Source organism: Pseudomonas sp. Tun-23181 (assembly GCF_057415455.1).
The window spans coordinates 2,468,084-2,581,107 of sequence record NZ_CM171630.1 but is presented as its reverse complement, the minus strand read 5'-3'; the positions used below and the strand labels follow the sequence as shown (position 1 = coordinate 2,581,107).

Here is a 113,024-nt window from a genome sequence, read left to right as displayed (position 1 = left end):
GAGCAGGCGCTGGGCCTGGCTGCGCTGGTCAGGCGTCAATTGCTGGTCGAGTTGCTGCAGCAGTTCGGCCGACTGCTGCGTCGGGTTGGCCTGGGCCAGTTGCGCGAATACCCAGGCGTTGGCCGGCACCGGGCGAATGCCATGGCCTTCGCTGTAGAGCTGGGCCAGGGCGTAGTCGGCGCTGAGCTGGCCACCACGGGCGGCGCTGAGCAGGTGGTCGACGGCCTTCTGCGGCTCGACCTGGCCCAGGTAGCCACGGCGGTACAGCTGGCCGAGGTAGTAGTGGGCGCTGATCTCGCCGGCATCGGCGGCGGCCTGCAGGTGCTGCTCGGCCTTCTCGGCATCGGCTGGCAGCGTCTTGCCCTCGTAGTACAGGCGGCCGAGCAGCAGCTCGGCGCGCGGTTGTTCGGCGGCACGGCCCTTGTCGATGTAGCCGAGCAACTGCTCGGTGTCGCCGAGCTCGGGGAAGTCGTAGAGCAGTTGCGCCAGGCTGACCCAGGATGCCGGGTTGGCCGGGGCGATGTGTTCGAGCAGGTCCTTGGCGGTGTTCTCGTCGGTCTGGCCGAGGCTGCGGTCGGCCAGCACCCGGGCCACACCGTCGACTCGGCTGGCCGGCACCTGGCCACGGGCATGGGCGGCCTTGAGCTGCTGGACGAGTGCGGCCTGCTGTTCGGCCTGGCCGCGCTTCTGGTAGACGGTGGCCAGTTCCACGTAGCAGATGTCGGTGGTAGTGAGCGCGGCCTTGCAGATCCGTTCCACCTCGGCCAGGTTCTGGTCGTAGGTGCCCTGGGTGCGGTACAGCAGCACCTGGGCCAGGCCCGCTTCCGGGTTGCCGGCGGCGCGCCACTGGTCGATCTGCTGCTGGGCGTTCACGTTCGGGAAGCTCTGCGGGTGCTGCAGGTAGAGCATCGCCAACGGGATCAGGGTGTTGCCTTCGCCTTGCTGCGCGGCCAGCTTGAGCAGGGCCTCGGCCTCCTCGCGCTCGGCCTGGGTGCTGTCGGGCTTGGCCACCAGCAGGCGACCGAGGCGTGCCTGGGCGCGGGGCGAGGTGGCGGCAGCGGCGCGGTAGGTGGCCTCGGCCTGCTCGAGCTGGGCGGGGTCGCGCGAGGCGACCTTGATGTCGGCCAGGCCCACCTGGGCGTCGCTGTAGCCGAGGTCGGCCAGGGCCTTGTAGTTGCGTTCGGCCAGGGCGGTGTCGCCGCGTTTCATGGCCTCGTTGGCCAGGCGCTGGTCGGGCAGGCCGGCGCAGCCGGCCAACGCAATGGCTGCAGCCAAGGCACAGAACCCAAGGGGCGCACAGGAAAAGTGGTGTCTGCGGGTCATCGCTCGGTCCTCTTACAGCCCACGGGCCACGGCCTTGTCGATCAGCCAGTTGAGCGACGGGCCACGGTCGCTGCTGACCGCGGCGGGGCGGCCGGCCAGCTCGGCGGGCAGGGCGCCATCGGGCTTGATCTGCACGCGGATGTCGGCGGCCAGGTCTTCGCTGTTGAGGCTGCTGCTGCCGACGATCTGGCCGGTGCGCACCTCGTCCTCGCCGGCGATCTGGAAGTTGACCCGGGTACCCGGCTTGACCTCGTCGAACTGGCGGTAGCTGAAGCGCGCCTCGATCATCGGGTTGCTGGTGCGCGGTACCAGCTGGAAGATCGGCTGGCCCTTGCTGGCGTACTGGCCGTCATCCACCAGCTGGCGGGCGACCACGCAATCGCAGGGGCTGGTGAGGGTGCCGGCGAGCTGCTTGCCGAACAGCTCCTCGACCTTGGCCGGTTCGAGCTGCGAGTCGTCCAGGTGGCCCTTGAGCAGGTCGAGCATGCTGGTGCTGAAGCTGGCCAGCGGCGCGCCCTTGACCACCTGGCCACCGCTTTCGACCAGGCTCTGCACGGTGCCGTCGCGGGGCATGGTGACGTTGGTGGTGGGCACCGCGACCACGCCGGCCTCGGCATGGCTGACGAAGTACAGGCCGTACAGCGACTTGGCGATGAAGCCGAAGGCGGCCACGCCGACCACGAACACGCCGAGGCTCACGGTCACCGCGCGCAGGCGGCCGAAGGCCGAGAGGCCGGAGCCGCTGTCCTTCTGCTTGCGCGCCTTGGTGAAGTTGTCGCGCTGCAGGGTGCTGAGCACGTCGCCGACGTTGATCAGCTCGCCCGACAGGAAGGTGGTGATGATATGGCGCAGGGTCGCCACGTCACGCTGCTCCAGGTTCTGGAACTGCACGCCGACCCGGCCGCTGTCGCTCAGGTAGGAGCGCACCTGGAACTCGATGTCCATGGACAGGCCGAGGTTGTCGACCACGAACTGCAGGCGGCCACGCAGCACGTCGCCGACGTTCAGCGGCTGCTTGGCATGGAAGGACAGGCCCCCGGCGGAAAGATCGTCCACCTTCACATCGCGTGGCTCGCGGTTGCGGTCCAGGTAGCGCAGCTTGGCGGGGATGCGTACCCGGACGTGCTGGCGCTGGGCTTCGGACTCATGCACGACATTGGCGTTCACGGCGGTATTCATGGCGATTTCGTTCCTGTTAGATCCGATCCGAGGGGCTCACACGACCATGAACAGCACGGCGACGAAGATGCTGGCTGCCGAGAAGGTCATGGTTCGCGAGGACCAGGTGTTGAACCATTGTTGAAAGCTTGCGAGGTCACGCTTGAGGGCAGTGGGCTGGCGGGTCCAGGACTGCTTGTCGAGCCGGAAGAACACGTAGATCTTCATCAGCGCGCCGACGATCTGGTTGTAATAGAGGATCAGCGGGTAGGCCGGCCCCACGCTGTGGCCCGAGCACAGCAGCATGATGGTGAGGATCAGGCGGGTGATGCCGATCCACAGCAGGTACACCAGCAAAAAGCCCAGGCCGAACTTGAGGCTGGCGATCACCGCCACGGTCAGGCCCAGCAGGCTGGTCCACATGGACACGCGCTGGTCGAGCAGGACGATGCTGGTGAACAGCCCCAGGCGCTGCAGGCCAAGGCCCAGGGCGCGGGAGTTCTGCCGCAGGTTGTTGCCGTACCAGCGGTACATCAGCTTGCGGCTGGCCTTGACGAAGCTCTTCTCCGGCGGATGCTCGACGGTGTTGATCGCCGCGTCCGGCACGTAGAAGGTGTCGTAGCCCAGGCGCATCAGGCTGAACCAGCTGGACTTGTCGTCGCCGGTGAGGAACTTGAAACGGCCCAGGCGCCAGTGCTGCAGCGAGTCGCTCTCGACGTCGGCGATGAACTCGGGGTTGGTCACGACGCTGGCGCGGAACATCGACATGCGCCCGGTCATGGTCAGCACGCGCTTGGACAGGGCCATCGAGCACATGTTGATGTGGCGCTGGGCGAAGCGCAGCTTGTGCCACTCGCTCATGATGTAGCCGCCACGCACTTCGCAGAACTCGTTGGTGGTCAGGCCACCGACGCTGGGAAACAGCTTGAACCAGGGCACGGTCTTGCGTACCACGCCTTCGCCGAGCACGGTGTCGCCGTCGATCACCGCCACCACCGCATGTTCGTCCGGCATCATCCGCGAGATGGCGCGAAAGCCGTAGGCCAGACCGTCTCGCTTGCCGGTGCCGGCGATGCGCACGAAGTCCAGGGTGACGTGCTCGGGTGGGTTGTACTTGGCCCACAGGCTCTTCACCAGCAGCTCGTCGGACATCTCCACCAGCGAGCAGACCACGGTGGTCGGGTAGCCGCAGGCGATCGCCTCGCGGATCACCGAGCTGTACACCTGGGCGGTGGTGTGGGCGTCGATGCGAAAGCTGGTGACCATCAGGTAGACGTGCGACGGGTCGGCCGCTTTGCCCAGCTTGCGCACCTTGTGGCGCAGGTAGGGGTAGACGCCGTAGAGGAAGATCATGCCGCGGATGAAATGGGTGGCGCCCATGGAGTAGCGCCAGATGCCGACAGCGCCGACCAGGAAGATGAAGTGCTTCGACTGCGAGTCGAAGATATCGCTGGGCAGGGCCAGGGCGATCAGCATGAGCAGGCTCATGTAGAGCAGCCACCCGGCGCACTGCAACAGCACTGTCTGGAGCCTTTGCATGTTCAGCATCCGTCGCGAAATCAGGGGGAAGGGCAGCGACGCAGCGCTGCCCGGCCGAGGGTTACCAGCAGATGCCTTCGGTGCGGCTGCCCGGACAGGTGGGCTTGCTCATGAAGCCGACCAGGTCGATGACCTGCTTGCCTGCCGGGGCCTGCTGGGCGAGGGCGCGGAACTTCTCGTCGCGGTTGCCCAGGACGATGATCTCGGCGTTGTCGATCACCTGCTCGAGGTCGGCGTTGAGCAGCGACGAGACATGGGGGATCTTCGACTCGATGTAGTCCTTGTTGGCGCCGTGGACACGGGCGTACTGCACGTTCTGGTCGTAGATGTTCAGCTCGTAGCCTTTGCCGATCAGGCGCTCGGCCAGTTCCACCAGCGGGCTTTCGCGCAGGTCGTCGGTGCCGGCCTTGAAGGACAGGCCAAGCAGGGCGACCTTGCGCTTGTCGTGGCTTTCGATGATGTCGAAGGCGTTCTGCACCTGGGACTCGTTGCTGCGCATCAGCGAGTCGAGCAGCGGGGCCTTCACGTCGAGGCTGGCGGCGCGGTAGGTGAGGGCGCGCACGTCCTTGGGCAGGCACGAGCCGCCGAAGGCGAAGCCTGGGCGCATGTAGTACTGGGACAGGTTCAGCGCCTTGTCCTGGCAGACCACGTCCATCACCTCGCGGCCATCGACGCCCACCGCCTTGGCGATGTTGCCGATCTCGTTGGCGAAGGTGACCTTGGTGGCGTGCCAGACGTTGCAGGTGTACTTGATCATCTCGGCCACCTCGACCGGCTTGCGGATGATCGGCGCGTCCAGTTCCTCGTACAGGGCCTGGAGCACGTCGCCGCTGGCGCTGTCCAGCTCGCCGATGACGGTCATCGGTGGGTGGTCGTAGTCCTTGATCGCGGTGCTCTCGCGCAGGAACTCGGGGTTGACCGCGACGCCGAAGTCGACACCGGCTCGCTTGCCGGAGCAGTCTTCGAGGATCGGGATCACCACGTTCTTGACGGTGCCTGGCAGTACGGTGCTACGCACCACGATGGTGTGGCGGCTGGTTTTGTCGCGCAGCACATGGCCGATTTCGCGGCACACCGATTCGATGTACTCCAGGCCCAGGTCGCCGTTCTTCTTGCTCGGGGTACCGACGCAGATCATCGACACGTCGCTGGCGCGGATGGCCTCGGCGAAGTCGGTGGTGCCGCGCAGGCGGCCCGTGGCGATGCCCTGTTGCAGCAGCTGTTCCAGGCCCGGCTCGACGATGGGCGACTTGCCCTGGTTGATCAGGTCGATCTTGGTGCTGGACACGTCCACACCAATCACTTCATGGCCCCGTGCCGACAGGCAACCTGCACAGACCGCACCCACATAACCCAAACCAAAGATGCTGATACGCATCGCATTCACCTCGTGTGTTTATCACGCCGGTTCCTTGCAAAAGAACCGGACCGGGTTGATTAACCAGCAGTTTTCGGGCGCACGGTTTCATGGCGAATGCACACTTCGCCGAGCGCAGGCATGAATAAATCTGGAGCGCACAAAGTTATGCACTCAAAGTTGGCAGTCAAAGGCCAGTAATTAAAAGGCGTGCCCTGAAATGCAGCCGTCTTTATTGCAGTGCGCTACCTGGCGCGCTGCTGTGCTTGTTTTTTCAAGTGGATAAATCCTTTGAAATCAACCACTAGGACGATTAGTAGGGGCGCGTCTCTCCTGCATGGACAGGGCGTTCGGTGTGTTAACCGTTGCGCCTGTCGAGTTGTTGGAGCCGGTAGTGGATACCTGCCGCTTGTCATCTGTAAGTCATCTCTCACGCCGTGCGTTGAAGAATCGTTACGGGTCCTATGAGCGATTGCTGGTAGCAGAAGTTCCGAGGTGGGTTGCGCGCTGGAGAAAGATTTCTAAATATTTTTTCAGGGCTAAATACTTTCAATCTGATGGCACGGCGCAGTTCAACCCTTGTATATAAAGGGCGAGATAGGGGTGGGATAGTTTTATGCCAGCACGCGAAAAAATTTTTCAAGAATCGTCAAAAAACTACGAACGGTCTTATGGCGTTTTGCGATAACGATAGGGGCGTTGTTTTTTTGACGTCGAGATTGTGGCGAGGTGGCAATTTGAAGCCTGCCCTATTGCAGGGCGGATGATAGGGAGTGGCCATTAATACACCGTCGGTAATCCGATGACCGGTCGGCCATTTGGGGGCTGCGAAGCAGCCCCATAGCTAATCGATGGGCATTGCTGGGTAGCCCTGCTTATTCGGCAGGGTGGTCGCGCAGGAACACCAGGTGATCCGGCTTGGACTGCTCGGCACTGTAGTAGTACCCCTGCGCATCGAACTGCTTGAGCCGCTCGGGATCGTCGATGCGTTCCTGGATCACGAACCGGCTCATCATCCCGCGCGCTTTCTTGGCATAGAAGCTGATGATCTTGTACTGCCCGTTCTTGAAGTCCTTGAAATCGACGTTGATGACGCGTGCATTCAAGGCGCTGCGCTTGACCGCACTGAAGTATTCATTGCTGGCCAGGTTGAGCAGCACATCGTCGCCCTGGTCGGCCAGGGCCTGGTTCAGCCACTCGCTGATGCGCGTGCCCCAGAAGGCATAGAGGTCTTTGCCGCGGGCGTTGGCCAGCTTGGTGCCCATCTCCAGGCGATAGGGCTGCATCAGGTCCAGCGGACGCAGCAGGCCGTACAGGCCCGAGAGCATGCGCAGGTGGTCCTGGGCGTAGCTGAAGTCATCCTCGTCGAGGCTTTCGGCGTCCAGGCCGGTATAGACGTCGCCCTTGAAGGCCAGCAGCGCCTGCTTGGCGTTGGCCGGGGTGAAGTCTGGGGTCCAACTGCCGAAGCGGGCGGCGTTGAGGCCGGCGAGCTTGTCGGACAGGTGCATCAGTTCGCTGATCTGCGCTGGCGACAGCTCGCGCAACTGGGTGATCAGTGCCTGGGAGTCGTCCAGGTACTGAGGCAGGGTGAAGCGCTGGGTCACCGGCGGGGTGTCGTAGTCGAGGGTCTTGGCGGGGGAAATCACCGTCAGCATCGGGTCGGCTCCTGGAATCGTCGCTGCGGATTCTACGGGCTGGGGCGGGCAAGGCCAAACTATGGTGACGATAGTCGCAGACCATCACCGGGGCGCGAGCTATAGTGCGCCCCGTGTTCTCGTGGAGAGTTCGATCGTGCGCATTGCCTTCGTCCTGCTGGCCGGCCTGTTGAGCCTGGCCGCCCAGGCGGCACCACCAGCCCCGGCCAGCCTGGATCGCAGCCTGTGGCCCGAGCGACTGGACAGCCCGGCGCTGTTCGATGTCGCATCGCGGGCCGAAATCCTGTCGTTCGCCCAGGCCCTGCAGGAGAACGAGATGCTCGATGAAAAGGCCTTGGCGGCGCGCCTGCGGCTCAGGCAGATCAACCTGCCGGTGATTCGTGCGGTGCGGGCGCGGATGTGGCAACGGCTGTGGCAGAACTACCAGCAGGCGCAACGCAGTTGCGGGCTGGACGCCTCGTTCTGTTACCCGGTCGAGTCCATGGCCGAGCTGCGTACCCGGGCCGCCAGCTTCGCCGACGGGGTAGGCAGCTTCTATAGCGGCTGGATCGAGCCGAGCCGGCAGTTCCACACCCGCTACCTGGACGAGCAGTTGCGCAAGGCCGCGCTGTTCCCACAGACCAGCAGCGAGGTGGAGCGTTTGTCCAGCCGCGAGCGCAATGGCGACGAACTCAATGACCGGATGTTCCTGCTGACCTTCGTCGGTGGACCTGGCCTGCAGGGCGGTCACACTGACACGCTAGCCGATTACCTGCGCCGTCAGAAATTGGGCGCTACGTTCTTCGTCCTCGGCAACCGCCTGCAGCAGCGCCGCGACGCAGGGCCGGCCAATGCCCTGGCGGCGCTGTATGCCGGCCAATGCGTGGGGATCCAGGGCTGGGAGTACCGGTCCCACGCCCAGTGGCAGGACTGGCAGGATTCGTTACGACGCAGCCAGGCGCGGGTCCAGTCCGACCTGCCGGAGCAGTACGTGCCGCTGTTCCGACCGCCCTACGGGCAGCGCCGGGCCGATGGCGAGGCCTTCATGACTGCCCAGCAGCTGCAGGTCTCGCTGTGGGACATCGACGCCCACGACGACAGCGCGCTGAGCGCCGAGGCGTCGGCCCAGCGTGTGCTGACCCTGATGCTGCTGTGGCGCAAGGGCGTGATCCAGTTCCACGACGACCTGCCCAAGGCACGGCCGGCGGTGGAATGGCTGCTGCGCAATACGGCGCAGGGCGGGATCGGTTGGGAGGATTGCCTGGCGTACGGGAGGCGGGGGGAGCTTTAGAGCTTGCAGCTTGCATAGGCCTGATCTTTGACTTTAGTACCGCCCCAGCCCCAAGCCAAGCCCTGTTCGTCAATCGGAAAAATAAACTTCAACGGAACGTAAAAAGACTTTTTTTGGTCATGGATTATGCGGTATGTAGGAATCAGACAGCCGAAACCTGCAGCACAGGTGGCGTCATCCAGGCCCTCCTTGCCAGGTGCGCTCCCCGCCCGTAACGACGCGGATACGGGGAGAACGGCGGTCACTCTGCGGCGCAGCGGTACGCGTCGCGTGGCTTTCACACAAGGTGACCGAGTATGGATGACCAAGGACGCAACCCTTCCTCCAACAAGCCAATCCTGTATGTGCTCGATACCAATGTCCTGATTCACGACCCCAATGCCTTGCTCAACTTCGAGGAGCACCACGTCGCTATCCCGATGACGGTGCTGGAGGAACTCGACAAGCTCAAGACCGGCAAGCACACCATCGCCGCCGAATGCCGCCAGGCCATCCGCCTGATCGACCAGACCCTGGGCGATGCCTCGCCCAGCGACGTCGAGCAGGGCGTGCCGATCCAGCGTGGCAAGAGCGGCCCCAAGGGCTTCCTGTCGATCCTGATGAGCCCGCGCAACGAACCCAACCGGCTACTGCCGGACACCCTCAACGACAACATCATCATCAACCAGCTCCTCGAGCTGCGCACCAGACGCCCCGACCTGGACGTGGTACTGGTGACCAAGGACATCAACATGCGCCTGAAGGCGCGTGCCTGCGGCATCGCCGCCGAGGACTACAGCACCGACCAGTTGGTCGACGACGTTTCGCTGCTGTCCAAGGGCTACCACTCGGTGACCGGCTCGTTCTGGGACCGCGTCAGCAAGGTCGAGACCCGCCAGGAGCGTGGCCGCACCTGGCACCGGGTGCAACTGACCGACAACCTGCCGGCGGTGCACGTCAACGAGTTCATCATCGACGAACAAGGCTTCGTCGGCTGGATCAAGGGCATCCGTGAGGACGAGCTGCTGCTGCTCGACCTGCACCAGGAGCCCTTGCTGCACCAGGAAGCCTGGGGCCTGAAACCGCGTGACATCCACCAGAGCCTGGCGCTGTTCGCCCTGCTGGACCCAGACATCCACCTGGTCAACCTGACCGGCGCCGCTGGCTCCGGCAAGACCATCCTCGCGCTCGCCGCGGCCATCGAGCAGACCATGGTCAGCAAGCGCTACCGGCGCATCATCGCCACCCGCAGCGTGCAGGGGCTGGACCAGGAGATCGGCTTCCTGCCAGGCACCGAGGCGGAGAAGATGGAGCCGTGGCTGGGGGCGATCACCGACAACCTCGAAGCCTTGCACATGGACGACGAGAGCACCCATGGCAGCGTCGAGTACATCCTCGAAAGGGTGCCGCTGCAGTTCAAGTCGCTGAACTACATTCGCGGTCGCAGCTTCCAGCAGAGTCTGATCCTCATCGACGAATGCCAGAACCTCACCCCGCACCAGATGAAGACCATCATCACCCGTGCCGGAGCCGGGTCCAAGGTGGTCTGCCTGGGCAACCTGGCGCAGATCGATACGCCGTACCTGTCGGCCACCAGTTCTGGCCTGACCTACCTCACCGAACGCTTCAAGGACTTCCCCCACGGCGTTCACATCACCCTGCAGGGCGTGCCGCGCTCGGTGCTGGCCGAGTACGCCGAGTCCCACCTGTAGTCTTTTTCGAGCCGGGCGGCTTTGCGCCCGGCTTTTTTTTCTGCGTGATTCTGACCTGCGGGTTTACACTCTTTGCTCCCTAACAGGAGGAAAGCTGTGCTGACTCATCTCGATTCTCAGGGGCGCGCCAATATGGTCGACGTCACCGAAAAAGCCGTGACCGCACGCGAGGCGGTGGCCGAGGCGCGGGTGCGCATGTTGCCGCAGACCTTGCAGATGATCGTCGATGGCGAGCACCCCAAGGGCGACGTGTTCGCCGTGGCGCGGATCGCCGGGATCCAGGCGGCGAAGAAGACCAGTGACCTGATCCCGCTGTGCCATCCCTTGATGCTCACCAGCGTCAAGGTCGAACTGGCCGCGGAGGGGCAGGATGTCGTGCACATCGTCGCCCGCTGCAAGCTGGCCGGGCAGACCGGCGTGGAAATGGAGGCGCTGACTGCCGCCAGCGTCGCCGCGCTGACGATCTACGATATGTGCAAGGCCGTGGACAAGGGCATGGTCATCGAGCAGGTGCGCCTGCTGGAGAAGATCGGCGGCAAGAGCGGCCATTACCAGGTGGAGGCGTGATGAAAGTCCAGGTGGTGTATTTCGCCCGTTACCGTGAACTGCTGGGCCGCGATGGCGAGCCGCTCGAAGGCGCCTTCGTGACCCTCGACGATGTGCGCCAGGCGCTGGTAGCCAAGGGCGGGCAGCATGAGGTGCTGGCCGAGCAGAACCTGATGTGCGCGCGCAACCAGGACCTGTGCAAGCTCGACGAGCCTGTGGAGGAGGGCGACGAAGTGGCGTTCTTCCCACCGGTGACGGGAGGTTGAGCATGGGCGTGCGGGTACAGGCGCAGGCGTTCGACCCGGGCCACGAGCTCAATGCCATGCATGCGGCCAATGTCGGCGTGGGGGCGGTGGTCGGTTTCGTCGGCTATGTGCGGGATTTCAACGATGGCCGTGACGTGGCCGGGATGTTTCTCGAGCATTACCCGGGGATGACCGAGAAGGCCCTGGCCAAGATCGTCGTCGAAGCCGAGCAGCGTTGGCCGTTGCTCAAGGTCGAGGTGCTGCACCGCATCGGTGCGCTGGAGCCGGGCGAGCCGATCGTCTTCGTCGGTGTGGCCAGCGCACACCGGCAGGCGGCCTTCGATGCCTGCAACTTCATCATGGATTACCTGAAGACCCGGGCACCGTTCTGGAAGAAGGAGAACACCCAAGAGGGGCCGCGCTGGGTGGAAGGCAAGCAGAGCGACCAGGACGCGGCCGGGCGTTGGTAGCCGGCTGGGATTTGCCCCTGCCGGCCAACTGAGTGACACCTTGTAATCCTGGGGCCGCGAAGCGGCCCCTGCGCACGGCTCAGTGGTGCTTGCGCGGCACCGGCTTGAGCAACTCATCCGGCGGCATCTCGCACTTGATCTTGCGCCCCAGCAGCTCTTCGATGGCCGGCAACTGGTAGGCATCGTCCTCGCCGGCGAAGCTGATCGACACGCCGCTGGTCCCCGCCCGGCCGGTTCGGCCGATGCGGTGCACGTAGTCGTCCGGATCCTCCGGCAGGGTGAAGTTGATCACGTGGCTGATGCCATCGATATGGATGCCACGGCCAGCCACGTCGGTGGCCACCAGCACCGCGATACGCCCCTCGCGGAAGCTCTCCAGGGTGCGAATGCGCTTGTGCTGCGGCACATCGCCAGACAACTGTGCGGCGTTGATGCCGTCGCGCACCAGGCGCTCCTCGATGCGCCGCACCTCGTCCTTGCGGTTGGCGAAGACCATCACCCGCTCCCACTTGTTCTGGGTCACCAGGTTGTACAACAGCTTGTACTTGTCGCTGCTGGCCACCGCATAGACGTGCTGCTCGACGGTTTCGCTGGCCACGTTCTCCGGCTCGATCTCGACGATGGCCGGGTTGGTGGTCCACTGCTTGGCCAGGTTCATCACGTCGTCGGTGAAGGTGGCGGAGAACAGCAGGGTCTGGCGTTCGCTCTTGGGCGGGGTCTGGCGGATGATCTGCCGCACCTGGGGGATGAAGCCCATGTCGAGCATGCGGTCGGCTTCGTCCAGCACCAGCACCTCGACCATGTCCAGGTGCACCTCGCCGCGCTGGTGGAAGTCCAGCAAGCGCCCCGGGGTGGCCACCAGGATGTCGCAGTGACGCGATTCCAGGGCCTTGAGCTGCTTGTCGAAGTCCATGCCGCCAACGAAGGTCATGACGTTCAGGCCGCTGTACTTGGTCAGGGCCATGGCGTCCTTGGCGATCTGCACCACCAGTTCGCGGGTGGGCGCGATCACCAGGGCCCGTGGCTCGCCCATGTAGCGCTCCTTGGGCGGCGGCACCTGCTGCAACTGGGAAATGATCGAGATCAGGAACGCCGCGGTCTTGCCGGTGCCGGTCTGGGCCCGGCCGATGGCGTCCTGGCCACGCAGGGTGTGGCCCAGTACCTGGGCCTGGATCGGCGTGCAGTAGGGGAAGCCCAGGTCATGGATGGCGTGCATCAACTCGTTGGAGAGCTTGAAGTCGTGGAAGCGGGTCTTGCCCTCCTGGGGCTCGACCACGAAATCCTCTGGCTTCCACAGGCTGGCCTGGGGCTTGGGCTTGCGTTCGCGACGCGGTTTGTCCTTGCCAGGCTTGTCGCCACGGGGCGCGACTGGCGCCTCGGCCTGGGGAGGGGAAGTGGGCTTGGCCTTGGCGGCCGGCGGCTCGGCCGCCGTCGGGGGCGTGATCACGTGGGCTGCGGGTTCGACGGCCTGAGGTGTGGCGTCTCCCTTGCCGAATATTTTTTTGAGTGCCTTGAGCACGATCGTCTCATCAACTGGTTAAGGAATGTACGCCGGGCAGTGTAATGCAAGATTCAGGCGCGGCGTAGTGGAGCGGTCCGACAACTACAGCGAAATACACCGCTAGCGCAAACGGCGGACCAGCCAGTTGTAGATGTCGTTGATCTCCTGGGGCACCACTTCGTGCTCCATCGGATATTCCTCCCAGGTCGCTTCGACACCCCAGTGCTTGAGGTACTCGAAGGCGGTGCGGCCCATGGACGGGATCACCACCGGATCGTGCACGCCATGCAGGCACAGGGCCGGGGTACGTTGCTGGCAAGCGCTGAGCTGGTGGCCCTCGGTGAAGGTCGGGGCGTAGGTGGACAACGCCAGCACGCCGCCCAGGGCTTCCTGCCACTTTATATAGGCTGTGTGCAGGACCACCGCGCCACCCTGGGAAAAGCCCGCCAGGAAGATCCGCGCCAGGTCGATGCCCTTGGCCCGCTCGGCCTCGATCAGGCCCACCACCTGCTCGGCGGACTCCTCGAGCTGGGCTTCGTCGATGGCCCGGGCCGGGGTCATGGCCTTGATGTCGTACCAACTGGGCATGGCGTAGCCGCCATTGATCGTTACCGGACGAGTGGGCGCCTGGGGCATGACGAAACGGGTGCTGAGCAGGTGCTCCTGCAGGGCTTCGGCCACTGGTAGGAAGTCGTAACGGTCTGCACCAAGACCGTGCAACCAGATCACACAGGCATCGGTGGTGTTCTGCGGTTCGAGAATCAGGGGGTTACTCATGACGGCTCCAAAAACGTGCGTGCGTACTTATTGAGTGCGTTAAAAAAAGGCAAGGGTGGGTAATGCCACAAGAAGATGTCGCAACTCTACAACTTTTCCTACTTGACGACCGCTTAAACGCTCCAGCCTTCAGCTCTGGTACGCACTTTGCTATGTCCCAAGCGATGCGAGGGGATGGGCCGGCGACGGTAACACCCCCGTGTGGATAGAAAGGCTGTCATAGAACAGCTCATTGCGCCAATTGACCCAATAACAAGCCAACAAGGGTCGGATGCACCTCACAAGGGTGCGGTGCAATTCCGGCTCGGTACAACAAGAGCGATTTGGAGGTTGTTGATGAAGAGGTTGAAATCCACCCTGGCAGTCCTGACCGCTGCCACCGCACTGGGCAGCGTCGGTGTCGCCCAGGCCGGCGCTACTCTCGATGCGGTGACCAAGAAGGGCTTCGTCCAGTGTGGCGTGAGCGATGGCTTGCCAGGTTTCTCGGTGCCGGACAACACCGGCAAGATCGTCGGCATCGATGCCGATGTCTGCCGCGCCGTGGCCGCCGCTGTGTTCGGTGACGCCACCAAGGTCAAGTTCAGCCAGCTCAATGCCAAGGAGCGCTTCACCGCGCTGCAGTCCGGCGAGGTCGACGTGCTGTCGCGCAACACCACCTGGACCAGCTCGCGCGATGCCGGCATGGGCCTGCTGTTCACCGGCGTCACCTACTACGATGGCGTGGGCTTTCTGGTCAACAAGAAGCTCGGCGTCTCCAGCGCCAAGGAGCTCGATGGTGCGACCATCTGCATCCAGGCCGGTACCACCACCGAGCTGAACGTCTCCGACTACTTCCGCGCCAATGGCCTGAAGTACACCCCCATCACCTTCGACACCTCCGACGAGAGCGCCAAGTCGCTGGAGTCCGGGCGTTGCGACGTGCTGACCTCGGACAAGTCGCAGCTCTACGCGCAGCGTTCCAAGCTGGCCGCCCCGGCCGACTACGTGGTGCTGCCGGAAACCATCTCCAAGGAGCCCCTGGGCCCGGTGGTGCGCAAGGGTGACGAGGAGTGGTTCAACATCGTCAAGTGGACCCTGTTCGCCATGCTCAACGCCGAGGAAGCCGGCGTGACCTCGAAGAACGTCGAGGCCGAGGCCAAGTCCACCAAGAACCCCGACGTCGCCCGCCTGCTCGGCACCGACGGCGAGTACGGCAAGGACCTCAAGCTGCCCAAGGACTGGGTGGTACAGATCGTCAAGCAGGTCGGCAACTATGGCGAAGTGTTCGAGAAGAACCTGGGCCAGAGCACTGACCTGAAGATCGACCGCGGCATGAACGCCCTGTGGAACAACGGCGGCATCCAGTACGCGCCACCTGTGCGCTGATGGTTGCCTCCTGCGGCGGCATCCTGCCGCCGCAGGCTGTTCGATCCCTTCTTTGCGGGGCATTTCATGCACAATCAAATCGGCGCACCCAAGGGGTTTTCCCTGAGCGATCCACGTGTGCGCGCGTGGCTGTTCCAGGTCATCACGGTGGTTCTCGTGGTCGGCCTGGGCTGGTACCTGTTCCATAACACCCAGACCAACCTGCAGCACCGGGGCATCACCTCGGGCTTCGACTTCCTCGAACGCAGCGCCGGCTTCGGCATCGCCCAGCACCTGATTCCCTACGTGGAGTCGGACAGCTATGCGCGCGTGTTCGTCATCGGCCTGCTCAACACCTTGCTGGTGACCTTCATCGGCATCGTCCTGGCCACCTTTCTGGGCTTCGTCATCGGCGTGGCGCGGCTGTCGCCGAACTGGATGATCAACAAGCTGGCGACCGTGTACGTGGAGACCTTCCGCAACATCCCGCCCTTGCTGCAGATCCTGTTCTGGTACTTCGCCGTGTTCCTCACCCTGCCGGGGCCGCGGGGCAGCATCAACATCGACGACATGTTCTTCATCAGCAACCGTGGCCTGAACATGCCGGGCGCGTCCATGGCCGAGGGCTTCTGGCCGTTCGTCATCGCCCTGGTGGCGGCGATCGTCGCCATCGTGCTGATGGTGCGGCATGCCAACAAGCGTTTCGACGAAACCGGCGAGCCGTTCCACAAGTTCTGGGTCGGCCTGTTGCTGTTCTTCGGCATCCCCGGCGTGTGCGTGCTGCTGTTCGGCAGCCCGGTGCACTGGGAAGTGCCGCAGCTCAAGGGCTTCAACTTCGTCGGTGGCTGGGTGCTGATCCCGGAACTGCTGGCCCTGACCCTGGCGCTGACCATCTACACCGCGGCGTTCATCGCCGAGATCGTGCGCTCGGGTATCCGTTCGGTCAGCCATGGCCAGACCGAGGCTGCGCGTTCCCTCGGCCTACGCGAGGGGCCGACCCTGCGCAAGGTGATCATCCCCCAGGCCCTGCGGGTGATCGTGCCGCCGCTGACCAGCCAGTACCTGAACCTGGCGAAGAACTCGTCCCTGGCCGCCGGTATCGGCTACCCGGAGATGGTCTCGCTGTTCGCCGGTACCGTGCTCAACCAGACCGGCCAGGCCATCGAGGTGATCGCCATCACCATGAGTGTCTATCTCGCCATCAGCATCAGCATTTCCCTGCTGATGAACTGGTACAACAAGCGCATCGCGCTGATCGAGCGGTGAGGATACGCCCGTGACTGCCCATGTTTTCAAACCTGACATGCCGCCACCGGTCAAGACCGTCGGCGTGCTCGCCTGGATGCGGAGCAACCTGTTTTCCAACTGGCTCAACACCCTCCTGACCCTATTCGCCCTGTACCTGGTATGGCTGATCGTACCGCCGCTGGTGCAGTGGGCGTTCATCGATGCCAACTGGATCGGCACCACCCGCGCCAACTGCACCAAGGAGGGCGCCTGCTGGGTGTTCATCCAGCAGCGCTTCGGCCAGTTCATGTACGGCTACTACCCGGTGGAGTTGCGCTGGCGCGTCGACCTGACCGTGTGGCTCGCCGTGCTCGGCGCCGCGCCGCTGTTCATCCGGCGTTTCCCGCGCAAGGTGGCCTACGGCCTGGGCTTTCTGGTGCTGTACCCGATCCTTGCCTACACCCTGTTGCATGGCGGCCACCTGGGCCTGGAGACGGTGCCCACCAGCCAGTGGGGCGGCCTGATGCTGACCCTGGTGATCGCCACCGTCGGCATCGTCGGCGCCTTGCCCCTGGGCATCCTGCTGGCGCTGGGACGGCGCTCGAACCTGCCGGCGGTGAAGGTGGTCTGCGTCACCTTCATCGAGTTCTGGCGTGGCGTGCCGCTGATCACCGTGCTGTTCATGTCTTCGGTGATGCTGCCGCTGTTCCTGCCCGAAGGCATGAGCTTCGACAAGCTGTTGCGGGCGATGATCGGGGTGATCCTGTTCCAGTCGGCCTATATCGCCGAGGTGGTGCGCGGTGGCCTGCAGGCCATCCCCAAGGGCCAGTACGAAGCGGCCGCGGCCATGGGCCTGGGCTACTGGCGCGCCATGGGCCTGGTGATCCTGCCCCAGGCGCTGAAGCTGGTGATCCCTGGCATCGTCAACACCTTCATCGCACTGTTCAAGGACACCAGCCTGGTGATCATCATCGGCCTGTTCGACCTGCTCAACAGCGTCAAGCAGGCGGCTGCGGACCCGGCCTGGCTGGGCATGGCCACCGAGGGCTATGTGTTCGCCGCCCTGGTGTTCTGGATTTTCTGTTTCGGTATGTCCCGCTACTCCATGCACTTGGAGCGCAGGCTGGACACGGGCCACAAGCGTTAGGAGTTTCGAAATGAGTGAAGCGATCAAGCAGCCTGCAGGCCCGGAAGGCATCATCCAGATGCAGGGCGTGAACAAGTGGTACGGCCAGTTCCACGTGCTCAAGGACATCAACCTCAATGTGCGACAGGGCGAGCGCATCGTGCTGTGCGGGCCGTCCGGCTCGGGCAAGTCCACCACCATCCGCTGCCTCAACCGCCTGGAGGAACACCAGCAAGGGCGCATCGTGGTCGATGGCGTGGAGCTGACCAACGACCTCAAGCAGATCGAGGCGATCCGCCGCGAGGTGGGCATGGTGTTCCAGCACTTCAACCTGTTCCCGCACCTGAGCATCCTGGAGAACTGCACCCTGGCGCCGATGTGGGTGCGCAAGATGCCCCGGCGCAAGGCCGAGGAAATTGCCATGCACTACCTGGAGCGGGTGCGCATTCCCGAGCAGGCGCACAAGTACCCGGGGCAGTTGTCCGGTGGTCAGCAGCAGCGGGTGGCGATCGCTCGGGCGCTATGCATGAAGCCGAAGATCATGCTGTTCGACGAGCCGACCTCGGCGCTCGATCCGGAGATGGTCAAGGAAGTGCTCGATACCATGGTGGGGCTGGCCGAGGATGGCATGACCATGCTCTGCGTGACCCACGAGATGGGGTTTGCCCGCACCGTGGCGAACCGGGTGATCTTCATGGACAAGGGCGAGATCGTCGAGCAGGCCACGCCGGATGACTTCTTCGATCGGCCGCGCAGCGATCGGACCAAGTTGTTCCTCAGCCAGATCCTGCATTGAGGCAGTTTGGGGCCGCTCTGCGGCCCATCGCCGGCAAGCCGGCTCCCACAGGGTGTTCGAGTCGATCACAAATGATGCGGCTTGCAGGTGTGGGAGCTGGCTTGCCAGCGATGGGCCGCGAAGCGGCCCCAGATGTCAGTTGAAGGTCCTGACTGGAGAGCGGGCTCGCCCTGCGAATGGGCTGCAAGACAGCCCCCGGAATCGGTTTACTTCTCTTCCTTGGCCGTGATCGGTGCGGGCGGTGGTCGCAGCCCCACCTCGGCGATCAGCTTGAGCTGCTGACCATTGCGGATGACCTCGATCGCGACTTTCTCGTTGGGTTTGATCCGCGCCACCTGGTTCATCGACTTGCGCCCGTCGCCGGCCGGCTCGCCGTTGATGCTGAGGATCACGTCGCCCAGCTGCAGCCCTGCCCGTTGCGCCGGGCCATCGCGGAAAATCCCCGCCACGACGATGCCTGGGCGGCCCTCCATGCCGAACGACTCGGCCAGTTCCTGGCTCAGGGGTTGTACCTCGATGCCCAGCCAGCCACGGATCACCTGGCCATGCTCGATGATCGACTTCATCACCTCCAGGGCCAGCTTGACCGGGATGGCGAAGCCGATGCCCTGGGAGCCGCCGGACTTGGAGAAGATCGCCGTGTTGATGCCGATCAGGTTGCCGTTGGCATCGACCAGCGCGCCGCCGGAGTTGCCCGGGTTGATCGCAGCGTCGGTCTGGATGAAGTCCTCGTAGTTGTTCAGCCCCAGCTGGTTGCGGCCGGTGGCGCTGATGATGCCCATGGTCACGGTCTGGCCGACGCCGAAAGGGTTGCCGATGGCCAGGGACACGTCGCCGATGTGGATGTTGTCCGAGCGGCCGATGGTGATGGCCGGCAATTTCTTCAGGTCGATCTTGAGCACCGCCAGGTCCGTCTCCGGATCGCTGCCGATCACCCGCGCCAGGGTCTCGCGGCCGTCCTTGAGCGCCACCACGATCTGGTCGGCACCGCTGGTCACGTGGTTGTTGGTCAGCAGGTAGCCCTCGGGGCTCATGATCACCGCCGAACCCAGGCTCGACTCCCAGCGCCGCTGCTTGGGCAGGTTGTCGCCGAAGAAGCGGCGGAACTGCGGATCCTCGAACAGCGGATGGGCGCCCTTGTTCACCACCTTGGTGGTGTACAGGTTGGCGACCGCGGGGGCGGCCAGGGTCACGGCGTCGGCATAGGACACCGGGCCTTGCATGATTCGGGTGGTCTGCGGCGCCTGTTGCAGGTTGACGTCCTGGCTGGGCAGGCCGACCCACTGGGGAAAGCGCTGGATGATCAGCAGGGCGATCAGCACACCGGTAAGCAGGGGCCAGCCAAAGTAACGCAGAGCCTTGAGCATCGAATGAATCCTGGGAGTAGGGCGGGAGCGGCGTCAGCGCGGCCCGAGGGCGCGAGCGCGCGCGATCATACACCTGAACGGGTCGATCTGCGACGCTGCGGCAGCGGCCTTCGCGGGCCTGTGCGCAAAACGGCCTCGCTACCTTGCCCCCAGGCGTCTGCCACCGGTTTCCCCGAGGCCTGCGACGGCCCATAATGGCGGCCATTATACGGGCGTTGTTCCCGATGAATGTGCAGATTTCGAGGAGATTTTCATGGCCGTCGCCCTGAGCACCTTGGTCGAGGAAGCCGAGCGCTACCTGGCCAGCGCCAAGATCCAGGATTACTGCCCCAACGGCCTGCAGGTCGAGGGGCGCCCGCAGGTCAGCCGTATCGTCAGCGGGGTCACCGCCAGCCAGGCGCTGCTGGATGCGGCGGTAGAGGCCGAGGCCGACCTGGTGCTGGTGCACCATGGTTATTTCTGGAAGGGCGAGAGCCCGTGCATCACCGGCATGAAGCAGCGCCGGATCAAGACCCTGCTCAAGCACGACATCAGCCTGTTGGCCTTCCACCTGCCGCTGGACGTGCACCCCGAGGTGGGCAACAACGTGCAGCTGGCGCGCCAGCTGGACATCACCGTCGAAGGCCCGCTGGACCCGGAGAACCCCCGGGTGGTCGGGTTGGTGGGCTCGCTGGCCGAGCCGATGTCGGCGCGGGATTTCGCTCGCCGCGTGCAGGAGGCCATGGACCGCGAGCCGCTGTTGGTGGAAGGCGACGGGGTGATCCGTCGGGTCGGCTGGTGCACCGGCGGTGGCCAGGGCTACATCGACGATGCCATCGCCGCCGGGGTCGACCTGTTCCTCAGCGGCGAGGCCTCCGAGCAGACCTTCCACAGCGCCCGTGAGAACGGCGTCAGCTTCATCGCCGCCGGGCACCATGCCACCGAGCGCTATGGGGTGCAGGCGCTGGGCGACTACCTGGCCCGGCGGTTCGCCGTGGAGCATCTGTTCATCGATTGCCCGAATCCGATCTGATGGCCTGAGCGGGGCTGTTGCGGCGTGCCACGGCCCCGATTTCATCCCAAACCCCCAGTCATATGGTTAGATTGTTTCGATCTAGCAGCCCTCCTAAATAGAATCAGGCGCTGTGATAAAGTGGCTCGCTCGAACACGGCCCGCTGGCCGTCCATAAGATCGTTTTTCGTGAGTAGCCATGGTCGACAAACTGACGCACTTGAAACAGCTGGAGGCGGAAAGCATCCACATCATCCGCGAGGTGGCCGCCGAGTTCGACAACCCGGTGATGCTGTACTCGATCGGCAAGGATTCCGCCGTGATGCTGCACCTGGCGCGCAAGGCCTTCTTCCCGGGCAAGCTGCCGTTTCCGGTGATGCATGTCGACACCCAGTGGAAGTTCCAGGAGATGTATCGCTTCCGCGACAAGATGGTCGAGGAAATGGGACTGGAGTTGATCACCCACGTCAACCCCGAGGGCGTGGCGCAGGGTATCAACCCGTTCACCCATGGCAGCTCCAAGCACACCGACATCATGAAGACCCAGGGCCTGAAGCAGGCGCTGGACAAGTACGGCTTCGACGCCGCATTCGGTGGCGCGCGCCGCGACGAGGAGAAGTCGCGGGCCAAGGAGCGCGTCTACTCGTTCCGCGACAGCAAGCATCGCTGGGACCCGAAGAACCAGCGTCCGGAGCTGTGGAACATCTACAACGGCAAGGTCAACAAGGGCGAGTCGATCCGCGTCTTCCCGCTGTCGAACTGGACCGAGCTGGACATCTGGCAGTACATCTACCTCGAAGGCATCCCGATCGTGCCGCTGTACTTCGCCGCCGAGCGTGACGTCATCGAGAAGAACGGCACCCTGATCATGATCGATGACGAGCGCATCCTCGAACACCTCAGCGACGAGGAGAAGGCGCGCATCGTCAAGAAGAAGGTGCGTTTCCGTACCCTCGGCTGCTACCCGTTGACGGGCGCTGTCGAGTCGGAGGCCGAAACGCTCACCGACATCATTCAGGAAATGCTCCTGACGCGCACTTCCGAGCGCCAGGGCCGAGTCATCGACCACGATGGCGCCGGTTCCATGGAAGACAAGAAACGTCAGGGCTACTTCTAATTTTCAGGGTTACTCCATGTCGCACCAATCCGATTTGATCAGCGAAGATATCCTCGCTTATCTCGCTCAACACGAGCGCAAAGAACTGCTGCGTTTCCTCACCTGCGGTAACGTGGATGACGGCAAGAGCACCCTGATCGGGCGCCTGCTGCACGACTCGAAGATGATCTACGAGGACCACCTCGAGGCCATCACCCGCGACTCGAAGAAAGTCGGCACCACCGGCGAAGACGTGGACCTGGCGCTGCTGGTCGACGGCCTGCAGGCCGAGCGCGAGCAGGGCATCACCATCGATGTCGCCTACCGCTACTTCTCCACCGCCAAGCGAAAGTTCATCATCGCCGACACCCCGGGCCACGAGCAGTACACCCGCAACATGGCCACCGGTGCCTCGACGTGCGACCTGGCGATCATCCTGGTCGATGCCCGCTACGGCGTGCAGACCCAGACTCGCCGGCACAGCTTCATCGCCTCCCTGCTGGGCATCAAGCATATCGTCGTCGCGGTCAACAAGATGGACCTCAAGGACTTCGACCAGCAAGTGTTCGAGTCGATCAAGGCCGACTACCTGACGTTCGCCGAAGGCATCAACCTCAAGCCATCGAGCCTGCACTTCGTGCCGATGTCGGCGCTCAAGGGCGACAACGTGGTCAATCGCAGCGAGCGTTCGCCGTGGTACACCGGCCCTGCGCTGATGGAGATCCTCGAGACCGTGGAAGTGGCGGCCGACCGTAACTTCACCGACCTGCGCTTCCCGGTGCAGTACGTCAACCGCCCGAACCTGAACTTCCGTGGCTTCGCCGGCACCATCGCCAGTGGCGTCGTGCACAAGGGCGACGACATCGTCGTGCTGCCGTCGGGCAAGAGCAGCCGAGTCAAGTCCATCGTCACCTTCGAGGGCGAGCTGGAGCACGCCGGCCCCGGCCAGGCCGTGACCCTGACCATGGAAGACGAGATCGACATCTCCCGTGGCGACCTGCTGGTGCATGCCGACAACGTGCCGCCGGTGACCGACCAGTTCGACGCCATGCTGGTGTGGATGGCCGAGGAGCCGATGCTCCCGGGCAAGAAGTACGACATCAAGCGTGCCACCAGCTACGTGCCGGGTTCTATCGCCAGCATCACCCACAAGGTCGATGTGAACACCCTGGAGCAGGGCGCGGCCAGTGCCCTGCAGCTGAACGAGATCGGCCGGGTCAAGGTCAGCCTGGACGCCGCCATCGCCCTGGACGGCTATGACAGCAACCGCACCACCGGTGCGTTCATCGTCATCGATCGCCTGACCAACGGCACCGTCGGCGCCGGCATGATCATCGCCCCGCCGGTACTGCCGCACGGCAGCACCGGCCACCATGGCAAGCTGGCCCACGTTTCCACCGAGGAACGTGCCCTGCGCTTTGGCCAGCAGCCGGCGACCGTGCTGTTCAGCGGCCTGTCCGGCGCCGGCAAGAGCACCCTGGCCTATGCCGTGGAGCGCAAGCTGTTCGACATGGGCCGTGCGGTCTACGTGCTCGACGGCCAGAACCTGCGCCATGACCTGAACAAGGGCCTGCCACAGGACCGTGCCGGTCGCACCGAGAACTGGCGCCGCGCCGCCCATGTGGCGCGCCAGTTCAACGAAGCTGGCCTGCTGACCCTGGCCGCGTTCGTCGCTCCGGATGCCGAAGGCCGCGAACAGGCCAAGGCACTGATCGGCAAGGAGCGCCTGGTGACCGTCTACGTCCAGGCCTCGCCACAGGCTTGCCGCGAACGCGACCCGCAGGGCCTGTACGCCGCCGCTGGCGATAACATCCCGGGCGAGAGCTTCCCATACGATGTACCGCTGGATGCGGACCTGGTGATCGACACCCAGACCACCAGCGTGGAGGAAGGCGTGAAGCAGGTGCTGGAGGTACTGCGTCAGCGTGGTGCGCTCTGAGGCTGCATGAGGAACGCTGATTTGGCGTGATGGGTGTTGCAGAGCGGCCCTGGCTATTTCAGCGTTTGCAGGCGTTGCGTGCATTACACTGTGCCATGCGTTCAGACAGTCAAGTGCGCTTGACCTGAACGAGAAAGCCCTGCTTCGGCAGGGCTTTCTATTTCTGCATCCTCATCGTCCATTGGCTGACGGAAGTCTGCACCAATCTCGATGCTCAACTGTCGTTTGGGGCGCGAAGCAGTCCTGGGATCCGAAGTGAGCAGCGTCATTTACTAACGCGGACTTTATATCGTTCTGGAACGCCGCCATCCGATCGTCATCAGGAAAATTGATAATAAATACAGAAGTATCGATACATACCCTAGGATTTCACCATGGTTGTAGGCAAACGAAACCAGCACACCCAGCAGCCCAGTGAACGATAACGGCACGACCTCAAGAAAGCTGCCTATCCACTGCAAGGGCCTACTCTTAGACTCGATCAACACCGGGGAGTACTTCCTGCTTGCCTATGGTTTGGGAGGGAGATTTCAGTATTTCTGTAGGAAAATTCGTAACGATTGGGAAAAAGCGACCTCCACTAGGCAAGGTCGCTGTTCAATGGTTGTTATGAAGGCTTGAAGCCATCTTTCCCATTTCTTAGTCGCCACTCCTTTACAATTTTTAGAATTTCTTCTGGTTTGTCATTTTTTTTAGAATCTACCCTGTAAAGTAGATCGTAGCCAGATGGGTGTTCAGTGATCTTCGCAAAATGTATTAGTAAAGGAGATAGTATGTGATCTGGTTCGTTTTCGTTGGCTTTGTATATTTCGTGTACTAGGTTTAGAAACTCTTTTTCTGTGTAGTCGCTGAGTTTTTCTTTGTGGGTCATTGCTTTTCTCCGTAGTGAATTGTGTTGTGATCGAGTGGTGTTACGATTTTAAGGTTGTCCATGTCATAGACTCCCCCATTTTCGCTTATTGGCGTGCTGTGATGAAGTATGAAGGTCGCCGGATTAATATAGTGATCACCATAGGGCACCTTCGGTACATATCCATGCTTTTTCATTCGGAGCAAGCTTTCATCGTCAAACTGCTTAGAAAGCTCAGGGTCATTTGCAACGGCTTTCCAGAACCTCCTTCGGAAAGCACCGCCGTTGGTAGGTGAGTTCTTAGGGTCCGGATAAAGTTGGTTACGGTGCTCTGAAGCCTTCCTTGCCGTTTGCTTGCCGCCACTCCTTGAGCAAGTAAGGATTTTTCTGGGGAGCTTTGATCTTTGCTTTCCGGGTAGAAAAATAGATTGCTGCCTGCCGGATGCTCAGTGACGCGCTCGAAATACTGGATCGAAGGTACTAACACTTCATCCGATTTATCTTCGCAGGCCCAACACCGGAGAGTACTTCCTGCTTGCCTGGCTTGGTGGGGAAATTTCAGCGTTTCTGTAGGAAAATTCTTGTCGATTGAACGATATGCGACCCCGCCGAAGCGAGGTCGTTGTTCGACGGTTGTTACGAAGGCTTGAAGCCATCCTTGCCATTTGCTCGTCGCCATTCCTTGACAATTATGAGAATCTGCTCTGGCTCGCCAGCCTCATTTGATTCTGGCCAGTAAAGCAGGTCGGTGCCGGCAGGGTGCTCTGTGATTTTTCTAAAGTGCTGTAGTAATGGTACTAGTGCCTCCTCGGGTTCATTCTCGTTGGCCCTGTCAATTTCACTCAGAAAATCAAGAAATTCTTGCTCCGTGTAGTCACTAAGCTTTTCCTTGAAAATCATTGCTTTTCTCCGTAATGAATTCGGTTGTAGGCCAGCGGGGTCACCGACTTTGATGTTATCCATGTCGTATACTCCGCCACCTTCGCTGATTGGAATGGTATGGTGAAGCACGAAGCTTGCAGAGCCGAGATGAATATCTCCATCATGTACTATTGGCGCGCCCTCTCCGCGAGTGGTTTCTCCAAGCCAAATCCCTGTTACCTTCTCGCCGACTCCTACAGCGCTCCCAGGCTCGAACCGTGGGCTTCTGAATACCACCAGAATCGGTGGTAACCCTCTGAGAGGCGAGAGTGGGCAGACTATTGGTAATGATTGAGTCGCGCTTGCTTCCCCGGCTTGACGCTCTCGTCAGGCACCCTCAAATATGCTTCTCCGATACCGGAATCACCCGCCGTTCCTTCACCGCCTTGTACGAAAAGCTCGAATAGATCTCCTTCACCCCCGGCAATGACTGCAGCACTTCCCGCGCGAACGCCCCGAACGACTCCAGGTCCCGCGCCAGGATCTCCAGCAGAAAGTCATACCGCCCGGAGATGTTGTGGCAGGCGACGATCTCGGGAATCTCCATCAGCCGCTGTTCGAAGGCGCGGGCCACGTCCTTGGTGTGGGTTTCCATCATGATGCTGACGAAGGCGGTGACGCCGAAGCCCAGGGACTTGGGCGAGAGAATGGCCTGGTAGCCGGTGATGTAGCCGTTGTCTTCCAGCAGCTTGACTCGCCGCCAGCAGGGCGAGGTGGTCAGGGCGACCTGGTCGGCCAGTTCGGAAACGGTGAGGCGGGCGTTGTCCTGCAGGGCGGCGAGCAGGGCGCGATCGGTGCGGTCGAGGCTCGAAGGCATGGTTTGCCCTCCTGGTTCTGTATTTGTTGTTTTCATTCCAAAAGATGCGCCATCGCGTGGGCAACTTTGGAAAAAACCGGGTAGGTCGGTGGCATAAGCTTATAACAAACCACCAGAGACTGTTGCCATGCGCGACTCCAACAACAACAGCGGTTTTTCCACACGGGCCATCCACCACGGCTATGACCCGCTCTCCCATGGTGGTGCGCTGGTACCGCCGGTGTACCAGACCGCTACCTATGCCTTCCCCACCGTCGAGTACGGTGCCGCCTGTTTCGCCGGCGAAGAGGGTGGGCACTTCTACAGCCGCATCTCCAACCCGACCCTGGCCCTGCTGGAACAGCGCATGGCCTCGCTGGAAGGAGGGGAAGCCGGGTTGGCCCTGGCGTCGGGAATGGGTGCCATCACCTCGACCCTGTGGACCCTGCTGCGCCCAGGTGATGAGTTGATCGTCGGGCGTACCTTGTACGGCTGCACCTTCGCCTACCTGCACCACGGCATCGGCGAGTTCGGTGTCAAGATCAAGCACGTCGACCTCAACGACCTGAAGGCACTGAAGGCGGCCATCACGCCAAGGACGCGGATGATCTACTTCGAAACCCCAGCCAACCCCAACATGCAACTGGTGGATATCGCCGCCGTGGCCGACGCCGTCCGTGGCCAGGATATCCAGGTGGTGGTCGACAACACCTACTGCACCCCGTACCTGCAGCGCCCACTGGAACTGGGGGCCGACCTGGTGGTGCATTCGGCGACCAAGTACCTGGGCGGCCACGGGGACATCACTGCCGGCCTGGTGGTGGGGCGCAAGGCGCTACTGGATCGCATCCGCCTGGAAGGGCTCAAGGACATGACCGGTGCGGTTCTTTCGCCCCACGATGCCGCGTTGCTGATGCGTGGCATCAAGACCCTGGCCCTGCGCATGGACCGCCACTGCGGCAATGCCCAGCAGGCGGCCGAGTTCCTGGCGCGCCAACCCCAGGTGGAACTGATCCATTACCCGGGCCTGCCGGCCTTCGCCCAGTACGCACTGGCCCGGCGGCAGATGCGCCTACCGGGCGGGATGATCGCCTTCGAGCTCAAGGGCGGGATCGAGGCCGGGCGGCGCTTCATGAACGCCCTGCAACTGTTCAGCCGGGCGGTGAGCCTGGGCGATGCCGAGTCGCTGGCGCAGCACCCGGCGAGCATGACCCATTCCAGCTATACCCCTGAGGAGCGGGCTCATCACGGGATTTCCGAAGGTTTGGTGCGCTTGTCGGTGGGTCTGGAAGACATCGAGGACCTGCTTGCCGATATTGCCCAGGCACTGAAGGCCTGTGCCTGATGAACCTGCAGCGGAATTGGACGCGATGATGAACGCCAACGAGCCGTTGACGCCTCAGGGCGAAGACCTGGACAGTGACCCGGCGGAAACCGCCGAGTGGTGCGAGGCGCTCGAATCGACCCTGGCCCACTGTGGCCCGGCGCGGGCGCGCTATTTGCTGCAGCGGCTGCAGGCCCATGCCTTGGAACTGGGCCTGGCGCGCGAAGCCCAGCCGTTTTCCGCCTACCGCAACACCTTGCCGGTGGAGCAGCAGGGCACCTATCCCGGCGATCTGGAGCTCGATGAGCACATCACCAGCATCCTGCGCTGGAATGCGTTGGCCATGGTGGTCCGGGCCAATCACGCCTATGGCGAGCTGGGTGGGCATATCGCCAGTTATGCTTCGGCGGCGGAGATCTTCGAGGTGGGCTTCCAGCACTTCTTCCGTGGCGAAGGTGACGGCGCACGACGCACCGGTGACCTGGTGTTCTTCCAGCCCCATTCGGCACCGGGCATTTATGCCCGGGCGTTTCTCGAAGGGCGTTTGAGCGAAGAGCAACTGGGTAATTATCGCCAGGAGGTCGCAGGCGACGGCCTGTGCTCCTATCCACACCCCTGGCTGATGCCCGGGTTCTGGCAGTTCCCCACCGGCTCCATGGGCATCGGGCCGCTCAATGCCATCTACCAGGCGCGCTTCATGCGTTACCTGCAGCATCGTGGCCTGCTCGACACATCCGCACGGCATGTCTGGGGCGTGTTCGGCGACGGTGAGATGGACGAGCCGGAGTCGATCGCCGGTCTGACCCTGGCCGCGCGGGAAGGCCTGGACAACCTGACGTTCATCGTCAACTGCAACCTGCAGCGCCTGGACGGCCCGGTGCGCGGCAATGGCCAGATCATCCAGGAGCTGGAAGCCTTGTTCAGCGGGGCCGGCTGGAACGTGATCAAGGTGCTCTGGGGCTCGGAATGGGATGCGCTGTTCGCTCGCGACCACGAACACGCGCTGCTGCGCCAGTTGGCCGCGACCCCGGATGGGCAGTTCCAGACCCTCGGCGCCAAGGACGGCACCTACAACCTGGAGCACTTCTTCAACCAGCATCCGGCCTTGCAGCGCCTGGTGGCGCACATGAACTGCGACGAGATCAATGCCCTCAAGCGCGGCGGTCACGATTTTCGCAAGCTGCATGCGGCCTATGCAGCAGCCAAGGCTTGCAAGGGACGGCCGACGGTGATCCTGGCCAAGACCAAGAAGGGCTATGGCATGAGCAGTGCCGGCGAGTCGCGAATGACCGCGCACCAGGCCAAGAAGCTCGACGTCCAGGCGTTGTTGGCGTTTCGCGACCGCTTCCACTTGCCTCTCTCCGACGAGGCGGTGGAGCAGTTGCGCTTCTACCGCCCGGCCGAGGACAGCCCAGAGATGGTCTACCTGCGCCAGCGTCGCGCGGCGCTCGGCGGGCCGTTGCCGGTGCGGCGCACGGACTGCCGGCCGCTGCCGCTGCCAAGCCTGGAGGATTGCGCAGGCTTCGCCCTGCAGGCCGACAACAAGGAGATGTCCACCACCATGGCGGCCGTGCGCCTGCTCGGCCATTGGCTCAAGGCACCGCAACTGGGGCCTCGGGTGGTGCCGATCGTCGCCGACGAGGCGCGCACCTTCGGCATGGCCAGCCTGTTTCGCCAGATCGGCATCTACTCGGCCTGCGGCCAGCGCTACGAGCCCGAGGACGCCGGTTCGCTGCTGACCTACAAGGAGGCCCGCGACGGCCAGTTGCTGGAGGAGGGTATCACCGAGGCCGGGGCGATCTCGTCATGGATCGCGGCGGCGACGGCCTATGCGGTGCACGGCGAGCCGATGCTGCCGGTGTACATCTACTACTCGATGTTCGGCTTCCAGCGGGTCGGCGACCTGATCTGGGCCGCCGCCGACCAGCGCGCCCGTGGCCTGTTGCTGGGGGCGACCGCCGGGCGCACCACCCTGGGAGGCGAAGGCCTGCAGCACCAGGATGGCTCCAGCCTGGTGATGGCGGCCCTGGTGCCCAACTGCCGGGCCTGGGACCCGTGTTTCGCCGGCGAGTTGGCGGTGATCCTCGACCATGCGGCACGGCGCATGCTGGTGGAGCAGAGAGACGAGTTCCACTATGTGGCGGTGATGAACGAAAACTATCCACAACCGTCGTTGCCGGAGGCGGTACGGGACGATGTGCTGCGCGGCATGTACCGCTTCGCCCGGCAGCAGGCCTTGCAACCACGGGGCCGGGTGCGTTTGCTGGGGTCGGGAGCGATCCTGCGCGAGGTGATCGCTGCCAGCGAGTTGCTGGCCCTCGAATGGCAGGTCGACAGCGAGGTGTTCAGCGTCACCAGTTTCAGCGAGTTGGCGCGCCAGGCGCGAGATGTGCAGCGGGCGGCGATGCAAGGCAAGGGGGATGAAGAAGACTGCCATGTGCGCCGCTGCCTGCAGGGGGATGCGCCAGTGATTGCCGCCAGCGACTATGCGCGGGCCTGGCCGCAGTTGATCGCCGAGTATGTGCAGGCGCCCTACATGACGCTGGGGACCGATGGCTTCGGGCGTAGCGATACGCGTCAGCAGTTGCGGCGGTTCTTCGAGGTGGATCGCTACAGCGTGGTGTTGGCGGCGCTCTACAGCCTGGTGCGGCAGGGGCGGTTGGGCGAGGAGGTGCTGGAGCAGGCGCGGGGGCGGTATCAGGTGGAGCAGGTCGATGCACCTTGGTATCGGTGATCGAGCCCTGATTCGTGCGCACCACAAGCTCCTGTGGCAGCCGGCTTGCCGGCGATGGGGCGCGAAGCGGCGCAAATGGCGGCTGTAAAACCTTGGTCGACTGACATGAGGGCTTGCCCGCGAGTGGGCCAGGGCAGGCGAGCAACCCTAAAAAAGGCCTCTTACGAGGCCTTCTGCATTCCAGTCATTTCAACGCTTGAGCCCGTAGCTCTCATCGAGCATGCCCGGTGAGTTCGGCGACTTGGGCGCATAGTCGCGCGGCACTTCGGCGGTGTCCTTCGGTGGCGTCAGGCGATCGCGAGGCCCCTGGGCCGCTTCGGAGTGCAGGGCCGCCAGCAGGCGCTGGCGGGTCAGCTCGTCGAGGGCCAGGCGGTTGGCGCCATCGGCCAGGTGGTCCTGGACGTCCTGGTAGCTCTGGGTCAGTTTCTTGACCAGCGCGGCAGTGCTGTTGAAGTGGGTCACCACTTCGTTCTGGTAGTTGTCGAAACGCTGCTGGATGTCGTCCAGCTGGCGTTGGGTGCTGCTCGGCGCGGCGTTGGGCAACAGGCGGGCCACCACGAAGCCGACCACCACGCCGACGACCAGGGCCAGGGTCGGCAACAACCAAACAAGGAGCGAGAGTTCCACGAGTCCTTCCTCTATAAACGGCTTTGCTTTACGTTAACGGCTCAGACCTGCGCTGTATACCGCGAGCGATCGCAAATATTTCAGAACAGAATTCCTCAGCTAGACGAGTCGACCCACCCCCGGGTCACGGAGTAGTGCCTTGCTTATCCGCGAAACCCCCTTGTTCATCGATGGCCCCAGCGGCCAGCTGGAAGCCTTGTACCTGGACGTGGCCGATGCCCGTGGTGCCGTGCTGATCTGCCACCCCAACCCGGTCCAGGGCGGCACCATGCTCAACAAGGTGGTCTCGACCCTGCAACGCACCGCCCGCGATGCCGGCTACGTCACCCTGCGCTTCAACTACCGCGGCGTCGGCCAGAGCGCCGGCAGCCACGACATGGGCGCCGGCGAGGTGGCCGATGCCCAGGCTGCCGCGGCCTGGCTGCGGGCCAAGCACCCCGAACTGCCCCTGGTGCTGATGGGCTTCTCCTTCGGTGGTTTCGTCGCGGCCAGCCTGGCCGGGCGCCTGGAGGCCGACGCGGTGCAACTGCAGCACCTGTTCATGATCGCCCCGGCGGTGATGCGCCTGAACGAGCAGTTCCCGCTGCCGCAGCGTTGCCCGCTGACGGTGGTGCAGCCGGACGCCGACGAAGTCGTCGATCCGCCGTTGGTCTACGAATGGTCCGACACCCTGTCGCGCCCCCATGAGCTGCTGAAAGTGGCAGAATGCGGACACTTCTTCCATGGCAAGCTGACCGATCTGAAGGATCTGGTGCTGCCGCGTCTTTCGAACTGAGCCTAGCCTGATCAAGCGATAACCCATGACTACGCGTATCCTCACCGGTATCACCACCACCGGCACCCCGCACCTGGGCAACTACGCCGGCGCCATCCGCCCGGCGATCCTCGCCAGCCAGCAGCCCGGCGCCGACTCGTTCTACTTCCTGGCCGACTACCATGCCCTGATCAAGTGCGACGACCCGCTGCGCATCCAGCGTTCGCGCCTGGAAATCGCCGCCACCTGGTTGGCCGGCGGCCTGGACCCGGACAAGGTGACCTTCTACCGCCAGTCCGACATCCCCGAGATCCCCGAGCTGACCTGGCTGCTGACCTGCGTCAGCGCCAAGGGCCTGCTCAACCGCGCCCATGCCTACAAGGCCTCGGTGGACAAGAACCTGGAAAACGGCGAAGACCCGGACGCCGGCGTGACCATGGGACTGTACAGCTACCCGGTGCTGATGGCCGCCGACATCCTGATGTTCAACGCCCACAAGGTGCCGGTCGGCCGCGACCAGATCCAGCACGTGGAGATGGCCCGCGATATCGGCCAGCGTTTCAATCACCTGTTCGGCCAGGGCAAGGACTTCTTCGTCCTGCCCGAGGCGGTGATCGAGGAAAGCGTGGCGACCCTGCCGGGCCTGGACGGTCGCAAGATGTCCAAGAGCTACGACAACACCATCCCGTTGTTCACCAGCGCCAAGGACATGAAGGATGCCATCTCGCGCATCGTCACCGACTCGCGCGCACCCGGCGAGCCGAAAGACCCGGACAATTCGCACCTGTTCACCCTGTTCCAGGCCTTCTCCACGCCGGCGCAGGCCGCCGGGTTCCGTGAAGAGCTGCTCCAGGGCCTGGGCTGGGGCGAGGCCAAGCAGCGCCTGTTCCAACTGCTCGACGACCAACTGGGCGAGGCCCGCGAGCGCTATCACCAGTTGATCGCCCGGCCCTCCGACCTGGAAGACATCCTCCTGGCCGGCGCCGCCAAGGCGCGCAAGACCGCCACGCCGTTCCTCGAGCAACTGCGCGAGGCCGTGGGCCTGCGTTCGTTCCGCGCCATCGTGCAGGCCGGCAGCGAAGTGAAGAAGAAGGCCGCCAAGAGCGCCCGCTTCGTCAGCTTCCGCGACGACGACGGCAGCTTCCGTTTCCGCCTGCTGGCCGCCGATGGCGAGCAGTTGCTGCTGTCGCGCCGCTTCGCCGACGGCAAGAGCGCAGGCGTGGTGAGCAAGCAATTGCAACAGGGGGGCGAGGCCGACGTGCGTGTCGAAGGCCTGGGCTTCTCCCTGTGGCTCGATGGCGAACAGGTTGCCGACGGGCCGCAGTTCGCCGACGCCGAGGCGCGCGATGCGGCCATCCAGAGCCTGCGCGCCGCGCTGCAACCCCAGCAGGACTGAGGCATTTCGCCGCAAGTCTGATTGCCATTATGCGGGCCGGTCGCTACAGTGACGGCCCGCTTTTTGTTACCTCGCTAACGAATTATGACGCCCCTAGAACGATATCAAGCAGATCTCAAACGTCCCGACTTCTTCCATGACGCGGCACAGGAAACGGCGGTGCGTCACCTGCAGCGCCTGTACGACGATCTGCTGGCGGCGCAGAACAACAGGCCGGGCGTGTTCGGCAAGCTGTTCGGCAAGAAGGAACAGGCGCCGGTCAAGGGCCTGTATTTCTGGGGCGGGGTCGGCCGGGGCAAGACCTACCTGGTGGACACCTTCTTCGAGGCGCTGCCGTTCAAGCAGAAGATGCGCACCCACTTCCACCGCTTCATGAAGCGTGTGCACGAGGAAATGAAATCGCTCAAGGGCGAGAAGAACCCGCTGACCATCATCGCCAAGCGTTTCTCCGAGGAAGCCAAGGTGATCTGCTTCGATGAGTTCTTCGTCTCCGACATCACCGACGCGATGATCCTCGGCACCCTGATGGAAGAGCTGTTCAAGAACGGCGTGACCCTGGTGGCCACTTCCAACATCGTCCCCGACGGCCTGTACAAGGATGGCCTGCAGCGTGCGCGCTTCCTGCCGGCCATCGCCCTGATCAAGCAGAACACCGAAGTGGTCAACGTCGACAGCGGGGTCGACTACCGCCTGCGTCACCTGGAGCAGGCCGAGCTGTACCACTATCCGCTCGACGACGCGGCGCACGAAAGCCTGCGCCAGAGTTTCAAGGCATTGACGCCGGAGTGCACCCAGGCCGTCGAGAATGACGTGCTGGTGATCGAGAACCGCGAGATCCAGGCCGTGCGCACCTGCGACGACGTCGCCTGGTTCGACTTCCGTGCCCTGTGCGACGGCCCGCGCAGCCAGAACGACTACATCGAGCTGGGCAAGATCTTCCACGCCGTGCTGCTGAGCAATGTCGAGCAGATGGGTGTGACCACCGACGACATCGCCCGCCGTTTCATCAACATGGTGGATGAGTTCTACGACCGCAACGTCAAGCTGATCATCTCGGCCGAAGTGGAGCTCAAGGACCTGTACACCGGCGGGCGCCTGAGCTTCGAGTTCCAGCGCACCCTGAGCCGCCTGCTGGAGATGCAGTCCCACGAGTTCCTGTCACGGGCGCACAAGCCCTGACGGGCAACTTCGAGCTTCAAGCTTCAAGAAAAAGCCAGAGCAGCCGTGCGCTGTTCTGGCTTTTGCTTTTTCTTGCGGCTTGTAGCTTGCAGTTGTGTATCAGGCCTCCTGCATGAACTGCTGCCGATACTGGTTCGGCGACAGCTCGGTGTGCTGGCGGAACAGGCGGGCAAAGAAGCTGGCGTCGTCGTAGCCCACTTCGTAGCTGATGGTCTTGATGCTCTTGCGCGTGCTCGAGAGCAGGCCCTTGGCCGTCTCGATGCGCAGGCGCTGCAAGTAGTGCAAGGGCTTGTCGCCGGTGGCGCTCTGGAAGCGACGCATGAAGTTGCGGATGCTCATGCCGTGGTTGCGGGCCACGTCCTCGAAGCGGAACTTGTCGGCGAAGTGCTCCTCCAGCCAGTGCTGGATCTGCAGGATGATCAGGTCCTGGTGCAGCTTCTGCCCGCCGAAGCCCATGCGCCCTGGGGTGTAGCTGCGCTGCACTTCGTAGAGGATGTCGCGGGCCACGGCGCGGGCGACGTTGGCCCCGCAGAAACGCTCGATCAGGTAGATGTACAGGTCGCAGGCCGAGGTGGTGCCGCCGGCGCAATAGAGGTTGTCGGCGTCGGTCAGGTGCTTGTCCTGGTTCAGGCGTACCTTGGGGAAGCGCTCGGCGAAACTGTCGAAGAAGCGCCAGTAGGTGGTCGCTTCCTTGCCGTCGAGCAGGCCGGCCTCGGCCAGCCAGAACACCCCACTGGCCTCGCCGCAGAGCACGGCGCCACGGGCATGCTGTTCGCGCAGCCAGGGCAGGACCTGGGGGTAGCGTTGCTGGAGGTTGTCGAAGTCGTCCCAGAAGGCCGGGAGGATGATCACGTCGGCATCGTCCAGGCCGCCGTCGACCGGCACCTGCACATTGCTGAAGCTGTCCACTGGCTGGCCGTCGGGGCTGACCAGGTGGATATCGAACATCGGTTGCAGGCCCAGCCCCAGTTGCTTGCTGTAGCGCAGGCTGGCCAGGTGGAAGAAGTCCTTGGCCTGCATGAGGGTCGAGGCGAACACCTTGTCGATGGCCAGGATGCTGACGCGACGCAGGGACGCGGAGGGTTGGGTAAACATCATTGTCATTGTTCTTATAGGGTAGAGTGGTCAATCACCGGCTGGATCGTCTTATGTTTTTCGGCTAGCTGCAAGCTGTCAGCGGCAAGCGGCAGGAAAAAAGCAGGCCGGCGTAGCCCGTCAGTCAAGCGACATGGGGCGCGAAGCGGCCCCAAATGGCGGTGGGAAGTCTTCACTGACTGGCATTGGGGCGGCACGGTCTGCTTTTTCTTGCCGCTGATAACTTGTCGCTGGGCTCAGGGCGCAGGGTTGGGCTGCTCCTGGTGGATCGCCTCGATCGCCGCCAGCAACTCGTCACTGAGGTTCAAGGCCAGGCTATCCAGGTTGCTTTGCAGTTGCTCCACGCAGGTCGCGCCAATGATGTTGCTGGTCACGAACGGCTGGCGGGTGACGAAGGCCAGGGCCATCTGCGCCGGGTCCAGGCCATGCTCGCGGGCCAGCTGGACATAGCGGCTGCAGGCCGCCACGGTCTGCGGGTTGGAATAGCGGGCGAAGCGGCTGAACAGGGTCAGGCGTGCTTTCTCCGGTCGGGCGCCATTCTCGTACTTGCCCGACAGCATGCCGAAGGCCAGCGGCGAGTAGGCCAGCAGGCCGCACTGCTCGCGGATCGCCACCTCCGCCAGGCCCACCTCGAAGCTGCGGTTGAGCAGGTTGTAGGGGTTCTGGATCGACACCGCGCGCGGCCAGCCCCGGCTTTCTGCCAGGTGCAGGAACTTCATGGTGCCCCACGGGGTTTCGTTGGACAGGCCGATGTGCCGGATCTTGCCCGCACGCACCTGTTCGTCGAGCACCTCGAGGGTCTCTTCCAGTGGGGTGAAATGGTCCTGGGGCAGGTGCTGGTAGCCCAGCTTGCCGAAGAAGTTGGTGCTGCGCTCGGGCCAGTGCAACTGGTACAGGTCGATGCGGTCGGTCTGCAGGCGCTTGAGACTTTCGTCCAGCGCGGCGACGATGTGCTGGCGGTTGTGCTTGAGCTGGCCGTCGCGGATGTGGCTGATGCCGTTGCCCGGGCCGGCGACCTTGCTGGCCAGGATCCAGTCGTCGCGGTCGCCGTGGCGGGCGAACCAGTTGCCGATGATGCGCTCGGTGGCGGCGTAGGTCTCGGGGCGTGGCGGTACCGGGTACATCTCGGCGGTGTCGATGAAGTTGACCCCGTTGGTCTTGGCCAGGGCGATCTGGGCGAAGGCCTCGTCCTGGTCGTTCTGCTCGCCCCAGGTCATGGTGCCCAGGCACAGGGCGCTGACGTTCAGGTCGGTTCGGCCGAGCTGGCGGTATTCCATGGGTGACGGTCTCCCTGGTCAAATAAGGCCATCAAAGCAGGTTGAAATTTTTTCCGCAATCTGGATAATCCTGCCCCTCTGCGCGCGGTGGAAGTGATGCACCACCGGGCAGCGAGGAACCCTAGCCGGATATTGGATGCGCCGACCCGAGCCCCCAATAGCGTCCGTATGCGGCTGCGCGCTTGACTTGTCAAGTGGTGCACTATCCAGTAAGATTCGCCGTCTTATTTTCGCTGGGCGGCCTCTGAGGCTTTAAAGAATGAAAACTTTTACTGCTAAACCGGAAACAGTAAAGCGCGACTGGTACGTAGTTGACGCCGCTGGTCAGACCCTGGGTCGTCTGGCTACCGAAATCGCTCGTCGCCTGCGTGGCAAGCACAAGCCAGAATACACCCCTCACGTTGACACCGGCGACTACATCGTCGTCATCAACGCCGAGCAGGTACGTGTCACTGGTGCCAAGACTTCGGACAAGATGTACTACTCCCACTCCGGTTTCCCGGGCGGTATCAAGGAAATCAACTTCGAGAAGTTGATCGCCAAGGCCCCTGAGCGTGTCATCGAGACCGCGGTCAAAGGCATGCTGCCTAAGAACCCGCTGGGTCGCGACATGTACCGTAAGCTGAAAGTCTATGCGGGTGCAGCTCACCCTCACACTGCTCAGCAGCCTCAAGAACTGAAGATTTAACGGAATAGTTCATTATGTCGGCGACTCAAAATTACGGCACTGGCCGTCGCAAGACCGCAACCGCTCGCGTTTTCCTGCGTCCGGGCACTGGCAACATCTCCATCAACAACCGTCCTCTGGACACCTTCTTCGGCCGCGAAACCGCTCGTATGGTTGTTCGCCAGCCGCTGGAGCTGACCGAGACCGTTGAAAAGTTCGACATCTACGTCACCGTCGTCGGTGGTGGTGTCAGCGGCCAGGCCGGTGCGATCCGTCACGGTATCACCCGCGCCCTGATGGACTACGACGAGTCCCTGCGTGGCGCCCTGCGCCGTGCTGGCTACGTCACCCGCGACGCTCGTGAAGTCGAGCGTAAGAAAGTGGGTCTGCGTAAAGCGCGTAAGCGTCCTCAGTACTCCAAGCGTTAATTTCGCTTCGGCAGTCGAAGAAGCCCGGTTCCTTTTGGAGCCGGGCTTTTTTTATGGCTTGGACTAACCTGTCAGCATGTCAGTGACAACTTGCCGCATAGACGCAGATCAAGCAAAGCGAGGGTTGCAGCCCGCCTGGGGGGTAATCACCTTGTCAGTGTGTGGATTTGTTCCTTACCATTGCGGCCAATTTTTAGTGCCACAGACATTACCTAAGTAGAGGCCTGATCCAACAGGCCAAGCAAGCTGATGGGAGAGGACTGAATGAGCAATGACGGCGTCAACGCAGGCCGGCGCCGCTTCCTCGTAGCCGCGACATCCGTGGTCGGGGCGGCGGGGGCAGTGGGGGCTGCGGTACCGTTCGTGGGGTCATGGTTTCCCAGTGCCAAGGCGAAAGCCGCAGGTGCACCGGTGAAGGTCAATATCGCCAAGGTCGAGCCGGGCCAGCAGATGGTCGCTGAGTGGCGTGGCCAGCCGGTGTTCATCGTGCGGCGAACGCAAGAGATCCTCGGAAACCTCAAGAAAATCGCCGGAGAGCTCTCCGATCCCGAGTCCAAGGCCTCGGATCAGCCGACCTATGTCGACCCGGAAAACCGCTCGATCAAGCCCGAGATCCTTGTCCTCGTCGGCCTGTGCACCCACCTGGGCTGCTCGCCGACCTTCCGCCCTGAAGTCGCGCCGGCCGACCTCGGGCCGAAATGGGTCGGCGGCTACTTCTGCCCTTGCCACGGTTCGCACTACGACCTGGCCGGCCGTGTCTACAAGGCCCAGCCGGCACCCCTCAACCTGCCAGTGCCTCCGCACTCTTACGAGTCGGACGACATCATCGTCATCGGCGTCGATCAGGAGAACGCATGATGAGCAAGTTCATGGACTGGATTGATGCTCGCTTCCCCGCCACCAAGATGTGGGAAGACCACCTGAGCAAGTATTACGCGCCCAAGAACTTCAACTTCCTGTACTTCTTCGGCTCCCTGGCCCTGCTGGTGCTGGTCAACCAGATCGTCACCGGCGTCTGGTTGACCATGAGCTTCACGCCCTCGGCGGAAGAGGCCTTCGCCTCGGTCGAGTACATCATGCGTGACGTGGAGTACGGCTGGATCCTGCGCTACCTGCACTCCACCGGCGCTTCGGCGTTCTTCATCGTGGTCTACCTGCACATGTTCCGCGGCCTGCTCTACGGCTCGTACCAGAAGCCGCGCGAGCTGGTCTGGCTGTTCGGCATGCTGATCTACCTGGCGTTGATGGCCGAGGCGTTCATGGGTTACCTGCTGCCCTGGGGCCAGATGTCCTACTGGGGCGCCCAGGTGATCATCTCGCTGTTCGGCGCCATCCCGCTGATCGGCGACGACCTGACCCAGTGGATCCGGGGTGACTACCTGATCTCCGGCATCACCCTGAACCGCTTCTTCGCCCTCCATGTGATCGCCTTGCCGATCGTCATCCTCGGGCTGGTGGTGCTGCACATCCTGGCGTTGCACGAAGTGGGTTCGAACAACCCCGACGGCATCGACATCAAGAAGAACAAGGACGAGAACGGCGTGCCCCTCGACGGCATTCCCTTCCATCCGTACTACACCGTCAAGGATATCGTCGGCGTCGTGGTGTTCCTCTTCGTCTTCTGTGCCGTGGTGTTCTTCTTCCCGGAGATGGGCGGCTACTTCCTGGAGAAACCGAACTTCGAACAGGCGAATGCGTTCAAGACCCCCGAGCACATCGCGCCGGTCTGGTACTTCACGCCGTTCTACGCGATCTTGCGAGCGGTCCCCGACAAGCTGTTCGGCGTCATCGCCATGGGCGCCGCGATCGCCGTGCTGTTCGTGCTGCCCTGGCTTGACCGCAGCCCTGTGCGCTCCATGCGCTACAAGGGCTGGCTGAGCAAGCTGTTCCTGCTGGTGTTCTGCGTGGCCTTCGTGATTCTGGGTGTGCTGGGTGTGCTGGCGCCTACGCCGGGCCGGACCTTGCTGTCGCAGGTCTGCACCGTGCTGTATTTCGCCTACTTCCTCCTGATGCCGTTCTACACCAGGCTCGAGAAGACCAAACCGGTTCCGGAAAGGGTGACTGGCTGATGAAAAAGCTTATTGCAGTATTGTTCCTGGCAGTGATGCCTGCCTTGTCCTTCGCCGCGGAGCAGAGCCTGGAGCTGGACAAGGTCGATATCGACCTGACCGACAAGGCCGCCATGCAAGACGGTGCGCGTACCTTCGCCAACTATTGCATGGGTTGCCACAGCGCCAAGTTCCAGCGTTACGAGCGGGTCGCCGATGACCTGGGCATTCCCCACGAGCTGATGCTCGAGAAGCTGGTGTTCACCGGCGCCAAGATCGGCGATCACATGCAGATCGGCATGCAGCCCGACGATGCCAAGGTCTGGTTCGGTGCGGCGCCGCCCGACCTGACCCTGGTCGCCCGGGTGCGCGGCAACGACTGGCTGTACACCTACCTGCGCAGCTTCTACGAGGACAAGTCGCGTCCTTATGGGGTGAACAACAAGGTGTTCCCGAACGTCGGCATGCCCAACGTGCTGGTTGGCCTGCAGGGTAACCAGGTGATCGGCTGCAAGCAGGTGCAGACCGTGGTCGATGGCAAGAAGCAGTTCGACCCGCTGACGGGCAGCCCGCTGACCCATGAAGCCTGCGACCAGCTGACCATCGAGCCGAATTCCGGTACCCTGACGCCTGAGCAGTTCGACGAGAAGGTCAAGAACCTGGTGACCTTCCTGGCCTATTCGGCCAACCCGGTCAAACTGGAGAGCCAGCGCATCGGTACCTATGTGTTGCTGTACCTGGCTTTCTTCTTCGTATTCGCCTATTTGCTCAAGCGCGAATACTGGAAGGACGTGCATTGATCACGCAGTAGTTTTTGCTGGTAGTTGAACGCGCCCTGGGGCGCTCCCCGCGACAGCGGAGGGCTCCTCAGGGCGCGTTTGCATTTGCAGTTTCACAAGCATTCCCATGCGAGGAGGAGCTACATGGGCGCGACCAACAGGTTAGCCTGCTATTCCGACCCCGCTGACCATTATTCTCATCGGGTACGCCTTGTTCTCGCGGAGAAAGGCGTCAGTGTGCAGATCATCGACGTCGATCCCGGCCGCCTGCCGCCCGGGCTGGTCGAGGTGAACCCCTATGGCAGCGTGCCGACCCTGGTCGATCGAGACCTGGCGCTGTACGAGTCGACCGTGGTGATGGAGTACCTCGAGGAACGTTATCCGCATCCGCCGTTGATGCCGGTCTACCCGGTGGCTCGGGGCAACAGCCGTTTGCTGATGCATCGCATCCAACGCGACTGGTGTTCGCTGGCGGATACCGTGCTGGATCCGCGCAGCAGCGAGGCTGCGCGCGCCGAGGCGCGCAAGGCGCTACGTGAAAGCCTGACAGGTGTCTCCCCGCTGTTCGGCGAGTTTTCTTGTTTCATGAGTGAGGAGCAAAGTCTGGTCGACTGTTGTCTACTGCCCATACTATGGCGGTTGCCGGTACTGGGTATCGACTTGCCGCGGCAGGCCAAGCCGCTGCTGGACTACATGGAGCGACAGTTCGCCCGCGAGCCTTTCCAGGCGAGCCTGTCCGCTGCTGAACGTGAAATGCGCAAGGTTTAAGGAGCCGTTGATGAACTCCAGTCGCCCCTATCTGGTTCGTGCGCTGTACGAGTGGATCGTCGACAACGATTGCACCCCCCACATGCTGGTCAATGCCGAGTACCCGGCAGTCCAGGTGCCTCAGGGATTCGCCAGCGACGGCCAGATCGTCCTGAACATTTCCCCCAACGCCGTGCGCAACCTGCACATGGACAATGACGCGGTGAGCTTCGAGGGCCGCTTCAGTGGCGTGGCCCATTCCTTGTTCGTGCCAGTGGGCGCGATCCTGGGTATCTATGCCCGGGAGAATGGCCAGGGCATGGTGTTCGAGCTCGAGCCGCCGCTGATGGACAGCGACGAGCTGGAAGACGATGTCGAACCGGATGACGACGGCCCGCCCGAGGGCGGTGGTCAGCCGCCACGCCCGAGTGGCAGGCCAAGCCTGAAGGTGGTCAAGTAACCTGGAAGGCGACCCTGGACCAAGACCGGCCAGTCAAGCAGGTCTTGTAATCCAGGGAGGGGGCTGCGAAGCAGCCCCGATGTAGCTTCGCTGTCGTCAGTCGATGTACTCGAACAGCTTGACGATCTTCTGCACGCCAGACACGCCCTGTACCACGTTGGTGGCGGCGGTGGCCTCCTTCTGGGTCACCAGGCCCAGCATGTAGACGATGCCGTTCTCGGTGATCACCTTGATGCGCGAGCCTGGAACGTTGGCGTCAGCCAGCATCTGGGTCTTGATCTTGGTGGTCAGCCAGGCGTCGTTGTTGCGGGCCAGGATCGAGGAAGGCTGCATGACCTGCAGTTCGTTGTGCACTTTCTTGACCCGCTGCACCTGGCTGGCGGTTTGCTCGGCCAGGCTCTTGAGGTCGGCGCGAGGGGTCTGGCCGGCGAGCAGGACAACGCCGTTGTAGCTGCTGACGACGATGTGCGAACCCTTGTCCAGGTCGGGGTTGGCCTTGGCGACGTTGACCGAGACCTTGGTCTCGATCAGCGAGTCGTCGATCTTGCTGCCGATGGTGCGGGTGCCGCGATCATCTTCGATCGGCGAGTTACGTGCAGAGGTCAGTACCGAGCTGCAGCCGGAAACACTCAGGCACAGGGTCAGGGCCATCAGGCCGAGGCGCTTGGGGATCATTCTTCACTCCCGAACAGTTGGCTGTCGATCAGGTCGCACAGGCAATGGATCGCCAGCAGGTGGACTTCCTGGATTCGCGCGGTGACGTTCGCTGGCACGCGGATCTCCACGTCTTCGGGCAGCAGCAGCGAAGCCATCCCGCCGCCGTCTCGCCCGGTCAATGCCACGACGGTCATCTCGCGGTCGTGCGCGGCCTGGATCGCTTGTATCACGTTGGCCGAGTTGCCGCTGGTGGAGATCGCCAGCAGCACGTCGCCCGGTTGGCCCAGGGCGCGAATCTGCTTGGAGAAGACTTCGTTGTAGCTGTAGTCGTTGGCGATCGAGGTGAGGGTCGAGCTGTCGGTGGTCAGGGCAATGGCCGGTAGGCTCGGGCGTTCGCGCTCGAAACGGTTGAGCAGCTCCGAGGAAAAATGCTGGGCATCGCCAGCCGAGCCACCGTTGCCGCAGGCGAGCATCTTGCCCTCGTTGAGCAGGGCATTGACCATGACCAGGCTGGCCTGCTCGATGTGCGGTGCCAGGATGTCCATTGCCTGTTGCTTGGTGTCGATGCTGGCCTGGAACAGCCGGCGAATTCGGGATTGCATGTCCATCTGGTGTGACCTTAAGAGGGGCGGTGGCCGGCGCGACGCGCGACGGTGACCTGCCCGCGAAACATAGAGCAAAAAAATCGGAATGGGTTCAGCATTCGAAGGCGTTTTTCAGCCATTGCAGCGGTTGGCCTGCATGGTGCCTGCCCTGCAGGGCGATGACGTCGAAGCGGCAGGGATGCTTGGCCCAGCGGGACTCCTTCTGCAGGAACAGGTTGGCGGCAAGCGCCAGTCGTTTCTGCTTGCGCCCGTCGATGCTGCCCAGGGCGCCGCCGAAGGCCGCGTGCAACCGGTAGCGGACTTCGACGAATACTACTGTATCGGCGTCGAGCATGACCAGATCGAGCTCGCCTCCCTTGCATCGCCAGTTGCGTGCCAGCAGTTGCAGACCACGCCCCCGAAGGAAGTCGAGGGCGTGGTTTTCTGCGGCTGCGCCGGCGCTCGAAGGCGATGCGTCGGGCATCAGCGCGGTGTATCCGGGAGGCGCTTGACCTGGCCGCCAGCGAACTCCGCCCAGGGCAGCTGGCGTTCGATGCGCTGGCTGGCGTTCATGCTCAGGCTGCCGGAAAGGCCTTCGATGCGGTTGTCCGGTAGGGCCTTGAGCTGGCCCAGGCGCGGCGCCAGGCTGTAGGCATCGACGCCCATGGCATACAGGCGGCCGAGGCTACCGGCGGCCTGGGGCCATTGCTGGACCACCTGCTGGCGCAGGCTGTTGGTGTTGTCGAGCAGCCATGGCGTCTCGCAGAAGCGGATGCCGTTCATGTCGTTGTACTGGTTGACGTCGCCGCTGGCGCTGTACAGGTTCGAGGTGGCATAGACCGGCACGTCGCCGGCGTATTGGAAGTTCAGGGTCGGCTTGATCTGCTGTGCCTGCTGCGGCGTGGAGGCGAGGAAGATGAAGTCGATGTCCTGGCGGCGCGACGGTTGTGCGGCGATGGTGCCGCCCACGGTGCTCTGCAGGCTCTTGGCGCGGCCTTCGCTCTGGCGCAGTTGGAACAGGTCGGCGATCTGCTGGGCCAGGGCGACCGGCTGGGCAATGCGTTCGGCGGCCAGCAGGGTGCCGCCATGGCTTTCCCAGTCCTGGCGGAAGGCGGCGAGCACGCGCTCACCCCATTCGCCGCTGGGGACCAGGGCCACGGCTCGGACCATGCCGTCGGCGCGGGCGCGGCGCGAGACCTCGCGGGCCTCGTCCTCGGCGGCGAGGCCGAACTGGAACAGCTGTGCTGGCGCCTGCTGGCCTGCATCGGCGTAGTTCAGTGCCAGGGTGGTGATCGGCAACTGCGGGTAGGCGGCGAGTTTCTTCACCAGCGGTTTTTCCAGTGGCCCCACCACCAGTTGTACGCCGGCCGCCTGGGCCTGGTTGTAGAAATCATCGAGCGAGGTCATGCGCGAGCTATCGAAGACCTGCACGGCCGGGGCCGGTTGGCCGGACTGCTGGGCCTGGAAGTGGGCGGCCATGAAGCCGTCGCGCAGGGCACGGGCCACACCGGCCAGCGGGCCTTCCTGGGGCAGCAGCAGGGCGATCTTGGTCAGCGGCTGGCTGGCCAGCTCCTTGAGCTTGACCAGGGCCAGCGGCAGTTGCTGGGCGGCCGGATGGTTCGGGTGCTGCGCGCTCCAGGTGTCGATGGCAGCCTGCTGCTGCTCGAGGGTGCCGGCGCTTTTCACCGCCAGGGCCAGGCTGGTCCAGCCGGCCAGGGTCTCGTCGCTGGCCGGCTGCTGCAGTTGCTCGGCCGGCAGCGACGCGACCAGGGCCCAGATGGCGTCATGGTTGGCTTCGGCTGCCTGGCCTTCGAGCAGTGGGGCGAGCAGGACACGCTGCTGTGCGGCGGCCAGGGCCTGGCCGTCGGCTTCCAGGGCGGCGGCGTGGACGCTGTAGGTGCGTGCCTGTTGCGCTTGCGGCAGTTCGCCCAGGCGCTGCAGGCTCGGGTGGGAGAGGGCGTCCAGTGCTGCCTTGGGCTGGTTGCGGCTCATGGCCAGCTCGGCGGCCAGGGTGCTGGCGAACACCTGCTGGGCAGGCTTGAGCCCATCCAGGGGAACCTGTTCGAGGATGCGTGCGGCGCGCGGGTAGTCCTTCTGCCGGTAGGCCATGTCGGCGGCGCTCAGGCGCAGTAGGGCGGCATCTTCCGCGGACTTGCTGGTGGCGGCCTTGTCGAGCAACTGCTCGATGCTGGCATCCGGGGTGCGTGGCAGTTCGCCCAGGCTGGATGAGGGCGAGCTGGCGCAGGCTGCCAGCAGGGCAGCGAGGCAGAGGGCTGTGAGCAGCCGCAGGCAAGCGATCATGTAAAGGTCCTGTTACTCGATCAAGTTGGCCGGCAATTGTACCCAAGCGTCGGCCAGGGCGCGATCTTGCTGACGTCGATCCTTCACTATAGGTCGCCTGGCAGGGGATGGCCGCGAAGTTCCTTGCGCCATGTTGCGCAAGGTCCGCGTGGTCGGGGCATGGGGACGGGCGCTGAATTGGCCGTACAGCGCCCTGGCACTCGGGCTACAATGGCGCCTTTGATCCGAAAGGCAGGTGTGCGCAGTGAGTGATGGTGCAGGGACTTCGAAATCCACGGTGGGTACGCTCTATGTCGTCGCGACGCCGATCGGCAACCTCGACGACATGAGCGCCAGGGCGCTGAAGGTGCTGGCGGACGTGGCCCTGATCGCCGCCGAGGATACCCGTCACTCGGTACGCCTGCTGCAGCACTTCGGCATCGACACGCCGCTGGCGGCCTGTCATGAGCACAACGAGCGCGACGAAGGCGGGCGTTTCATCACCCGTCTTCTGGCCGGGGACGATGTGGCGCTGGTGTCCGACGCCGGCACGCCGTTGATCTCTGATCCGGGCTACCACCTGGTGCGCCAGGCGCGTGCGGCGGGGGTGAGGGTGGTCCCGGTGCCCGGCGCCTGCGCGCTGATCACAGCATTGTCGGCGGCGGGCCTGCCGTCGGACCGCTTCATCTTCGAAGGTTTTCTCCCGGCCAAGGCCGCCGGGCGTCGTGCGCGTCTGGAGCAGGTAAAGGAAGAACCGCGTACGCTGATCTTCTATGAGGCGCCGCATCGTATCCTCGAGTGCCTGGAGGACATGGAGGCGGTCTTCGGCGCGGAGCGTCCGGCGGTGCTGGGGCGTGAACTGACCAAGACCTTCGAGACCCTCAAGGGCCTGCCATTGGGCGAACTGCGTGCCTTCGTCGCGGGCGACGGCAATCAGCAGCGGGGCGAGTGCGTGGTGCTGGTGGGGGGGTGGAGTGCGCCCGAGGACGACCAGGCGATCAGCGCCCAGGCACAGCGCGTGCTGGATCTTTTGCTGGCGGAATTGCCGCTGAAGCGGGCGGCTGCCCTGGCGGCGGAAATCACGGGTGTGCGCAAGAACCTGCTGTATCAAATGGCCCTGGATAAACAGAAAGTCAAATAGTGGCTTTTTGGTATTGTTTACCGTATCACTTGTTCTTGGGCGCGCGTGCCGTTAACCTTGTCGGCGGAGAGTCGATTGGACAGTCGCTGCCTTCTTTTGTTCCGCAAAAGAAGGGGGAGGAAAGTCCGGGCTCCATAGGGCAGAGTGCCAGGTAATGCCTGGGAGGCGCGAGCCTACGGAAAGTGCCACAGAAAACAACCGCCTAAGCACTTCGGTGCCGGTAAGGGTGAAAAGGTGCGGTAAGAGCGCACCGCACGGCTGGCAACAGTTCGTGGCTAGGTAAACCCCACTCGGAGCAAGACCAAATAGGGTTCCATACGGCGTGGCCCGCGTCGGAACCGGGTAGGTTGCTAAAGGCGTCCAGTGATGGCCGTCGTAGAGGAATGACTGTCCTCGACAGAACCCGGCTTATAGATCGACTCTCCACCTCCTTCTCCTGCTTGAATCGATAGCAGATGTGTCCTGGTAATACCAAAAAAATCTTACTCTTAATAAATCACTTTAACTTGGTGGGCTATCCAACTGAGTGCGCTTGATTTTTCCCTCCAGAATTTTCTCCCTGTAGTCCTTCCTCCTTCCTATGTTGAGCTAAATCGCCGTCCTGTAAGGGATTTCCTTATGAACGTGCCTTGACGGTGCAGCGGACGGATTCCTATAGTGTGCGCAAGTGGCAGAAAGTGGGATGAAGTGGGTTTTCTGACACAAAAAAGCTAACATTGTGGGGAATCGCAGCCGTGTTCCGCGGAGCCAACGCCGTCAGCCTCGATGCAAAGGGCCGACTCGCCATGCCGAGTCGGTACCGTGACGAGCTCGATTCGCGTTGTGGTGGTCAGCTGATCGTGACCATCGACGCTGTCGATCCCTGCTTGTGTGTCTACCCCCTCGATGAGTGGGAACAGATAGAAGCCAAGTTGCGCGCCTTGCCGTCGTTGCGTGAGGAAAACCGCCGCCTCCAGCGTCTGCTGATCGGTAATGCGGTAGACCTGGAGCTCGATGGCAGTGGGCGTTTCCTGGTTCCGCCACGCCTGCGCGAATACGCCAAGCTCGACAAGAAGGCGATGCTGGTGGGGCAGCTGAACAAATTCCAGCTGTGGGATGAGGATGCCTGGAACGCGGTTTCGGCAGCTGATCTTGCAGCTATTCAACAACCGGGCGCCATGCCCGACGATTTGCGTGACCTGATCCTGTGACTATAGATAGCGGCTTCAACCACATCACCGTGCTGCTCGACGAGGCTGTCGAGGCACTGGCCCTGCGCGCCGATGGTTGCTATCTGGATGGCACCTTCGGGCGAGGTGGGCACAGCCGCCTGATTCTCAGCAAGCTCGGGCCGCAAGGGCGGCTGCTGGGCTTCGACAAGGACCCACAGGCGATTGCCACGGGGCAAGCGCTGGCGGCCGAAGACGGCCGCTTTGTCGTTGTGCAGCGCAGCTTTGCCGAGATGGGCGACGAAGTGTCTGCGCGCGGCCTGCACGGCAAGGTCAGTGGCGTGCTGCTCGACCTGGGCGTGTCGTCGCCGCAACTGGACGATCCCGAGCGCGGCTTCAGCTTCCTCAATGATGGCCCGCTGGACATGCGCATGAACCCGGGCAAGGGTTTCAGTGCTGCCGAGTTCATCGCCAGCGCGCCCGAGGAGGAGATCGCCCGGGTCTTCAAGGAATATGGCGAAGAGCGCTTCGCCAAACGCATGGCCCGTGCCGTGGTACAGCGCCGGGAGCAACAGCCCTTTACCCGCACCGGCGACCTGGCCGAGGTGCTCAAGGCGGCCAACCCTGCCTGGGAAAAGGGCAAGAACCCGGCAACCCGTGCCTTCCAGGGCCTGCGCATTCACGTCAACAACGAGCTGGGCGACCTGGAGACTGGCCTTGAGGCGGCGCTCGATGCGCTGGAAGTCGGTGGCCGCCTGGTGGTGATCAGCTTCCACTCCCTGGAAGACCGCATCGTCAAGCTGTTCATGCGCAAGCTGGCCAAGGGCGAGGCAGACAGCCTGCCGCGCAACCTGCCGGTGCAGCACAAGGCCTTCGAGCCGAAGATCCGTCTGGTCGGCAAGGCGCAGTTCGCCTCCGATGCCGAACTCAAGGCCAACCCGCGCGCGCGCAGTGCCGTGATGCGGGTGGCGGAGAAGTTACGGTGAGCCGGCTGTTCGCCAAACCTTTGCCAGGCGGAAGCTTCCTGATGCTTCTGCTGTTCGCCGGTGTCCTGGTTTCGGCCATCGCGGTGTCCTACAGCGCCCACTGGAACCGCCAACTGCTCAACACCCTCTACGGTGAGCTGAACGAGCGCGACAAGGTCCAGGCCGAATGGGGGCGGTTGATCCTCGAGCAGAGCACCTGGACCGCCCATAGCCGTATCGAGAACCTGGCTACCGAGCAACTGCGCATGCGTGTGCCGGCCGCTGACGAAGTGCGGATGGTGGCACCATGATGAAGCTCGAAGGCGCACTCTACCCCTGGCGCTTCCGGGTGGTGATCGCATTGCTGGCGCTGATGGTCGGCGCCATCTGCTGGCGCATCATCGACCTGCAGGTCATCGACCGTGACTTCCTCAAGGGGCAGGGCGACGCCCGCAGCCTGCGGCATATCCCGATCCCTGCGCACCGTGGCCTGATCACCGACCGCAATGGCGAGCCCCTGGCCGTCAGTACGCCGGTCACCACCCTGTGGGCCAACCCCAAGGAAATGCAGGCCTCCAAGGAGCGCTGGGGGCAACTGGCCGCCGCCTTGGGGCAGAACGCCCAGCAGTTGAGCGAGCGCCTGACCCAGCAGGCCAACAAGGAGTTCATCTACCTGGTCCGCGGCCTGACCCCGGAGCAGGGCCAGCAAGTGCTCGACCTGAAGATCCCCGGTGTCTACGGCATGGAGGAGTTCCGCCGCTTCTACCCGGCGGGGGACGTCACCGCGCACATGGTCGGCTTCACCGACCTGGACGATCACGGGCGCGAAGGCGTGGAGCTGGCCTACGACGAATGGCTCGCCGGCGTGCCCGGCAAGCGGCAGGTGATCAAGGACCGGCGTGGCCGGCTGATCAAGGACATCCAGGTGACCAAGAACGCCAAGGCCGGGAAGACCTTGGCGTTGTCGATAGACCTGCGCCTGCAGTACCTGGCCACCCGCGAGCTGCGCAACGCCATCGCCGAACAGGACGCCAAGGCCGGCAGCCTGGTGATCATGGACGTCAAGACCGGCGAGGTCCTGGCCATGGTCAACCAGCCGACCTACAACCCGAACAACCGCCGCAGCATGTTCCCCGCCGCGATGCGCAACCGGGCGATCATCGATGTGTTCGAGCCTGGCTCGACGGTCAAGCCGATCTCCATGAGCGCGGCGTTGCAGAGTGGCCGCTGGAAGCCGACCGACAAGGTCGAGGTCTACCCCGGCAGCCTGCAGATCGGCCGCTACACCATCAAGGACGTGTCCCGTAGCGAGGGCCCGATCCTCGACCTGACCGGCATCCTGATCAACTCCAGTAACGTGGGCATGAGCAAGATCGCCTTCGACATCGGTGGCGACGCCATCTACCGGGTCATGTCGCAACTGGGCCTGGGCCAGTACACCGGCCTGGGCTTCCCTGGCGAGCGAGTCGGCAACCTGCCCAACCATCGCGAATGGCGCAAGGCCGAGACTGCCACGCTGTCCTACGGCTATGGCGTCTCGGTGACTGCCTTGCAACTGGTGCATGCCTACGCCGCCCTGGCCAACGACGGCAAGATGGTGCCGCTGTCGATCCTCAAGGTCGACAAGGCCCCGGAAGCCGTCCAGGCGATCCCGAAAGAAACCGCCGAGACCATCCAGGGCATGCTGCAGCAGGTCATCGAGGCCCCGCGTGGGGTGTTCCGCGCCCAGGTGCCGTTCTACCACGTCGGTGGCAAGTCCGGTACGGCGCGCAAGGCCACCGTCGGTGCCAAGGGCTACACGGAAAACGCCTACCGTTCGCTGTTCGCCGGCTTCGGTCCGATGAGCGACCCGCGCTACGCCATCGTCGTGGTCATCGACGAGCCGAGCAAGGGTGGTTACTTCGGCGGCCTGGTCTCGGCGCCGGTGTTCAGCAAGGTGATGTCGGGCACCCTGCGCCTGATGAACGTGCCGCCGGACAACCTGCCGCCGCCAGATACGCAGCAGGCCAGTGCAGTACCCGCCAAGGGAGGGCGTGGTTGATGACGATGCCATTGAGCAAGCTTTTCGCCCATGCCAGCCGCGATCCGCTGATCCGCGAGCTGACCCTCGACAGCCGCCAGGTGCGGCCGGGCGACCTGTTCCTGGCTGTCCCCGGCGCCAAGGTCGACGGCCGTGCGCACATCGCCGACGCGCTGGCCCGTGGCGCCGCCGCGGTGGCCTATGAAGAGCAGGGCGCAAGCGTCCTGCCGATCACCGACGTGCCGCTGATTCCGGTCAAGGGCCTGATCGGCCAGCTGTCGCAGATCGCCGGGCGCTTCTATGGCGAACCGAGCCGCCAGCTCGACCTGGTCGGCGTCACCGGCACCAACGGCAAGACCAGTGTCACCCAGCTGGTGGCCCAGGCGCTCGATGCGCTGGGCCGGCGCTGTGGGCTGATCGGTACGCTCGGCACCGGCTTTTATGGCGAGCTGCGCAGCGGCCGCCTGACCACGCCCGACCCGATCGCCGTGCAGGCGACCCTGAACGACCTGAAGAAGGGCGGCGCCAAGGCCGTGGCCATGGAGGTGTCGTCCCATGCCCTGGAGCAGGGCCGGGTGGCCGCCCTGGCCTTCGATATCGCCGTGATGACCAACCTGTCCCGCGACCACCTGGACTACCACGGCAGCATGGAGGCCTACGAGGCCGCCAAGGCCCGGCTGTTCGCCTGGCCGAACCTGCAGTGCCGGGTGGTCAACCTGGACGATGACTTCGGTCGTCGCCTGGCCATGGTCCACGCCGAGTCGCGGCTGATCAGCTACAGCTTGCAGGACCCGGCGGCGACGCTGTTCTGCAAACAGGCGAGTTTCGACGACGACGGCGTGCGTGCCGTGATCGTCACCCCGCAAGGCGAGCATGCCCTGCGCAGCTGCCTGCTCGGGCGCTTCAACCTGAGCAATATGCTCGCCGCCGTGGCGACCCTGCTGGCCCTGGACTATCCGCTGGACGAGATTCTCAAGGTCACCCCGCGACTGCAGGGGCCGGTCGGTCGCATGCAGCGCCTGGGCGGCGGCGACAAGCCGCTGGTGGTGGTCGACTACGCACACACGCCCGATGCCCTGGAGAAGGTCCTCGAAGCCTTGCGCCCGCATGCCCATGGCCGCCTGCTGTGCCTGTTCGGTTGCGGCGGCGACCGTGACCGTGGCAAGCGCCCGCTGATGGCCCAGGTGGCCGAGCGCCTGGCCGACCGCGTGCTGGTCACCGACGACAATCCGCGTAGCGAAGATCCGCAGCGTATTTTCGACGATATTCGCCCCGGTTTCGCCAAGCCTGTCGATGTCGAGTTCGTCGCCGGCCGTGGCGAGGCCATCGCGCACCTGATCGCCACCGCTGCCGCCGACGACGTGATCGTTCTGGCCGGCAAGGGGCACGAGGATTACCAGGAGATCAACGGCCAGCGCCTTGACTTCTCCGACTTGGTCGAAGCCGAGAAGGCACTTGCAGCCTGGGAGGCTCCGCATGCTTAAGCCCATGACACTCAGCCAATTGAGCGCACCGCTCGCCGCACGGGTGGTTGGCGACGATGCCCGCTTCGACGGCGTCAGCATCGACAGCCGCACGGTGGCTGCCGGGCAGTTGTTCGTCGCCCTGGCCGGCCCGCGTTTCGACGGCCATGACTACCTGGCCGACGTCAAGGCCAAGGGCGCCGTGGCCGCCCTGGTGGAGCGTGAGATCGCCGATGTCGAGCTGCCGCAACTGCTGGTCGCCGATAGCCGCCTGGCCCTGGGCCAGCTCGGTGCCTTGAATCGCGCCGCGTTCGACAAGCCGGTCGTTGCCATCACCGGCTCCAGCGGCAAGACCACCGTCAAAGAGATGCTCGCCTGCATTTTGCGCACCCGAGGCCCGGTGCTGGCCACCCGTGGCAACCTCAACAACGATCTCGGCGCACCGCTGACCCTGCTGGAAATCGCCCCCGAGCACAGTGCCGCGGTGATCGAGCTGGGCGCCTCGCGCATCGGCGAGATCCGCTACACCGTCGGCTTGACCCGCCCTGAAGTGGTCATCATCAACAACGCCGGGACCGCCCACGTCGGCGAGTTCGGCGGCCCGGAAAAAATCGTCGAGGCCAAGGGCGAGATCCTCGAAGGCCTGGGCGAGGGCGGCACGGCCATCCTCAACCTGGACGACAAGGCCTTTGGCACTTGGCACGTGCGTGCGGGTGCCCATCGGGTCCTGAGTTTCGCCCTGGCCAATCCGCAGGCCGACTTCCACGCCAGCGACATCGGTCGCGATGCCCGTGGTTGCCCATCCTTCACCCTGCACGGGCCGCAAGGCTCGGTCGCGGTGCAACTGAACCTGCTGGGCACCCACAACGTCAGCAATGCCCTGGCTGGCGCCGCTGCCGCCCATGCCCTGGGTGTGAGCCTTGCCGGTATCGCGGCCGGGCTGGGCGCGGTCCAGCCGGTCAAGGGGCGTAGCGTGGCGCAAATCGCGCCCAACGGCGTCAGGGTGATCGACGACAGCTACAACGCAAATCCCACCTCGATGTGCGCCGCCATTGATATACTCGCCGGCTTTTCCGGGCGGACCGTCCTGGTGCTCGGGGATATCGGCGAACTGGGGCAATGGGCGCAGGAAGGCCACCGCCAGGTGGGCGACTACGCGCGCGGCAAGGTCGACGCCCTGTACGCGGTGGGTACCAACATGGCCCATGCGGTCAAGGCGTTCGGCGCCAATGGCCGTCATTTCGCTACTCAGGCTGAGCTGATCGACGCTGTTCGCGGCGAGCATGCCAGCAACACCACTATCTTGATCAAGGGCTCGCGCAGCGCTGCGATGGAAAACGTCGTGGCGGCCTTGTGCGGTGCCAGCGGGGAGAAACATTAATGCTGCTGCTGTTGGCCGAGTATCTGCAACAGTTCCACAAGGGCTTCGCGGTCTTCCAGTACCTGTCCCTGCGCGGGATCCTGGGCGTACTGACCGCGTTGTCCCTGGCGCTGTGGCTGGGGCCGTGGATGATCCGTACCCTGCAGATCCGCCAGATTGGCCAGGCCGTGCGTAACGACGGCCCGCAATCGCACCTGTCCAAGTCGGGCACCCCCACCATGGGCGGCGCCCTGATCCTGTCGGCCATCGGCATCAGCACCCTGCTGTGGGCCGACCTGTCCAACCGTTATGTCTGGGTCGTGCTGGTGGTGACCATGCTGTTCGGCGCCATCGGCTGGGTCGACGACTACCGCAAGGTGATCGAGAAGAACTCCCGTGGCCTGCCGAGCCGCTGGAAGTATTTCTGGCAGTCGGTGTTCGGCCTGGGCGCCGCGGTGTTCCTCTACATGACCGCCCCGACCAGCGTCGAGACCACCCTGATCGTGCCGTTCCTCAAGGATGTCACCATCCCCCTGGGCATCGGCTTCGTCGTGCTGACCTATTTCGTCATCGTCGGCTCGAGCAACGCGGTCAACCTCACCGATGGCCTCGATGGCCTGGCGATCATGCCGACAGTGATGGTCGGCGGCGCCCTGGGCATCTTCTGCTACCTGTCGGGCAACGTGAAATTCGCCGAATACCTGCTGATCCCGTACGTGCCGGGCTCGGGCGAGCTGATCGTGTTCTGCGGCGCGCTGATCGGCGCGGGCCTGGGCTTCTTGTGGTTCAACACCTACCCGGCCCAGGTGTTCATGGGCGACGTCGGCGCCCTGGCGCTGGGCGCTGCGCTGGGCACCATCGCGGTGATCGTCCGCCAGGAGATCGTCCTGTTCATCATGGGCGGGGTGTTCGTCATGGAAACCCTGTCGGTGGTGATCCAGGTCGCTTCGTTCAAGTTGACCGGCAAGCGCGTGTTCCGCATGGCACCGATCCACCACCACTTTGAACTCAAGGGTTGGCCCGAGCCACGGGTGATCGTCCGTTTCTGGATCATCACCGTGATTCTGGTGCTGATCGGCCTTGCCACCCTGAAACTGAGGTAGATGAGCGTGTCACTGATCGCTTCCGACCAATTCCGCATCGTTGTCGGCCTCGGCAAGAGCGGCATGTCCCTGGTTCGCTTCCTGGCGAACCGGGGCATCGCCTTTGCGGTCGCCGACACCCGCGAGCAGCCGCCGGAACTGGATACCCTGCGCCGCGAGTACCCGCAGGTGGAAGTGCGCTGTGGCGAACTGGACGTAGACTTCCTGTGCCGCGCCAACGAGTTGTACGTCAGCCCCGGCCTGGCCCTGGCCACACCGGCGCTGCAGCAGGCCGCGGCGCGTGGCGTGCGCCTGTCCGGCGACATCGAACTGTTCGCCCGGTATGCCAAGGCGCCGATCGTGGCCATCAGCGGCTCCAACGCCAAGAGCACCGTGACCACCCTGGTCGGCGAGATGGCCGCCAAGGCTGGCAAACGTGTGGCAGTGGGCGGCAACCTCGGCACGCCGGCGCTCGATCTGCTCGACGACGCCGTGGAGCTGTACGTCCTGGAGTTGTCCAGCTTCCAGCTGGAGACCACCGAGCAGCTCAATGCCGAAGTGGCCACCGTGCTCAACATCAGCGAAGACCACATGGACCGCTACAGCGGCCTGCCGGCCTACCACCTGGCCAAGCACCGGATCTTTCGCGGTGCCCGCCAGGTGGTGGTGAACCGCCAGGACGCCCTGAGCCGGCCGCTGCCGGTCGAAGGCCGGCCCTGCTGGACCTTCGGCCTCAACGTGCCGGACTTCAAGGCCTTCGGTCTGCGCGAAGTGGACGGTGAAAAACACCTGGCCTTCGAGTTCCAGGCCCTGATGCCGGTGCGCGAGCTGAAGATCCGGGGTGCCCACAACCAGAGCAATGCCCTGGCCGCGCTGGCCCTGGGCCATGCGGTGGGCCTGCCGTTCGCACCGATGCTCGAGGCCCTGCGCGAATTCGCCGGGCTCGCCCACCGTTGCCAATGGGTGCGCGAGCGCAACGGGGTGAACTGGTACGACGATTCCAAGGCCACCAACGTCGGTGCCGCCCTGGCCGCCATCGAGGGCCTGGGCGCGGATATCGACGGCAAGCTGGTGCTGATCGCCGGCGGTGACGGCAAGGGGGCCGATTTCTCCGCTTTGCGCGAGCCGGTGGCGCGCTACTGCCGCGCCGTGGTCCTGCTCGGCCGCGATGCCGAGCGCCTGGCCGAGTCGCTCGGCGAGGGTGTGCGGCAGGTCAGGGTCAAGACCCTGGACGAGGCCGTGCAGCGCTGCGCCGAACTGGCCCAGCCCGGCGATGCCGTGCTGTTGTCGCCGGCCTGCGCCAGCCTCGACATGTTCCGCAACTTCGAAGAACGCGGGCGTCTGTTCGCCCAGGCGGCAGGAGGGCTGGCATGATCTTCGGCATCATCAAGCCCTATCCGTCGCCGCTGATCAGCGGCCGAGGCATCGACCTGGACTTCCCGTTCCTCGCCGGCTGCCTGGCGCTGCTCGGCTTGGGCCTGGTGATGATCACCTCGGCCTCCTCGGAAGTCGCCGCGGTGCAGTCGGGCAACCCGCTGTACCACATGTTCCGCCACCTGGTGTACGTGGCCCTGGGCCTGATCGCCTGCGGGGCGACCATGATGGTGCCGATCGCCACTTGGCAGCGCATGGGCTTCATGATGCTGCTGGGCGCCTTCGGCCTGCTGGTGCTGGTGCTGGTGCCCGGCATCGGTCGCGAAGTGAACGGCTCCATGCGTTGGATCGGCTTCAGCTTCTTCAACGTCCAGCCCTCGGAGATCGCCAAGGTCTTCGTGGTCATCTACCTGGCCGGCTACCTGGTGCGCCGCCAGCAAGAGGTGCGCGAAAGCTGGATGGGCTTCTTCAAGCCGTTTATCGTGCTGCTGCCGATGGCCGGCCTGCTGCTGATGGAGCCGGACTTCGGCGCCACCGTGGTGATGATGGGCGCCGCGGCGGCCATGCTGTTCCTCGGCGGGGTGGGGTTGTTCCGCTTCAGCCTGATGGTGGCGCTGGCGGTGGTGGCGGTGTTCATCCTGGTGCAGGCGCAGCCCTACCGGATGGCGCGCCTGATCACCTTCACCGACCCCTGGGCCGACCAGTTCGGTTCCGGCTACCAGCTGACCCAGGCGCTGATCGCCTTCGGTCGTGGCGAGTGGCTGGGCGTGGGCCTGGGCAACAGCGTGCAGAAGCAGTTCTACCTGCCCGAGGCGCACACCGACTTCGTGTTCTCGGTCCTGGCCGAGGAGCTGGGTGTGCTCGGCTCGCTGTGCACCGTGGCGCTGTTCGTCTTCGTCACCGTGCGCGCCCTGTACATCGGTCTGTGGGCCGAGAAAGCCAAGCAATTCTTCGCCGCCTACATGGCCTTCGGCCTGGCCTTCCTGTGGATAGGCCAGTTCCTCATCAACATCGGGGTGAATGTCGGCCTGCTGCCGACCAAGGGCCTGACCCTGCCGTTCCTCAGCTATGGCGGCAGCTCGTTGGTCATCTGCTGTGCCTGCGTGGGGCTGTTGCTGCGTATCGAATGGGAGAGCCGCACGCACCTGGGCAGCGAGGAGCACGAATTCAAGGAAAGCGATTTTGCCGAGGAGACCTACCATGGCCGCTGACGGCAAGAACGTCCTGATCATGGCGGGCGGCACCGGGGGCCACGTGTTCCCGGCCCTGGCCTGCGCCCGCGAATTCCAGGCCCGTGGCTACAACGTGCACTGGTTGGGCACCCCGCGCGGCATCGAGAACGAACTGGTGCCCCAGGCCGGCCTGCCCTTGCACCTGATCCAGGTCAGCGGGCTGCGTGGCAAGAGCAAGCTGTCGCTGCTCAAGGCACCATTCACCCTGGTCAAGGCGGTGCTGCAGGCGCGGCGCATCATTGGCCAGCTGAAGCCGGCCTGCGTGCTGGGCTTCGGCGGCTACGTGACCGGCCCTGGTGGCGTGGCCGCGCGGCTGTGCGGCGTGCCGCTGGTGATCCACGAGCAGAATGCTCGTGCCGGTACCGCCAATCGGCTGCTGGTGCCCCTCTCGGCGCGCGTCTGCGAAGCTTTCCCTGACACCTTCGCGGCCAGCGCCAAGCGCCGTACCACCGGCAATCCGGTGCGCCCTGAGCTGTTCCTGGAGGCGTCGCGCTCGCCCCTGGCCGAGCGGCGTGCGCGGCTGTTGGTGCTCGGCGGCAGCCTGGGTGCGGAACCATTGAATAAATTGCTGCCTAAGGCCCTGTCGGAAGTGTCAGCGGACCTGCGCCCGGAGGTGTTCCACCAGGCCGGCAAGCAGCATGCGTCGATCACCGCCGAGCGTTATCGCGAAGCGGGCGTCGAGGCTCAGGTAGAGCCCTTCATCAAGGACATGGCCCAGGCCTATGGCTGGGCCGACATGGTGGTGTGCCGGGCCGGCGCCCTGACCGTCAGCGAACTCGCGGCGGCAGGCCTGCCCTCGATGCTGGTGCCCTTGCCCCACGCCATCGACGACCACCAGACCCACAACGCCCAATACCTGGCTCGCGAAGGTGCCGCCTTCCTGATGCCACAAGCGACAACTGGCGCAGCGCAGCTCGCTGAACGCCTGAACGAGGTGCTGATGCAACCCGAGAAACTCAACACCATGGCCAGCACCGCACGGCGGCTGGCCAAACCTGCCGCAACCAGCACCGTGGTCGATATCTGCCTGGAGGTGGCCCATGGTTGAAAGCCAGAAAGCCATGCCTCAGCCGAAGATGGGCCGTATCCGCCGCATCCACTTCGTCGGTATCGGCGGCGTGGGCATGTGCGGCATCGCCGAGGTGCTGCTGAACCTGGGTTACCAGGTGTCCGGCTCTGACCTCAAGGCCTCGCCGGTCACCGAGCGGCTGGAGTCGTTCGGCGCCGAGATCTTCGTCGGCCATCGCGCCGAGAACGCCGCCAACGCCGATGTGCTGGTGGTCTCCAGTGCCATCAACCCGGCCAACCCGGAAGTCGCCACCGCCCTGGAGCGGCGCATCCCCGTGGTGCCGCGTGCCGAGATGCTCGCTGAGCTGATGCGCTACCGTCACGGTGTCGCCGTGGCCGGTACCCACGGCAAGACCACCACCACCAGCCTGCTGGCCTCGGTGTTCGCCGCCGGTGGCCTGGACCCGACCTTCGTCATCGGCGGACGCCTGACCGCGGCTGGCACCAACGCCCAGCTCGGCACCAGCCGCTACCTGATCGCCGAAGCCGACGAGAGCGATGCCAGCTTCCTGCACCTGCAGCCGATGGTCGCCGTGGTCACCAACATCGACGCCGACCACATGGCCACCTACGAAGGCGACTTCAACAAGCTGAAGAAGACCTTCGTCGAGTTCCTGCACAACCTGCCGTTCTACGGCCTGGCGGTGATGTGCCTGGACGACCCGGTGGTGCGCGAGATCCTGCCGCAGGTCAAGCGCCCGACCGTCACCTACGGTTTCAGCGACGAGGCCGACGTGCGCGCCATCAACGTGCGCCAGCAGGGCATGCAGACCCACTTCACCGTGCTGCGCCGTGATCGCGAGCCGCTGGATGTCTCGGTCAACATGCCGGGCAACCACAATGTGCTCAACGCCCTGGCCACCATCGCCATCGCCACCGACGAGGGCATCAGCGACGAGGCCATCGTCCAGGGCCTGTCGGGCTTCCAGGGCGTGGGTCGACGCTTCCAGGTATACGGCGAGCTGCCGGTCGAGGACGGCAGCGTGATGCTGGTGGACGACTACGGCCACCACCCGACCGAAGTGGCCGCGGTGATCAAGGCCGTGCGCGGCGGCTGGCCGAGCCGGCGCCTGGTGATGGTCTACCAGCCGCACCGCTACAGCCGTACCCGCGACCTGTACGACGATTTCGTGCAGGTGCTGGCCGACGCCAACGTACTGCTGCTGATGGAGGTGTACCCGGCCGGCGAGGAGCCGATCCCCGGGGCCGACAGCCGCCAGCTGTGCCACAGCATCCGCCAGCGCGGCCAACTGGACCCGATCTACATCGAACGCGGCGTCGACCTGGCGCCGCTGGTCAAGCCATTGCTGCGCGCCGGCGACATCCTGCTCTGCCAGGGTGCCGGTGACATCGGTGGCCTGGCCCCGCAACTGATGAAAAGCCCGCTGTTCGCCGGCACCGTCACCCGCCAGGAGAAGTCGAAATGACCCGTGCCTACGACAAGCTGCATTCGACCATGGACGTGAAGGCCTTCGGTCGCGTCGCCGTGCTCTACGGCGGCAAGAGCGCCGAGCGTGAGGTTTCCCTCAAGTCCGGCACCGCGGTGCTGCAGGCGCTGACCAGTGCCGGTGTCGACGTGGTCGGCATCGATGTGGGCGACGACCTGCTCGCGCGCCTGCAGAGCGAGAAGATCGACCGCGCCTTCATCATCCTCCACGGCCGTGGTGGCGAAGACGGCAGCATGCAGGGCCTGCTTGAGTGCCTGGACATCCCCTACACCGGCAGCGGCATCCTGGCCTCGGCCCTGGCCATGGACAAGCTGCGCACCAAGCAGGTGTGGCAAAGCCTGGGCATCCCGACGCCACGCCACGCCGTGCTGGCCAATGAAAACGACTGTGTCGCCGCGGGCACGGAACTGGGCTTCCCGTTGATCGTCAAACCCGCCCATGAAGGTTCCAGTATCGGCATGGCCAAGGTGAACAGCGTGGAAGAGCTGGTCGCTGCCTGGAGGGATGCCGCCCAATACGATTCCCAGGTCCTGGTCGAGCAATGGATCCACGGCCCGGAATTCACCGTCGCCGTGCTGCGTGGCCAGGTATTGCCGCCGATCGCCCTGGGCACGCCGCACGTGTTCTACGACTACGACGCCAAGTACCTGGCCAACGATACCCAGTACCGCATCCCGTGCGGCCTGGACAGCGCCAAGGAACAGGAACTGATCGAACTGACCGCGCGCGCCTGCGATGCCATCGGCATCGAAGGCTGGGGCCGGCTGGACGTGATGCAGGACGAGCAGGGTCGCTTCTGGCTGCTCGAGGTCAACACCGCACCGGGCATGACCGACCATAGCCTGGTGCCGATGGCTGCCCGCGCGGCCGGCCTGGACTTCCAGCAACTGGTGCTGGCGATCCTGGCCGACAGCGTCGAGACGCGAGGTTAACCGCCATGCAAGGCGCGATGTTCCGTCATCAGCAACCCGCCACCGGCCGTAGCAAGCCGGTGCCGCGCGGTGCCAGCCGACTGGTGGCCAAGGAGCCAATGTCGGCGCGCCTGCCCAAGGCCAACTTCAGCGCGCTCAAGCGCCTGCTCTGGCCGGTACTGCTGGTGGCCGCCGGCTTCGGCGCCTACGAAGGCGCGTTGCGCCTGATGCCGTACGCCGACCGGCCGATCACCCGGATCGCCGTGCAGGGCGACCTGAGCTACATCAGCCAGCAGGCGGTGCAGCAACGGATCGCGCCCTATGTGGCGGCGAGCTTCTTCAGCGTGGATCTGACGGCCATGCGCCTGGAGCTCGAGCAGATGCCCTGGATCGCCCACGCCGAGGTTCGCCGGGTCTGGCCGGACGAGGTGGTGATCCGCCTGGAAGAACAGTTGCCGGTGGCGCGCTGGGGGGATGAAGCCCTGCTCAACAACCAGGGCCAGGCCTTCACCCCGCGCGAACTGGCCAACTATGAGCACCTGCCGCAGCTGTTCGGGCCGCAGCGTGCCCAGCAAAAAGTCATGCAGCAATATCAGGTATTGAGCCAGATGCTGCGCCCCCTGGGGTTTTCCATCGCTCGCCTGGAGCTGCGCGAGCGGGGCAGTTGGTTCCTCACCACCGGCGCAGGCAGCGCCGGCCCGGGGATCGAGCTGTTGTTGGGGCGTGATCACCTGGTGGAGAAGATGCGCCGTTTCATTGCCATTTACGACAAGACACTCAAAGAGCAGATCACCAACATCGCCCGCATCGATCTGCGGTACGCCAACGGGTTGGCCGTTGGCTGGCGGGAACCGATTGCACCGACGACGGCCCAACCCGCCGTTGCGAAGAATTAGAGAGAGGCAGGACCATGGCAAACGCGCATAGCGGCAAAATGATCGTCGGGCTGGACATCGGCACCTCCAAGGTGGTGGCGCTGGTGGGCGAAGTGGCCGATGACGGCACCCTGGAGATCGTGGGGATCGGCACCCATCCGTCCCGCGGCCTGAAGAAGGGCGTGGTGGTGAACATCGAGTCGACCGTGCAGTCGATCCAGCGCGCGGTGGAAGAGGCGCAGCTGATGGCTGGCTGCCGCATCCACTCGGCGTTCGTCGGCGTGGCCGGCAACCATATCCGCAGCCTGAACTCCCACGGCATCGTCGCCATCCGCGACCGCGAGGTCAGCACCGCCGACCTCGAGCGCGTGCTCGACGCCGCCCAGGCCGTGGCGATCCCGGCCGACCAGCGGGTCCTGCACACCCTGCCGCAGGACTACGTGATCGACAACCAGGAAGGCGTGCGCGAGCCGCTTGGCATGTCCGGCGTGCGCCTGGAGGCCAAGGTCCACGTGGTCACCTGCGCGGTCAACGCGGCGCAGAACATCGAGAAGTGCGTGCGCCGTTGCGGCCTGGAAATCGATGACATCATCCTCGAGCAACTGGCTTCGGCCTACTCGGTGCTGACCGACGACGAGAAGGAACTGGGCGTGTGCCTGGTGGACATCGGTGGCGGCACCACCGACATCGCCATCTTCACCGAAGGCGCGATCCGCCACACCGCGGTGATCCCGATCGCCGGCGACCAGGTGACCAACGACATCGCCATGGCCCTGCGCACGCCGACCCAGTACGCCGAGGAAATCAAGATCCGCTACGCCTGTGCCCTGGCCAAACTGGCTGGCGCAGGCGAGACCATCAAGGTGCCGAGCGTGGGCGATCGCCCGCCGCGCGAGCTGTCGCGCCAGGCCCTGGCCGAGGTGGTGGAGCCCCGTTACGACGAGCTCTTCACCCTGATCCAGGCCGAGCTGCGTCGCAGCGGCTACGAGGACCTGGTGCCCGCCGGCATCGTCCTCACCGGCGGCACCGCGAAGATGGAAGGCGCCGTGGAACTGGCCGAGGAAATCTTCCACATGCCGGTACGCCTGGGCGTACCGCACAGCGTTCGGGGGCTGAGCGACGTGGTGCGCAACCCGATCTATTCCACCGGCGTGGGCCTGCTTACCTATGGCCTGCAGAAGCAGACCGAGGACCTGCCCCTGACCGGCAACAGCAGCAACAGCTATGGCGAGGAACCGAAGGCTCCGGTGCTTGAGCGATTCAAGCGTTGGGTCCAGGGCAATTTCTAAGTTTCAGAGCAGTAGTGGTAGGCGCAAAACTAGAGAACTGTAAGGAGAGGGAAAATGTTCGAGCTCGTAGACAACGTCCCGCAAAGCCCGGTCATCAAAGTGATCGGTGTCGGCGGTGGCGGCGGCAACGCCGTCAACCATATGGTCAAGAGCAACATCGAGGGCGTGGAATTCATCTGCGCCAACACCGATGCCCAGGCGCTGAAGAACATTGGCGCACGCACCATCCTGCAACTGGGTACCGGCGTGACCAAGGGTCTGGGTGCAGGCGCCAATCCGGAAGTCGGTCGCCAGGCCGCGCTGGAAGACCGTGAGCGCATCGCCGAGGTGCTGCAGGGCACCAACATGGTGTTCATCACCACCGGCATGGGTGGCGGTACCGGTACCGGTGCTGCGCCGATCATCGCCGAAGTGGCCAAGGAGATGGGTATCCTCACCGTCGCGGTGGTGACCCGTCCGTTCCCGTTCGAGGGGCGCAAGCGCATGCAGATCGCCGATGAAGGCATCCGCATGCTGGCCGAGAGCGTCGACTCGCTCATCACCATCCCCAACGAGAAGCTGCTGACCATCCTGGGCAAGGATGCCAGCCTGCTGTCCGCCTTCGCCAAGGCCGACGACGTACTGGCCGGCGCCGTGCGTGGCATCTCCGACATCATCAAGCGTCCGGGCATGATCAACGTCGACTTCGCCGACGTGCGCACCGTAATGGGCGAGATGGGCATGGCGATGATGGGTACCGGCTGCGCCAGCGGCCCGAACCGTGCCCGCGAAGCCACCGAGGCGGCGATCCGCAACCCGCTGCTGGAAGACGTCAACCTGCAGGGCGCCCGTGGCATCCTGGTGAACATCACCGCAGGTCCCGACCTGTCCCTGGGCGAATACTCCGACGTGGGCAGCATCATCGAGGCCTTCGCCTCCGACCATGCCATGGTCAAGGTCGGCACCGTGATCGATCCGGACATGCGCGACGAACTGCACGTGACCGTGGTCGCCACTGGCCTGGGCGCGCGCATCGAAAAACCGGTCAAGGTGGTGGACAACACCCTGCAGACCGCAGCCGCTGCCTACGAGGCGTCCAACCCCGCGCCGGCCCGTCCGGAGCAACCAGCGGTGAACTACCGTGACCTGGAGCGTCCGACCGTGATGCGCAACCAGGCCCATGCAGGTGCCGCCGCGGCAGCTAAACTCAACCCACAGGACGATCTGGACTACCTGGATATCCCGGCCTTCCTGCGTCGTCAGGCTGATTGATGAAATTTATCAGGGGTATAAGGGTGATTGGTGTTCAGCAAAGGCCGGGTCTGTTATCATTCCCAGCCTTTGTTGATACCTGTTCGCAATTTGCGCTGAAGCGGCCAATGCCATGATTAGACAACGCACCCTGAAGAATACCATCCGTGCCACAGGTGTCGGCCTGCACTCCGGGGAGAAGGTCTACCTGACCCTCAAGCCAGCGCCTGTGGACACCGGCATCGTCTTCCGCCGTGCCGACCTCGACCCTGTCGTCGAGATCCCGGCTCGCGCGGCCAACGTCGGCGAGACAACCATGTCGACGACGCTGGTCAACGGTGACGTCAAGGTCGATACGGTCGAGCACCTGCTCTCCGCCATGGCGGGCCTGGGCATCGATAACGCCTACGTCGAGCTCTCCGCCTCGGAAGTGCCGATCATGGATGGCAGCGCAGGCCCCTTCGTATTCCTGATTCAATCCGCCGGCCTGGAAGAACAGGACGCCGCCAAGAAGTTCATCCGCATCCTGCGCGAAGTGACGGTGGAGGAGGGCGACAAGCGCGCCACCTTCCTGCCTTTCGACGGGTTCAAGGTGAGCTTCGAGATCGACTTCGATCACCCGGTCCTGCGCAACCGGACCCAGAGCGCCAGCGTCGACTTCTCCAGCACCTCGTTCGTGAAGGAAGTCAGCCGCGCCCGTACCTTCGGGTTCATGCGCGACATCGAGTACCTGCGCAAGCACAATCTTGCGCTGGGCGGCAGTGTGGAAAACGCCATCGTGGTCGATGAGGACGGCGTGCTCAACGAAGACGGCCTTCGTTACGAAGACGAATTCGTCAAGCACAAGATCCTCGACGCCATCGGCGACCTCTACCTGCTGGGCAACAGCCTGATCGGCGAGTTCAAGGGCTACAAGTCCGGGCACGCGCTGAACAACCAGCTGTTGCGCAAGCTCATCGCCGAGAAAGACGCCTGGGAAGTGGTCACCTTCGAAGATGCCAGCACGGCACCGATCTCCTACATGCGCCCTGTCGCGGCCGTGTAAGTTCGAACACTCTCTAGTTCTGAGGCCACCTTCGGGTGGCCTTTTTTACGCCTGATTCTTGGGGGCTGCTGTACGGCCTCAGGGGGCATCACCGCTTATCTCGAGCGTGACTGGCCAACCGCTCCAGGGCCGCGCGCAGTTTGGGGTCGGTAATCCCTTCGGCGGTCTCGCGCAGGCTTTCGGCAGCGTTTTCCGAAAGCTCCGCAGCCTGCCCCGAGTGCCGGGGGGCTCCGACAGGAGGTTGTACCTGGAACCTGATGCGCTGCAGGTTGGCGAACGCCTCGAGCGCCTGCAACTGTCGCTGCAGACGCTTCTGCTGGTAGCGCAGGCGGGTCGCCCAGTGACCGTCGGTGACCACCAGCAGCAAGGTGCCGTCGCGCCAGGACGCCACATGGCAGTGGGCGCGGGCGGCCGGTTGCAGCTGGCTTTCCAGCAGGCGCTGCAGGTGTGCCAGGCGTTCGGCCTGGTTGAGCAGCAGGCGCAAGGGCCTGGCCTGGCGCAGGAGCGCGGACGGTGGCTGGGCGGGTGAGGGTTTGTAGGCCATGGGGGTACGCAGGAGGTTACAAGATCGGCATCTTAACAGAAGCCGGATCTGGTATTGCCCGTGTCGGCCCATCGCGGGAGGGCGTCGATCGCAGATGAGGTGGTTTGCAGGTCCCTGTGGGAGCCGGCGTGCCGACGATGGGCTGGCACAGGCAGCGCAGCCCCGGATTCAGGATGCAAGTCATTCTCGATACGTTTCATCGGGCCGCGCCTTGAACTCGGCGAAAATGCCCTTATGTTAGAAAAGCCCCCGCCAAAGCGCTGTGCCAGCATCGTGGAAATCCACCACTTTCCTCACCATCGTTTCCGGGTAGAATGCTCGTTCGCATGCGGCCCAAGGGCTGCACGGGCGACTCACGGGGCCGCCCTCCATCCCTAAGTGTGGAAGATCCTGCCGATATGTTTGCGCCTTTGTTAAAGAAACTTTTTGGAAGCAAGAACGAGCGTGAAGTCAAACGCATGCTCAAGACGGTGAACATCGTCAATGCCTTCGAAGAGAAGATGGTGGCCCTCTCTGACGAACAGCTGCGGGGCAAGACCGCAGAGTTCAAAGAGCGCCTGGCCAAAGGCGAGACCCTCGACCAACTGCTGCCCGAAGCCTTCGCCGTGGCCCGCGAAGCCGGCAAGCGCGTCATGGGCATGCGTCACTTCGATGTGCAGCTGATCGGTGGCATGACCCTGCACGAGGGCATGATCGCAGAAATGCGCACCGGTGAAGGCAAGACCTTGGTCGCAACCCTGGCCGTGTACCTCAATGCCCTGTCCGGCAAAGGTGTACACGTGGTCACGGTGAACGACTACCTGGCCCGCCGTGACGCCAACTGGATGCGTCCGCTGTACGAATTCCTCGGCCTGAGCGTAGGCGTGGTCTCGCCCTTCCAGCCACCGGAAGAGAAGCGCGCCGCCTACGCCGCCGACATCACCTACGGCACCAACAACGAATTCGGTTTCGACTACCTGCGCGACAACATGGCCTTCAGCCTGGACGAGAAGTACCAGCGCGAGCTGAATTTCGCCGTGATCGACGAAGTCGACTCCATCCTCATCGACGAAGCCCGTACCCCGCTGATCATCTCCGGCCAGGCCGAGGACAGCTCCAAGCTGTACATCGAGATCAACCGCCTGATCCCGCGCCTGAAGCAGCACATCGAGGAGGTCGAGGGCCAGGTCACCCAGGAAGGCCACTTCACCATCGACGAGAAGAGCCGCCAGGTCGAACTGAACGAGGCCGGCCACCAGTACATCGAGGAGATGCTGACCCAGTCCGGCCTGCTGGCCGAGGGCGAGAGCCTCTACTCGGCGCACAACCTGAGCCTGCTGACCCACGTCTACGCCGGCCTGCGCGCCCACAAGCTGTTCCACCGCAACGTCGAGTACATCGTCCAGGACGGCCAGATCCTGCTGATCGACGAGCACACCGGCCGTACCATGCCGGGCCGCCGCCTGTCCGAAGGCCTGCACCAGGCCATCGAGGCCAAGGAAAACCTGAACATCCAGGCCGAGAGCCAGACGCTGGCCTCGACCACCTTCCAGAACTACTTCCGCCTCTACGCCAAGCTCTCCGGCATGACCGGTACCGCCGACACCGAGGCGTTCGAGTTCGCCCAGATCTACAACCTCAACGTGATGGTCATTCCGCCGAACAAGCCGTTGGCGCGCAAGGACTTCAACGACCTGGTGTACCTGACCGCCGACGAGAAGTACGCGGCCATCATCGCCGACATCAAGGAAAGCATGGCCCAGGGCCGTCCGGTCCTGGTCGGTACGGCGACCATCGAGACCTCCGAGCACATGTCCAACCTCCTGAAGAAGGAGGGCATCGACCACAAGGTGCTCAACGCCAAGTACCACGAGAAGGAAGCCGAGATCATCGCCCAGGCCGGTGCCCCGGGTGCGCTGACCATCGCCACCAACATGGCCGGCCGTGGTACCGACATCCTGCTGGGCGGCAACTGGGAGGCCGAGGTGGCCGCCCTGGAGAACCCGACCGACGAGCAGGTGGCGCAGATCAAGGCCGACTGGCAGAAGCGCCACCAGCAGGTGATCGAGGCCGGCGGCCTGCACGTGATCGCCTCCGAGCGCCATGAATCCCGGCGTATCGACAACCAGCTGCGTGGCCGTTCCGGCCGCCAGGGCGACCCGGGCTCCAGCCGTTTCTACCTGTCCCTGGAAGACAGCCTGATGCGCATCTTCGCCTCCGACCGGGTGAAGAACTTCATGAAGGCCCTCGGCATGCAGTCCGGCGAGGCCATCGAGCATCGCATGGTCACCAACGCCATCGAAAAGGCCCAGCGCAAGGTCGAGGGGCGCAACTTCGACATCCGCAAGCAGTTGCTGGAATACGACGACGTGGCCAACGAGCAGCGCAAGGTGATCTACCACATGCGCAACAGCCTGCTGGCCGCAGAGAACATCGGCGAGACCATCGGCGAGTTCCGCAAGGAAGTGCTCGACGCCACCATCAGCCAGCACATCCCGCCGCAGTCGCTGCCCGAGCAGTGGGACGTGGCAGGCCTGGAAGCTGCACTGGCCAGCGACTTCGCCATGAAGCTGCCGATCCAGCAGTGGCTCGACGAGGACGATCACCTCTACGAGGAAACCCTGCGCGAGAAACTGCTCAACGAGATCACCGCCGCCTACACCGAGAAGGAAGACCAGGCGGGCGAAGAAGCCCTGCGTACCTTCGAGAAGCAGATCCTGCTGCGTGTACTGGACGACCTGTGGAAAGACCACCTGTCGACCATGGACCACCTGCGCCACGGTATCCACCTGCGCGGCTATGCGCAGAAGAACCCGAAGCAGGAGTACAAGCGCGAGTCCTTCACCCTGTTCCAGGAACTGCTGGAGTCGATCAAGCGCGACACCATCCGCGTCCTGTCCCACGTCCAGGTCCGTCGCGAGGACCCGGCCGAGGAGGAAGCCCGCCTGCGCCGCGAGGCCGAAGAGCTGGCCCGGCGCATGCAGTTCCAGCACGCCGCCGCCCCAGGCCTGGAAGGCGAGGCGCGACTGCAGGAAGAAGGCGCCGAGGTGGCCGTGGCGGCAGCGCCGGTGCGCAATGAACAGAAGCTGGGCCGCAACGAGCCGTGCTGGTGCGGTTCGGGCAAGAAGTTCAAGCATTGCCACGGGCAGATCGAATGATCGGGCCGAGGGTGCCTGCACGATGATTCCTGGGGGCCGCTTTGCGGCCCTTTCGCGACACAAGGCCGCTCCCACACCATCAGCGCTGCTTTTCAGCCGAGCGCTGTGCCTGTGGGAGCGGCCTTGTGTCGAGAAGGGCTGCAAAGCAGCTCCGCTCTTCCCTCACATGGCTGGCCGACATTAAGATCGTCCACGTCGTATACCCCCACTGTTTTCCCTAGGAGCGCTTACATGGCTGTTGGTCTTGGTCCTTTGCCCACCCTGCACCCGGTTCCCGGTTTCGAACTCGGCATCGCTTCGGCGGGCATCAAGCGCCCAGGGCGCAAGGACGTGGTAGTGATGCGCTGTGCCGAAGGCTCCAGCGTCGCCGGGGTCTTCACCCTCAACGCCTTCTGCGCCGCACCGGTGATCCTGTCCAAGCAACGGGTCCAGGGCACCGTGCGCTACCTGCTGACCAACACCGGCAACGCCAACGCCGGCACTGGCGCCCCTGGTCTGGCCGCCGCCGAGCGTACCTGCGCCAAGCTGGCCGAACTGGCCGGTGTCGATGCCAGTTCGGTGCTGCCATTCTCCACCGGCGTGATCGGCGAGCCGCTGCCGGTCGAGAAGATCGAGGGCGCGCTGCAGGCCGCCCTGGACGACCTGTCGGAGAACAACTGGGCTGAAGCCGCCACCGGCATCATGACCACCGACACCCTGCCCAAGGGTGCCAGTCGTCAGTTCCAGCACGACGGCGTCACCGTCACCGTCACCGGCATCAGCAAGGGCGCCGGGATGATCCGCCCGAACATGGCCACCATGCTCGGCTACATCGCCACCGACGCCAAGGTCGCCCCGGTGGTGCTCAAGGACCTGCTGCTCGACGGCGCCAACAAGTCCTTCAACCGCATCACCATCGATGGCGACACCTCGACCAACGACTGCTGCATGCTGATCGCCACCGGCAAGGCCGACCTCCCAGAGGTCACCGAAGCCAGCGGTGCACTGTTCGAAGCCTTGAAAAAGGCGGTATTCGAAGTCTGCATGGAGGTGGCGCAGGCGATCGTCCGAGACGGCGAAGGCGCGACCAAGTTCGTCACCGTGCAGGTCAACGGCGGCGGTACCCACCAGGAGTGCCTGGATGTCGGCTATGCCGTGGCCCACTCGCCGCTGATCAAGACCGCGCTGTTCGCCTCCGATCCCAACTGGGGCCGTATCCTCGCGGCGGTCGGCCGTGCCGGCGTGCCGGCGCTGGACGTCAGCCTGATCGACGTGTACCTCGATGACGTGTGCATCGCCAGCAAGGGCGGCCGCAGCCCGGGCTATACCGAAGAGCAGGGCGCCAAGGTGATGGCCCAGGAAGAAATCACCATTCGTATCGAGCTGGGCCGTGGCCAATGCAGCGAAACCATCTGGACCACCGACCTGTCCCACGAGTACGTGAAGATCAACGCCGAATACCGGACCTGATCGACTGATACGCAAAAGGGGCCGCAGCGCGGCCCCTTCGCGACCGAGGCCACTCCCACAGGTGTGCCCCAGTGCCTGGAGGAGTGGCCTTGTGCTGCGATGGGCTGCGACGCGGCCCGGACGTTCAAACCCAATGGAGCCGAACCATGAGCTATCACCTGATCATCGGCGACAAGCTGTATTCTTCCTGGTCGCTGCGCGGCGCCCTGGCCCTCGAGCTGGCTGGCGTGCCCTATGAAGAAACGCTGATCAAACTCAACCAGCCCGACACCCGCAAGCGCATCCTGGCCTTCTCGGCCACGGGCAAGGTGCCACTACTCAAGACCGAGCACGGCATCATCGCCGACTCCCTGGCCATCGCCGAGTACCTGGCCGAGCGCCATCTCGAGGCCCAGCTATGGCCGGCCGACATCGCCGCCCGGGCCCAAGCACGTTCGGCCTGTGCACAGATGCACAGCGGCTTCGTCGCCTTGCGTGGCGCCATGCCGTTCGACCTGTCCCGCGACCAGGCGCTGGAAAGCGTTCCGCTGGAGGTGCAGGTAGACATCGACCGCATCGTCGCGCTGTGGTCCGAATGCCGCCTGGCAGCCAAGGACAGCGGCCCGTTCCTGTTCGGCAAGCCGACCTTGGCCGATGCATTCTTCGCACCGGTGGCCGTGCGCTTGCGCACCTACCGTGTTGAAGTGCCGGCAGAAGCGGCTGCCTATATCGAGACCCTCTACCAGTGGCCGGCTTTCCAGGCCTGGCAGAAGGCTGGCCTGGCGGAGCGTGAAGGGTGAAGCGGATCCATGTCGTTGCAGCGGTAATTCGTGGCGCTGATGGGCGCATCCTCATTGCCCGCCGAGCCGATACCCAGCACCAGGGCGGCCTGTGGGAGTTCCCGGGTGGCAAGGTGGAGGAGGGCGAGGGCGTCGAAGCTGCGCTGGCCCGTGAGTTGCGCGAGGAATTGGGCATCGAGGTGAGCTGCTCGCGGCCGCTGATCAAGGTCAGCCATGACTATGCGGACAAGCAGGTCCTGCTGGATGTGCGTGAGGTCGACACCTTCGTCGGCGAGCCCCATGGCGTCGAGGGGCAGCCCCTGGCCTGGGTGGCGCCACGGGATCTTGGGCAGTATGACTTCCCCGAGGCCAACAGGCCGATCGTCGCTGCTGCACGCCTGCCCGACCAGTACCTGATCACCCCGGATGGCCTGGAGGTGCCGCAGTTGCTGCGCGGTATACAGAAGGCCGTCGCCAGCGGTATCCGGCTGATACAGTTGCGGGCGCCGGACATGTACGACCCCAAGTACCGCGACGTGGCGGTGGATGCGGTCGGCTTGTGCGCAGGCAAGGCCCAACTGATGCTCAAGGGGCCGTTGGAGTGGCTGGGCGACTTTCCATCGGCCGGCTGGCACCTGACGTCTGCCCAGTTGCGCAAGTACGCGGCCAATGGCCGGCCCTTCCCCCAGGCGCGCTGGTTGGCGGCGTCCTGCCACAGTGCCGAGGAACTGGCCCTGGCCGAGCAGATGGGGGTGGACTTCGTCACCTTATCGCCCGTGCAAGCGACCCAGACCCACCCCGAGGCCCCCCCCCTGGGCTGGGATGAGGCGCAGCGCTTGATCGCAGGCTTCAACCAGCCGGTATTTTTACTGGGTGGGGTTGGGCCGGATGAGCGGGCGCGGGCCTGGGAGGTTGGTGCGCAAGGTGTTGCTGGCATTCGCGCGTTCTGGCCTGAGCGCTCCTGAAGGTAATCAGCCTGACATCGTGCATGTGGGTGTCAGGCTGTTGGCCGGTGTTGGGGGCGAGCCTTCCTATATTGGGGCGGCGGGGCTCTGGACCTTGAATAGCCGGCATACGACGTACCAGCACAGGGCGCTAAGCAGGTTGTACGGCCACAGCACTAGCCACAAGGGCAGTAGCCAGTTTTTCTTACCTTGCATTTCACCGGGCTCCCCTGTTCGCCAAGGAGCATAGTGGCGCCAGGCTTGTTTGGGCGTCAGGCAGATCGTATTCAGCGGTATCCGCCACCAGTCTGGCTCATTCGGTGGGGGGAGTTTGTCGGGGCCATGAGCCATGAACTGACAGATGTATGCCCAGACTTCGTGGGCATAGAGTGGGTTGCACTCACTGGGGTGATTGCTCGGGAACCACAATGCGTTATTGGGATTGATAGCGCCGTGCTCGGGGCGCTCCGCGATCGCTAAGGCATAATTGATACTGAATGAGCTACCTGCAAATTCTGTTTTCTGCAGGAATCCACCGACGCATTTGTTCCAGTCAAAGGTCAGCAACGTCTTGTTTCGTTTGTAAATGATGGTTTTTGTGTGGCGGTCGAAATAGAGGTGGGAAAGCCTATTTATCAAAAATATTCGGTACACCAAGAAAGGGGTTGCAAAAAGTGGGGTTATGATTATTAAGGCTGCGTCGAGTATGTTGAAGTGCGCTCGGGTCCAAATATGAGAGTCTGCCCACAGGAAGGCTTGTAATATAATCGTTAGCACCGTTGTCGAGGTGTACATTTTTCCCATGAACACGGAGTCAGGCGTCCATGGGTTTCTCAGGCAAAGAAACCGGCTGTCCATGCTCACTAATTGATCACTTATCGCAGGGTTGACAGGCGAGTTTTGTTGACGGGAGAACATCCATGTAATGTTCATTCATGCGGTCTCACAGATAACTGAGCTGTGGCTATGCTGCTCTCGCTAACGCCTTGGTTTGGGAAATAATTGACATCCAGAAAAATAGCCGATCCACGGGGGAGATCTGTTTTAAAGTGGAGAACCAATCCTCCTGAAGTAAGGTAGCAGGTAGGCTCGACAGATAGCGTCTCAATGGTGTCGGATAACCTGTTGCGATGGCTTAAACGCGCTGACCATCTACTTTGTCCAAGTATGAATCCACTAAGAAACGCAGTGATTTCTCCAACGATGCTGAAATGAGGCATGGAAGACTCCTTGTCCCGCTGTCTCCTTCATTCGAAGTTGAAGTCTTGTGCGCGGGACAAGAAGCTTAATGATGGGCTTATGGTGAATCTTCCCCTGAGCTTCCTAACGTTGCGTAGGAAGTTTCTCTAATTTCAACGAATCGCCGGTTTTTCACGTGCCTGCCACAACACCTCGGCCACCCCCTGCCGCCGCCCGATGATCCGTGCGGCCACGAAGAGCAAGTCCGACAACCGGTTGATGTAGGCCAGGCCAACCCCTTCCAGCGGCTCGATGGCATTGAGCTGCTGGCAGCGCCGCTCCGCGCTGCGTGCCTGGCTGCGGCAGACATGGGCCTGGGCCACCAGTGCCGAGCCGCTGGGCAGGATGAAGTTCTTCAACGGCCCCAGCTCCTCGTTCCAGCGGTCGATGGCCGCCTCCAGTCGTTCCACCTCGGCCTGGTCCAGGGCCTGGTAGCTCGGCATCGCCAGTTCTCCGCCGAGGTCGAACAGCCGGTGCTGGCAGGGCGCCAGGACCTCGGTCAGCTCCTCCAGCCCGTGTTCGGCCAGGCCTGCCAGCAGCAGGCCGAGCTGGCTGTTGAGGCTGTCGACCTCGCCGATCGCCTCGATCCGTGGATGGTCCTTGGGGACCCGGCGGCCGTCGCCCAGGCCGGTCTCGCCCTTGTCGCCGGTGCGTGTGTAGATTTTCGACAGGCGGTAGCCCATGTCATGCCTCCGTCTTGGCCGGCGCCGCCGGCGCGGGCTGGCTCAGGGGCAGGCGCAGGGTGAAACAGGTCCCCTGGCCAGGTGCGGAGTGCACCTCCATCTGCCCCTTGTGGTTGTTGGTGATGATGAAGTACGAGACCGACAGGCCAAGCCCGGTGCCCTGGCCGATCTCTTTGGTGGTGAAGAACGGCTCGAAGGTCCGCTTGCGCACGCCCTCGGGCATGCCGATGCCGTTGTCCTCGACCTGGATTTCCGCCCAGGGCGGGTTGAGCCGGGTGCGCAGGATGATCCGTCCCGGCTCGCAGGGCTGCGGGCGCAGGTGAATGGCCTGGGCGGCGTTCTTCAGCAGGTTCAGCAGCACCTGTTCCAGTTCGTTGGCCGTGCAGGGCACCGGCCCCAGGTTGGGGTCGAACTGGCGGACGATGTGCTGGCCCTTGAAGTCGAAGCCGATGGTCAGGTCGAAGTCGTTGCCGGCGATCTCCACCGCCTGGTCGATCAGCGCCGGCAGGTCGCAGGGCACCAACTGGCGGTTGCTGCGGCGGCTGAAGCTGAGCATGTGGGTGACGATCTTCGCCGCCCGTGCGCCGGCCTGCTGGATGCCGTCGAGCAGTTGCGGCACCTCGCGGCTTTCCAGGTAGCGGTTGACGCCGTCCAGGTCGACGCCGAGCTCCTCGGCCTGCGCTTGGTTGCGCGCCAGATCCGGTGACAGGCGCCGGCGGATGTTCTGCACATTGTGCAGGATGGCGCCCAGCGGGTTGTTGATCTCGTGAGCCATGCCGGCGGCCAGCCCGCCGACCGACAGCATCTTCTCCGACTGCACCATCATTTCTTCCAGCGACAGGCGCTGGGTGATGTCGTCGATGCGGATCACCACGCCGCGCCCGCCACCACCCATCAGGGGGTAGAAGGTCAGGGCATAGTGGCGTACATCGTCGCCCTTGGGCCAGGTGACCCGCTCGATCTTCGCCACCCGATGCTTCTCCACGCTTTCCTTGAGCTGTGGCAGGAACGGCTTGAGCGGCTCGAAGGCGATGAAGATTGGCTGGTTCAACGCTTCGTCCAGCGGAGTGCCGGAAAGCACCGTGGCTTCGTGGTTCCACTGGGTCACGTAGAGCTGTTCGTCCAGGGCGATCAAGGCCGAGGGCATCGAGTCGATGATGCTGTTGAGGTAGTTCTGGAAGCCTGTGAGTTTCTTCTCGATCTTGCTGCGCACCTGGACTTCCAGTTCCAGCTTGCGGTTGGTGTGGCGGGTTTCCTCGGCCAGGCCCTGGGCTTGGTCGTAGGCCATCTGGAACTCGTCACGGGCATTCTTGAGCTGTTGCTCGCGGGCCTCGATGCGCGAAAGCATGGTGTTGAAGGCCTCGGCCAGGCTACCGATCTCGTCGTCATTGCCACGCTGGGCGCGCAGGGCGTAGCTCTCTTCGCGGGTGACCTGGCGGCTCAGCTCCTCCAACTGATTGATCGGCTGGGTGATCAGGCGCTTGATCTGCCGGGCGATGAGCAGCCACAGCAGCACGCTGAACACCAGGATCGCCAGGCTGGCGGTCAGGGTGCCGGTGTAGAAGGCCGTCGGCAGTTCGCTGCTGGCCACCAGCAGCAGGTGCGCCGGCGGGCTGCCGGCACGGGGCAGGCGAATCAGTTGGGTATTGCGAAACTCCATCAGGCGCCAGCCGTCGATGTTGCGATAGCGCTTGGGCAGGGCCAGGGGCTCGCCGTGCTGCAACTGCGCGAGCATGCGCCCGTCGCTGGCATAGAGCGCGGCGGCGCGCAGGGGAGAGTAGCTGTCGAGCTCCTTGAGCAGCGCCGTGGCGGCCTCTGGCGAGTCGCCGGCGCGCGCCGAGAGCTGCGGGTTGGACACCAGGCGGCCGATGGTCTGCAGGGCCTGGGGCGCCATGCTTTCCTGGGTGATCCAGTAGGCGGCGCTGATGAACGCCAGGTTGGCCACCAGCAGGATAGTGACCAGCAGCACCAGCAGGGCTGCCAGCAGTTTCTGTCCGACTGGGAGGTTTTCCAGGCGTTGGCGCAGGGTCATGGGCGAGGCAATGTCCACTCGTTGAAGAGGCGGCGTCAGTCGCTGGGCAGGCCGCGGGCCTGCAGTCTATCGACCAGACTCCGGTGCAGGTGTTCCAGGTGCGGTACGGCCAGGCCGTGGCGGGTTGCCGCCCGGCAAGCGTGGCCGAGCAGGTAGTGCACCTCGGTGCGGCGGCCATGGCGCACGTCCTGGTACATGGAAGAGTAGTTGGCCGCGGTGGCCAGGATCACCCGCTGCACTTCCTCGTCCAGGTCTTCGGCGGCCTGGGGCTGGCCGCAGCGGCGCAGCAGTGCCTTCAGTTCCGTGCACAGTGTGTCGACCTCGCCGAGGTGTTCCAACAGGCCGCCATTGTGGCAGTCGTGGAGCACGGTGAGGGGATTGATCGCACAGTTGAGGGCCAGCTTGCGCCACAGGCGCGGGAGGATGTCGACCGTCCACTGGGCCGCAATGCCCGCATCCTGCAGGTCGTCGAACCACTCCGGTACGCCGGGGTTGAGCGGGTCGCCCAGCCAGTTGAAGCCGTGGCCGGCGAAGCGCACCCGCCAGTCCGCCTCGCGGAAGGCGCCCTCGGTGCTGGAGGCGAAGATGCAACGGGCGTGCGGCACCTGCTCGGCGACTTCGTCCTGGCTGCCCAGGCCGTTCTGTAGCAGCACCAGTTCGGCGCCCTCGGCCAGGCGCGGCGCCAGGCGCGCCACTGCCGGTGCGGCGTCGTAGGCCTTGCACGCCACCAGCAGGCGATGGATCGGCCCGCCGGTGGCCGCGTCGGTCTCGGCGGGGATCGCATAGTGACTGGCCTGGTCGTGCTCGACCAGGGTGAGGCCACCGGCCGCCTGGTACGCCGCCAGGCGACGCTCGTCGCGCAGGATCAGGCGGACCGCCTTGCCGGCGCGGGCCAGCCGGCAGGCCCAGAGGCTGCCGAGGCTACCGGCGCCGAGAATATGCCAGGTGCTGCTCATCTGTGTTTCGCAACCCGTTATAATGTGCCCGCATTTTAACCGTCTGACCCGGCGCGCGCCCCTACCGAGCGCGCTTTTATTTTTGGAGAACAACCATGCCTTCGTTCGACGTGGTATCGGAACTGGACAAGCACGAAGTCACCAACGCTGTGGAAAACGCGGTGAAGGAACTGGACCGTCGCTACGACCTCAAGGGCAAGGGCAGCTTCGAGTTCAAGGACAAGGAGCAGACCGTGCTGCTGACCGCCGAGGCGGACTTCCAGCTCGAGGCGATGATCGAGATCCTGCGCCTGGCCCTGGTCAAGCGCAAGATCGACGTCAAGTGCCTGGAGGTCAAGGACGCCTATGCCTCGGGCAAGGAAATGAAGCAAGAGGCCAAGTTCCGCGAAGGTATCGACAAGGACCTGGCCAAGAAGATCGTCGCCACCATCAAGGACGCCAAGCTCAAGGTCCAGGCGGCCATCCAGGGCGAGCAGGTGCGCGTCACCGGCAAGAAACGCGACGACCTGCAGGAAGCCATCGCGCTGCTGCGCACCAAGGAGTTCGACATGCCGCTGCAGTTCAACAACTTCCGCGACTGACCGGCAGGCGGCCAGGAACCCTGATGGCGCCGTGATGTCCATCGCTTCCATGGCCGCTGAAATCCTCGCGGCCTGCTTATCGTGTACTTGCCGTTCGGCATCAGGAGATGAATATGGATTTGAACGCTGAAGTCGATCAGCTGGTCCGTCAATCGCAGACCTGGGTTCCCTTGATCATGGAGTACGGCAGCCGCGTGCTGCTGGCGCTGCTGACGCTCGCCGTCGGCTGGTGGATCGTCAACAAGGTCAGTGCCCGCCTGGGCGCGCTGGTCGGCATGCGCCATGGCGACGCGGCCTTGCAGAGCTTCATCAGTTCCCTGGCCAACATCGTGCTCAAGGTGCTGCTGTTCGTCAGCGTGGCCTCGATGATCGGTATCGAGACCACCTCGTTCGTCGCTGCCATCGGTGCGGCGGGCCTGGCCATCGGCCTGGCCTTGCAGGGCAGCCTGGCGAACTTCGCCGGCGGCGTGCTGATCCTGCTGTTCCGTCCGTTCCGCCTGGGCGACTGGATCGAGGCCCAGGGCGTCAGCGGTACCGTCGACAGCATCCAGATCTTCCACACCGTGCTGCGCACCGGTGACAACAAGACGGTCATCGTGCCCAACGGCAGCTTGTCCAACGGCATCATCACCAACTACAACCGCCAGCCCACCCGCCAGGTGATATTCAATGTCGGCGTCGATTACGATGCCGACCTGCAGAAGGCCCGCGAGGTGTTGCTGGAGCTGGCCAAGGACCCGCGTGTGCTGCCTGATCCGGCGCCGGCGGCGGTGGTGTCCGAGCTGGGCGACAGCTCGATCACCGTTTCGTTGCGTATCTGGGTCAAGACCCCGGACTACTGGAGCGTGATGTTCATGCTCAACGAGCAGGCCCGCGACCGGCTCAAGACTGTGGGAATCGACATCCCGTTCCCGCAGCGGGTGATCCGCGTGGTGCAGGAGGCTGCCGTGTCGTAAGGGCCTTCGAAGGTCCGCTGAACAGCCGGGGCCGCTACGCGCCCCTTGGCAGGCAAGCCCGCTTCTACAGAGGCCGAGTCGATCACACGATGTGATGTGCACGGCCATGTGGGAGCGGGCTTGCCTGCCAAGGGCGCGCGAGCGGCCCCGATCCCATTCACCTCATTACACTTGTTCACAGCCCCGCACGGCCATTTCTGGCATACAGGCTGTTCCCCGCCGTTCCAACCTGACGTCCATCATGAAACCATTGCTGTATATCTCGCCCCTGCGGGCCCTGCTGTTCGGCCTCACTCTGGCCCTGTTCGAATTGCTGACCTACCTTGCCAGCGACGCGGTCATGCCTGCCATGCCGGTGGTGGTCGACGATCTGGCCGCCAGCCCCGAATTCATTCCCCACGCCCTGAACCTGTACCTGCTCGGTGGCGTGCTCCTGCAATGGCTTATCGGCCCACTGGCCGACCGCTACGGGCGACGTCCGCTGTTGCTGGCCGGCTGCGCCTTCTTCGGCCTGGCGTGCCTGGCCACCTACTGGGTCCATGACATCAGCCTGTTCAACCTGCTGCGCCTGCTGCAGGGCGTTGGCCTGGGCTTCGTGGTCACTGTCAGCTACCCGGCGCTGAACGAGGCGTTCAGCGAGGCCGATGCGGTCCGCATGATGGCGTTGCTGGCCAATATCGCCCTGCTGTCACCGCTGCTCGGCCCACTGGTAGGCACCTTGCTGCTGCAGTGGCTCGACTGGCGCTGGCTGTTCCTGGCTTTCGCCGCCGGCGCGGTGCTGACCTGGCTGCTGCTGTACCGGCTGATGCCGGAAACCCTGGGCGTGGAGCGCCGCGACGGCTCGCGTCTGGCATTCACGCCGATCCAACTGCTGCCCTTGCTGCTCGGTTATGGGCAATTGCTGGCCAACCGCCGTTTCGTTGCCGGCAGCGCGGCCCTGGGCCTGGTGGGCCTGCCGCTGATCGGCTGGATCGGCCTGTCGCCGGTGCTGCTGATCCACGACGAGGGGCTGAGCACGATGGAATACGCGCTGTGGCAGTTACCGGTATTCGCCGGGCTGATCCTTGGCAACCTGATCATCAACCGCATCGCCGACCGCTACCCGCTGCCCAGCCTGGTGCGTGGGGCCCTGTGGCCCTACCTGGCGGGCTTGTGCCTGATGGTGCTGGCGACTTGGTACTGGCCGACGGTGACCAGCGTGGTGGCGGGGATGTCGCTGTATGCCCTGGGCCTGGGCGTGGCCAATGCGGTGCTGTACCGCATGACCCTGTTCGCCAGTGAGCAGAGCAAGGGGCTGGTGTCGGCCATGCTGGGGATGATCACCATTGCCCTGCTGGGGCTGGGCGGTGCGGTGCTGGCGATGCTGGGGGCGGGGGCGAGCCTGCTGCACTTCGCGCTGGGGGCGGGCATTGCCGGTGCGCTGGCTCTCTGGCCGCTGTGGTTCGTGGTGGGTGGGCGCCAGGACGAAGGTGCCGTGGCGCAGTGACCTAGGAAAAAGCGGCCCTGCGTCAGGGCCGCTCGGCTGCGGAACTCTCCACCGGCTCCTGCTTGCCGGGCCCCACTTCCTGCCGCCACTGCAGGGCGATCAGGATCAACGTCGGCACGCCCAGCAGGGCCGTGATCAGGAAGAAGTCGTGGTAGCCGAACTTCTCCACCAGCACGCCGGAGTAACCACCGATCAAACGTGGCAGCAGCAGCATGATCGAGCTGAGCAGGGCGTACTGGGTGGCGGAGAACTTCAAGTTGGTCAGGCTCGACAGGTAGGCGACGAACGCCGAGGTGGCCAGGCCGGAACTGAAGTTGTCCAGGGAGATGGTCACCACTAGCATCTTCAGGTTCGGCCCCATGTCGGCCAGCATCAGGAACAGGATGTTGGTCGCCGCCGAGGCGGCGCCACCGATGAACAGGATCGGCAGGATACCGAAGCGCACGATCAGCAGGCCGCCGGCCCCGGCGCCGACCAGGGTCATGATGAGGCCGAAGATCTTGCTGACGCTGGCGATCTCGTCCTTGGTGAAGCCCATGTCGATGTAGAAGACATTGGCCATCACCCCCATCACGGTGTCCGACATGCGGTAGGTGGCGATCAGGCCGAGCAGCAACAGGGCTTGCCAGCGGTAGCGCAGGATGAAGTCGTTCACCGGTGTCAGCACCGGCGCCAGGCCACGCCGGCCCAGGGACGACAGGCACGCCCAGGTCAGCAGGACATAGAGCAGCAGGCGCAGGAAGGCGCGGTCTTCGAGCAGCAGGTCGAGCGGGGTCGCGTCGCCGGACACCACGCTGCCCCAACCGGTGTTGAACAGTTGGGTGAAGCTGGCCGGCACCGACACCAGCAGGATGATCAGCACGAACACCGACGCCAGTTGGTGAACCAGCCCGTAGCGCGCTGCCGACAGCTGGGTGCGCAGGGGCACGGGGGGCTCGCGCATCACCAGGGTGGTGAACACCGCCGGCAGCATCAGCACGCCGAACAGCACATAGGTACCGGTCCAGGCCTTGTGCAGGTAGCTGAAGCCGGTGGAGCCGAACCATTCGGCGAAGAACAGCGCGCCGGCGGTGGCGAGCAGGGCGGCGACCCGGTAGCCGGCCATGTAGCTGGCGGCCAGGGCCGCCTGGCGCTGGTCGTCGGCGATCTCCAGGCGGTAGGCGTCGACGGCGATGTCCTGGGTGGCCGAGGCGAAGGCGACCAACACCGCCAGGGCGATCAGCCACGACAGGTGCTTCTGCGGGTCGCACAGGCCCATGCCGACCAGCCCCACCACCACCAACACCTGCGACAGCAGCAGCCACGAGCGGCGTCGGCCGAGGCTGCCCAGTACCGGCAGGCGCCATTGGTCGAGCAGTGGTGACCAGACCCATTTGAAGGCATAGGCCAGGCCGATCAGGCTGGCGTAGCCGATGGTCTCGCGGGCCACGCCGGCCTCTCGTAGCCAGACGGAGAGTGTGGAGAACACCAGCATGTAGGGCAAACCGGCGGCAAAGCCAAGCAGCAGGAGCACCAGGGTCGATGGGCTGGCATAGGCAGCGAGCGCAGCGCGCCAGGTTTTACGGGGCATGGGCCAACATCTGCCTCAAGTTTGCGAAAACAAAACGCGCACTCTAACCGCTGTGCTCCATTGGACGCCAGCCATGACGCGACATATCCACACGATTATTGGCCACATTGACGCCTTCTGCGCGCAGCCTGGCCCGCTGTTCGTCGCCCGATGGCGTGCCCAGCGCCAGGCTCAGTCGACCGCCGGCCCCCAGCACCCGGTGCCAGGGCAGGCGGGTATCCGGCGGCAGTTGCCCAAGGGTACGCCCGACCCAGCGCGCCGCCCGCCCCAGGCCCGCCAGTTCGGCCAATTGGCCGTAGCTGACCACCTTGCCGGCAGGGATCTGGCCCAGCACGGAATACAGCGCCATTCGTCGGGCCTCGGCATCTTCCGGGGGGACGCGAGAGTTGCCGGACATCAGGGCTGCCCTGGCCTGGAGATGAAAACGGACAGGCGGTCGTGGCAAATGAGAGTGGAACTCAACGGCATGGTCTGGGTCTGTCCTTGCTCTGGTCGTGGGTATCTGGATAATGCCCGGCTTTTTTCGTCAAATCGAACCCGTAGTCCGCTTATGTATTCTAGAACCTTGCTTTGCCTGATCGTCGCCTCCCTCTGTGCCCCTGCGTTCGCCGATACCGTGTGGATGAAGAACGGCGACAGGCTCAGCGGCACCATCAAGGTGTTCGATGGCGGCAAGCTGCTGCTGGAAACACCCTACGGCGGCGCCATCGCCCTGGACTGGAAGCAGGTGCAGACCCTGGAGAGCGACCAGGAGTTGCTGGTCAAGCAGGACGCCTACAACGGCGAGAAGACCAAGTCGCTCAAGGCCGCCGAGCCGGGCAAGGTCACCCTGGCCAATGGCGATGTGCCCAAGACGGTGGAGCTGACGAGCATCGAGCAGATCATGAAGCCCCGGCCGCTGGTCGAGGATTTCCTGTGGAAGGGCAACGTCGACCTGGCCATGGACTATAAGCGCGCCGAGAACGACACCGACGACTACGACGTGAGTTTCAAGAGCACCGCCCGCCATGGTCGCTGGCGGCACAACGCCGAAGGCGAGTACAACCGCGAGACCAAGGACGACATCACCACCACCAACAACTGGAGTGCCGAATACGCCCTGGACCGTTTCATCACCGACAAGTGGTTCTGGCAGGGCCGGCTGGAGTACAAGCGTGACCACATCGAGGACCTGGCTCGCCAGCGCACCGTGGGTACCGGCCCTGGCTACCAGTTCTGGGACGACGAGTTGGGTGCCTTCTCCCTCGGTTCGCTGATCAACCGTACCGACTTCGAGTACCGGGACGGCGGCAAGGACAACTTCTATGCCGCCGCGGTGAAGTGGGACTACAACCGCTACCTGATCGGCAAGAGCGTCCAGCTGTTCACCAACGGCGAGTTCGGCAAGCCCCTGGGCGGTGTGGCCGACTACTCGCTGGATGCGGAGGTGGGCCTGCGCTACAAGGTCACCGAGTGGGCCTCGCTCAACCTCAAGGCGGAGAAGGATGTCATCAGCGGCACCCGCGACAGCGACCTGGACAAGACCCGCTATACCGCCGGCTTCGGGGTCACCTGGTAGCGGGCAGCCGCAAGCTCCGAGCCGCAAGCTGCAAGAAAAAGCGGGTGTAGCGCCCAATACCGGTCAGTCAGGACTTTCCATGTGGGGCTGCAACGCAGCCCAATGTCGCTCAACTGGCTGGCATCGGGTGGAGCCCCCCACTTTTGGCAACACACCGCCTTGCTTTTTCTTGCAGCTTGTAGCTTATAGCGGGTAGCTGATTTCCATTCGCCAGGAGCCCTGTAGTGAGTACCAACGCCAACCGTCCCGCCCGGGAACTGCTGCTCAAGGAGTACCGCGGTGTTCTCTCGACCCACTCCAAGTCCATGCCGGGTTACCCCTTCGGTTCGGTGGTGCCGTACTGCCTGGATGCCCAGGGCCACCCGCTGATCCTCATCAGCCGTATCGCCCAGCACACCCACAACCTGCAGAAGGATGCCAAGTGCTCGCTGCTGGTGGGCGAGCGCGACGCCGAGGACGTCCAGGCCGTGGGCCGCCTGACGGTGATGGCCGAGGCGCGCAAGCTCACTGACGCAACTGCCATCGAGGCGGCGGCCGAGCGCTACTACCGCTATTTCCCCGAGGCCAGCAACTACCACAAGGCCCACGATTTCGACTTCTGGGTGCTGGAGCCGGTGCGCCATCGCTACATCGGTGGCTTCGGCGCGATCCACTGGCTCGACCAGGTGACCCTGGCCAACCCGTTCGCCGGCAAGGCCGAAGCGAGCATGATCGAACACATGAACAGCGACCACGCCAATGCCATCGCCCACTATGTCGAGCTGACCGACCTGCCGCGCACCGCAGCGGCCGAGATGGTCGGCATCGACAGCGAGGGCATGCACCTGCGTATTGGCCAGGGGATCTACTGGCTGGCTTTCCCGACGACCTGCAATACGCCGACACAAGTTCGCGAAGCCTTGGTTTTGCTGGCTCGCGCCGAGCAATGGCCGGCTTCGACTGAAGTCGAGGGTTGAAATAGCGAGCGCACGCATCCATCTGATGGTCTTACTGGAAGGTTGTCTTCCGCCGAGGATCCCTTGATGCGTGCTTTTTTATTGCTGTTCCTGATTTTCCCGGTGCTGGAGCTGTTCGTCTTCGTCAAGGTCAGCGCCGCCATCGGTTTCTTCCCGGCGTTGCTGCTGATCATCGCCGGTTCTGCCCTGGGTGTGCTGGTGATGCGTCTGGCCGGGTTGGCCACCGCCCTGCGCGCCCGTGAGAGCTTGCAGCGTGGCGAGCTGCCCGCCGAGGACATGTTCCAGGGCCTGATGCTCGCCGTCGGCGGTGGCCTGCTGTTGCTGCCAGGCTTTATCAGCGACGTGCTGGGCCTGCTCTGCCTGCTGCCGTTCACCCGCCACCTGGCTGCGCGCAAGCTGCGCCAGCGCGCCGAAGCCCAGGCCATGCGCCAGCGGGCGTTCCAGGACGATCCGTTCCAGGCCCGGCCGGATGCCGGTCATCGTCCCAACGTGATCGAGGGCGAGTACGAGCGTCGCGACAACAAGTAGATACCCACTCGCGGCGCTCCGGTATCCCGGCAAACCCGCTCCCCCAGGTTCGGCGCTGACCTCGAGCAAGCGCTGGACCAGGGGAGCGGGTTTGCCACGAATGGGCCAGTGAAAAATCCGTTGCCGGGCGATTCGGTGAAAAATTTTCTCGGAGAAGCCTTGTAATTGATTTTGCCGACCACATGTATGGGTCACCGCAAGGTTTCTGGTGGGTTTCCACCAGACATGACACAGAGGGTTCGCCTGGTGCGGGCCCTCACCGGCTACGCCGGAAGCCTCAACCCGCCGGTGTCGACACCGGCCGATGAAAACCACACTTTGGGAGAGATCGACAATGAAGCTTCGTCCTCTGCATGACCGCGTCGTCATCCGTCGCAGCGAAGAAGAATCGAAAACCGCTGGCGGTATCGTCCTGCCGGGTTCGGCCGCTGAAAAACCGAACCGCGGCGAAATCGTCGCCGTCGGCACCGGTCGCATCCTGGACAATGGCGAAGTGCGCGCACTGGCCGTGAAAGTGGGCGACCAGGTGGTTTTCGGCCCTTACTCGGGCAGCAACACCGTGAAGGTCGATGGCGAAGACCTGCTGGTGATGAGCGAGAACGAAATCCTCGCCGTCATCGAAGGCTGATCAACCCCGGTTTCCGTTATTCCAGAAGAATTCAAGGATTAAACGATCATGGCTGCTAAAGACGTAAAATTCGGCGATTCCGCCCGCAAGAAAATGCTCGTTGGTGTCAACGTCCTGGCTGACGCGGTAAAAGCGACCCTGGGCCCGAAAGGCCGCAACGTGGTCCTGGCCAAGAGCTTCGGCGCGCCGACCATCACCAAGGACGGCGTTTCCGTCGCCAAGGAAATCGAGCTGAAGGACGCCTTCGAGAACATGGGCGCCCAACTGGTCAAGGAAGTCGCTTCCAAGGCCAACGATGCTGCCGGTGACGGCACCACCACCGCTACCGTCCTGGCCCAGGCCATCGTCAACGAAGGCCTGAAGGCCGTTGCCGCCGGCATGAACCCGATGGACCTCAAGCGCGGTATCGACAAGGCCACCGCCGCCATCGTCGCCGAGCTGAAGAACCTGTCCAAGCCGTGCGCCGACTCCAAGGCCATCGCCCAGGTAGGCACCATCTCCGCCAACTCCGACACCTCCATCGGTGAAATCATCGCCGAAGCCATGGAAAAAGTCGGCAAGGAAGGCGTCATCACCGTCGAGGAAGGTTCGGGCCTGGAGAACGAACTGTCCGTTGTCGAAGGCATGCAGTTCGACCGTGGCTACCTGTCGCCATACTTCGTCAACAAGCCGGACACCATGGTTGCCGAGCTCGAAAGCCCGCTGCTGCTGCTGGTCGACAAGAAGATCTCCAACATCCGCGAACTGCTGCCGGTGCTGGAAGCTGTCGCCAAGGCCGGCCGTCCGCTGCTGATCGTCGCCGAGGACGTCGAGGGCGAAGCCCTGGCCACCCTGGTGGTCAACAACATGCGCGGCATCGTCAAGGTCGCGGCCGTCAAGGCACCTGGCTTCGGCGACCGCCGCAAGGCCATGCTGCAGGACATCGCCACCCTGACCGGCGGCCAGGTCATCTCCGAGGAAATCGGCCTGACCCTGGAGTCCACCACCCTGGAGCACCTGGGTAACGCCAAGCGCGTCATCCTGTCCAAGGAAAACACCACCATCATCGACGGCGCTGGCGCCGACGCCGACATCGAGGCTCGCGTCAAGCAGATCCGTGCCCAGATCGAGGAAACCACCTCCGACTACGACCGTGAGAAGCTGCAAGAGCGCCTGGCCAAGCTGGCTGGCGGTGTTGCCGTGATCAAGGTCGGTGCCGGCACCGAAGTCGAGATGAAAGAGAAGAAGGCTCGCGTCGAAGACGCCCTGCACGCCACCCGTGCAGCCGTCGAAGAAGGCGTCGTGCCTGGCGGCGGTGTCGCCCTGGTGCGTGCCCTGCAAGCTGTCGCTGACCTCAAGGGTGACAACGAAGACCAGAACGTCGGTATCGCCCTGCTGCGTCGCTCGGTCGAAGCCCCGCTGCGCCAGATCACTGCCAACGCTGGCGACGAGCCGAGCGTGGTGGCCGACAAGGTCAAGCAGGGTTCGGGCAACTACGGCTACAACGCTGCTACCGGCGAGTACGGCGACATGATCGAGATGGGTATCCTGGACCCAGCCAAGGTCACCCGTTCGGCGCTGCAGGCCGCAGCTTCGATCGGTGGTCTGATGATCACCACCGAAGCCATGGTCGCCGACCTGCCGGAAGACAAGCCGGCTGCAGGCATGCCTGACATGGGCGGCATGGGTGGCATGGGCGGCATGATGTAAGCCAGCCTCACCCGCTGCACATGAAGAAGCCCCGCCTCGTGCGGGGCTTTTTCATTGTGGCTGCCTGGGGATATTCCGCTGTTCGGCCTTGGGGCTGCTGTGCAGCCCATCGCCGGCAAGCCGGCTCCCACATTAGGGTGGCGCCAGGCCCGAGGACAGTGGTGAAGCCTGGGAGCCGGCTTGACGGCGATAGGGCCGGTACAGACACCACAAGACCGTTGCTCCCACATGCCCCTGCGAACCCCATCATAGTGATCGACTCGAACCCTGTGGGAGCGGGCTTGCCCGCGAATGGGCCGCGCAGCGGCCCCAAGGCTGGCGCCTCGGCCACGATGGCCGTAAGCTGCGCCTGCCGCGCCCCGCGAAAGCGCCGCACAGGAGACCCCGATGCGCATTCTACTGGTTGAAGACAACCGCGATATCCTCGCCAACCTGGCCGACTACCTGGGCATGAAGGGTTATACCGTCGACTGTGCCCAGGACGGTCTGTCCGGGCTGCACCTGGCCGCCACCGAACACTACGACCTGATCGTCCTCGACATCATGCTGCCCGGCATCGATGGCTACACCCTGTGCAAGCGCCTGCGCGAGGACGCCCGCCGCGACACCCCGGTGATCATGCTCACCGCCCGCGACCAACTGGACGACCGCCTGCAAGGCTTTCGCTCCGGCGCCGACGACTACCTGCTCAAACCCTTCGCCCTGTCGGAGCTGGCGGCGCGCATCGAGGCGGTGCTGCGCCGTTCCCAAGGGGGCGGCCGGCGGACCCTGCAGGTCGCCGACCTCAGCTACGACCTCGACACCCTGGAGGTCACCCGCCAGGGGCGCCTGCTCAAGCTCAACCCGGTCGGCCTCAAGCTGCTCGCCGTCCTGATGCAGAAGAGCCCGCACGTGCTGCGCCGCGAAGTGCTGGAAGAGGCCCTGTGGGGCGATGACTGCCCCGACAGCGACAGCCTGCGCAGCCATGTGCACCAGTTGCGCCAGGTGATCGACAAGCCGTTCGACAAGCCCCTGCTACACACCGTACATGGCGTCGGCTACCGCCTCGCCGAGGGTCGCGATGGAGTTTAAGCAGAGCCTCGCCCAGCGCATCATCATCGCCTTCGCGCTGATGAGCGCCCTGGTCGCCGGGGCCTTCGCCTTCGGTATCGTCGCCACTGTCCACCTGGTCGAGGAGCGGCTGATCTCCGCGGTGCTCGGCGGGGACCTGCAGCGCCTGCTGCGCATGGACAGCATCAGCGACTGGAGTCACCGGCCGCGCCCCGACCAGTTGTTCTACTTCAGCGGCGGTCGCGACGACTTCGAACTGCCCAAGGACCTGCGCCACCTGGAACCAGGCTTTCACGAAGTGTTTCGCGACCAGCTGTCGTACCACGCCATGGTCGAGGTGGTCGATGGCCGCCACTACGTGCTGCTGCAGGACCAGAGCGATTTCGAGGAGCGCGAGCGGGTGTTGTTCGCGGTCGTGGTGGTGGGCTTCGTGCTCAGCCTGGCGCTGGCGGTGATCCTCGGCTGGCTGCTGGCCCGGCGGGTGATGGCGCCGGTGATCCGCCTGGCTCGCCAGGTCCGTCACCGTGACCAGTTGCTCGGCCTGGCGCCACCCTTGGCGCCGGACTACGCGGCGGACGAGGTCGGCCAGTTGGCGGCGGCCTTCGACGATACCCTGGGCCGGCTGCGCGACGCCTTGACCCGTGAGCGGTTGTTCACCAGCGATGTCAGCCATGAGCTGCGCACCCCGCTGATGGTGCTGGCCACCTCCTGCGAGCTGTTGATGGAGAACCCGGCCCTGGACAGCCGCTCCCGCAACCAGGTAGAGCGCATCGCGCGGGCGACCGAAGAAATGCGCGAGCTGGTCAAGACCTTCCTGATGCTGGCCCGGGCCCAGCGTGACGAGGGGGCCATCGCCTCGCGGGCGACCTTGTGCGAGGTCGCCGACGACCTGATCGGGGTCTGGCGCGACACCATCGAGCAGAAGGGCCTGACCCTCTACTACGATGGCCGCGTCAGTGCCAGCCCGGTGCTGTACAACGCCACGTTCCTGCAGTCGGTGATGGGCAACCTGTTGCGCAATGCCGCCCACTACACCGACAGCGGCTACATCCGCCTGAGCCTGGAGCCCAACGGTTTCAGTGTCGAGGACAGCGGTGTGGGGATCCCCGAGGAGCAGCGCGAGGCAATGTTCCGCCCCTTCGTGCGCGGCGACGAGCGCCGGGGCGAGGGGCTGGGGCTGGGGCTTTCGCTGGTGCAGCGGATCTGCGACGACCAGGGCTGGCGGGTCACCCTGACGGCCACATTGCCCCATGGTTGTCGCTTCCAGGTGGACCTGAGCCAGGGCAGCGCACCGGCCCCAGACACCGAGACGCGCGACCAGTCACCTGCTTCCCGGTAACTTTCTGAAAAATCCTACGGTGCATCTGACAGATTTTTCACACTTGCATGACCTGATTCCAACGTGCAGCTGCCTAAAGTCGGCGCACTGGAATCAGGAGATGTTCAATGCGAGGCCCCATCAAACTTGAATTTTCCGAGAAGTACGACGAGCAGCATGCCCGCGAATACTTTCTCAAGCACCAGGATGGCTTGGCGCGTCGCCTCTCTCACCACCGTGACGAACAGCTGGCCAGGCGTGCCCTGGCGCTGGCCGGCGAACCGGGCCTGGTCCTGGACCTGCCGTGCGGTGCCGGCCGTTTCTGGCCATTGCTGGCAGAAAAGCCCAACCGAGTGATCATCGGTGCCGACAATTCCGAGGCGATGATCGAGACAGCCTGTGCCTCGCAATCGCCAGAGGTGGTGGCACGGGTACGGCCTTTGCAAACGTCTGCCTTTGCCATCGACCTGCCCGACAACGCGGTAGACAGCATTTTCTGCATGCGGCTGTTCCACCACATTGGCGAGGCGGCCCATCGCAAGACAATTCTTTCGGAGTTTCAGAGGGTTAGCCGCGACAGCGTGATCCTGTCGCTGTGGGTGGATGGCAATTTCAAGGCATGGCGGCGCAGGAAACTCGAGCAGCGACGCAAGAGCAGGGCAGAGCAGGGCAGCTACCAGAACCGTTTCGTGTTACCGGTGGACACGGTCGAAGAAGAATTCGTGACAGCCGGGTTCAGAATTCAGGAACGTCTGGACTTCTTGCCGTTCTATGCCATGTGGCGAGTGTATGTGTTGCGCAAAGGGTAGGTTTGCATGGCTGTAGCCGAAAATAGAATGTCGCGGTTCGAGTATTACTGGCAGCAGCAGGGCGAGTGGGTCGAGGAGCCCAACCAGCGCCGCGGCGGCGAGAGTGGCGTGCAGCGCCTGAACGACGAACGCGGGCAAGTGCTGTATGCCAAGCGCCAGGTCGGGCATATCTACCGGAGCCTGCTGCATCCGTTCGGCCGGCCGACGGTGCTGCGCGAGCTGGATGCCCTGCACAGTTTCGAGCGGCTCGGTGTGCGTGTGCCGCGCATCGTCTTCGCCGGTGCCAGGCGGGATGACGATCGCCAATGGCGTGCCCTGCTGGTGAGCGAGGCCCTCGATGGCTTCGTCGAACTGGATACCTGGCATGCCGAAGGGGCCCGGGAGCGTTATCCCCAGGCCGTGCACGAACGTATGCTCAAGGACCTGGCCGACAACCTGGCGCGCATGCACCTGGGGCATTGGCAGCATGGTTGCCTGTATGGCAAGCATGTCTTCGTCAAGGTCAGCGGCGAAGGCGAGCGCGCCCGAGCCGAAGTGGCCCTGCTGGACCTGGAGAAGTGCCGGCGGCGTATCCGCTGCCAGCGCGCGGCCTACAACGACCTGCGTCAGTTGCGGCGCCATTCGTCACTCAATGAAGCGGAATGGCAGACACTGCTCTACTTTTACCAGATGGCGTTTGGCAGCGCTGTCAAAGGGTTAGAGCAATGAAACTAGAAATCGCTCGAGCTTTGTTCCTGTTGGCTGCCCTGGCGGTGACCACGGCGGCGGTGGCGGCCTGGGAAGAACCGCGGCCGGCAGTGTTCAGCAAGGCAGAGATGGGCGGGCAGTGTCCCTTGCCTCGGGTAGTGGTCAAGCAGCAGGTCCAGGCCCAGCCGGACCACGACCTGTTGTTGTTCCTGTTCGGCCTGCGCCAGGGCCTGCGGCCGCTTGGTTGAGCGAGCGCTCATCTACCTCAGCGGGTAGATGAGCCCCCTCAGCGGGCCTGCACCTCGCGTTTCTCTCCCGCCGCCACCGTCCGGTGCGCCAGCAACGTATAGATGCAGGGCAACACGAACAAGGTGAACAGCGTGCCGATGGACATCCCGGTCGCGATCACCATCCCGATGTCGAACCGGCTGACCGCCCCGGCGCCGCTGGCCAGGATCAACGGCACCATGCCGAACACCATGGCCGCAGTGGTCATCAGCACTGGCCGCAGACGAATGGCCGCTGCCGCCTCGATCGCTTCGCGAACGCCCAGCCCTTTCTCCTCGCGCAACTGGTTGGCGAACTCGACGATCAGGATCCCGTGCTTGCTGATCAGCCCGATCAGGGTCACCAGGCCCACCTGGGTATAGATGTTCATGCTGGAAACCCCGAGGAACAGGGGCAGCAGCGCGCCACAGATCGACAGTGGCACCGTCACCAGGATCACCAGCGGATCGCGGAAACTCTCGAACTGCGCCGCCAGCACCAGGAAGATGATCGCCAGCGCCAGGCCGAAGGTGACCCACAGCGCGCTACCTTCCTGGACGAACTGTCGCGCCGCCCCGGCATAGTCGAAGGAGAACCCCTCCGGCGCTTCCTCCCGGGCGATCGCCTGCACGGTCTGGATCGCTTCGCCCATGCTGACCATGGGCACGCCCTGGATGATCGCCGAATTCAGTTGTTGGAACTGGTTGAGCTGACGCGGACGGGCGCGATCGCTCAGGGTGATCAGGGTCGACAGCGGCAGCAATTGGCCCTGGTCGTTCTTCACGTAGTAGTTGTTCAGCCAGCCGGGATTGTCACGAAACGGCCGTTCGACCTGGGAGATCACCTTGTAGCTGCGGCCTTCGAGGGTGAAGCGATTGATCTCCGCCTCGCCCAGCAGGGTCGCCAGGGTCCCGCCCAGGATATCCATTGAAACGCCCATTTGCGCGGCCTTGGCCCGGTCGATGTCGACCACCACCTCGGGTTTGTCGAAGGCCAGGTCGATGTCGAGGAAGGCGAACTTGCCCGAGGCCTGGGCACGGTCCTTGACGCGCTGGGCCACCTCCAGCAGCGCCGCATAGTCGCCGGCGGTGTTGATCACGAACTGGAATGGCAGGCCCTCGCCGGTGCCGGGCAGCGAGGGCAGGTTGAAGCCGAAGATCTGCAGGCCGCCGATCTCCTCCAGCTCGGCCTGCACCAAGGGCAACAGCTCCATCTGGGTACGCTCGCGCTCGTTCCAGGGTTTGAGCAGGAACCCGCCGATACCGGTCTGTACGCCGTTGAAGCCGTTGATCTGGAACGATGAGTAGTACTCGGGGAAGCGCTTGAACAGCGGTGTGAACTCATCGGTGTAGGCGTTGAGGTAGTCGAGGTTGGTCGGCTGCGGCGAGTTGCTCATCATGAAGATCACCCCCTGGTCCTCGTCCGGCGCCAGTTCGTTGTGGGTGAACATCAGCAGCACCGGGATCAGGCACAGCACGATCACGGCGAACACCAGCACCACCGGACGACTCTCCAGGGTGCTGTGCAGCAGGCGCTGGTAGCGGTCCTTGAGGCGGTCGAAGATCAGGTCCAGACGATGGGCCAGGCCGCTGGGGTTCTGTTCGTGGCGCAGCAGCAGGGCGCACATCATCGGCGACAGGGTCAGGGCGACGATGCCGGAAATGATCACCGCGCCGGCCAGGGTCAACGCGAACTCCTTGAACAAGGCCCCGGTCAGGCCCTCGAGAAAGCCGATGGGGGCATACACCGCAGCCAGGGTGATGGTCATCGACACCACCGGCATGGCGATCTCCCGCGCGCCCTCCAGGGCAGCTTCGAAGGGCGTCTTGCCTTCCTCGATATGGCGGTGGATGTTCTCCACCACGACGATGGCGTCATCCACCACCAGGCCGATGGCCAGCACCATCGCCAGCAAGGTCAGCAGGTTCAGCGAATAGCCCATCACCTGCATGAAGAACAGCACGCCGATCATCGACAGGGGGATGGTCACCACCGGGATCAGCACCGAGCGCAGGGCGCCGAGGAACAGGAACACCACGACGATGACGATCAGCACCGCCTCGCCGAGGGTCTTGATCACCTCGTCGATGGAGGCCTGGATGAACAGGGTGGCGTCGTAGGCGATGGACACCTTGAGGTTAGACGGCAACTGGCTTTCCAGGTCGGGCATGATCCGCCGCACTTCCTTGATCACCTCCAGCGGGTTGGCCGCTGGGGTGGCCTTGATGCCGATGTACACCGAGGGGATGCCATCGAACGAGCTGACCGTGTCGTAGTTCTCCGCGCCCATCTCGACCCGTGCCACATCGCCCAGCAGCACGCGGCTGTCGCCTTCGGTCTTGAGGGGCAGGGCGGCGAAGGCCTCGGCGGATTTCAGTTCGGTGGCGGCGTTGATGCTGGTGACCACGTACTCGCCCTTGACCTCGCCGGCGGCGGAGAGAAAGTTGTAGCGCCGTACCGCGTCGGTCACGTCGGTGGCCGAGAGGCCGAAGCCGGCCAGCCGCACCGGGTCGAGCCAGATACGCATGGCGAACACCTGGTTGCCGAGGATTTCCGCCTCGGCCATGCCCGGCAGGGTGGCGAGCTTGGGCTGGATCACCCGCGACAGGTAGTCGGTGATCTGCGGGTTGTTCATCTGCTGGCTGTAGAAGCTGATGTACATCAGCGCCGAGGCGTCGGCCGCCTCCTTGCTCAGCACCGGGTCCTCGGCGTCCTGGGGCAGTTCGTTGCGTACCTCGTTGGCCTTGGCCAGCAGTTGGGTGAACAGGCGGTCGCTGTCGGCGCCGATGCGCGCGTAGACGGAGATCACCGAGAAGTTCTGCCGGCTCACCGAGGTCATGTAGTCGATGCCGTCGGCGCTGGCCAGGCTTTGTTGCAGCGGCTGGGTGATGTAGCCCTGGATGGTTTCGGCGTTGGCCCCGGGGTAGGCGGTGGTCACCGTGATCAGGGCATTTTCCATCTGCGGGTACTGGCGGATCTGCAGCTTGCTCCAGGCCTGGAAACCGAGCAGCAGGATCAGCAGGCTGACCACGCTGGCCAGGACCGGGCGGCGGATGAACGGGTCGGTGAACGCCATGCCTGCCTCCTGTTCAGTCGGCGCCGGGGGCGCCCTGGTCGTCCTGCTCGAGAGGTTTGTCCGCGCTGATGCGGATGGCCGTGCCCGGGGTCAGCTTCAGTTGCCCGCCGGTGACCACCTGCTCGCCGGCCTCGAGGCCTTCGCTGATCACCACCAGCCCATCGCGGCGCTCGCCGGTGCGTACCGTACGCTGTTCGGCGATCAGCGTCGGCTGGCCATCGTCCTGCTGCGCCTGCCGGTCCTCGCTCTGCTTCCTGGTGACCACATAGACCGAGTTGCCATAGAGGGTGTAGGTGATGGCGCTTTCCGGCACCACCACCTGGGGACGCGGGTCGGGCAACAGCACCTGCAGGTTGGCGAACATGCCTGGCAGCAGCTTGCCGTCGGGGTTGGCCAGGGTGGCGCGGACCAGCAGGTTACGGGTGCTTTCCTCGACCTTGGGGTTGATGGCGCCGAGGCGGGCGGGGAAGGTCTGGCCCGGGTAGGCCGGCACCTGGACCTGCAACGACTGGCCAAGGCTCAGGTGCGGCAAGGCCTGTTCGGGCACGTTGAAGTCGACATAGAGGCTGGAGAGGTCCTGCAGGGTGGCGATCACCGTGCCGCTTGCCAGGTAGTCGCCGATATCTACCTGGCGGATGCCGATGGTGCCGCTGAACGGCGCGTGGATGCGCTTTTTCGCCAGCGATGCCTTGAGCTGCTCGACCACGGCCTGGTTGCGTCGGTACTGGGCGGCCAGGCGGTCGAACTCGCCACGGGAGATGGCCGCATCGCCCACCAGTTGGCTGCCGCGGCCGAAATCCACCTTGGCCAGGCCCAGGTCGGCCTGGGCAGTGCGCAGCAGCGCGGCTTCCTCGTCGCTGTCCAGTTGCAGCAGCAACTGGCCGGCCTTGACCTGCTGGCCGGAGTCGAAGTGCAGCGACTTGACCGTGCCCGCTACCTCCAGGCTCAGCTCCACGCCCTGGAACGCCTTGAGGCTGCCGACCGCGGGCAGGCGCTCCTGCCACAGGCGTCGCTCGGCCATCGCGGCAGGCACGCTGACCGGTGGTTTCGGGGCAGAGAACACCTGGATCTGCTGGTAGATCGAGAAGGCCTTGATGCCCCCCAGGGCCAGTACGATCAGCAGGACCACGGCCAACATGATCAGCATGCGGCGGCGCAGCATAAGTCCGGTTCCTTGGATGCGTAGTTGTTGTTCGTCTGGCACGACAACGGGCGATCCTGCCCACGTGCGAATGGGGGAAGTATTGCCTGTTTTGGCGGGAGAGGGAAAGGACAAGACACCGATGCCGTGCTGGCGCGGTCCAGTCGGACAGTCGAGCGGTGGTGTATGTCCTGGACCGCCTTGCGCGGCATCGTGGCGCCGAACTGCCGCGAACAGGGCCGCTCAGGCGCCGAAAATACTCAGGTCAGATGCAGGTGGTTGTCCCAGAACCCGGAGGGCAGGTCCATCGGCTGCCCGACCAGCTCTCGCTTGCGGCAATCATAGAAGCGGCAACGCCCCTGCCCGGAGGTGACCACGAAACCATCCTTCACCGCCCCCACGCCGGCACAGTCGGGCATCGGTGCATCGAGCTTCACCGCGCCGCTGTCCAGGTCCCAGATGAACAGGCGGTTGGCCCGTGGCGCGGTCAGCGCCACCAGGCGCAAGTCGCTGTGCAGGGCGACGCTGGCGGTGTACTGGGCCATCGACTGCAACTGCCGCTCGGGCACCGGGAAGGCCTTGAACGGCTCGCCAGGGCGCTTGATCGCCAGCAGCTCGGCGGTTTCCTCGGCATCGCCCATGAACTGCTGGCAGGCGACGATGGTGCCGTCGCTGCCGACTGCCAGGTGACGCACGCTGTTCATCTGCTGGGCGAGAGTCTCCTTGCTCAACAGGGTGCCGTCGCGCTGCATCAGCACCAGGCTCGGCTCCATGGCGTCGAGGTTCATCTCCACGCGGCTCTCGGCCTCGGTGCGGATGCCGCCGTTGGCCACCACCAGGGTTTCGCCGTCGGGTAGCCAGCACAGTTCATGCGGGCCGATGCCATGGGTCGGGATCTCGCCGCTGTGCACCAGGCGTTCGCCCTCGAAGCGGTAGATGCCGAGCACGCCACGCCCCGGGTCGCGGGTGTCGTTCTCGGTGGCGTACAGCCATTGGCCGCTCTTGTGGATCACCGCATGGCCATAGAAGTGCCGGTCCGGTTGCGAGGCGACGGTCTGCAGCAGGCGCCCGTCGCGCAGGTCGACCAAGTAGCTTTCGGTGCCGGGGCGGCGGGCGACGAACAGGGCGATCGGCAACTCGGGATGGTCGATGATGGCATGGCAACGCTGGGCCACCTGGGTGGCGAACACCTGGGTACCGTCCAGACGGTAGCCGACCGCATAGTGCCTGCCGTCGCCATCGTCGCGCGCCGAGAGCAGCAGGGGTTCGCTGCCTTTGTTGCGAAACAGGCTCCAACCGCCCAGGGTCAGGGCGCTGAGCAACACGCTACCGAGTTTGAGGGCCTGGCGTCGCAGCATGATCAGTCACCGTCGTTGGCATTGAAGCCCAGCTGGATGTTCAACGCCTTGGCCAGCTCGCCCTCGTGCAGGCGGTGGACGACGTTGAGGCTGTCGTAGATCTGGTTGAGGGTCTGCTTGCCGGCGTCGTCGGCGAGCAGCTCGCCCAGGGTCTTCTGGTTGTCGGCCAGCAGTTTGACAGAGGTGGCGTAGGCGTCGTCGATCTTTTCCGCCAGGGCGGCCTGGTCCTTGCCCAGCAGGCCACGCAGGCCCTGGTTGTCGACCCCGGCCCAGAGCGCCTGGGCTGCCTTGAGGCTGGCCTCCAGGCTCTTGAGCGAGGAGTGGCTGCGCCAGGCCTCGGCCTGCAGCGGCTGGGCGATGCCCTTGCTCTGCCGGCCCATGGGGGCGCCGAGCTTCTTCTTCAGGGTATCCAGGGCGGTGACCTGGGCCCGCAGCAGGTCGGCGATCGCCTCGTGGGAGTCGGCGTAGCGCTGGTTGGGGAACTTGGTCATCTGCGACAGCATGCCGTCGGTGCTGTTCCAGCCCTTGAGGATTTCTTCGGCCAGGGCCTTCTGGTGCTCGCCGATGGCCACCAGCAGCGGGCAGTAGCGGGCCTTCTGCTCGGGGGTGGCAACGTCCGGCTTGCTGTCGAACAGGATGTACTCGTAGGCCGAGAGGCCGCGTACCACCACGCTGGCTTTGCTCAGGGCCTGGGCATCGATCGGCTTGTCGCCATTGACCAGTTGCTCGACCTGGCGGCCGACCAGGTTCTTCTTGTCTGGCCAGAACTGCACCTGCCAGGCGCGATTGCCCTCGGCCAGCGGGCCGACCAGCAGCGGCTGCAGCTCGGCCCAGGCCTTCTGGGCATTGAGGAAGTCGGCGCGGGCGGTCTCCAGGGAGGCCTTGCCTTCGCAGTAGGCCAGGGCACTGGCGGCAAGCGCGCGGTCGGCTTCGACCCAGCGGCTGTAGGTCGGCAGGATCACCTGCTTGGCGATGGCGGCGGAGGTCACCGCCTGCGGGTCTTGTGGCGAGCAGGCGCCCAGGGCGAGTGCGGCGAGGCTGGTGAACAACAGTTTGGGTCGGAACATGCCCGGCTCCTTGCGCTTAAAGTGAATTCAGGAACGCCAGCAGCGCTGCGCGTTGCTCGGCATCGAAGGTCAGAACATGGTTGCGCGCCGCTTCGGCTTCGCCGCCGTGCCAGAGCACGGCCTCGAGCAGGTTGCGGGCGCGGCCGTCATGGAGGAATTGGGTGTGGCCGCTGACCGCTTCGGTCAGGCCGATGCCCCACAGGGGCGGGGTGCGCCAGTCCTGGCCACCGGCAGCGAATTCGCTGCGGTTGTCGGCCAGGCCCGGGCCCATGTCGTGCAGCAGCAGGTCGCTGTAGGGGCGGATCACCTGGTTGGCCAGCTCCGCTTCGCTGGCATCGGCGGCGGTGGTGAACTGCGGGGTATGGCAGCCCTGGCAGCCGGCCTGGAAGAACAGGGTCTTGCCAGCCAGCACTTGGGGGGCATCGACGTCGCGGCGCGCTGGCACGCCGAGGTTGCGGGTGTAGAAGGTGACCAGGCGCAGGATGTTGTCGCTGACCTCCTTCTCGCCATCGGCGCCATCGCCGTTGGGTGCGGCCAGGCAGTCGGCCTGGGTCGGGGTGCAGTCGTCGACGGGTTGCAGGTGGGTGGTCAGGCCCATGTCGCCGGCGAAGGCGTGGACGTTCTGCTGGTTGACGTTGGGCTGGCCGGCCTTCCAGCCGAAGCGGCCGAGCACGGTCTTGCCCGTGGCCTGGTCCCAGACCTGGTTGGGCCGGCCACGGATGCCGTCGCCGTTGCCGTCGTCCGGGTCGGCGTTGGCCAGGATCGCCGCCTCGGGGATGGCCTCGAGCAGGCCAAGGCCGATCATCGGCGGCGCCACCCGGGCGGAGAAGTGGGTATCGGGGTGCATCGGCCCGTAGCCGAGCTGGGTGATCTGCAGGCGCGGGCGGCGCAGCTCGACCTGGTGGCCGTCCTCGAAGGTCACGGTTTCAGGCGTGTATTCCACCCGCACCTTGCCCTCCGGGGCCACGCCGGGGACGGCCATGTCCTGCAGCTGGGTGCCGTAGACCGGCTCCGGGACCACGCCCAGACGCTCGATTTCCTTGGCGTACTGCGGCTGATCGGGGATCGACAGGCGAACCAGCATCGACACCGCGTTGCGGGCATCGGGTTCGGGGGGATGGCCGCGGCCGTCGCGTACGTGGCAGTTCTGGCAGGCGTTGGTATTGAACAGCGGGCCGAGGCCGTCGCGGGCGGTGGTGGTGGAAGGGGCGATCACCCACGGGTTGCGGAAGAAGCTGTTGCCGACGCTGAAGTCCAGGCGCCGCTCCGGCGAGAGGTTGGCCGAGGGCAAGGAGAAGGCGTTGCGGTCGCTGCGCTGCACCGTTGCCTTGCCGCCGGAAAGGGCCTCGCCGGGTTCGGCCTGGGTGAAGCGCGGGGCGTCGTCACAGGCAGCCAGGGTGGTGGCCAGCAGCAAGGGAAGGAGTCGGAACAGCGACGAGGACATCGAGGATCCTGGGTGAGCGAAAAACCGGCGTGCAAGCTTAGCAGGCCGAGGGGGTTTGAATAAGAGCAATTTGCGTTTGCTGGATGAAATCCTTGTCAGTTGGCGGGGGGGGCGGGGGCTTGCTCCAATGCCATTGGCCGCCATCGGGGCGCGAAGCGGCCCCAGCATTTACCTAGCCCATGAGGTTCGGATAATGAAAAAGGCGGCCCGAGGGCCGCCTCTGTCGAACCACTGCACCAGGATCAGAACTCGTGATCGGCGGTGTCCGGGTTCAGGTTGGCGATGCCCAGCTTGCCAGCGGCCTGTTCGATCGCGCCGGTCTGCTTGACCAGCGAGGCGATGGCGTCGCGGACGATCTGGTTGCCGGCGGTGTTGTCGGCAGCGATCAGCTGGTCGTAGTGCTCACCCTTGAGCGCGTGGTCGACGATCACCTGGATCTTCGCCTCGGTGGCCTCCAGGTCAGCCTTGAGGGTCGCGTCGGTGGCTGGGTCGATCTTGGCCACCAGCTCCGACAGGCTCGGACCGGTCATCTTGGTGCCGTCGACGCGGGTGTACTCGCCCAGGTAGACATTGCGGATGCCCTTGGCGTCGTAGAAGTGCGAGTAGTGGGTGTTGTCGCTGAAGCAGTCGTGCTCGTCTTCTGGCGAGTTGGCCTCCAGGGAAACCTTCATGCGCTCGCCGGCCAGCTCGCCCAGCGACAGGCTGCCCATGCCGAACAGCATCTTGCGCAGGCCATCGGCCACCGGTTCGGCCTCCAGCTTGGCGCGGTAGTTGTCGGCGACGTTCGGCGCCCAGTTGCCGACCATTTCTTCCAGGTCCTTGACCAGCAGATCGGTGACGGCCTTCAGGTAGGCGCGGCGACGCTCGTTGTGGCCTCCGGTGGCACCCTTGCCTTCCAGGTAGTCGGAAGCCGGACGGTTGCCTGCGCCTGGGCCGGTGCCGTTGAGGTCCTGGCCCCACAGCAGGAACTCGATGGCGTGGTAACCGGTGGCGACGTTGGCCTCGGAGCCGCCCAGCTCGTTCAGGCTGGCCAGTTTCTCGGGGGTGATGTCCTTGACGTCGATCTTGTCTTCGCCCACCTGGATCTCGGTGTTGGCGATGATGTTGGCGCTGGCCGCCGGGTTGCCCAGGGCGTGCTCGTAGCTCTTGTCGACGTAGTCGATCAGGCCTTCGTCCAGCGGCCAGGCGTTCACCTGGCCTTCCCAGTCGTCGATGATGGTGTTGCCGAAGCGGAAGACTTCGCTCTGCAGGTAAGGAACGCGAGAGGCGGCCCAGGCTTGCTTGGCGGCTTCCAGGGTTTCATCGTTAGGGGTGGCGAGGAACGCGTCGATGGCGGTCTGCAGGGTCTTGGCGGTGCTCAGCGAATCGCTGTAGACGGCATGGACGATCTCGGCGTAATGCTTGACCACGGCCTTGCCGGCCGTTTCGTCGACAGCCCCCGGCGCCGCGGCGTTGGTGCTGGCGGCAGCAGGTGCCTGGGCTTGCGGAGCGGCAGCCTTTTCATCCTTGCCTTCGCCGCAACCGGCGAGGGCGATGGCGATGGCCAGCAGACTGGCGGAGGCCAGAGGCATTCGAATCATTGTTGGTTTCCTGCGTCGTGTGGTTGGACTGTGTGCCGGGGCACGCGAAACCGCCACATAATGCGAAAGATTTGCATTTTGTGTAAAGGGGCGGTTGCGCATTTCATCAAGATTGGTCGTTTTCGCGAGCCCCCCTGGCGACGAGGTTAGAGCGCGCTCACCTGGTTGCGGTGCGCCTGCTTGAGGTAGAGGGTCAGCTCGCGGGCAGACAAGGGCTTGCTGTAGTGATAGCCCTGACCCTCATGGCAGCCCTGGGCGATGATGTAGCTCTCCTGCTCGGCGCTCTCCACGCCCTCGGCGATCACCTGCATGCCCAGACTCTTGCCCAACTGGATGATGGCCCGGACGATGGTGGCGTCGTCGTCATCGTCGAGCAGGTCCTGGACGAAGCTCTTGTCGATCTTGATCTTGTCCAGCGGCAGCGACTTCAGGTAGCTGAGCGAGGAGTAGCCGGTACCGAAGTCGTCGATGGCGATCAGGGCACCGGAGCGGCGCAGGCTGATCAGGTGTTGGGCGGCGGTGCTGATGTCTTCCATCAGGCCGGTCTCGGTGACTTCCAGCTCCAGGCTGCGCGGAGGCAGGCGGTAGATCTGCAGCAGGTTGTTGACCACCCGTGGCAGCTCGCTGTGGTGCAGTTGCACGGTGGACAGGTTGACCGCCATGCGCAGTTCGCTGAAGCCCAGGTCGTGCCATTCGCGCAACTGACGGCAGGCCTGGTCGAGCACCCATTCGCCGATGGCGATGATGTTGCCGTTCTGCTCGGCCAGGGGAATGAACTGGTCCGGCGGGACCATACCCAGCTCCGGATGCTGCCAGCGCAGCAGCGCCTCGACGCCGACCACGCGGTGGTCGCGGTAGCTGACCTGCGGCTGGTACACCAGGTACAGCTGGTTGCGCGGTAGGGCCTCGCGCAGGTCTTTTTCCAGTTCGCGGCGCCGGCGCATCTCGCTGTCGACGCTGGCGACATAGAACTGGTAGCGGTTGCGCGAGCGGACCTTGGCCAGGGTCATGGTCTGCTCGGCTTTCTGTAGCAGCTTCTCGGTGCTGTCGCCATCCTCCGGGAACAGGGTGATGCCGATGGTGGCGCGCAGGCGGATCTGCTGGTGGTCCAGGGCGAATGGCACCTCCAGGTCGTCGAGGATGCTCTGGGCCAGCTCGGCCGCCTCGTAGGGCTGCTCGATGTCGGCCTGCACCAGGGCGAACTGGTCGCCACCCAGGCGGGCGAGGGCGCCGAGGCGGCCACTGTGGGCGCGCAGGCGGTCGGCCAGGGCCAGCAACAGTTGGTCGCCGACCTGGTAGCTGAACTGTTCGTTGATGCCCTTGAAGTCGTCGAGGCCGACGCACAGTACCGCCACCCGACGCTGCAGGCGGCCGCCATCGACGAGGATCTTGTCCAGCTGCTGCTGCAGTTGCTGGCGGTTGGGCAGGCCGGTGAGAAAGTCGTACTGGGCCATGCGTTGCAGGCTGTTCTCGGCCTCGTGGCGCAGGTGGGTGTTGCGCTCGATGGAGGCCAGCAACTGGTTGGCGGTGTTGATCCACAGGCCCAGTTCGTTCTTCTCGTGGCCCTTGAGCAATGGCAACTGGTGCTGGCTGGGACGGTCGGGGTTGATCTGGGTGAGGTGCTCGATGATCTTCGACAGCGGCTTGGTCAGCAGCCAGTGATAGACCAGGTACAGCACCAGGCCCATGGCCAAGGCGCGCAGCACGCCGGCGATGAAGATGATCACCGCGTTGATCAGGAAGCCCTTGCCATAGTTGGCGGTGTCCAGGGTGATGCTCAGGTCGCCGTAGTACTCGCTGTAGGGGCCACGGCCGACCAGCGGGGTGGTGAAGGTGCGTTCCTGGCCGAGGATCGGGTCGGTCAGCCAGCGCAGGGACATGTCCTGTAGCGGGCGGGACTTTTCCGCGAGCATGGTTTCGTTGGGATGACCGATGGAAGCCATGCGCACCGACTCGTCCTGGAACAAGCCTTCCATGACCTGCATGCCCATCTCCCGGTCGAGGCTGTACACCGCCTGGGTCGATGGGTCGCGGAACATGTCGAGGATGCGCTGGGCGTCGGTGTTCACCGCCTGGCGGGTCTTGTAGGCGTCGTAGACGATCTGCGCACAGCTGAGAACGACACCGACCGCCAGCGCCGAGAGCAGCACGACCCTGAGCAACTTGACCGATAAGCTGTTCCGAAATTCCAGCTTCAAGGGGAGTTCCTTAATCCATGCGCGTGCCATTATTTTGCCATTGTCCCTGGCAGTACACTATCGACCGATTGCCACGGTAGAAAGGGCCCTTGGCAATGTATCGGTTGCGCGGCCCTGCGACTTGAGTGCGCTACGTCAGCTTTCCAGATGTTTGATGTTAGCGTGCTATCCGCCTGGGGCAAGAGCGGGCGGTTCGTGGGTGAGCCGCGAGCTTTCAGCTTCAAGCTTCAAGCCACAAGTGAAAGCGGATCGTGGGCGTTTCTCTTGCCACTCCTGATAGGGAGATCCCCAGCGCGTCTTCAGGCGCTCTGTGGACAAAAAAAATCCGATGCCAGTCGCCCGGCATCGGATGTTTCAATTCAAGATGCCCAGAGCATCAGGCCTTGAAGGTGTTCCCTTCGAACTGCTGGGCGACGAAGTCCCAGTTGACCAGTTGCCAGAACGCCTCGACGTACTTCGGACGCAGGTTGCGGTAGTCGATGTAGTAGGCGTGTTCCCAGACGTCGCAGGTCAGCAGCGGGGTGTCGCCGCTGGTCAGCGGGTTGCCGGCGCCGATCGTGCTGGCCAGAGCCAGGGAGCCGTCGGCCTTCTTCACCAGCCAGCCCCAGCCGGAGCCGAAGGTGCCGACGGACGTCTTGGTGAACTCTTCCTTGAACTTGTCGAAGGAGCCGAAGGCCTTGGTGATGGCATCGGCCAGGGCACCGGTCGGCTGGCCGCCACCGTTTGGCGACAGGCAGTTCCAGTAGAAGGTGTGGTTCCAGACTTGAGCGGCGTTGTTGAAGATGCCACCCGAAGAGGTCTTGACGATCTCTTCCAGGGTCTTGCCTTCGAATTCGGTGCCTGGGACCAGGTTGTTCAGGTTCACGACATAGGTGTTGTGGTGCTTGTCGTGGTGATACTCCAGGGTTTCCTTGGAGATGTGCGGCTGCAGGGCATCGTGGGCGTACGGCAGCGGCGGCAATTCAAAAGCCATGGTAGATCTCCTGATTCAGGTCTGTTTGCGGTTTGCGCAAGGCCGATCACGGGCGGCCCGATGAGCGTCGGCGAGTTTGTACTCTTTGCGACGCAAGGGCTGGATCATAGCACCCGGCCTCGCGCATAACCACGCAACAACTATAGGGACAAGCGGCAAGAGAAGCCCGCACGATCCGCTTTTACTTGCAGCTCGCCGCTTGAAACTCAAGAAAAAATCAGCTGCGCCGCCACAGCGAACATCATCACCGCCACCATGAGGTCGAGCAGACGCCAGGTGGCGGGCCGGGCCAGCCAGGGGGCGAGCCAGGCCGCGCCCAGGGCCAGGGTCGAGAACCAGACCAGCGAGGCGCTGGCGGCGCCGGCCACGTAGGCGCCGGGCACGCTCTGCTGGGCTCCGAGGGAACCGATCAGCAGCACGGTGTCGAGGTACACGTGAGGGTTGAGCAGGGTCACCGCCAGGGCGCTGAGCAGCACGGCCCGGCGTGAACGCATGCCCTGGCCTTCCTGGTGCTGCAGGCTCTGCTTCGAGCAGGCGCTGCGCAGGGCCTTGGCGCCGTACCAGATCAGGAACACCGCGCCGCCCCAGCGGGCCACCGCCAGCAAGGTCGGATTGTGCGCCAGCACCGTGGCCAGGCCGAACACCCCGGCCGCCACCAGGATCGCATCGCAGACGATGCACAGGGCCGCCACCGGTAGGTGATGTTCGCGGCGCAGGCTCTGCGCCAGGACGAAGGCGTTCTGCGCGCCGATGGCCATGATCAGGCCGAAGGCCACCAGCATGCCGTTCATATAGCTTTGCCACATAGCGGGAACACTCCAGGGGCACCGGCTCTGCGCCGGTGCTTGTTGCCAAGGAAGATGCTGGCCATTGTGGGGAAATGCGCGCTATAAGAAAAACAAATAAAGCTGATCTCTCATTAGGAAAATCGATGTTCGACTACAAGTTGCTCGCCGCCCTTGCCGCCGTCATCGAGCAAGGCGGCTTCGAGCGCGCCGCCCAGGTTCTGGGCCTGTCGCAATCGGCCATTTCCCAGCGCATCAAGCTGCTCGAGGCGCGCGTCGGCCAGCCGGTGCTGGTACGTGCCACGCCGCCAAGCCCGACCGAGGTCGGCCGCCAGTTGCTCAACCATGTGCAGCAGGTGCGCCTGCTCGAGCGCGACCTGCAACGCCAGGTGCCCGCGCTGGACGAGGAAGGCATGCCCGAGCGCCTGCGCATCGCCCTCAACGCCGACAGCCTGGCGACCTGGTGGGCCGGTGCGGTGGGGGCCTTCTGCGCCGGGCAACAGGTGCTGCTCGACCTGGTGGTGGAAGACCAGGACGTCGGCCTCAAGCGCATGCGCGCCGGCGAAGTGGCCGCCTGCCTGTGCGGCAGCGAGCGGCCGGTGGCCGGGGCGCGCAGCCTGCCCCTGGGGGCCATGCGCTACCGGGCGCTGGCCAGCCCGGCATTCATGGCACGGCATTTTCCCCGGGGCTTCGAGGTCCGGCGCCTGGCCCGCACGCCGGCGGTGGTGTTCGGTCCGGACGATTTCCTCCAGCACCGCTACCTGGCGTCGCTGGGTATCCAGGACGGTTTCCTCCATCACCTGTGCCCGTCTTCCGAGGGCTTCCTGCGCATGACCGAAGCTGGGTTGGGCTGGGGCCTGGTGCCTGAACTGCAGGCCGCCGAGCAACTGGCCGGCGGGCAACTGGTGGAAATCTGCGCCGATACGCCCATCGACGTGCCGCTGTACTGGCATCATTGGCGCAATGGCGGGCAGTTGCTCGCCCAACTGACCGAGCACCTGCGCCAGACGGCGCCGGGCTGGCTGGTGCCCTTGTAGGCGCGGGCGACGTCAGTTGCTTCAGTCATCTGGCAAGGCGGAGTCTTACATGCGAATTCTGGTCACCGGCGCGAGCGGCTTCATCGGCGGGCGCTTTGCACGTTTCGCCCTGGAGCAGGGCCTGGAGGTACGGGTCAACGGCCGGCGCGCCGAGGGCGTGGAGCACCTGGTCAAGCGCGGTGCCGAGTTCATGCCGGGCGACCTGGGCGATGGCGAACTGGCCAGGCGTCTGTGCCAGGGCGTCGACGCGGTGGTGCACTGCGCCGGCGCGGTGGGTAACTGGGGGCGCTATCAGGATTTCCACCAGGGCAACGTGGTGGTCACAGAGAACGTGGTGGAAGGCTGCCTCAAGGCGCGCGTGCGCCGCCTGGTGCACCTGTCGTCGCCGTCGATCTACTTCACCGGCCGCTCGCGCCTGGACATCCGCGAAGACCAGCTGCCGCGCCGTTTCCACGACCACTACGCGACGACCAAGTACCTGGCCGAGCAGAAGGTCTTCGGTGCCCAGGAGTTCGGCCTGCAGGTGCTGGCCCTGCGCCCGCGTTTCGTCACCGGGGCCGGCGATGCGAGCATCTTTGCGCGCTTGTTGCAGATGCAGCGCAAGCGTCGCCTGGCGATCGTCGGCAATGGCCTGAACAAAGTCGATTTCACCAGCGTGCACAACCTCAACGATGCCTTGCTCAGTGCCTTGTTCGCCGACGAGCAGGCGCTCGGCCAAGCCTACAACATCAGCAATGGACAGCCCGTGCCGCTGTGGGACGTGGTCAACTACGTGATGCGCCAGATGCAGTTGCCCCAGGTCACCCGCTACCGCGCCTACGGGCTGGCCTACAGCCTGGCGGCGCTGAACGAAGCGGCCTGCCTGCTGTGGCCGGGACGCCCGCAGCCGACCCTGTCGCGTACCGCGATGCAGGTGATGAGCAAGGACTTCACCCTGGACATCAGCCGCGCCCGCCAGTACTTGGACTACCGGCCGAAGGTCAGCCTGTGGACGGCGTTGGACGAGTTCTGCGCCTGGTGGAAAAACGTGCATCCGTGAACCTGGCGCGCCGATGATGGTCATCAATGCGCCGCCCGAGCGGTTTATACTAATGCCCCTTTGCTACCACCGCGGTTGAAAGCATCCATGCGTAACGACTCACACGACGATTTCGACGACGTACCGACCTTGCGTGCCGGTACTCCAGATGACGACGAGCTGCTGCCGGCGCATGTGGCGCGCAGCCGCCAGAAGGCCACGCGCCCGGCCAGCAGCGGCCCCCTGTGGGCACTGCTGTGCGCGTCGTTCATCGCCTTGGCGGGGTTGGGCTGGTGGAGCTTCCAGCAGATCTCGCTGATGGAGCAGCAACTGGTGGCGACCCAGGAGAGTTTCGCCCGCATCAGCGAGGAAGCGGCGGGGCGCTTGCAGGCGATCAGCGGCAAGGTGGAGGCCAGCGAGTCCAGCGCCAATACCGGCAGCGAGGCCCTGAAGCTGCAGATCCGTCAGTTGCAGGCGAGCCTGGCCGAGCAGGGCAAGCAGCAGCAGGGGGTGGCCGGCCAGGCCGGTGACCTGGGCAAGCGCCTGGAGCAGGTGCTGGCCGATACCCGTGAGCAGCAGAAGGCGGTGACCGAGCTGCAGAACCAGTTGCAGGCGCAGCTCAAGGCCGTCAATGGCGAACTGGCGGCGCTGAAGTCGGGCCAGGTGGATGGCGGCAAGCTCGACGGCCAGATCAAGAGCCTGAGCAATGAGGTGGCGGCGTTGAAGAAGCAGGGCAACCCGAGCGCGGCCATCGAGAGCCTGGAGCAGGATGTGCTGGTGCTCAAGAGCCAGATCGACAACCGCCCGACGCCTGCCGCAGGGGCCTCGGTGCAGGAGTTCGACGCCTTCCGCAGCCAGGTGACCCGCAACCTCAACACCCTGCAGAGTCAGATCCAGAACCTGCAGCAGCAGATCAACGCCCGGCCTTGATGCGGGCTCCGGTTTGTCGATGGGGCTGCAAAGCAGCCCCAGGACGCGGCTTGACTGGCCAACCCCGAGCCGTGGTCACATCCGCGGATAATCGATATACCCTACCGGCCCCTTGGCATAGAAGGTTTCCGGGTGCGGCTCGTTCAACGGCGCATCGGCAGCCAGGCGCGCCGGCAGGTCTGGGTTGGCGATGAACGGGATACCGAAGGCCACCGCATCGGCCGTGCCATTGGCCAGGGCCGCATTGGCGCTGGCCTTGTCGAAGCGCTCGTTGACGATGTACGGGCCGCCGAAGGCTTCCTTGATCAACGGGCCGATGCTGTCGTCGGCTTCCTGCTCCCGCGAGCAGATGAAGGCGATGCCTCGCTTGCCCAGCTCCCGTGCGACATAGGTGAAGGTTTGCGCGCGGTCGGCGTCGCCCATGTCATGGGCGTCGGCGCGAGGGGCCAGGTGCATGCCCACACGGTTGGCGCCCCACACCTCGATGACCGCGTCGGTCACTTCCAGCAGCAGGCGCGCACGGTTCTCCAGGGCGCCGCCGTAGCGATCGGTGCGCTGGTTGGTGCTGCTCTGCAGGAACTGGTCGAGCAGGTAGCCATTGGCGCCATGGATCTCCACGCCGTCGAAGCCGGCGGCCTTGGCATTCTCGGCACCCGTGCGGTAGGCCTCGACGATGTCGGCGATTTCCTCGGTTTCCAGGGCGCGTGGGGTCGGGTACTCGGTGACCGGCCGGATCAGGCTGACATGGCCCTTGGGCTGGATCGCGCTCGGCGCCACGGGCAACTCGCCGTTCAGGTAGCTGGGATGGGAGATGCGCCCCACGTGCCACAGCTGCAGGAAGATGCGCCCACCGGCGCCATGCACGGCCTTGGTCACGTTGGTCCAGCCGCGCACCTGCTCATCGGACCAGATACCGGGGGTGTCCGGGTAGCCGACGCCCATGGGCGTCACCGAGGTCGCCTCGCTGAGAATCAGCCCGGCGCTGGCACGTTGCACGTAGTACTCGGCCATCAGTGCGTTGGGCACGCGGCCTTCGTCGGCGCGGCAGCGGGTCAGCGGGGCCATGATGATGCGGTTGGGCAGCTCGAGGTCGCCCAGAGTGATCGGATCGAAGAGCGTGGTCATCTGCTTAGCCTCGCGTGGGTCAATTGGAAGCGCTGGCCAGTTCGGCATCGCCGCCGCGCTGGCTGAAGGTGATGAGGGTGACGATCAGCGCCAGCACCGCCAGGGCCGCTGCGGCCAGGGGCACGCGGGTCAGGCCGAAGCCATGGGCGATGACGCTGCCGCCGACCCAGGCGCCCAGGGCATTGCCCAGGTTGAAGGCGCCGATGTTCAGGGTCGAGACCAGGTTCGGTGCGGCCTTGCCGTAGGTCACCACGTTGACCTGCAGGGCCGGCACGGCGGCGAAGGCGGCGGTGGCCCAGAGGAACAGGGTGATTTCTGCCGGCACCAGGGCGCTGCTGGTCCAGCTCAGTACGGTGGACACCACCGCCATGGCGGCGAACACTCCTACCAGGGTGGCACCCAGGCGGCGGTCGGCCAGCTTGCCGCCGAGGATGTTGCCCAGGGTCAGGCCCAGGCCGATCAGCAGCAGGGTCCAGGTCACGCCGCGTGGCGATACGCCGGTGACGTCACCGAGCAACGGTGCCACATAGGTGAACAGGGCGAACATGGACGCGGCGAACAGCACGGTCATGCCCAGCGACAGCCAGATGCCGATGCCCTTGAGGGCGGCCAGTTCGGCGCGCATGTCGACCTTTTCTTCCTGGCGCTGCAGCGGCAGGAAGCGCACCAGGCCGATCAAGGCGATCACCCCGATCAGTGTCACGGCCCAGAAGGTCGAACGCCAGCCGGCGACCTGGCCCAGTGCAGTGCCCAGGGGCACGCCGAGCACGTTGGCCAGGGTCAGGCCGGTGAACATCAGCGCCACCGCAGAGGCGCGGCGGTTGGCCGGCACCAGGCTGGCGGCCACCACCGAGCCGATGCCGAAGAAGGCACCGTGGCACAGGGCGGTCACCACCCGGGCGAACATCAGCAGGTCGTAGTCGCTGGCCACGGCGCACAGCAGGTTGCCGACGATGAATACGCCCATCAGCGTCACCAGCGCGGCCTTGCGGGGCAGGCGGGCGGTGGCCAGGGCCATGAACGGTGCACCGATGGCCACGCCCAGGGCGTAACCGGTCACCAGCCAACCGGCGCCGGGGATGGTCACGCCAAGGTCCTGCGCCACGTCGGGCAGCAGGCCCATGATGACGAACTCGGTGGTACCGATGGCAAAGGCGCTCAGCGCCAGGATCAACAGGGAAAGGGGCATTGCAAGGTCCTTGTCAGAGCTCTTGGCTCATCTGCTCGAGGAAAGCCCGGATGGTTTGCTCGTTGCGTTTGAAGAAATGCCACTGGCCGATCTTCTGGCTGCTGATCAGGCCCGCGCGCTGCAAGGTCGCCAGGTGGGCGGAGACGGTCGACTGCGACAGGCCGCAGCGTTGGTCGATCTGCCCGGCACAGACGCCGTATTCGGTGCTGTGCTGCTGGTCGGGGAATTGCGCCGCGGGGTCCTTCAGCCAGTTGAGGATGTCTCGCCGGACCGGGTGGGCCAGGGCTTTTATTATTTCGTCGAGATCAAGAGGCATGGTTGGGCTCGTGGTGTGTAGCGGTATATCGCGATGGAACGAAATATAAATCGATATTTCGCGATATACAAATATGAAGAGGTTCTGAGCTGAGCATGAATCGCTATATCGCGTTATAACGATATGGTCGGAGTGGGTGCTAGACTGGCGCCATGAATTACCTCGCACACCTTCACCTGGGCGGCCACGCGCCGCAGCAACTGCTGGGCAGCCTGTATGGCGACTTCGTCAAGGGCTCGCTGGACGGGCGTTTCCCGCCGGCGCTGGAGGCCTCGATCCGGTTGCACCGGCATATCGACAGCTATACCGACAGCCATCCGCTGGTGCTGGCGGCGCTGGCGCGTTTCCCCCGCGAGCGGCGGCGCTATGCCGGGATCATCCTCGATGTGTTCTTCGACCACTGCCTGGCGCGGCATTGGGCGGACTATGCCGAACAGCCACTGGGCGAGTTCACCGAGGCGTTCTATCGCGTGCTGCTGGCCCAGTCCGAGCTTCCGGGGCGGCTGGCACACATTGCGCCGTTCATGGCGGCGGATGACTGGCTGGGGGCTTATGGCGACTTCGCGATCCTGGAGCAGGTGTTCAAGGGGATCGCCCGGCGGCTGTCGCGGCCGGAGGGGATGAGTGGGGTGATGGGGGAGTTGGAGCGGCTGTACGAGCCGTTGCTGGCGGATTTTCGCGAGTTCTATCCGCAGTTGCAGGCCTTTGCTGCGGCGGGCAGGTGAGGCGGTACCGCCGCGAGTAGGCCGGTACTGACGCCGCCGCAACTATGCCGCCTGCGTCCGACGACGCGGCGCCATCTCCACGTCCTGGATGCCGAACAACGCCATGTGGATCGCCTGCTGCGCCTGGAAGGCCAGGGCCGCCCGCTCCTTGCCCGCACTGGTGATCGGCTGCAGCAACTGAATGACCACCTCGCCGCGCGGTTGGCTGAACAGCCGCACCAGGTGCGAAACCAGGTCATCGTCGCCGATGAACGGCGCCACAGGGTCGGGCTCGCCATCGCGCAGGTACTGGATCGCCACCGGCTGCAGCGGCGTGCCCAGGTCGATGGCAGCGGCCAGCAGACGACCATGGAAGGTACGCAGGCTGCGGCCGTCGGTGGTGGTGCCTTCCGGGAAGATCAGCAACGGCCGTCGCTGGTTCAGCTGGTTGCCGATCTGCCGGGCCAGGCGTTGGCTGTCGCCGCTTCCGCGGCGGATGAACAGGGTCCCGGCCTTCTCCGCCAGCCAGCCGGCCAACGGCCAGTGGCGCACTTCGGCCTTGGACAGGAACGACAGGGGCGTGAGCATGCCGAGCAGGGGAATGTCGGTCCAGGACACATGGTTGCTGACCCACAGCATCGGCTGGCGTGGCAACGGGCCGACCACGCGCACCTTGAAGGGCAGGGCGCCGACCAAGTGCTGCATGAACCGGCGCGTCCAGCGCTGGCGCCGTTCGACGGAGGCTTTCAGGCCCAGGCGTTCGCCGAAGGCGATCACGCTGGCCATGAGCATGCCCAGCAGCAACACCAGTATCAGCCGGGCCAGGCGGGCGAGTACCCGCAGGCGCGGCATCAGACCGCCGCCTTGAAGTGGCGGGCATAGCGCGGACAGAGGTCGTCGCGCTTGAGCAGGATGAACACGTCGGCGACCTGGAAGTCCTCGTCCCAGCAGGGCTCGCCGCAGATCTTCGCGCCCAGGCGCATGTAGGCCTTGAGCAGCGGTGGCATTTCGGCGATGACGTTGTTCGGCAGGGCCAGGCTCGGCAGCGGCTTCTTCGGCTCGGCGCGCAGGTGCTCGGTGCACAGGTAGCGCTCGCGCAGGCGCTGCATGATGGCGTGGGCCTGCACGCCGCCGTCCTGCATGGGGATGCTGGCGCACCCCATCAGGTAGCTGTAGCGGCCCTCGTTGAGCACCTCGGCAAGCTCCCCCCAGAGCACGGCGATGGTGCCGCCGTTGCGGTAGGCCGGGTCGACGCAGGTGCGACCCAGCTCGAGGATCGGGCCCTGCAACTGGAGCAGCCCGTGCAGGCTGAATTCTTCTTCGCTGTAGAAACGGCCCAGGCTGCTGGCGGCCTGGTGATCGAGCAGACGGGTGGTGGCGACCAGTTGGCCGCTGGCCAGGTCGCGCACGCCGATGTGGCGGCAGTGGATGTCGTAGTCGTCCATGTCCAGGCCCTGTTCCGCGCCCTTGAGCTTGGCCTTGAATTCGGCGCTGAACACCTTGAAGCGCAGGGCCTGCGCTTCTTGCAGGGCCGCGACGCCGACCAGGCGTTCGGCTTGCAGACGGCGTTCAGTGCTGTTGTCGCCAGAGCGAGCGATCCGAGTCATTGCGAGTCTCCCTAAGCCAGCCAAAGAGGGTTGCGGCCGGTCGGCTTTGTTGTGCAAAGTCAGCCTAGGTACGCGCGGTGTCACCCCTGTGAATCTTTGGTGATGCTTGCGTGACAACCCCTTGCGAGGAGCGTCCGATGGCCTGGTTGCAACGACTCAACGACCCTTTCCGCCAGCCCCGGGCCGACAGCCTGGGCGAAAGCCACGGTGCGCTGCTCGAGCGCCTGGGGCCGGTCAACCCCTTCGAGCTGGCGGTGCTCGGCGGCCGTGCCATGGCCACCCCGGGCCTGGCCTTCCTGGTCGGCTACCAGGCCGCTTTGCGCGTGCTCTGGCCCAGCGCCCCGGCCAGCCTCGGCGCGCTATGCGCCACTGAGCGGCGCAGCGTGCGGCCGGCAGACATGCAGACCCGGCTCGATGGCCTGCGCCTGACTGGCAGCAAGGACTTCGTGACGGCAGGGCTCGAGGCCGAGTGGCTGTTGGTGGCGGCGCGCAGCGAAGGGCAGGGCGAACCTCCCCGCCTGAGCCTGGCGGTGGTCTACCCGGGCGAGCCCGGGGTGCGTCTGGAGGCCCTGCCGGCGCTGCCGCTGATGCCCGAGGTCGGGCATGCCCGCCTGCACCTGCAGCAGGCCGCCTGCGAACTGCTCGCCGGCGATGGCTGGGACGCCTATGTCAAACCGTTCCGCTCCCTCGAGGACCTTTATGTGCTGGCGGCGCTGGTCGCCTGGTTATATGGCGTCGGTCAGGACAGTGGCTGGCCGCGGGAGCTGCGCCTGCGTCTGCTGGGCCTGCTTGGCGGTTGTGCCGAGGGCAGCCGGCAATGCGCCGACAGCACCGCCTGCCATCTGCTGCTCGCCGGGCTGTTCGCCCAGTTCCAGGGCTTGCGCGGCGATATCGACAAGGCCCTGGCTGCCGGCCCGCAGGCCTGGGCACATTGCTGGCAGCGTGACCAGGGCGTGCTGGCGCTGGCCGCTGCCGCCCG

The 113,024-nt window shown here is 64.4% G+C and carries 103 protein-coding genes, 1 other RNA gene and 1 pseudogene (2 of these 105 running past the window's edge); 64 read left to right on the top strand and 41 right to left on the bottom strand.

The window, feature by feature from the left end; all coding sequences use genetic code 11:
• From algK to yaaA, 5 genes are all read right to left on the bottom strand, one after another.
• Positions 1–1,323: the 5' portion of an alginate biosynthesis TPR repeat lipoprotein AlgK gene (algK, locus tag ACDI39_RS12325; RefSeq protein WP_253079958.1), read on the bottom strand. It extends 108 nt beyond the left edge of the window; only the first 1,323 of its 1,431 coding nucleotides appear in the window; it begins with the start codon at positions 1,321–1,323; its stop codon lies off the left edge, out of view.
• Positions 1,324–1,335: 12 nt separating this feature from the next.
• Positions 1,336–2,502: an alginate biosynthesis protein Alg44 gene (locus ACDI39_RS12320; protein WP_225789439.1), complete on the bottom strand. Its 1,167-nt coding sequence runs from the start codon at positions 2,500–2,502 to the stop codon at positions 1,336–1,338.
• A 36-nt stretch (positions 2,503–2,538) separates the two neighbouring features.
• Positions 2,539–4,020, bottom strand: coding sequence for a glycosyltransferase family 2 protein (locus tag ACDI39_RS12315; protein WP_225789438.1), 1,482 nt, complete (start codon positions 4,018–4,020; stop codon positions 2,539–2,541).
• 61 nt (positions 4,021–4,081) lie between these two features.
• Positions 4,082–5,398, bottom strand: a complete 1,317-nt coding sequence (locus tag ACDI39_RS12310) for a nucleotide sugar dehydrogenase (RefSeq protein ID WP_225789437.1) — start codon at positions 5,396–5,398, stop codon at positions 4,082–4,084.
• Between the two features lie 854 nt (positions 5,399–6,252).
• Complete coding sequence (gene yaaA / locus ACDI39_RS12305; RefSeq protein ID WP_368816278.1) at positions 6,253–7,032, bottom strand: peroxide stress protein YaaA; 780 nt, start codon at positions 7,030–7,032, stop codon at positions 6,253–6,255.
• A 136-nt stretch (positions 7,033–7,168) separates the two neighbouring features.
• Here yaaA and ACDI39_RS12300 point away from each other — a divergent pair, with 136 nt between their 5' ends.
• From ACDI39_RS12300 to moaE, 5 genes are all read left to right on the top strand, one after another.
• The gene (locus ACDI39_RS12300; RefSeq protein WP_486538768.1) at positions 7,169–8,302 is read left to right on the top strand and encodes a polysaccharide deacetylase family protein; all 1,134 of its coding nucleotides are present in this window, start codon (positions 7,169–7,171) and stop codon (positions 8,300–8,302) included.
• Between the two features lie 296 nt (positions 8,303–8,598).
• Positions 8,599–9,993 carry a PhoH family protein gene (locus tag ACDI39_RS12295; RefSeq protein ID WP_225789434.1) on the top strand — a complete coding sequence of 465 codons (1,395 nt, stop codon included), beginning with the start codon at positions 8,599–8,601 and terminating at the stop codon, positions 9,991–9,993.
• Between the two features lie 96 nt (positions 9,994–10,089).
• Positions 10,090–10,560, top strand: coding sequence for a cyclic pyranopterin monophosphate synthase MoaC (gene moaC / locus ACDI39_RS12290; RefSeq protein WP_225789433.1), 471 nt, complete (start codon positions 10,090–10,092; stop codon positions 10,558–10,560).
• Positions 10,560–10,805, top strand: coding sequence for a MoaD/ThiS family protein (locus tag ACDI39_RS12285; RefSeq protein ID WP_225789432.1), 246 nt, complete (start codon positions 10,560–10,562; stop codon positions 10,803–10,805). The genes moaC and ACDI39_RS12285 overlap by 1 nt, the downstream gene beginning before the upstream one ends.
• Before the next feature lie 2 nt (positions 10,806–10,807).
• Entirely contained in the window at positions 10,808–11,254 is a 447-nt protein-coding gene (moaE, locus tag ACDI39_RS12280; protein ID WP_225789431.1) for a molybdopterin synthase catalytic subunit MoaE, read from the top strand.
• 79 nt (positions 11,255–11,333) lie between these two features.
• On the opposite strand, the gene rhlB is transcribed toward moaE, so the two are convergent.
• Entirely contained in the window at positions 11,334–12,773 is a 1,440-nt protein-coding gene (gene rhlB, locus ACDI39_RS12275) for an ATP-dependent RNA helicase RhlB (RefSeq protein ID WP_225789430.1), read from the bottom strand.
• 102 nt (positions 12,774–12,875) lie between these two features.
• Entirely contained in the window at positions 12,876–13,532 is a 657-nt protein-coding gene (locus ACDI39_RS12270) for an alpha/beta hydrolase (RefSeq protein WP_225789429.1), read from the bottom strand.
• A gap of 336 nt (positions 13,533–13,868) precedes the next feature.
• Between ACDI39_RS12270 and ACDI39_RS12265 the strand changes: the two genes are divergently transcribed.
• From ACDI39_RS12265 to ACDI39_RS12250, 4 genes are all read left to right on the top strand, one after another.
• Positions 13,869–14,897, top strand: a complete 1,029-nt coding sequence (locus tag ACDI39_RS12265) for an amino acid ABC transporter substrate-binding protein (RefSeq protein ID WP_225789428.1) — start codon at positions 13,869–13,871, stop codon at positions 14,895–14,897.
• Positions 14,898–14,963: 66 nt separating this feature from the next.
• Positions 14,964–16,142: an amino acid ABC transporter permease gene (locus ACDI39_RS12260; RefSeq protein WP_225789427.1), complete on the top strand. Its 1,179-nt coding sequence runs from the start codon at positions 14,964–14,966 to the stop codon at positions 16,140–16,142.
• 10 nt (positions 16,143–16,152) lie between these two features.
• Entirely contained in the window at positions 16,153–17,250 is a 1,098-nt protein-coding gene (locus ACDI39_RS12255; protein ID WP_486538763.1) for an amino acid ABC transporter permease, read from the top strand.
• A 10-nt stretch (positions 17,251–17,260) separates the two neighbouring features.
• Positions 17,261–18,025 (top strand): amino acid ABC transporter ATP-binding protein, encoded by a 765-nt coding sequence (locus ACDI39_RS12250; RefSeq protein WP_225789425.1) that lies wholly within the window; start codon positions 17,261–17,263, stop codon positions 18,023–18,025.
• Positions 18,026–18,231: 206 nt separating this feature from the next.
• Here ACDI39_RS12250 and algW read toward each other — a convergent pair whose 3' ends face one another.
• The gene (gene algW, locus ACDI39_RS12245) at positions 18,232–19,392 is read right to left on the bottom strand and encodes a Do family serine endopeptidase AlgW (protein WP_225789424.1); all 1,161 of its coding nucleotides are present in this window, start codon (positions 19,390–19,392) and stop codon (positions 18,232–18,234) included.
• A gap of 253 nt (positions 19,393–19,645) precedes the next feature.
• On the opposite strand from algW, the gene ACDI39_RS12240 reads away from it, so the two are divergent.
• The 3 genes from ACDI39_RS12240 to cysN all read left to right on the top strand — a co-directional run bounded on the left by ACDI39_RS12240 (position 19,646) and on the right by cysN (position 23,418).
• Positions 19,646–20,404, top strand: coding sequence for a Nif3-like dinuclear metal center hexameric protein (locus tag ACDI39_RS12240; RefSeq protein WP_253081268.1), 759 nt, complete (start codon positions 19,646–19,648; stop codon positions 20,402–20,404).
• Positions 20,405–20,582: 178 nt separating this feature from the next.
• Positions 20,583–21,500: a sulfate adenylyltransferase subunit CysD gene (gene cysD / locus ACDI39_RS12235; RefSeq protein ID WP_225789422.1), complete on the top strand. Its 918-nt coding sequence runs from the start codon at positions 20,583–20,585 to the stop codon at positions 21,498–21,500.
• A 16-nt stretch (positions 21,501–21,516) separates the two neighbouring features.
• Positions 21,517–23,418, top strand: coding sequence for a sulfate adenylyltransferase subunit CysN (cysN, locus tag ACDI39_RS12230; RefSeq protein WP_225789421.1), 1,902 nt, complete (start codon positions 21,517–21,519; stop codon positions 23,416–23,418).
• A 607-nt stretch (positions 23,419–24,025) separates the two neighbouring features.
• Here cysN and ACDI39_RS12225 read toward each other — a convergent pair.
• From ACDI39_RS12225 to ACDI39_RS12205, 5 genes and pseudogenes are all read right to left on the bottom strand, one after another.
• The gene (locus tag ACDI39_RS12225; protein WP_225789420.1) at positions 24,026–24,289 is read right to left on the bottom strand and encodes a bacteriocin immunity protein; all 264 of its coding nucleotides are present in this window, start codon (positions 24,287–24,289) and stop codon (positions 24,026–24,028) included.
• Entirely contained in the window at positions 24,286–24,651 is a 366-nt protein-coding gene (locus tag ACDI39_RS12220; RefSeq protein WP_413247289.1) for a hypothetical protein, read from the bottom strand. The genes ACDI39_RS12225 and ACDI39_RS12220 overlap by 4 nt, the downstream gene beginning before the upstream one ends.
• 41 nt (positions 24,652–24,692) lie before the next feature.
• Positions 24,693–24,947: pseudogene (locus tag ACDI39_RS12215) on the bottom strand (hypothetical protein); the annotation flags it as partial.
• Positions 24,905–25,231 carry a bacteriocin immunity protein gene (locus ACDI39_RS12210; protein WP_410896971.1) on the bottom strand — a complete coding sequence of 109 codons (327 nt, stop codon included), beginning with the start codon at positions 25,229–25,231 and terminating at the stop codon, positions 24,905–24,907. The pseudogene ACDI39_RS12215 and the gene ACDI39_RS12210, both read right to left, overlap by 43 nt.
• A 295-nt stretch (positions 25,232–25,526) precedes the next feature.
• The gene (locus ACDI39_RS12205) at positions 25,527–26,006 is read right to left on the bottom strand and encodes an Lrp/AsnC family transcriptional regulator (protein WP_225789418.1); all 480 of its coding nucleotides are present in this window, start codon (positions 26,004–26,006) and stop codon (positions 25,527–25,529) included.
• A gap of 127 nt (positions 26,007–26,133) precedes the next feature.
• On the opposite strand from ACDI39_RS12205, the gene ACDI39_RS12200 reads away from it, so the two are divergent.
• Entirely contained in the window at positions 26,134–27,330 is a 1,197-nt protein-coding gene (locus tag ACDI39_RS12200; RefSeq protein WP_225789417.1) for a methionine gamma-lyase, read from the top strand.
• A 25-nt stretch (positions 27,331–27,355) separates the two neighbouring features.
• A complete protein-coding gene (mdeB, locus tag ACDI39_RS12195) occupies positions 27,356–30,043 on the top strand; it encodes an alpha-ketoglutarate dehydrogenase (protein ID WP_410896969.1) in 2,688 nt (895 codons plus the stop codon).
• A 189-nt stretch (positions 30,044–30,232) separates the two neighbouring features.
• Here mdeB and ACDI39_RS12190 read toward each other — a convergent pair whose 3' ends face one another.
• Positions 30,233–30,670 carry a Z-ring associated ZapG family protein gene (locus ACDI39_RS12190; RefSeq protein WP_225789416.1) on the bottom strand — a complete coding sequence of 146 codons (438 nt, stop codon included), beginning with the start codon at positions 30,668–30,670 and terminating at the stop codon, positions 30,233–30,235.
• Between the two features lie 139 nt (positions 30,671–30,809).
• On the opposite strand from ACDI39_RS12190, the gene ACDI39_RS12185 reads away from it, so the two are divergent.
• From ACDI39_RS12185 to zapE, 3 genes are all read left to right on the top strand, one after another.
• Positions 30,810–31,445 carry an alpha/beta hydrolase gene (locus ACDI39_RS12185; RefSeq protein ID WP_225789415.1) on the top strand — a complete coding sequence of 212 codons (636 nt, stop codon included), beginning with the start codon at positions 30,810–30,812 and terminating at the stop codon, positions 31,443–31,445.
• A gap of 25 nt (positions 31,446–31,470) precedes the next feature.
• Positions 31,471–32,820, top strand: a complete 1,350-nt coding sequence (locus tag ACDI39_RS12180) for a tryptophan--tRNA ligase (protein ID WP_225789414.1) — start codon at positions 31,471–31,473, stop codon at positions 32,818–32,820.
• 84 nt (positions 32,821–32,904) lie between these two features.
• A complete protein-coding gene (zapE, locus tag ACDI39_RS12175) occupies positions 32,905–33,999 on the top strand; it encodes a cell division protein ZapE (protein WP_225789413.1) in 1,095 nt (364 codons plus the stop codon).
• A 99-nt stretch (positions 34,000–34,098) separates the two neighbouring features.
• Here the strand turns inward: zapE and ACDI39_RS12170 are convergent, their stop codons facing one another.
• A complete protein-coding gene (locus ACDI39_RS12170; protein ID WP_225789505.1) occupies positions 34,099–34,995 on the bottom strand; it encodes a GlxA family transcriptional regulator in 897 nt (298 codons plus the stop codon).
• Positions 34,996–35,330: 335 nt separating this feature from the next.
• Positions 35,331–36,371 carry an NADP(H)-dependent aldo-keto reductase gene (locus ACDI39_RS12165; RefSeq protein WP_486538757.1) on the bottom strand — a complete coding sequence of 347 codons (1,041 nt, stop codon included), beginning with the start codon at positions 36,369–36,371 and terminating at the stop codon, positions 35,331–35,333.
• 259 nt (positions 36,372–36,630) lie between these two features.
• On the opposite strand from ACDI39_RS12165, the gene rplM reads away from it, so the two are divergent.
• From rplM to ACDI39_RS12130, 7 genes are all read left to right on the top strand, one after another.
• Positions 36,631–37,059 (top strand): 50S ribosomal protein L13, encoded by a 429-nt coding sequence (gene rplM / locus ACDI39_RS12160; protein ID WP_225789411.1) that lies wholly within the window; start codon positions 36,631–36,633, stop codon positions 37,057–37,059.
• Between the two features lie 14 nt (positions 37,060–37,073).
• Complete coding sequence (rpsI, locus tag ACDI39_RS12155; RefSeq protein WP_225789410.1) at positions 37,074–37,466, top strand: 30S ribosomal protein S9; 393 nt, start codon at positions 37,074–37,076, stop codon at positions 37,464–37,466.
• Positions 37,467–37,730: 264 nt separating this feature from the next.
• Positions 37,731–38,324 carry a ubiquinol-cytochrome c reductase iron-sulfur subunit gene (gene petA / locus ACDI39_RS12150; RefSeq protein ID WP_225789409.1) on the top strand — a complete coding sequence of 198 codons (594 nt, stop codon included), beginning with the start codon at positions 37,731–37,733 and terminating at the stop codon, positions 38,322–38,324.
• The gene (locus ACDI39_RS12145; RefSeq protein ID WP_225789504.1) at positions 38,324–39,535 is read left to right on the top strand and encodes a cytochrome b; all 1,212 of its coding nucleotides are present in this window, start codon (positions 38,324–38,326) and stop codon (positions 39,533–39,535) included. Before petA ends, ACDI39_RS12145 begins: the two co-directional genes overlap by 1 nt.
• Positions 39,535–40,314 (top strand): cytochrome c1, encoded by a 780-nt coding sequence (locus ACDI39_RS12140; RefSeq protein ID WP_225789408.1) that lies wholly within the window; start codon positions 39,535–39,537, stop codon positions 40,312–40,314. The genes ACDI39_RS12145 and ACDI39_RS12140 overlap by 1 nt, the downstream gene beginning before the upstream one ends.
• Before the next feature lie 123 nt (positions 40,315–40,437).
• Entirely contained in the window at positions 40,438–41,061 is a 624-nt protein-coding gene (locus ACDI39_RS12135) for a glutathione S-transferase N-terminal domain-containing protein (protein WP_225789407.1), read from the top strand.
• Positions 41,062–41,071: 10 nt separating this feature from the next.
• The gene (locus tag ACDI39_RS12130) at positions 41,072–41,500 is read left to right on the top strand and encodes a ClpXP protease specificity-enhancing factor (RefSeq protein ID WP_225789406.1); all 429 of its coding nucleotides are present in this window, start codon (positions 41,072–41,074) and stop codon (positions 41,498–41,500) included.
• Between the two features lie 96 nt (positions 41,501–41,596).
• Here the strand turns inward: ACDI39_RS12130 and ACDI39_RS12125 are convergent, their stop codons facing one another.
• The 4 genes from ACDI39_RS12125 to ACDI39_RS12110 form a co-directional block, all read right to left on the bottom strand.
• A complete protein-coding gene (locus ACDI39_RS12125; protein ID WP_225789405.1) occupies positions 41,597–42,175 on the bottom strand; it encodes a BON domain-containing protein in 579 nt (192 codons plus the stop codon).
• Positions 42,172–42,765, bottom strand: coding sequence for a phosphoheptose isomerase (locus tag ACDI39_RS12120; protein ID WP_225789404.1), 594 nt, complete (start codon positions 42,763–42,765; stop codon positions 42,172–42,174). Before ACDI39_RS12120 ends, ACDI39_RS12125 begins: the two co-directional genes overlap by 4 nt.
• Before the next feature lie 88 nt (positions 42,766–42,853).
• Positions 42,854–43,225: a YraN family protein gene (locus ACDI39_RS12115; RefSeq protein WP_225789403.1), complete on the bottom strand. Its 372-nt coding sequence runs from the start codon at positions 43,223–43,225 to the stop codon at positions 42,854–42,856.
• A complete protein-coding gene (locus tag ACDI39_RS12110) occupies positions 43,225–45,042 on the bottom strand; it encodes a penicillin-binding protein activator (RefSeq protein WP_225789402.1) in 1,818 nt (605 codons plus the stop codon). Before ACDI39_RS12110 ends, ACDI39_RS12115 begins: the two co-directional genes overlap by 1 nt.
• 325 nt (positions 45,043–45,367) lie before the next feature.
• Between ACDI39_RS12110 and rsmI the strand changes: the two genes are divergently transcribed.
• The 18 genes from rsmI to lpxC all read left to right on the top strand — a co-directional run bounded on the left by rsmI (position 45,368) and on the right by lpxC (position 64,672).
• Positions 45,368–46,162, top strand: coding sequence for a 16S rRNA (cytidine(1402)-2'-O)-methyltransferase (gene rsmI / locus ACDI39_RS12105; RefSeq protein WP_253167782.1), 795 nt, complete (start codon positions 45,368–45,370; stop codon positions 46,160–46,162).
• Between the two features lie 67 nt (positions 46,163–46,229).
• Positions 46,230–46,589, top strand: an RNA gene (gene rnpB / locus ACDI39_RS12100) — RNase P RNA component class A.
• A 307-nt stretch (positions 46,590–46,896) separates the two neighbouring features.
• On the top strand, positions 46,897–47,352 hold the full coding sequence (gene mraZ / locus ACDI39_RS12095; RefSeq protein WP_225789400.1) for a division/cell wall cluster transcriptional repressor MraZ: 456 nt from the start codon (positions 46,897–46,899) through the stop codon (positions 47,350–47,352).
• A complete protein-coding gene (rsmH, locus tag ACDI39_RS12090; RefSeq protein WP_486538751.1) occupies positions 47,349–48,296 on the top strand; it encodes a 16S rRNA (cytosine(1402)-N(4))-methyltransferase RsmH in 948 nt (315 codons plus the stop codon). Before mraZ ends, rsmH begins: the two co-directional genes overlap by 4 nt.
• Positions 48,293–48,586 (top strand): cell division protein FtsL, encoded by a 294-nt coding sequence (ftsL, locus tag ACDI39_RS12085; RefSeq protein ID WP_225789399.1) that lies wholly within the window; start codon positions 48,293–48,295, stop codon positions 48,584–48,586. The genes rsmH and ftsL overlap by 4 nt, the downstream gene beginning before the upstream one ends.
• Positions 48,586–50,316, top strand: coding sequence for a peptidoglycan D,D-transpeptidase FtsI family protein (locus tag ACDI39_RS12080; RefSeq protein ID WP_225789502.1), 1,731 nt, complete (start codon positions 48,586–48,588; stop codon positions 50,314–50,316). Before ftsL ends, ACDI39_RS12080 begins: the two co-directional genes overlap by 1 nt.
• On the top strand, positions 50,316–51,779 hold the full coding sequence (locus ACDI39_RS12075) for a UDP-N-acetylmuramoyl-L-alanyl-D-glutamate--2,6-diaminopimelate ligase (RefSeq protein WP_225789398.1): 1,464 nt from the start codon (positions 50,316–50,318) through the stop codon (positions 51,777–51,779). The genes ACDI39_RS12080 and ACDI39_RS12075 overlap by 1 nt, the downstream gene beginning before the upstream one ends.
• Positions 51,772–53,139, top strand: coding sequence for a UDP-N-acetylmuramoyl-tripeptide--D-alanyl-D-alanine ligase (locus ACDI39_RS12070; RefSeq protein ID WP_253081265.1), 1,368 nt, complete (start codon positions 51,772–51,774; stop codon positions 53,137–53,139). Before ACDI39_RS12075 ends, ACDI39_RS12070 begins: the two co-directional genes overlap by 8 nt.
• Positions 53,139–54,221 carry a phospho-N-acetylmuramoyl-pentapeptide-transferase gene (gene mraY / locus ACDI39_RS12065; RefSeq protein WP_225789396.1) on the top strand — a complete coding sequence of 361 codons (1,083 nt, stop codon included), beginning with the start codon at positions 53,139–53,141 and terminating at the stop codon, positions 54,219–54,221. The genes ACDI39_RS12070 and mraY overlap by 1 nt, the downstream gene beginning before the upstream one ends.
• Before the next feature lie 6 nt (positions 54,222–54,227).
• Positions 54,228–55,574, top strand: a complete 1,347-nt coding sequence (gene murD / locus ACDI39_RS12060) for a UDP-N-acetylmuramoyl-L-alanine--D-glutamate ligase (protein WP_253081270.1) — start codon at positions 54,228–54,230, stop codon at positions 55,572–55,574.
• Positions 55,571–56,785, top strand: a complete 1,215-nt coding sequence (gene ftsW, locus ACDI39_RS12055; RefSeq protein WP_262923514.1) for a putative lipid II flippase FtsW — start codon at positions 55,571–55,573, stop codon at positions 56,783–56,785. Before murD ends, ftsW begins: the two co-directional genes overlap by 4 nt.
• Positions 56,775–57,854, top strand: coding sequence for an undecaprenyldiphospho-muramoylpentapeptide beta-N-acetylglucosaminyltransferase (gene murG, locus ACDI39_RS12050; RefSeq protein WP_225789394.1), 1,080 nt, complete (start codon positions 56,775–56,777; stop codon positions 57,852–57,854). The genes ftsW and murG overlap by 11 nt, the downstream gene beginning before the upstream one ends.
• Positions 57,847–59,301 (top strand): UDP-N-acetylmuramate--L-alanine ligase, encoded by a 1,455-nt coding sequence (murC, locus tag ACDI39_RS12045; RefSeq protein WP_225789393.1) that lies wholly within the window; start codon positions 57,847–57,849, stop codon positions 59,299–59,301. The genes murG and murC overlap by 8 nt, the downstream gene beginning before the upstream one ends.
• Entirely contained in the window at positions 59,298–60,254 is a 957-nt protein-coding gene (locus tag ACDI39_RS12040) for a D-alanine--D-alanine ligase (RefSeq protein ID WP_225789392.1), read from the top strand. The genes murC and ACDI39_RS12040 overlap by 4 nt, the downstream gene beginning before the upstream one ends.
• Before the next feature lie 5 nt (positions 60,255–60,259).
• Positions 60,260–61,129 (top strand): cell division protein FtsQ/DivIB, encoded by an 870-nt coding sequence (locus ACDI39_RS12035; RefSeq protein WP_253081264.1) that lies wholly within the window; start codon positions 60,260–60,262, stop codon positions 61,127–61,129.
• A gap of 14 nt (positions 61,130–61,143) precedes the next feature.
• Complete coding sequence (ftsA, locus tag ACDI39_RS12030; protein ID WP_225789390.1) at positions 61,144–62,397, top strand: cell division protein FtsA; 1,254 nt, start codon at positions 61,144–61,146, stop codon at positions 62,395–62,397.
• 54 nt (positions 62,398–62,451) lie between these two features.
• Positions 62,452–63,648 (top strand): cell division protein FtsZ, encoded by a 1,197-nt coding sequence (gene ftsZ, locus ACDI39_RS12025; protein WP_225789389.1) that lies wholly within the window; start codon positions 62,452–62,454, stop codon positions 63,646–63,648.
• 112 nt (positions 63,649–63,760) lie between these two features.
• Complete coding sequence (gene lpxC / locus ACDI39_RS12020) at positions 63,761–64,672, top strand: UDP-3-O-acyl-N-acetylglucosamine deacetylase (RefSeq protein WP_070092350.1); 912 nt, start codon at positions 63,761–63,763, stop codon at positions 64,670–64,672.
• Between the two features lie 88 nt (positions 64,673–64,760).
• Here the strand turns inward: lpxC and ACDI39_RS12015 are convergent, their stop codons facing one another.
• Positions 64,761–65,216, bottom strand: coding sequence for a DUF721 domain-containing protein (locus ACDI39_RS12015; RefSeq protein ID WP_225789388.1), 456 nt, complete (start codon positions 65,214–65,216; stop codon positions 64,761–64,763).
• 398 nt (positions 65,217–65,614) lie between these two features.
• On the opposite strand from ACDI39_RS12015, the gene secA reads away from it, so the two are divergent.
• The 4 genes from secA to ACDI39_RS11995 all read left to right on the top strand — a co-directional run bounded on the left by secA (position 65,615) and on the right by ACDI39_RS11995 (position 71,525).
• A complete protein-coding gene (secA, locus tag ACDI39_RS12010) occupies positions 65,615–68,353 on the top strand; it encodes a preprotein translocase subunit SecA (RefSeq protein WP_253081263.1) in 2,739 nt (912 codons plus the stop codon).
• 231 nt (positions 68,354–68,584) lie between these two features.
• Positions 68,585–69,802 carry a bifunctional glutamate N-acetyltransferase/amino-acid acetyltransferase ArgJ gene (argJ, locus tag ACDI39_RS12005; protein WP_253081756.1) on the top strand — a complete coding sequence of 406 codons (1,218 nt, stop codon included), beginning with the start codon at positions 68,585–68,587 and terminating at the stop codon, positions 69,800–69,802.
• Between the two features lie 146 nt (positions 69,803–69,948).
• On the top strand, positions 69,949–70,581 hold the full coding sequence (locus ACDI39_RS12000) for a glutathione S-transferase family protein (RefSeq protein WP_486538743.1): 633 nt from the start codon (positions 69,949–69,951) through the stop codon (positions 70,579–70,581).
• Positions 70,578–71,525 (top strand): Nudix family hydrolase, encoded by a 948-nt coding sequence (locus ACDI39_RS11995; protein ID WP_410045317.1) that lies wholly within the window; start codon positions 70,578–70,580, stop codon positions 71,523–71,525. The genes ACDI39_RS12000 and ACDI39_RS11995 overlap by 4 nt, the downstream gene beginning before the upstream one ends.
• Before the next feature lie 66 nt (positions 71,526–71,591).
• On the opposite strand, the gene ACDI39_RS11990 is transcribed toward ACDI39_RS11995, so the two are convergent.
• The 4 genes from ACDI39_RS11990 to ACDI39_RS11975 form a co-directional block, all read right to left on the bottom strand.
• Positions 71,592–72,437 (bottom strand): hypothetical protein, encoded by an 846-nt coding sequence (locus ACDI39_RS11990; RefSeq protein WP_225789383.1) that lies wholly within the window; start codon positions 72,435–72,437, stop codon positions 71,592–71,594.
• A 419-nt stretch (positions 72,438–72,856) separates the two neighbouring features.
• The gene (locus ACDI39_RS11985) at positions 72,857–73,426 is read right to left on the bottom strand and encodes a cob(I)yrinic acid a,c-diamide adenosyltransferase (RefSeq protein WP_253081758.1); all 570 of its coding nucleotides are present in this window, start codon (positions 73,424–73,426) and stop codon (positions 72,857–72,859) included.
• A gap of 1 nt (position 73,427) precedes the next feature.
• Positions 73,428–75,458, bottom strand: coding sequence for an ATP-binding protein (locus ACDI39_RS11980; RefSeq protein WP_225789381.1), 2,031 nt, complete (start codon positions 75,456–75,458; stop codon positions 73,428–73,430).
• Between the two features lie 35 nt (positions 75,459–75,493).
• On the bottom strand, positions 75,494–76,414 hold the full coding sequence (locus ACDI39_RS11975; RefSeq protein WP_253081759.1) for a putative 2-dehydropantoate 2-reductase: 921 nt from the start codon (positions 76,412–76,414) through the stop codon (positions 75,494–75,496).
• 95 nt (positions 76,415–76,509) lie between these two features.
• Here ACDI39_RS11975 and ACDI39_RS11970 point away from each other — a divergent pair, with 95 nt between their 5' ends.
• The 3 genes from ACDI39_RS11970 to ACDI39_RS11960 all read left to right on the top strand — a co-directional run bounded on the left by ACDI39_RS11970 (position 76,510) and on the right by ACDI39_RS11960 (position 79,437).
• Entirely contained in the window at positions 76,510–76,995 is a 486-nt protein-coding gene (locus ACDI39_RS11970) for a YajQ family cyclic di-GMP-binding protein (RefSeq protein ID WP_225789379.1), read from the top strand.
• Positions 76,996–77,108: 113 nt separating this feature from the next.
• Positions 77,109–77,951 carry a mechanosensitive ion channel family protein gene (locus ACDI39_RS11965; protein ID WP_225789378.1) on the top strand — a complete coding sequence of 281 codons (843 nt, stop codon included), beginning with the start codon at positions 77,109–77,111 and terminating at the stop codon, positions 77,949–77,951.
• A gap of 241 nt (positions 77,952–78,192) precedes the next feature.
• Complete coding sequence (locus ACDI39_RS11960; RefSeq protein WP_253167773.1) at positions 78,193–79,437, top strand: MFS transporter; 1,245 nt, start codon at positions 78,193–78,195, stop codon at positions 79,435–79,437.
• A 22-nt stretch (positions 79,438–79,459) separates the two neighbouring features.
• On the opposite strand, the gene ACDI39_RS11955 is transcribed toward ACDI39_RS11960, so the two are convergent.
• Positions 79,460–81,007 carry an AmpG family muropeptide MFS transporter gene (locus ACDI39_RS11955; RefSeq protein WP_225787975.1) on the bottom strand — a complete coding sequence of 516 codons (1,548 nt, stop codon included), beginning with the start codon at positions 81,005–81,007 and terminating at the stop codon, positions 79,460–79,462.
• 43 nt (positions 81,008–81,050) lie between these two features.
• Positions 81,051–81,404 (bottom strand): MGMT family protein, encoded by a 354-nt coding sequence (locus ACDI39_RS11950; protein WP_225787976.1) that lies wholly within the window; start codon positions 81,402–81,404, stop codon positions 81,051–81,053.
• Between the two features lie 153 nt (positions 81,405–81,557).
• On the opposite strand from ACDI39_RS11950, the gene ACDI39_RS11945 reads away from it, so the two are divergent.
• The 10 genes from ACDI39_RS11945 to ACDI39_RS11900 all read left to right on the top strand — a co-directional run bounded on the left by ACDI39_RS11945 (position 81,558) and on the right by ACDI39_RS11900 (position 90,478).
• The gene (locus tag ACDI39_RS11945) at positions 81,558–82,565 is read left to right on the top strand and encodes a DUF481 domain-containing protein (RefSeq protein WP_486538738.1); all 1,008 of its coding nucleotides are present in this window, start codon (positions 81,558–81,560) and stop codon (positions 82,563–82,565) included.
• A 224-nt stretch (positions 82,566–82,789) separates the two neighbouring features.
• Positions 82,790–83,521 carry a HugZ family pyridoxamine 5'-phosphate oxidase gene (locus ACDI39_RS11940; protein ID WP_486538736.1) on the top strand — a complete coding sequence of 244 codons (732 nt, stop codon included), beginning with the start codon at positions 82,790–82,792 and terminating at the stop codon, positions 83,519–83,521.
• A 66-nt stretch (positions 83,522–83,587) separates the two neighbouring features.
• Positions 83,588–84,049 (top strand): FxsA family protein, encoded by a 462-nt coding sequence (locus ACDI39_RS11935; RefSeq protein ID WP_225787979.1) that lies wholly within the window; start codon positions 83,588–83,590, stop codon positions 84,047–84,049.
• A 334-nt stretch (positions 84,050–84,383) separates the two neighbouring features.
• Positions 84,384–84,677 (top strand): co-chaperone GroES, encoded by a 294-nt coding sequence (locus ACDI39_RS11930; protein ID WP_225787980.1) that lies wholly within the window; start codon positions 84,384–84,386, stop codon positions 84,675–84,677.
• A 48-nt stretch (positions 84,678–84,725) separates the two neighbouring features.
• On the top strand, positions 84,726–86,366 hold the full coding sequence (gene groL / locus ACDI39_RS11925) for a chaperonin GroEL (protein WP_225787981.1): 1,641 nt from the start codon (positions 84,726–84,728) through the stop codon (positions 86,364–86,366).
• A gap of 387 nt (positions 86,367–86,753) precedes the next feature.
• Positions 86,754–87,437, top strand: a complete 684-nt coding sequence (gene colR / locus ACDI39_RS11920; RefSeq protein ID WP_186553893.1) for a two-component system response regulator ColR — start codon at positions 86,754–86,756, stop codon at positions 87,435–87,437.
• Positions 87,427–88,755, top strand: coding sequence for a sensor histidine kinase (locus ACDI39_RS11915; RefSeq protein ID WP_225787982.1), 1,329 nt, complete (start codon positions 87,427–87,429; stop codon positions 88,753–88,755). Before colR ends, ACDI39_RS11915 begins: the two co-directional genes overlap by 11 nt.
• A 107-nt stretch (positions 88,756–88,862) precedes the next feature.
• Positions 88,863–89,543 carry a class I SAM-dependent methyltransferase gene (locus ACDI39_RS11910; RefSeq protein WP_253080347.1) on the top strand — a complete coding sequence of 227 codons (681 nt, stop codon included), beginning with the start codon at positions 88,863–88,865 and terminating at the stop codon, positions 89,541–89,543.
• Positions 89,544–89,549: 6 nt separating this feature from the next.
• Complete coding sequence (locus ACDI39_RS11905; RefSeq protein WP_225787984.1) at positions 89,550–90,251, top strand: lipopolysaccharide kinase InaA family protein; 702 nt, start codon at positions 89,550–89,552, stop codon at positions 90,249–90,251.
• Positions 90,248–90,478 (top strand): hypothetical protein, encoded by a 231-nt coding sequence (locus ACDI39_RS11900; protein ID WP_225787985.1) that lies wholly within the window; start codon positions 90,248–90,250, stop codon positions 90,476–90,478. Before ACDI39_RS11905 ends, ACDI39_RS11900 begins: the two co-directional genes overlap by 4 nt.
• A gap of 38 nt (positions 90,479–90,516) precedes the next feature.
• On the opposite strand, the gene ACDI39_RS11895 is transcribed toward ACDI39_RS11900, so the two are convergent.
• The 9 genes from ACDI39_RS11895 to ACDI39_RS11855 all read right to left on the bottom strand — a co-directional run bounded on the left by ACDI39_RS11895 (position 90,517) and on the right by ACDI39_RS11855 (position 104,140).
• Positions 90,517–93,573 carry a multidrug efflux RND transporter permease subunit gene (locus ACDI39_RS11895; protein WP_225787986.1) on the bottom strand — a complete coding sequence of 1,019 codons (3,057 nt, stop codon included), beginning with the start codon at positions 93,571–93,573 and terminating at the stop codon, positions 90,517–90,519.
• 13 nt (positions 93,574–93,586) lie between these two features.
• Positions 93,587–94,735 carry an efflux RND transporter periplasmic adaptor subunit gene (locus ACDI39_RS11890; protein ID WP_253080348.1) on the bottom strand — a complete coding sequence of 383 codons (1,149 nt, stop codon included), beginning with the start codon at positions 94,733–94,735 and terminating at the stop codon, positions 93,587–93,589.
• A gap of 239 nt (positions 94,736–94,974) precedes the next feature.
• Complete coding sequence (locus tag ACDI39_RS11885; RefSeq protein ID WP_225787988.1) at positions 94,975–96,072, bottom strand: DUF1513 domain-containing protein; 1,098 nt, start codon at positions 96,070–96,072, stop codon at positions 94,975–94,977.
• Between the two features lie 2 nt (positions 96,073–96,074).
• Positions 96,075–97,139 (bottom strand): imelysin family protein, encoded by a 1,065-nt coding sequence (locus tag ACDI39_RS11880; RefSeq protein ID WP_225787989.1) that lies wholly within the window; start codon positions 97,137–97,139, stop codon positions 96,075–96,077.
• Between the two features lie 16 nt (positions 97,140–97,155).
• Positions 97,156–98,583 carry a di-heme oxidoreductase family protein gene (locus tag ACDI39_RS11875; RefSeq protein ID WP_253091120.1) on the bottom strand — a complete coding sequence of 476 codons (1,428 nt, stop codon included), beginning with the start codon at positions 98,581–98,583 and terminating at the stop codon, positions 97,156–97,158.
• A gap of 242 nt (positions 98,584–98,825) precedes the next feature.
• Entirely contained in the window at positions 98,826–100,163 is a 1,338-nt protein-coding gene (locus ACDI39_RS11870) for an imelysin family protein (protein ID WP_253080351.1), read from the bottom strand.
• A 146-nt stretch (positions 100,164–100,309) separates the two neighbouring features.
• Positions 100,310–102,361, bottom strand: coding sequence for a putative bifunctional diguanylate cyclase/phosphodiesterase (locus ACDI39_RS11865; protein WP_225787992.1), 2,052 nt, complete (start codon positions 102,359–102,361; stop codon positions 100,310–100,312).
• A 376-nt stretch (positions 102,362–102,737) separates the two neighbouring features.
• On the bottom strand, positions 102,738–103,334 hold the full coding sequence (locus ACDI39_RS11860) for a superoxide dismutase (protein ID WP_084855819.1): 597 nt from the start codon (positions 103,332–103,334) through the stop codon (positions 102,738–102,740).
• 206 nt (positions 103,335–103,540) lie between these two features.
• Complete coding sequence (locus tag ACDI39_RS11855; RefSeq protein ID WP_225787993.1) at positions 103,541–104,140, bottom strand: LysE/ArgO family amino acid transporter; 600 nt, start codon at positions 104,138–104,140, stop codon at positions 103,541–103,543.
• A gap of 125 nt (positions 104,141–104,265) precedes the next feature.
• On the opposite strand from ACDI39_RS11855, the gene ACDI39_RS11850 reads away from it, so the two are divergent.
• The 3 genes from ACDI39_RS11850 to ACDI39_RS11840 all read left to right on the top strand — a co-directional run bounded on the left by ACDI39_RS11850 (position 104,266) and on the right by ACDI39_RS11840 (position 107,104).
• On the top strand, positions 104,266–105,156 hold the full coding sequence (locus ACDI39_RS11850) for a LysR family transcriptional regulator ArgP (RefSeq protein WP_225787994.1): 891 nt from the start codon (positions 104,266–104,268) through the stop codon (positions 105,154–105,156).
• 49 nt (positions 105,157–105,205) lie between these two features.
• Positions 105,206–106,195: an NAD-dependent epimerase/dehydratase family protein gene (locus ACDI39_RS11845; RefSeq protein ID WP_225787995.1), complete on the top strand. Its 990-nt coding sequence runs from the start codon at positions 105,206–105,208 to the stop codon at positions 106,193–106,195.
• Positions 106,196–106,282: 87 nt separating this feature from the next.
• A complete protein-coding gene (locus ACDI39_RS11840; RefSeq protein ID WP_253099585.1) occupies positions 106,283–107,104 on the top strand; it encodes a coiled-coil domain-containing protein in 822 nt (273 codons plus the stop codon).
• 75 nt (positions 107,105–107,179) lie between these two features.
• Here ACDI39_RS11840 and ACDI39_RS11835 read toward each other — a convergent pair whose 3' ends face one another.
• From ACDI39_RS11835 to ACDI39_RS11825, 3 genes are read right to left on the bottom strand one after another with little or no spacing between them, the layout of a single operon-like run.
• Positions 107,180–108,229 carry an alkene reductase gene (locus tag ACDI39_RS11835; protein WP_253080353.1) on the bottom strand — a complete coding sequence of 350 codons (1,050 nt, stop codon included), beginning with the start codon at positions 108,227–108,229 and terminating at the stop codon, positions 107,180–107,182.
• A 19-nt stretch (positions 108,230–108,248) separates the two neighbouring features.
• A complete protein-coding gene (locus ACDI39_RS11830) occupies positions 108,249–109,418 on the bottom strand; it encodes an MFS transporter (protein ID WP_225787998.1) in 1,170 nt (389 codons plus the stop codon).
• 13 nt (positions 109,419–109,431) lie between these two features.
• Positions 109,432–109,734: an ArsR/SmtB family transcription factor gene (locus ACDI39_RS11825; protein ID WP_225787999.1), complete on the bottom strand. Its 303-nt coding sequence runs from the start codon at positions 109,732–109,734 to the stop codon at positions 109,432–109,434.
• A 152-nt stretch (positions 109,735–109,886) separates the two neighbouring features.
• Between ACDI39_RS11825 and ACDI39_RS11820 the strand changes: the two genes are divergently transcribed.
• Positions 109,887–110,459 (top strand): acyl carrier protein phosphodiesterase, encoded by a 573-nt coding sequence (locus ACDI39_RS11820; protein ID WP_225788000.1) that lies wholly within the window; start codon positions 109,887–109,889, stop codon positions 110,457–110,459.
• A 42-nt stretch (positions 110,460–110,501) separates the two neighbouring features.
• Here ACDI39_RS11820 and ACDI39_RS11815 read toward each other — a convergent pair whose 3' ends face one another.
• Both ACDI39_RS11815 and olsB read right to left on the bottom strand, forming a co-directional pair.
• The gene (locus ACDI39_RS11815) at positions 110,502–111,290 is read right to left on the bottom strand and encodes a lysophospholipid acyltransferase family protein (RefSeq protein WP_225788001.1); all 789 of its coding nucleotides are present in this window, start codon (positions 111,288–111,290) and stop codon (positions 110,502–110,504) included.
• The gene (olsB, locus tag ACDI39_RS11810; protein ID WP_225788002.1) at positions 111,290–112,045 is read right to left on the bottom strand and encodes an L-ornithine N(alpha)-acyltransferase; all 756 of its coding nucleotides are present in this window, start codon (positions 112,043–112,045) and stop codon (positions 111,290–111,292) included. The genes ACDI39_RS11815 and olsB overlap by 1 nt, the downstream gene beginning before the upstream one ends.
• A gap of 137 nt (positions 112,046–112,182) precedes the next feature.
• Between olsB and ACDI39_RS11805 the strand changes: the two genes are divergently transcribed.
• Positions 112,183–113,024: the 5' portion of an acyl-CoA dehydrogenase family protein gene (locus ACDI39_RS11805; RefSeq protein WP_225788003.1), read on the top strand. It continues 46 nt past the right edge of the window; the window shows 842 of its 888 coding nt (coding positions 1–842); its start codon is at positions 112,183–112,185; its stop codon lies beyond the right edge, outside the window.

What these genes read in the sequence shown, in the direction of transcription:
- ACDI39_RS12320 (WP_225789439.1), bottom strand. Translation starts at nt 2,502, where the DNA reads ATGAATACCGCCGTGAACGCCAATGTCGTGCATGAGTCCGAAGCCCAG.
- ACDI39_RS12315 (WP_225789438.1), bottom strand. Translation starts at nt 4,020, where the DNA reads ATGCAAAGGCTCCAGACAGTGCTGTTGCAGTGCGCCGGGTGGCTGCTC.
- ACDI39_RS12310 (WP_225789437.1), bottom strand. Translation starts at nt 5,398, where the DNA reads ATGCGTATCAGCATCTTTGGTTTGGGTTATGTGGGTGCGGTCTGTGCA.
- yaaA (WP_368816278.1), bottom strand. Translation starts at nt 7,032, where the DNA reads ATGCTGACGGTGATTTCCCCCGCCAAGACCCTCGACTACGACACCCCG.
- ACDI39_RS12295 (WP_225789434.1), top strand. Translation starts at nt 8,599, where the DNA reads ATGGATGACCAAGGACGCAACCCTTCCTCCAACAAGCCAATCCTGTAT.
- ACDI39_RS12285 (WP_225789432.1), top strand. Translation starts at nt 10,560, where the DNA reads ATGAAAGTCCAGGTGGTGTATTTCGCCCGTTACCGTGAACTGCTGGGC.
- moaE (WP_225789431.1), top strand. Translation starts at nt 10,808, where the DNA reads ATGGGCGTGCGGGTACAGGCGCAGGCGTTCGACCCGGGCCACGAGCTC.
- ACDI39_RS12270 (WP_225789429.1), bottom strand. Translation starts at nt 13,532, where the DNA reads ATGAGTAACCCCCTGATTCTCGAACCGCAGAACACCACCGATGCCTGT.
- ACDI39_RS12265 (WP_225789428.1), top strand. Translation starts at nt 13,869, where the DNA reads ATGAAGAGGTTGAAATCCACCCTGGCAGTCCTGACCGCTGCCACCGCA.
- ACDI39_RS12260 (WP_225789427.1), top strand. Translation starts at nt 14,964, where the DNA reads ATGCACAATCAAATCGGCGCACCCAAGGGGTTTTCCCTGAGCGATCCA.
- ACDI39_RS12250 (WP_225789425.1), top strand. Translation starts at nt 17,261, where the DNA reads ATGAGTGAAGCGATCAAGCAGCCTGCAGGCCCGGAAGGCATCATCCAG.
- algW (WP_225789424.1), bottom strand. Translation starts at nt 19,392, where the DNA reads ATGCTCAAGGCTCTGCGTTACTTTGGCTGGCCCCTGCTTACCGGTGTG.
- ACDI39_RS12240 (WP_253081268.1), top strand. Translation starts at nt 19,646, where the DNA reads ATGGCCGTCGCCCTGAGCACCTTGGTCGAGGAAGCCGAGCGCTACCTG.
- cysD (WP_225789422.1), top strand. Translation starts at nt 20,583, where the DNA reads ATGGTCGACAAACTGACGCACTTGAAACAGCTGGAGGCGGAAAGCATC.
- cysN (WP_225789421.1), top strand. Translation starts at nt 21,517, where the DNA reads ATGTCGCACCAATCCGATTTGATCAGCGAAGATATCCTCGCTTATCTC.
- ACDI39_RS12225 (WP_225789420.1), bottom strand. Translation starts at nt 24,289, where the DNA reads ATGACCCACAAAGAAAAACTCAGCGACTACACAGAAAAAGAGTTTCTA.
- ACDI39_RS12210 (WP_410896971.1), bottom strand. Translation starts at nt 25,231, where the DNA reads ATGGATAACATCAAAGTCGGTGACCCCGCTGGCCTACAACCGAATTCA.
- ACDI39_RS12205 (WP_225789418.1), bottom strand. Translation starts at nt 26,006, where the DNA reads ATGCCTTCGAGCCTCGACCGCACCGATCGCGCCCTGCTCGCCGCCCTG.
- ACDI39_RS12200 (WP_225789417.1), top strand. Translation starts at nt 26,134, where the DNA reads ATGCGCGACTCCAACAACAACAGCGGTTTTTCCACACGGGCCATCCAC.
- mdeB (WP_410896969.1), top strand. Translation starts at nt 27,356, where the DNA reads ATGATGAACGCCAACGAGCCGTTGACGCCTCAGGGCGAAGACCTGGAC.
- ACDI39_RS12180 (WP_225789414.1), top strand. Translation starts at nt 31,471, where the DNA reads ATGACTACGCGTATCCTCACCGGTATCACCACCACCGGCACCCCGCAC.
- zapE (WP_225789413.1), top strand. Translation starts at nt 32,905, where the DNA reads ATGACGCCCCTAGAACGATATCAAGCAGATCTCAAACGTCCCGACTTC.
- ACDI39_RS12165 (WP_486538757.1), bottom strand. Translation starts at nt 36,371, where the DNA reads ATGGAATACCGCCAGCTCGGCCGAACCGACCTGAACGTCAGCGCCCTG.
- rplM (WP_225789411.1), top strand. Translation starts at nt 36,631, where the DNA reads ATGAAAACTTTTACTGCTAAACCGGAAACAGTAAAGCGCGACTGGTAC.
- rpsI (WP_225789410.1), top strand. Translation starts at nt 37,074, where the DNA reads ATGTCGGCGACTCAAAATTACGGCACTGGCCGTCGCAAGACCGCAACC.
- petA (WP_225789409.1), top strand. Translation starts at nt 37,731, where the DNA reads ATGAGCAATGACGGCGTCAACGCAGGCCGGCGCCGCTTCCTCGTAGCC.
- ACDI39_RS12145 (WP_225789504.1), top strand. Translation starts at nt 38,324, where the DNA reads ATGAGCAAGTTCATGGACTGGATTGATGCTCGCTTCCCCGCCACCAAG.
- ACDI39_RS12140 (WP_225789408.1), top strand. Translation starts at nt 39,535, where the DNA reads ATGAAAAAGCTTATTGCAGTATTGTTCCTGGCAGTGATGCCTGCCTTG.
- ACDI39_RS12135 (WP_225789407.1), top strand. Translation starts at nt 40,438, where the DNA reads ATGGGCGCGACCAACAGGTTAGCCTGCTATTCCGACCCCGCTGACCAT.
- ACDI39_RS12130 (WP_225789406.1), top strand. Translation starts at nt 41,072, where the DNA reads ATGAACTCCAGTCGCCCCTATCTGGTTCGTGCGCTGTACGAGTGGATC.
- ACDI39_RS12125 (WP_225789405.1), bottom strand. Translation starts at nt 42,175, where the DNA reads ATGATCCCCAAGCGCCTCGGCCTGATGGCCCTGACCCTGTGCCTGAGT.
- ACDI39_RS12120 (WP_225789404.1), bottom strand. Translation starts at nt 42,765, where the DNA reads ATGGACATGCAATCCCGAATTCGCCGGCTGTTCCAGGCCAGCATCGAC.
- ACDI39_RS12115 (WP_225789403.1), bottom strand. Translation starts at nt 43,225, where the DNA reads ATGCCCGACGCATCGCCTTCGAGCGCCGGCGCAGCCGCAGAAAACCAC.
- ACDI39_RS12110 (WP_225789402.1), bottom strand. Translation starts at nt 45,042, where the DNA reads ATGATCGCTTGCCTGCGGCTGCTCACAGCCCTCTGCCTCGCTGCCCTG.
- rsmI (WP_253167782.1), top strand. Translation starts at nt 45,368, where the DNA reads ATGAGCGCCAGGGCGCTGAAGGTGCTGGCGGACGTGGCCCTGATCGCC.
- ACDI39_RS12080 (WP_225789502.1), top strand. Translation starts at nt 48,586, where the DNA reads ATGAAGCTCGAAGGCGCACTCTACCCCTGGCGCTTCCGGGTGGTGATC.
- ACDI39_RS12075 (WP_225789398.1), top strand. Translation starts at nt 50,316, where the DNA reads ATGACGATGCCATTGAGCAAGCTTTTCGCCCATGCCAGCCGCGATCCG.
- ACDI39_RS12070 (WP_253081265.1), top strand. Translation starts at nt 51,772, where the DNA reads ATGCTTAAGCCCATGACACTCAGCCAATTGAGCGCACCGCTCGCCGCA.
- mraY (WP_225789396.1), top strand. Translation starts at nt 53,139, where the DNA reads ATGCTGCTGCTGTTGGCCGAGTATCTGCAACAGTTCCACAAGGGCTTC.
- ftsW (WP_262923514.1), top strand. Translation starts at nt 55,571, where the DNA reads ATGATCTTCGGCATCATCAAGCCCTATCCGTCGCCGCTGATCAGCGGC.
- murG (WP_225789394.1), top strand. Translation starts at nt 56,775, where the DNA reads ATGGCCGCTGACGGCAAGAACGTCCTGATCATGGCGGGCGGCACCGGG.
- murC (WP_225789393.1), top strand. Translation starts at nt 57,847, where the DNA reads ATGGTTGAAAGCCAGAAAGCCATGCCTCAGCCGAAGATGGGCCGTATC.
- ACDI39_RS12040 (WP_225789392.1), top strand. Translation starts at nt 59,298, where the DNA reads ATGACCCGTGCCTACGACAAGCTGCATTCGACCATGGACGTGAAGGCC.
- ACDI39_RS12035 (WP_253081264.1), top strand. Translation starts at nt 60,260, where the DNA reads ATGCAAGGCGCGATGTTCCGTCATCAGCAACCCGCCACCGGCCGTAGC.
- ftsA (WP_225789390.1), top strand. Translation starts at nt 61,144, where the DNA reads ATGGCAAACGCGCATAGCGGCAAAATGATCGTCGGGCTGGACATCGGC.
- ftsZ (WP_225789389.1), top strand. Translation starts at nt 62,452, where the DNA reads ATGTTCGAGCTCGTAGACAACGTCCCGCAAAGCCCGGTCATCAAAGTG.
- lpxC (WP_070092350.1), top strand. Translation starts at nt 63,761, where the DNA reads ATGATTAGACAACGCACCCTGAAGAATACCATCCGTGCCACAGGTGTC.
- ACDI39_RS12015 (WP_225789388.1), bottom strand. Translation starts at nt 65,216, where the DNA reads ATGGCCTACAAACCCTCACCCGCCCAGCCACCGTCCGCGCTCCTGCGC.
- secA (WP_253081263.1), top strand. Translation starts at nt 65,615, where the DNA reads ATGTTTGCGCCTTTGTTAAAGAAACTTTTTGGAAGCAAGAACGAGCGT.
- argJ (WP_253081756.1), top strand. Translation starts at nt 68,585, where the DNA reads ATGGCTGTTGGTCTTGGTCCTTTGCCCACCCTGCACCCGGTTCCCGGT.
- ACDI39_RS12000 (WP_486538743.1), top strand. Translation starts at nt 69,949, where the DNA reads ATGAGCTATCACCTGATCATCGGCGACAAGCTGTATTCTTCCTGGTCG.
- ACDI39_RS11990 (WP_225789383.1), bottom strand. Translation starts at nt 72,437, where the DNA reads ATGAACATTACATGGATGTTCTCCCGTCAACAAAACTCGCCTGTCAAC.
- ACDI39_RS11985 (WP_253081758.1), bottom strand. Translation starts at nt 73,426, where the DNA reads ATGGGCTACCGCCTGTCGAAAATCTACACACGCACCGGCGACAAGGGC.
- ACDI39_RS11980 (WP_225789381.1), bottom strand. Translation starts at nt 75,458, where the DNA reads ATGACCCTGCGCCAACGCCTGGAAAACCTCCCAGTCGGACAGAAACTG.
- ACDI39_RS11975 (WP_253081759.1), bottom strand. Translation starts at nt 76,414, where the DNA reads ATGAGCAGCACCTGGCATATTCTCGGCGCCGGTAGCCTCGGCAGCCTC.
- ACDI39_RS11970 (WP_225789379.1), top strand. Translation starts at nt 76,510, where the DNA reads ATGCCTTCGTTCGACGTGGTATCGGAACTGGACAAGCACGAAGTCACC.
- ACDI39_RS11965 (WP_225789378.1), top strand. Translation starts at nt 77,109, where the DNA reads ATGGATTTGAACGCTGAAGTCGATCAGCTGGTCCGTCAATCGCAGACC.
- ACDI39_RS11960 (WP_253167773.1), top strand. Translation starts at nt 78,193, where the DNA reads ATGAAACCATTGCTGTATATCTCGCCCCTGCGGGCCCTGCTGTTCGGC.
- ACDI39_RS11955 (WP_225787975.1), bottom strand. Translation starts at nt 81,007, where the DNA reads ATGCCCCGTAAAACCTGGCGCGCTGCGCTCGCTGCCTATGCCAGCCCA.
- ACDI39_RS11950 (WP_225787976.1), bottom strand. Translation starts at nt 81,404, where the DNA reads ATGTCCGGCAACTCTCGCGTCCCCCCGGAAGATGCCGAGGCCCGACGA.
- ACDI39_RS11945 (WP_486538738.1), top strand. Translation starts at nt 81,558, where the DNA reads ATGTATTCTAGAACCTTGCTTTGCCTGATCGTCGCCTCCCTCTGTGCC.
- ACDI39_RS11935 (WP_225787979.1), top strand. Translation starts at nt 83,588, where the DNA reads ATGCGTGCTTTTTTATTGCTGTTCCTGATTTTCCCGGTGCTGGAGCTG.
- ACDI39_RS11930 (WP_225787980.1), top strand. Translation starts at nt 84,384, where the DNA reads ATGAAGCTTCGTCCTCTGCATGACCGCGTCGTCATCCGTCGCAGCGAA.
- groL (WP_225787981.1), top strand. Translation starts at nt 84,726, where the DNA reads ATGGCTGCTAAAGACGTAAAATTCGGCGATTCCGCCCGCAAGAAAATG.
- colR (WP_186553893.1), top strand. Translation starts at nt 86,754, where the DNA reads ATGCGCATTCTACTGGTTGAAGACAACCGCGATATCCTCGCCAACCTG.
- ACDI39_RS11915 (WP_225787982.1), top strand. Translation starts at nt 87,427, where the DNA reads ATGGAGTTTAAGCAGAGCCTCGCCCAGCGCATCATCATCGCCTTCGCG.
- ACDI39_RS11910 (WP_253080347.1), top strand. Translation starts at nt 88,863, where the DNA reads ATGCGAGGCCCCATCAAACTTGAATTTTCCGAGAAGTACGACGAGCAG.
- ACDI39_RS11905 (WP_225787984.1), top strand. Translation starts at nt 89,550, where the DNA reads ATGGCTGTAGCCGAAAATAGAATGTCGCGGTTCGAGTATTACTGGCAG.
- ACDI39_RS11900 (WP_225787985.1), top strand. Translation starts at nt 90,248, where the DNA reads ATGAAACTAGAAATCGCTCGAGCTTTGTTCCTGTTGGCTGCCCTGGCG.
- ACDI39_RS11895 (WP_225787986.1), bottom strand. Translation starts at nt 93,573, where the DNA reads ATGGCGTTCACCGACCCGTTCATCCGCCGCCCGGTCCTGGCCAGCGTG.
- ACDI39_RS11890 (WP_253080348.1), bottom strand. Translation starts at nt 94,735, where the DNA reads ATGCTGCGCCGCCGCATGCTGATCATGTTGGCCGTGGTCCTGCTGATC.
- ACDI39_RS11885 (WP_225787988.1), bottom strand. Translation starts at nt 96,072, where the DNA reads ATGCTGCGACGCCAGGCCCTCAAACTCGGTAGCGTGTTGCTCAGCGCC.
- ACDI39_RS11880 (WP_225787989.1), bottom strand. Translation starts at nt 97,139, where the DNA reads ATGTTCCGACCCAAACTGTTGTTCACCAGCCTCGCCGCACTCGCCCTG.
- ACDI39_RS11875 (WP_253091120.1), bottom strand. Translation starts at nt 98,583, where the DNA reads ATGTCCTCGTCGCTGTTCCGACTCCTTCCCTTGCTGCTGGCCACCACC.
- ACDI39_RS11870 (WP_253080351.1), bottom strand. Translation starts at nt 100,163, where the DNA reads ATGATTCGAATGCCTCTGGCCTCCGCCAGTCTGCTGGCCATCGCCATC.
- ACDI39_RS11860 (WP_084855819.1), bottom strand. Translation starts at nt 103,334, where the DNA reads ATGGCTTTTGAATTGCCGCCGCTGCCGTACGCCCACGATGCCCTGCAG.
- ACDI39_RS11855 (WP_225787993.1), bottom strand. Translation starts at nt 104,140, where the DNA reads ATGTGGCAAAGCTATATGAACGGCATGCTGGTGGCCTTCGGCCTGATC.
- ACDI39_RS11850 (WP_225787994.1), top strand. Translation starts at nt 104,266, where the DNA reads ATGTTCGACTACAAGTTGCTCGCCGCCCTTGCCGCCGTCATCGAGCAA.
- ACDI39_RS11845 (WP_225787995.1), top strand. Translation starts at nt 105,206, where the DNA reads ATGCGAATTCTGGTCACCGGCGCGAGCGGCTTCATCGGCGGGCGCTTT.
- ACDI39_RS11840 (WP_253099585.1), top strand. Translation starts at nt 106,283, where the DNA reads ATGCGTAACGACTCACACGACGATTTCGACGACGTACCGACCTTGCGT.
- ACDI39_RS11835 (WP_253080353.1), bottom strand. Translation starts at nt 108,229, where the DNA reads ATGACCACGCTCTTCGATCCGATCACTCTGGGCGACCTCGAGCTGCCC.
- ACDI39_RS11830 (WP_225787998.1), bottom strand. Translation starts at nt 109,418, where the DNA reads ATGCCCCTTTCCCTGTTGATCCTGGCGCTGAGCGCCTTTGCCATCGGT.
- ACDI39_RS11825 (WP_225787999.1), bottom strand. Translation starts at nt 109,734, where the DNA reads ATGCCTCTTGATCTCGACGAAATAATAAAAGCCCTGGCCCACCCGGTC.
- ACDI39_RS11820 (WP_225788000.1), top strand. Translation starts at nt 109,887, where the DNA reads ATGAATTACCTCGCACACCTTCACCTGGGCGGCCACGCGCCGCAGCAA.
- ACDI39_RS11815 (WP_225788001.1), bottom strand. Translation starts at nt 111,290, where the DNA reads ATGCCGCGCCTGCGGGTACTCGCCCGCCTGGCCCGGCTGATACTGGTG.
- olsB (WP_225788002.1), bottom strand. Translation starts at nt 112,045, where the DNA reads ATGACTCGGATCGCTCGCTCTGGCGACAACAGCACTGAACGCCGTCTG.